Origin of the sequence: Candidatus Brachybacter algidus (assembly GCF_016707225.1) — a bacterium.
Lineage (GTDB): Bacteria > Bacteroidota > Bacteroidia > Chitinophagales > Saprospiraceae > Parvibacillus > Parvibacillus algidus.
The window spans coordinates 1-115,343 of record NZ_JADJID010000003.1 but is presented as its reverse complement, the minus strand read 5'-3'; the positions used below and the strand labels follow the sequence as shown (position 1 = coordinate 115,343).

The window sequence follows — 115,343 nt, the reverse complement described above, 5'->3', positions numbered from 1 at the left end:
GAATTTCCTCATGACTTTCATTGATATCTAGCCAGACTACCTCATTCCGTGGAGTCATAACGCTGTATGCTTTTCTGTCTGCAAACCTGAAGATATTATGAATAAGTTCACTTTCTTTATTGTCGATTGAACCATCTTCATTGGCCATTTTGACCATCATTTTTAATTCATCTTCAGAGACAATGTCATTATCATTTTCTTTGAGAAAGAAAATTTTGCTAACCAACTTTGTTGAGATACTAAGAAACCAAACAATAGGGTAGGTCGCCTTAGTAAAGTACTTAACAAAAGGAGCCATTGCGAGCGATATCTGCTCAGAATATAATAGTCCTATTTTCTTTGGTATGAGTTCACCTATGACAATACTGAAATAAGTAATAACTGAAATGATGATTGTCAAAGCCAAAGGATGGGCATAAGGTGCCAATGTGGTATATTTTAGGAAATATGCTTCTAGAGAGGCAGAAAATGCCTGACCTCCATATACACCAGCCAAAATGCCTATTAGTGTGATACCTACCTGAACTGCTGATAGAAAATTATCCGGATGTTCTGTGAGTTGTAATGCTATGATCGCATTTTTGTTTCCTTTGCTGGCCCTTTCAACAAGACGGGCTTTTTTAGACGAGATTAATGCTATTTCGCACATGGCAAACACACCATTCAAAAGCATTAATCCCAAGATTATCGCTACTTCCATTGAGTTATATTATCAAAGTATCTTTCCCTGTTTAATTCTACGCCACCTATACCTTGTAGTGCAAATGTAAACAATTTAAGTTACTTATATTTATTATATATCATCCAATTTATTTAACTTTATCAACGAGGTTCAATAATAAATAGTAAATATGAGTGAACTTAACAGGATAATTTTAGTATTATTGGTTAAATAAAGAGCTTTTAAATTCGAATAGAGTTAATAAATTAAAAAAAATTACTCATTTAAGCTAAACCATTATTATATCTTTATGATTTGGGTCACAAAATTTTAATTAACATTTCTATAACTTTGCAAAAAACATATTAATATGAGAAAGAATTTATTTTTATTGACATTATTTGCTATTCTAGCCTTTTATACAACTTCATGTGGCGGAAAAGCTGACAAACCTCAGGATGCTGAAGATGAGGCAACAGAAGAAACCACAACAGCTGATGAAGATGAAGGACTTGAGGAGGTTGAAGCATATGATGCAACTAAAGGAGAAGGAAAATTTGATGAATCAAATGTTAAAGTAGGCGCTCTAGACAAAGCTATGGCTGCAAAAGGAGAAGCTATTGCAGCAAGTAAATGTATATCTTGTCACAAAGTTACTACAGAGCGTCTTGTTGGACCAGGTTGGAAAGGTGTTACTGAAAGAAGAAAACCATATTGGATTATGAATTTTATTACAAATCCTGACCCGATGATTGACAAAGATCCGGAAGTTAAAGCCCAAATGGAACAATGTCTAGTAAGAATGCCAAATCAAAGTCTTGCTGAAACTGAAGCTAGAGAAATTTTGGAATACATGCGTAAAAATGATGGCGTAAAATAATTTTAGAACTTTCGGGAGATAAACTCAAAGTTTAAAATTATTATTAATAGAGTTTGAGAAATGGATCTGGACTTTTGCTTGTCTGATTATTCCGTTCAAACAAAAATTAAAAAGGATAAGTTTGTAATCAAATTTATCCTTTTTTATTTTCTTTGTGTCTGATCCATACTGATAAGAGTTTTATTTCATGAGCAGCCCTTTGCCTATAATATCTAGCTAAAAATATTTAGGTTAAATAAAAGATTTATAGCTGGAATTAAACTTCTAAAAGCGATAAACAGAATCCCCTCATTAACAACTTTCTGAAAAATTCAAGATGTTAGGTTGAGTCTCGCTAACCATCTAACAATATTTAGCAATCAAGGTCAAGATGAATTTTAAAATCATTTGCTTTGACATTGAAGATATCAATTATACAGACTGTCTCTTCATAACTTGACTTATAAATACCATCAGCATGCTCGAGAACATTATAATAGCTGCTAATAGCAATAGCTCATTATCGTATGGAATGATCACATAGCCAAATGATAAAATACCCTGAAATGCCAATAAGATTTCATTTAAAAATACTCCGAATACAAAAGTAAGTACACTAACTTTTAATAGTTTGGAATACCGGATATATCCTTCGGTGATTAAAAAACCTAAGATGAAAAGTGTAAAGAGGCCTAATAAAACTAGGTGTAAGTAGGCAATGACTATTGGACGGAAACCGAAAGCCAATTTACTAATTGCCGGCACAGTGGAAAAAGTTTGCAACAATATCTTTAATGAAAAGGCCATGCCGGATATTCCAAAAAGGATTTTCGTAGTCAGGTTTAGTTTTAAATTCGAAATTATTTTTTTTGAAATAATCCCCGATACCAATCTGTAACTACCTAATAATTGTAAGGTTGTTCCGATAATTACTAGCAAAAATATCCAAATTGGTAGATCTAGCCATAATACCGAAAGTCCATATGTTGGTACGCAACTAATTGCGAGAGTCCGGAAAATTATTTTTTCATGCTTAATGTATATTTTGGCTATTTCAAGATGATGAATGATTAGTCCAACCACTGCAAATAGGAACCAGCCGTTGTATTGAAAATGTAGATACCAATAAACAGACGCCAAATACAAATGCTGATCATAGTTTTTTGAAGCCATCATATAACTTAGATAGCATATTCCGACTGCTGATATAATATTAAATACAATTGCTGCTAAAAACCATTTTCTACTAACTGTATTTTCGAGACTCCTGGTTGTTTTATAATATAGTCCACCAAATGTAAATGACAGGAGTATAGATAATGTTGAAAAGAAAATTGAAAAAAGTCCGTAACCCTGAAGTGCAAATGATATAAGCATACCGTAAGCGCATATAAGAGAACCAATAAAAATAATTCTGAATTGCTTGGTATCTTTTTCAGAAATAGTATCCCCTAAATTATTGGCTATGAGTATCATCAAGATAAAAGATATCCAGCCAAAAAGAGCAAAATGCGAATGAGAATGTAACAAATTTTTCTGTACGAAAAAAGGAAATTCAAATGCAATTTTGAAGCGCATCAGTGAACCTAAAACAGCAACGATCATTAAATTGAAAATGCATATTCTTACCCAGGTTTTAATTTCGGATTTAAACATATATCAAATTTGTATTTTACGGTTTACGATTTTTAATTTATTGTCACCACTCAATTTAATGATAGTTCTAATAACTGTTTCTACACGGAGTCCGGTAATGTTGGCAATTTGCTGACGAGTGTAGGGCACAATCATAGGAGAAATGTTCCCTTGATCATTTTTTAAATTGTAAAATAAGCGCAATAGTTTCTCCTCTGCATTATTAGAAATCAAAATTTTTGAAGAATTTGATTTGGCTATTATTCGATTGGAAAGGGAGAAAAGAAGGCGCTTCATTATCTCCGGATAAATATCCAATATTTTCAAAAAATTGTCACGCGATATTTTATACAATTCTACATTTGTATAGGCTACAGCATAGCTTGGATATGGTTTGTTTGCTATTAAAGGTGGTTCCCCAAAAGTTTCTCCGGAACTGAATAACCCCAATAGAATTTCATTTCCCTTGTCATTATATTGTATCACTTTAACACTCCCTTTTATGACCTGAAAAAAGTAGTTCGGTTTACTTCCTTCATAGAAAATATAGCTTCCTTTTTCATATTCATTGATTGAACCTCCATATGCAGCTATGATCTTGTTACTCACTAACATATCTTAGAATACCTTTTTTACAAGTATAAAACATTTCCCTACATTTCAATAATTTTAACAAAAGTTTATTCAAAAATTATAATATTTTCAAAATGATAAATATTTTAATCCATCATTCATCTTTTTCCAAGCTTCGAATATCCTTTTAAGGTAAACGAATTAATAAAAATGTTAGATTAATTTAAAGTCTATGAGTATAATTCATTTTTGATATTAAATTTGTGTCAGCTTTCATCTTAAATATAAAGGATGCCTCGTAATATTTTTGTCATCGTGGGTTTATGTGTTTGGTTTGGATTATTTTCGGCCTGCAAACAAGAAGTAAAGGAAATTCCTCAGGACATAACACGACCTGATACGGATACAAATATCAACCCTAAGGAATTTGATCAGTCAGACAATGAACCAGACAGGGTGATTTGGCAAAAACCTGAGATGGTTATGGAGCTCCTTGGTGACATGAAAGACAAGGTGGTCGCAGATATTGGTGCCGGAACAGGCTTTTTCACATTTAGATTATTGCAACAGGCAAAGAAAGTCATCGCTGTTGATATTGACAAAGGACCGCTTGAAAGGATGCGGATGTTGTCCCAAAAGCTGGATACCTCCATCTCTAATAAATTGGAAATTAAACTTGCAAAACCTTCAGATCCTGAACTCCAGCCTCAAAGCGTCGATATCGTTTTTCTATCCAACACTTATATGTATATTCAGGACAGAACGACCTATCTGCGCAATTTAAAAAAGTACCTCAGGCCTAAAGCCAGGATATTGATTATTGATTATAAAAGGAAAGTTATTCCATTTGGTCCTCCATATGAAGAAAGGGTAGGGCTCAACCGAGCAGAAAGAGAGCTTAAAGAAGCAGGCTATACAATAGAACGATCGGATGACGTGTCATTGGATTATCAGTATATTTTATTGGCTAAATATAAATGATGGTATATATTTTCTTTAAGTGGGATTTCGGCTAACTTTGAGATTCTTGTTTAAACTGAAATTATGTAACTTCTAAAATGTTTTAGGTATTAGAACAAGGATAAATTTTTTTTATATATATGTGCTGTAATTTAAAAATAAAAAATTACCTTTGCAGTCCATTTGTAAAAGTATGAATAGGAATGGCTTTTTTTGATCAGTTTACCTTGCCAGTCAAAGGCTTACATATTGGTTTGCATGAATATCAGTTTGATATCAATGACGATTTTTTCAAATTGTCCGATACTGAACTCATAGAATCCGGCAATTTCAAAGTAAATCTTGTCATTGACAAGAACATGGACATGATGATCCTCAATATTGATTTTGAGGGATTCTGGAAGACTGTTTGCGACAGATGCACTGCCGACATTGATCTTCCTATCACAGGAAATAATGAGATACTGATCAAATACGCCGATAAGGAACTAGACGATGGAGACATCATTTATATAATGAAAGAATCCACCGAACTCAATGTTGCCAAGATCATTCTTGATAGTATTATAGTCGGCCTGCCGATCCAGAAGACTTACGATTGTGATGATGAGGAGCCCAGACCTTGCGATGATACTGTCCTGGACAGATTAAGCGGTTGGGATGATGAAGAAGAAGAAATAAAGACTTCGACAGATATCTGGTCTAACCTTACAGGTTTGCAGATAGATAGTGAAGAATAATTAGTATAATATTTAAATTAAAATACAATGCCAAATCCAAAGTGGAGACACTCTAAACAAAGAAAAAGGAAAAGACGTACGCACGATAGTTTGACTTTGCCTACTGTTGGAACAGATAAGACTACAGGAGAGAGCCACATGATGCACAGAGCACATTGGTCTGAAGGTGCATTATTCTACAGAGGAAGAAAGGTAATAGAGGCTGCTGCAGCCAAAGATATCGAGGACACCGAGGGTTAAGTACAACTACCTATCGTCTCAGAAAATAAATTTTTGCCTGATCTTCACAAGAGGTCAGGTTTTTTTATATTTGGCCTTTCCTAATAAAATAATCTACTTTGAAAAAAATAATTTATACTCCGGATGCTCCGTCTCCAATAGGGCCATACAGTCAGGCTGTCGAAGCTAATGGGATGTTATTCGTATCCGGCCAAATAGCTTTGGACCCTGTCAGCGGAGAATTGATACAAGACGATATTGAGACGGAAACAAGGCAAGTATTCAGTAATCTGAAAGCCATTCTTGAAGCAAGAGGACTTACTTTCGACCATGTCGTCAAGTCAACAGTCTTCGTAGCGGATATGAATCAGTTTGCAAGGATAAATGCAGTTTACGCTGAATATTTCTCAGGTGAAGAAACTCCAGCACGTGAAACAGTCCAGGCTGCAGCACTTCCGAAGTTTGTGAATATTGAAATTTCCGTGATTGCAGTCATTGGTCAGTAAGTCAGTGTTCAGTGTTCAGTTTTCAATGGTCAGAAGTCAATTATATTGCTTTAAAATCAAAAAGGTATATTTGAAGAAGCAAAATCTGAAGCAAAAATAAAGTTGGTCAGATTTCCCCCTTTTGAGGGGGCTAGGGGGGAGTCTTTAATTAATATCGAATTAAAAAATATTATACAAAATAACAATGAAAAAAATTCTCTCCGGCATCCAGCCCACAGGTGAGCTCCACTTAGGAAACTATTTTGGTGCAATTAAAAACTGGGTAGATCTACAGGAAAGTTACGAATGTACCTATTCCGTTGTAGACTATCATTCTATGACAATGCCTTATAAAGCTGAGAACCTTCAAAATAATTCATGGAGAATGGTTTATCAATTACTGGCATGTGGCGTTAAAGCTGAAAATCTTTTTATTCAGTCTTTAATACCAGAACATACAGAACTCACATGGATCCTTTCTTGTGTTTGTTCGTATGGAGAATTGACCAGAATGACACAATTTAAAGACAAAAGTGATCAGACAAAGGAAACCTCAAAGGATTCATTGGTTTCGGCTGGTTTGTTGTTTTATCCGGTGCTGCAGGCTGCAGACATATTACTATATAAAGCAGATTACGTTCCTATCGGCAAAGATCAGGAGCAGCACTTAGAACTCTCTCGTAATATTGCTGAACGATTTAACAATAATTTTGAAGTAGATTATTTCAGAAGTCCCGAGGCTTTATTTACTGAAACACCAAAGTTGTTGTCGCTAGCAAATCCTGAAAAGAAAATGAGCAAGAGTCTTGGAGAAAAGCATTTTGTTAGTTTATTTGGTGATGCAAATATCATCACTAAGCAAGTGAAGTCAGCAGTGACGGACTCAGGTGAAGCACAGTCCGGAGTGATGAGCCCCGGTGTTAAGAACCTTTTTGAACTACTTAAAGCTTGCAATAAAACTGAAGCTTATAAAGTCAATTTCGAAAAGTGGGAGAGTGGCAGTCTTCAATATGGAGCGCTAAAAGGCGATGTGGCAGAAGCCCTTATCGAATTAACACAAAAATTTAAAAATAATCTGCAACATATCCGTGAAAATGAAGATTCCGTAAAGGAGCAAGTTTTTGCAAGTAGCGCTCAGATAAGGAAAAAAGCACAACAGACGATTGATGAAGTAAGGGAGATCACGGGGTTGGCAAAATTGAGAAGGTAGTTTCTAATAAATAATGAATAATGAATAATAATATATGTGTAACATTACCGATTACCCATTACCGAATGCCAATTACCCATTACCCATTACCCATTTTAGATCATTTATAATTTAGAATTAAAAAGGTGAAACAATATCAAGACTTATTAAGCACAATCCTTGAAGATGGGACTTTTAAGGCAGACCGCACCGGCACCGGTACTAAAAGTATATTCGGGCATCAGATGAGATTTGACCTATCCAGGGGATTTCCAATGTTGACTACTAAGAAGTTGCACCTTAAGTCTATTATCTATGAATTACTTTGGTTCATCAAAGGAGATACTAATATAAAGTACCTTAACGATCATGAAGTGCGCATCTGGGACGAATGGGCAGATGAAAATGGCGATCTTGGTCCGGTATATGGCAAACAATGGCGAAGTTGGGAAGGAGCAGATGGCAAAACTTATGATCAATTATTAACTGCAATTAATACCATAAAAAATAACCCGGATTCACGCAGAATCATCATAAATGCATGGAATGTAGCAGATCTGGATGCAATGGCCTTGAGTCCTTGCCATTGCTTATTTCAGTTTTATGTTGCGGATGGCAAATTGTCTTGCCAATTATACCAACGTTCAGCCGATGTTTTTCTTGGAGTCCCTTTCAATATTGCTTCTTATGCCTTGTTGACTATGATGATGGCTCAGGTGTGTGACCTAGAATATGGAGATTTTGTACATACATTTGGAGATGCTCATTTATACTCAGACCATTTTGAGCAGGCGAAACTTCAATTAAGCCGATCCCCGCGATCTTTACCTTTGATTACCATCAATCCTTCCATCAAAGATATCAATGATTTTAAGTTTGAAAATTTTGTCCTAACTGGGTACGATCCACATCCTCATATTAAGGCGAAAGTCTCTATCTGAGAAAATCCTATTTTTGAGATATTCTATGTCTTTTAGTTAAGAAAATTAAGGAATTAATGTTTTTAATTGAGTGAAATTAGAATTAATTCCAACATTAAATATTTTAGGATTATACCATTAGTTGGTCGGATATCAAATATTATAAATTTATATGTATCATTATCAAGTACTTGTAAAATCTAATATTTTGATTTCAAAGCATTTGCCAACTAATCTTAATTAGAAATAATCTAAATAGCTATATTTCTTTCATGAAATAGTTAAAATATTTAACAGTTGGTTATTTTTGCGTGATTAATCTTTTGAAGAATTATATTAAGTATTGCAATCTATACCTCTTAAGCATGATTAATTGTACGAAATATTTAAAAACGCGCAGTTTGAAGTCAATTGTTATTTTTCTACTCACTATTTTTTCGCTTAGTGCAGTAACAGCAGCCAATCTTGACAAGGGAAAAGACCTTTTTAAGGCCAATTGTGCCACTTGTCACAATAAGAACATGAAAGATAAGCTGACCGGTCCAGCGCTTATGACTGGATTGTCGGATTGGGCAGCATATCCTAAGGAAGATCTTTACAGATGGATCAAGAACTCACAGGCTATGATAGCTGAAGGTCATCCTCAGGCAGTAAAGATCTGGAATGAATACAAGCCGGTTGTGATGACAGCATTCCCTACTTTGTCGGATGCGGATATCGATGATATTCTAGCTTACACAAATGGGGTCATTGATGGCTCTTACCCTCCCAAAGCCGCAGGTGTGGCAGCAGATACAGCAGTAGTTGCCCCAAAGGATAACACTTGGATTTACTTTGCTATTTTTGGTCTACTTGCTATATTAGCAATTGTATTGGGAGGTATTTCAAGAGGCTTAAACAGAATTGAAAAAGAGAAAGAAGGTGAAGTTGTTGAGAAAAAGACTGTAATGCAGTTGTTGACATCTAAATCAGTAATAGGAGTAGTGCTATTTGCACTAATTGTTTTGGGTGGTTATACCACAGTTAATAATGCGATTAATTTGGGACGTCAACAGAATTATGCTCCTGATCAACCAATAAAATTTTCGCATGTCACACATGCAGGAATAAATAAAATTGATTGCCAATTTTGCCATGATGGAGCCCGCAGGAGTAAGCAATCTGTCATTCCTCCTACAAGTACTTGTATGAATTGCCATAAGGCAATTAAAAAAGGATCTCAATATGGGACGGAAGAAATTACCAAGATATTTGCCTCAATTGGTTTTGATCCAAGTACGGACAAATATATCGAGAACTATAACTCACTTTCACAAAAGGATGTGGGAGCTATCTATAAAAAATGGATTAAAAATCAGTATCTACTTAATGAAGGCACTTCAATGAATGAGGAAGGTAAAGATTTTGTTAAAAATCAATGGAACAGTATTGTTTCTTCTTTAACTAATCCAAATAAGTCAAAAGTTCAAGGCCCCATTGAATGGATTAGGGTCCATAATTTGCCTGACCATGTCTATTTTAATCACTCCCAACATGTCACTGTAGGTAAGATCGACTGTGCTAATTGTCATGGAAAAGTAGCTGAAATGGAAACATTACGCCAATATTCCCCTCTTTCAATGGGATGGTGTATTAATTGTCACAGACAAACCGATGTTCAGTTCAATGAAAATCCTTATTATGACAGTTACATCAGGTATCATCAGGAATTAAAAGATGGTAAACGTGATAAAGTTACTGTAGCTGACGTAGGCGGTCTTGAATGTCAAAAATGTCACTATTAATCTTATAATTAAATATTAGAATTCTTTATTATATAAAAGGATATGAGCGAAATAAAACAAGATTATTGGGTAAGCAGTGAGGAATTCACTCAGGATGAATCTTTTGTAAAGGCATCTGGAAATGAATTTTTTGATCTGCCTATTCTCAATAATATAGCTAGTGAAGAAGAAAATGCATCAACTCAAGGCCATAATAGAAGGGACTTTTTAAAATATCTAGGGTTTAGCATCGGCGCAGCTACAATCGCAGCCGGTTGCGAATCTCCAATTAGAAAAGCGATACCTTATGTTACAAAACCCGATTCTATCGTCCCTGGTATAGCTAACTATTATTCTTCAACTTTCATTAAAGGAAATGACGTTCTACCAATTGTAGTGAAAACTCGTGAAGGTAGGCCAATCAAAATAGAAGGTAACTCTTTGAGCAAATTCTCTCAAGGTGGAACGAGCGCAAGAGCTCAAGCATCTGTATTAGATCTTTATGACATAGGAAGATATCGCTTTGCGGGACAGAATAAAGGGAAGGATTATAAGAAAATTAGTTGGTCAGACCTAGATCAACAGATTGGTGAAAAGCTTACACCTGCTGCTAGAATAAGATTAGTTTCTAATTCGATAACAAGTCCTTCTATGATGGCAGCAATCGCTCAATTTACAGCTGCTTATCCTGGTACGAAACATGTAACATACGACCCATTTTCTTCATCTGCAATCATCATTGCCAATGAAAGATCCTTTGGTAAACGCGTTTTTCCAGGATATGAATTTGGAAATGCAAGCATAGTTGTAAATTTTGGTGCTGACTTTCTAGGTACCTGGGTTTCTCCGGTTGAATATTCAGCTGCTTGGACAAAAACAAGAAAACTTAAAGATTTCAATAAGCCGGACATGAGCCGCCTTATTCAGTATGAGAGCAATATGTCATATACTGGATCGAACGCAGATAATAGAATGTTGATCAGACCATCCGAGCAGGGTACAGCTATTGTTAAATTATATAACGCTGTGGCTGCATTAGCAGGTGCTTCAAGCATTGCATCAGGAGGGTCTCTTAAGAATGCTAAGGCTGAAAAATCCTTTTCATCTGTAGCTAAAGATCTTTGGGCAAATAAAAATAAAGGCCAGTCATCATTAGTGATTTCTGATTCAAATAATATATCAGAGCAAATCATTATTAATAAGATAAATGATCTGTTAGGTAATTATGGTAAGACAATAGATCTTAACAACTATTCAAATCAAAGAAAAGGTGTTGACAGTGATATCGTTGATTTGATCAAAGACATGAATAGTAATTTAGTAGATGTCGTAATTATTATGGGTGATGCCAATCCTGCATTCGATCTTCCTGAAAGTGCAGACTTTGCTTCAGGTCTTAAGAAAGTAGGTTTATCTGTTTCGTTATCTACTAATCCTAACGAAACCAGTGCATTATGCAAATATGTAGCACCTGCCAACCATTTTCTAGAATCATGGGGAGATGCACAACCGAGAAAGAATTTTTATTATGTAATGCAGCCAACTATTGCTCCTTTATTTGCGACAAGACAAGCTGAGGTTACTCTTTTGAAGTGGGCGAAATCTGGAGTTACAGATTATGATGCATATATTCAAAATACGTGGAAAGGCTCTTTATTCTCTTTGCAGAACGAGTTTTCTTCTTTCCAAAGCTTTTGGGATAATACTTTGCATAATGGACTTATTGAATTAAATGCTGAAGCTGGTGGTGCATCAGTTTCTATAGATGTTAACTCTATTGCTGCTGGAGTAACTAAGCCTGCTACAGGAGTGGAAGTTAAGTATTATGAGCCAATGGGTGTAGGATGCGGCGCTTATGCTAACAATCCTTGGCTACAAGAATTGCCAGATCCTATTACACGCACTGTATGGACAAGTGTAGTCCATATTCCATTGAAATGGGATGGTGACAGTAGGTTTGATTATTATAAAGATCTAAATAAGGATGGTTTATATGTGCATTTCAAATCCGGTAAAGTAAATGTTGAAAACATGCCAATTGTGAGACAATTCGGTCAAATGTCTGATACATTGGCTATTCCTCTTGGATATGGCAGAAAAGAAGGAAATGCAAGTGCTAAAAATGTAGGTAACTGCGTAATGAATACATTATCCCGAGATTCAGATGGAAATGTAAGATACTGGAACGACAAGGTGGATATAACACCAACTGGAGGTGAAGACGCACACTACGCTTCAGTCCAACATCATCATACACTGGGTGTAACAGGGAAAGATAAAAGCAACCAGACTATAAATGTGGATGAGAAGGCTTTGATGACTCTAGGATCAGGTTATCAAGGATCTTTGACAGGCAGAAGTATATTGAAATCTGCTGATATGTCCAATTTTGCAGAAAAGGTAAAGGAACTAAAAGAATTTAGAGCTGAGGCAAGTCATTTAAATAATGAAACAATGTACCCCGGCCATGATGATTTATATAAACAAGGTCATCATTGGGGTCTAAGTGTCGATTTAAATTCATGCACAGGTTGCGGAGCATGTCAGGTAGCCTGTGTCGCAGAGAATAATGTACCTATAGTTGGTAAAAATGAAGTTCATCGTCATCATGAGATGACTTGGTTAAGAATAGATAGATACTATTATGGAGATGTAGAATCTCCAAATGTATTTTATCAGCCAATGATGTGTCAGCATTGCGATAATGCTCCATGTGAGAATGTTTGTCCGGTAAATGCGACTAACCATAGTGCAGAAGGATTGAATCAAATGGCCTATAACAGATGTGTAGGAACCAGATACTGTGCAAATAACTGTCCATATAAAGTCAGAAGATTCAACTGGTCAGATTTTACAACAGCGGATCTTTTCGGAAAAAATGAAAAGAATGTTATGCCTGATGGTGAAACATTATTTTATGAGGATAACCTTACAAGAATGGTGCTCAACCCGGATGTGACCGTAAGATCAAGAGGGGTGATTGAGAAATGCTCTATGTGCATTCAACGTATTCAGGAAGGTAAACTTCGTGCAAAAATCGAATCTCGTCCTTTAAAAGAAACTGACATTACTACGGCATGTGCTGCAGCTTGTCCAACAGGTGGTATTATTTTCGGTGATCAAAATACAAAAGATGGTATTTTGAATACAGAGTGGTCAAATCCTACTACTTACTTTGCACTTGAAGAGATCAATGTAAGGTCGAAAGTTGGTTACAAAATGAGATTAACTAATAAAAATGCTGATCTTGCATAATCGACTTATTAAGAGTTAATTGAGCATTTAGATTTAAAGAATATTATAAACATTAGCAAAATATATCACATATGTCTATAGTTGTTTCACCGATTAGGGAACCGTTAATCATGGGGAGTAAGACGTATCATCAGATTACTGAAGATATTTGCGCTCCATCTGAAAAAGCCCCTACCCGTCAGTGGATAGTAGGATTCATTTTAGCTGTCACATTGCTGGCAGTATTTGTATTCTGTGTTGGCTGGCAAATTTTTTACGGTGTAGGAGCTTGGAACCTTAACAGAACCATTGGATGGGGTTACGATATTACCAACTTCGTTTGGTGGGTTGGTATTGGTCATGCAGGAACTTTGATTTCTGCCATTCTTTTGCTTTTTAGACAAAAATGGAGAACCGGGGTTAACCGTGCTGCGGAGGCAATGACAATATTTGCCGTAATTTGTGCAGCTATGTTTCCAGTTATTCACGTAGGAAGGATATGGTTGTTGTTTTATTTTGCACCACTTCCAAATACAAGAGGCCCACTTTGGGTCAACTTTAATTCTCCATTACTTTGGGATGTATTTGCGATCTCTACTTATTTTACCGTTTCTTTATTATTTTGGTATACAGGTTTGGTACCAGATTTCGCGACATTGAGAGACAGAGCAGTTGGTTTTAGAAGAAAAATGTATAATGTTCTTTCTTTTGGATGGACAGGAGCAGCAAAACACTGGCAGAGATTCGAGTCTTTGAGTCTTGTATTGGCAGGTATCGCAACTCCACTAGTACTTTCTGTACATACGATAGTATCTTTTGACTTTGCTACTTCTGTTATTCCGGGTTGGCATACGACGATTTTCCCTCCTTATTTTGTTGCTGGTGCTATCTTTTCTGGTTTTGCTATGGTTCAGACATTGATGTTAGTAACAAGAAAGGCTTTAAAATTAGAAGACTACATTACTGTAAACCATGTAGAATCTATGAATAAAGTGATTCTTTTGACAGGAACAATTGTTGGTGTCGCATATTTAACTGAGTTATTTATTGCTTGGTATTCCCAATTTGTTTATGAGCAGTTTGCATTCGCTAACAGAGCAGCTGGTATATATTGGTGGGCATATTTGGGTATGATGGCTTGTAATGTACTCACACCGCAATTATTTTGGAGCAAAAAGATAAGAAGAAGCCTTTGGTGGACTTTCTTTATGTCAGTTTTTGTGAATATAGGAATGTGGTTTGAAAGATTCGTGATTATTGTGACTTCATTGGCCAGAGATTATTTGCCATCAAGTTGGAGTTACTATTATCCTTCCTGGAATGAAATTGGAATCTATTTAGGAACATTCGGTTTGTTCTTTACATGTTACTTAATATTCGTAAGAATTGCTCCGGTGGTTGCTATTGCTGAAGTAAAAGCAATATTGAAATCTGCGGGTGATCAATATAGGGGTAAAAATTTAGGTCATGAGAGCCATTCTGCAGAGGGGGCTCAAGTAGATCATCATTAAATTAAATAGATAGAAGCTAATGGCATTCAAAAATAAAGAAATATTGTTTGGGTTATTCGATGATGAGACCCAATTATTGGCAGCGGTGGCAGATGCAAAGCATGCTCACATAGAAATAGACAATGTATATACTCCTTTTCCTGTGCATGGTCTTGATCCATTGCTGGGATTGGAAGAATCTAGATTACATATCGCTGGTTTTTTCTATGGCTTAACAGGTACATTGACTGCATTTTTTGGTATGACTTGGATTTTTACACGTGATTGGCCAACAATCTTTGGAGGTAAGCCTTACTTTTCATTTCCTGCATTTGTGCCAATAATATTTGAATTAACAGTATTGTTCGCTTCTATTGGAATGGTAGTAACATTTTATACGGTTTGTGGCTTGGGTCCTGGTGTTAAAGCAGAAACTTTACACGATCGGATTACAGATGATAAATTTTGCATATCTTTTGATATGTCAGGTGCTGATGAAGAATTGAGAAATTCAATTCGTTCATTTTTTCAAAAACATGGCGCCTCTTTGGTGGACACTAAATTAGTTTAAACGCTTAGTTTGAATATGAAGAAATATACTAATATAGCATTTTTTGCAGCTTTACTTTTAGGTGGAACCTTCTTTTTAGAAAGTTGTGGTCCAGCTGGAGGTAATAATACAGGTCATGAATACATGATGGATATGGGCCACTCAATTGCCTATGAAGCAAATACGGTTGATCTCTTTTATTACAACAGATGGGATATGAACAGTTATCTGAAATATGCCCAGCCTAGATCTCCGATTCCCGGAACAATTCCAAGAGGATATGTTGGTCTTGCAAAATATAGTAATGGGAAAGTCCCTGATTCAGTTCAAAGTGAATTTGACCATGAAACAATCAATGGTGCAGTTCCTTATTATTATGCAGATACAGATGATGACAGATTACGTGCTATAAATGAGATCCGTTTAAATCCTTATCCGATCACCAAGGCTGGTCTTGCACAAGGTAAGGCGTTGTATGATATTTATTGTGGAATTTGTCATGGTGAAAAGGCTGATGGAAACGGCTACCTTGTAAGAGATGACGGGAAGTATCCAGCTCAACCTGCTATCCTTGTAAGTGATGAATTTATTGCTGCAAGTAATGGAAGATTTTATCACGCTATTATGCATGGAAAGAATGTAATGGGAGCATATTCTGATAAACTTTCATACAAGGAAAGGTGGGAAGTGATTCAGTATATTCGATCTCTACAAGCACAAGCTAAAGGTCTTAAATACGATGAAAATGAAAATACATTGAATAAAACAGATTTTATCGCTTCGAACAGTGTAAATCCCAATTTTAAAGTTGATGCAGAAACTGCAGCAAAACTTGTTAAAACAACTATTGATACTTCAGTAGTGAAACATTAATATAATAGGTTGTAAATAGTATATCAAAACGACTCAAAACTAAGCAAAGGGCATGGATCAATTTATATTCAGATCAAAATACAAAAACTTATTATTTGCCTTTATGGCACTGGGCTTAATCTGTATGGCCTTAACCTGGTTCAATGATGATGCATTGCATACAAGATTCTGGACAAACTTTTTGCACAACTCTATGTTCTTTACAGGTATAGGTTTTGCAGCTCTTTTCTTGATGTGTATGGGTATATTGACGTATGCAAGTTGGTTTGTGGTATTCAAAAGAATATGGGAAGCTTATAGTTTATTCATGGTAGTTGGACTGGGCCTAATGTTAATCATTGTTGCTGGAGTTTGGGGACATTTCCATCATTTGTATCACTGGGCAGATATTGAAGAAGTAGCCAAAGATGTGATCCTTAAAGGAAAATCTTCTTTTTTGAATCCGACCTGGTATAGTTTAGGAACAATAATTGTTCTTGGTTCATGGATATATTTTGCCATAAGAATGAGAGCACTTTCAATTGAACAGGACACCAACGGTGGAATAAATGATCTAACTCAATACAATAAGATGAAAGTAGCTTCAGCTATTTTCCTACCAATAGCTGGTTTTTCAAGTGCGGCTATGATATGGCAATGGATAATGTCCTTGGATGCCCATTGGTACAGTACGATGTTTGCATGGTACGCTACTGCATCTTGGGTAGTTTCTATGTTTTGTGTTTCTATTCTAACAATTATTTTTCTAAAAAGCCAGGGCTTTGCTAAATTCATTACGATTGAGCACCTGCATGATCTTGGAAAGATGGTTTTTGCTTTTAGCATCTTTTGGACCTATTTGTGGTTTAGTCAATTTATGTTGATTTGGTATGCAAATAATGGTGAAGAAACAATCTATTTTAACCAAAGAATGATGCATTATCCCGTTTTATTCTGGGGTAATTTGATAGTAAACTTTGTATTACCATTCTTGATTTTTATAAGAAATGATACTAAACGTAAATACGGATCACTAGTGTTTGTAAGTCTTTTGGTGTTGTTCGGTCATTGGTGGGATTTCTTTTTGATGATTAAGCCTGGTACATTGCATACGGCTCAGGAAGCATTGGAAAAGATGGGAGTTGGTGCAGCGCACGGTGCAGAAGCAGCTGGTCATGCTGCAGAGCATGTAAGTAACTATACTGCTGGTTTTACATTACCAGGATTGCTTGAGATTGGTACAATGTTGGGATTTTTAGCATTATTCTTTTTTGTGACATTGTCTCAGATGGCTAAAGTGAGTCTCAGACCTAAAAATGACCCTTTTTTACCTGAAAGTTTGCATCATCACGTACAGTAATAAAATAATGACTAAGTTCATATATAACAAAAAATAATCTATTTCAATGACAGCATTAATAATCTTTGGTTGTTTTATCCTTGTGGGTCTGGTTGTGTTCCAGATGTCTAAGATCAATGAGATGATCAAGAGGATAAAAGGAGAAGAAGCAGCGCTCGAACAGTCAAATAATAATACTGCGTGGGCATTATTGGCATTCATGATTGTCTTTTTAGTTGCAACAGTTTATTCTGCTTATCACTATAAAAATTTCATGTTAGGTTATGGACCTTTGTTGCCTGCCTCAGAACATGCTTCTTATATTGACGGCTTATTCAATGTAACTCTATGGGCTACAGGAATTGTTTTTATTATCACGCACATCCTTTTATTCTATTTTGCTTGGAAATACAAGTACACAAAAGGAGCAAAGGCTTTATATATGCCACATGATAATAAACTCGAAGTAATATGGACTGCTGCACCAGCAGTTGTTATGGCTTACTTAGTAATAAATGGTTTAGTGGTTTGGAATAAAGTAATGTCTGATGTCGTGCCAAATGATAATCATATAGAGATTGAAGCTACTGGTATGCAGTTTGCATGGATATTGAGATATCCAGGGCTGGATGGTAAATTAGGAACAAGAGATTTCAAACTGATTACAGCAACTAATGATTTAGGTCAGGATTGGAACGATCCGAAGAATCAAGATGATTTCAAACCTGATGAAATAGTGCTACCTAAAGGCAGAAAAGTTAGAGTCAGAATAACATCAAGAGATGTATTGCATTCTTTTTATCTTCCCCATTTTAAAGTAAAAATGGATGCAGTGCCAGGATTACCGACTTATTTTGTGTTTACTCCGACTATCACTTCGGAAGAATACAAAATGAATTTGAAAAAATATCCTGAGTGGAATGTTCCTGCTGATCCTACTGATCCAGCTGGTAAAAAGAAGTGGGAGACATTTACATTTGAATTAGCATGTGCAGAGTTATGTGGATCTAGTCATTTTGCGATGAGAAGGCCTGTAAGAGTTGTTACATCAGAACAGTACGATGCTTGGGTTAAAGCTCAGGGATCATATTATATGGCAAATGTGCGTGAAAATGCTGATGATCCCAATAAAGGTAAAGTAATCCCTATGGATTCTAAGTTTAAAAAGGAAGATGCAGCTGAGAAACCTGCTGGTGAGGTAACGGATTCAACGAAATCAGAAGTTAAAGTACAATAATACATAATTCAGAAAATAATTTTAGCTATGTCTAATTATAAGGTAGTAGTAGGAGACGAGATCGAAGAACTGATCGAAAAGAATGGTTATGATGACCATTTTCACGACCACCATGAAGGAGATAAATACCAATCGGGTTTTATAGGCAAATATATTTTCAGTTTGGATCATAAAATGATTTCCAGACAATTCCTTATTACCGGTATTATCTGGGCAGTGATAGGTGCTGCAATGTCAGTGATTTTCAGACTGCAATTAGGTTTTCCTGAAGCTGATATGTCTTGGTTAAAACCTTTGTTAGGACAATGGATCGTTGTAAATGATGCTGGAATCGGTACACTTTCACAAGAGTTTTATTATGCACTTGTTACAATGCATGGTACGATACTAGTTTTCTTTGTTTTGACAGCGGGGCTGAGTGGTACATTCAGTAATTTCCTTATTCCATTGCAAGTAGGAGCAAGAGATATGGCATCTCCATTGCTGAATATGATGTCTTATTGGTTCTTTTTCCTTGCAGGAATTGTACTTTTAGCATCTTTATTTTTAAGCACGGGTCCATTTTCAGGCGGTTGGACAGCATATCCTCCTTTAAGCGCATTGCCTCAAGCATCTTCAGGTTCTAAGGGAGGTATGACACTTTGGATAGTCAGTATGTCTTTATTTATTGTTTCTCAATTACTGGGCGGTATTAATTATATTACTACAGTGCTGAATCTTCGTACAAAAGGTATGAGTATGTGGAATATGCCACTTACTATGTGGGCATTCTTAGTTACAGCTATCCTAGGTGTATTGTCATTCCCTGTATTATTTTCTGGCGTTCTTTTATTGTTATTTGATAGAAGTATGGGCACAAGTTTCTACCTAAGTGAAATTTTTGTTCAAGGAGCTGCTTTAGAAAACGTTGGGGGGAGTCCTATTCTATATCAGCATTTATTTTGGTTCCTAGGACACCCCGAAGTTTATATTATCATATTACCTGCTATGGGTATAGTTTCTGAAGTAATGTCAGTACATGCTAGAAAGCCTATTTTTGGATATAAGGCTATGGTATTCTCAATGCTCGCAATTGCTTTTCTTTCATTTATAGTTTGGGCGCACCATATGTTTATGTCAGGTGTGAATCCATTCATCTCTAATTTCTTCGTAATATTTACACTCATCATCGCAGTACCTTCAGCTGTAAAAGTATTTAACTGGATTGCTACTTTATTCGGTGGTAATATCAGGTTGAATGCTCCAATGTTATATAGTATAGGTTTCGTGAGTTTTTTCATATCTGGAGGTCTTACAGGTATATTTCTAGGTAATTCAGCACTAGATATTCCATTACACGATACATATTTTGTGGTTGCCCACTTTCATATAGTAATGGGTGTAGCAGCATTTTTTGGTATGTTTGCGGGAGTCGCCCACTGGTTTCCTAAGATGTTCGGAAGATATTTGAATGAAACCATCCTTAAAATACATTTTTGGATCACAATGGTTGGTGCTTATTGTATTTTTTGGCCTCAGCATTATTTAGGAATCGCTGGTGTACCAAGAAGATATTACAGATTTGACAATTTCGATGCTTTCTCAGGTTGGGGTGATATGAATAAATTCATAACGATCTCTGCAATCCTTGTATTTTGCGTTCAGTTACTTTGGGTTTTTAACTTTTTTTATAGTATCTGGAGAGGCAAGAAGGTGACTGAAAAGAATCCTTATGGAGCCAACACATTGGAATGGACTACCGACATTGAACCAGTTCACGGTAACTGGCATGGCAAATTGCCTAAAGTAGAGCGTTGGGCATATGATTATGGTAAGGATGGAAAGGAGTTCATTACTCAGATCACACCTTACGCTGAAGGTGAAGAGGTTACACATTAATAACAAATAATATTTTTTAGAAATAATGTCAAGAGAAGCAGTAGATAGTATTAAATCAAGTCAATCAAATTGGTTGATGGATTATGCTATTCTATTTAAGTATAAACTCACACTATTTGTAGTTTTCTCGGCGATGATGTCTTACATGGCATCACTATCAGGTCCGATTAACTGGTTTAAGTTTGTATTGCTTTTCATTGGAGGATTCTGCATTACTGCAGCTGCAAATACATTAAATGAAGTTCTTGAAAAGGACTACGATAAATTGATGAAGCGCACTGCCGACAGACCTTTGGCTGCTGGCAGAATGTCAGTATCTCATGCCGTATTTGTCGCAGGAGTCTTATGGGTTCTAGGTATGGTCTGTTTAGCATATTTCAATGTTCTAGCTTCATTACTTGGAGCTTTAGCTGTAATATCTTATGCTTTTGTTTATACACCGCTTAAAAGATATTCCCCTATTGCTGTTTTAGTAGGAGCTTTTCCCGGAGCAATTCCATTATTAATTGGAAATGTGGCGGCTGTGGGACATATTGATCAAATGGGTATATTTCTATTTGCAATACAATTTATTTGGCAATTTCCTCACTTTTGGGCCATTGGTTGGTTGGGATATGACGAATATCAACTTGCTGGTTATAAGTTAATTGCGAGTAAGGATGGCGAAAGGGATCCAAATACTGGTATCCATGCAGCTATATATGCTTTTCTTTTTATACCACTTGCAATTTTTGGATTTTATGCTGGTTTAATTGGTTTTTATGCATTGGTACTTATGATAGTATCTGCTATCGGCTTTGCATATTTTGGATATAATCTTTTTAGAAATGGTACAAGGAAGTCTGCGCTGCAACTAATGTTTGCATCTTTAGTCTATCTTGCAATCGCTTTAGGAGTCGTTTACTTTGATAAATTATTTTAAAATGAGTACATCAATAGCAACTTCAGAAAATAAATCAACAATACCACCGGTGAAATTTGCCTTATGGGCAGGTTTTGCAAGTATAATAATGATGTTTGTTTCTTTGACAAGTGCATATGTAGTAAGACAGTCAGCAGGAAATTGGCTTGAATTTAAATTGCCTTCAGTCTTTCTTTACAGTTCATTTTCAATATTGCTTTCGAGTATCACATTGCATATGAGTTACTCGAACTTTAAAAAGGGAAACGAGAAAAGTTATAAATTATTTCTAATTGCTACAATGGCTTTAGCTATGATGTTTATAATGTTTCAATATCAAGGTTGGATAGCAATGCAAAGTATTGGTATTGACCTTGCTGGAAATCCATCAGGTTCATTTGTTTATGTGATCAGTGGACTTCATGCAGCCCATGTACTTGGTGGAATTGGCATTCTTACTGTGGCACTGGTTCAGGCTTATGGTCAAAAATATCAAGTGACCAGTAAGCGATTATTAAGATTTCAACTAACCTCACAATATTGGCATTTTGTCGATATCTTATGGATATATTTATTTATATTCTTCCTAATACAACGATAATTTTTAATTGAAATACACCATTAAATTTTAGCATAAATGGCTACAGAAACACATTCACATCACGAAGTGGACCACCATGAAGGACATGAAACTGACCAGAATCTCTGGGACGGCAGCAAGTCCCCATTTAAAGTAAGCTACGGCAAACTTATGATGTGGTACTTCCTGGTCTCGGATGCTTTTACATTCGCAGGTTTTTTAATTGCATATGGAACATTAAGATTTAGTATGCCATCATGGCCATTACCTGATGTAGTTTTCTCTACATTCCCAGGTGGTTTCCATCATGCACCTTTAATTTTTGTTACTCTAATGACTTTTATTTTGATACTCTCTTCTGTTACAATGGTAAGAGCAGTTCAGGAAGGACATAGAGAAAATAAGAGGGGAGTAGTAAAATGGATGGCATTAACCATTGTTGGTGGTTTGATGTTCCTTGGATGTCAGGCATGGGAGTGGACAAATTTGATAGCTAAAGAACACATGACGATTACTATAAATCCATTTGGAACTCATGTTACTGATGGCGTTTATCTAAATGAAGACGGTACTGAAGCAAAAAATGAGATGGGTGAAGTCGATAAATTCACTTCAGGCCATACATATCTTATACATAAAAAGGATGGTGATTTCCATAAAAGAAAATTCAAAATTACTTCAGGGTCATTGAAAGGGCAAGTAGCTCAGGAATCATTTGGACCTAAAGCTTTCGGTGGTTTATTCTTCTTTATAACTGGATTCCACGGCTTTCACGTTTTTTCGGGTGTTGTTTTTTTAAGCGTAATCATGCTGAATTCAATGAGTGGATTATATGCCAAGAGAAAAAATGGCTATGAAATGGTTGAAAAGATCGGTTTGTACTGGCACTTTGTGGATCTTGTTTGGGTATTTGTATTTTTAGTATTTTATCTATTGTAAAAAAAAATAAGCGAAATCAATATGAGTGATATGTCTCCGGAAGAAGGAAAAAAGATTGTTTTTAAAGGAATGATTCTATTAGGTATTATTACCTTAATAGAGGTTTTTATAGCATTAATTGGTAATGGGCATGTGATTCCCGGGTTCCATTTACATAAGCTTATTATGTACCCAGCTATGATTGGATTCAGTATGTATAAAGCATATTTTATAGTTTACGAATTTATGCACATGAGATACGAGGTGAAATCCTTGGCAATGTCAGTTATTCTTCCTACTGTATTATTAATTTGGGCTACTATTGCATTTTTGGACGAAGGTAGCTATTGGAAAGATAGTCGTGCACAGATTGAACTCTTGAATGCAAATGGCTACGTCAAAGTAGAGGTTCCAATGGAATCGCATGGAGATCATCAGGAAGTAGCGCCAGTTGGTGAAAATTCACAAATGGAGGGTGCTTCTGATGAATCTAAATCAAACGAAGCTGAAAAGCACTAGTTAAAATAAGAGATTGAATAAATTTAGCAGTTTTTACAAAATGAGACCGGGCGTATGGGTCTTAATGATTTGTTTTTTACTACTTCCTTTTATCTCTTGGCTTTATATACGGCAAGGAGTCGATTTTAGGTTGAATGCACTAAAAGAATTGAACCAAAGAATTAGTATTGCCGGCCTAGATTCATTATACATAAATGATTATTTAATTAATAGGGATTCACTACGAGGTCGAGTTTGGGTATTTATCAATGCCGACAAAATTTCGGACATCGAAAAAAATAAAAACCTTGCACGTACTATCTATGATCAAAATGATGGTAGCAAGGCTGTTGGTATTGTATATTGTAGTGAGAAAGATTTGAGCACACAACTACTACTTAATCCAATTCTTACCAAAAGGCACTTTGTTTCATTTGCACCTGAGCGGACTTTTGAAAGACTTTTTAATTTATTTTCAGCAAATGATTCACTCAAAGCAGATTTGAAAACAGTAAATTCTTTGGTTATGGACAACAAAGGATTTATAAGAAAGGGCTATGATCTCACAAATGAAAAGGAAGTTGTTAAATTACTTCAACACAGTGCGGTGTTGATACCTGATTATAAAAGAGAAAAACCTCAACTTGTGAGGCAGGATGGCTATTAAAAAATTGAAAATTTTATGAACCAAGATGAGGCAACAAAAAAAGAAAAACAATTAAACAAAATTGCTTGGGCATTAAGTATTGTTGTTCTTTTGATAGTAGGAGGAATGCGAAGATTCAAAATAGAAACTTCTATTGACTTTAGTTTTTTGGCACCTTTTCATGCGACTGTTAATGCTTTAACTTTTTTCGTGCTGCTCTTTGCGTTATATCAAATTAAAAACAGAAATATCGAATTGCACAAGAAGAGTATTTACGTTGCAATGGTTTTATCATTCATTTTTCTTTTGTCATACGTTTTATACCATATTACTACTCCTGAAGTCAAATACTGTCACGAAGGCAATATAAGGTATGTCTACTTCACATTGTTGATTACTCACATCATTCTCGCAGGTGTAATTCTTCCATTCATACTTTTTACATTCAATCGCGCTTATACGGAACAATTTTCCAGACACAAGAAAATGGCAAGGTATGTTATGCCTGTTTGGATATATGTTTGTGCTACCGGCCCAATCTGCTACCTGATGCTGGTTGGTTGTTAATTGATTTTAATAAGTAGAAAATATTTGAACTTTAGACAATTCAGGAACGAATTAATTAAGTTTTGAGTTATAAACATTATACTTTTATAAAAATAAACCAATACAAGTTAAAATGGAAGAGGACAAAAATAAAATGGACGAATTGAACGAAGACAAAAATCAATTGAAAGCTGATGCTGAAGTTGTAAAGGAGGATGTTAAAGCGATCTCAGAAGACGTTAAGGAGACTGCAACAGAAGTAAAAGAAGATATTAAGTCTGAGGCAACTGAGGTTAAAGAAGAAGTGAAAGCAGAGGCTGAAAGTCTTATGGAAACAGGCAAAGAAAAACTTTCTGAATGGAAAGAAGAAGCAGGTGAACAAGTTGTCAAGTTGAAAGAGAACCTATCAGGTGTTGCTGCTGATGTAAAAGAAAAATTGGCTGATCTTTCTGAAGATGCCTCTGAAGCCTATGCCGATGCAAAGGAAAATATTTCTGAGTATGCAGGACAGGCTAAAGTTAAAGCAGATGCTATTATGGCTGAAGCTAAAGAAGAAATCGCTGAATTTAAAGAAGATGCCAAGGAAAAGATCTCTGAATGGAGCGCAGCAGCTTCTGAAAAAGCCGCTGATCTAAAAGAAGATATTTCTGAATTCGCAGATGATGCAAGAGAAAAAATAGAAGAAGTATCTACCTCCTTTGGAGCTAAACTAAGAAGTTGGTTTGGAGGTGGAAATAAGGATAAGGCATAATTTCTTTATTTATAAGAAAAATGGCCTGGAAATGTATTTTTCCAGGCCATTTTTTTATTTCAGTTTTTCTAAGACTTCCTTTAATCTTCGACAACTTTCGATGATGTCCTTATCAGAAGCAGCATATGAGATCCTTATGCATTCATCGGCACCAAATGCTGAGCCGGCTACAAGCGCCACATATGCTTTTTCAAGAATATATTCGCAGAGTTGATCTCCATTCTCGATAGTCGTACCATCCTCGGTTTTCTTACCATAGTATGAACTGACATCAGGAAAGACATAAAATGCGCCATCAGGAGTATTACATTTCACTCCGGGAATTTCTTTTAAAAGCCCAAGGATAAGATCTCTTCTTTGCTGGAAGACCTCTTTCATCTTGTGCGTTTCACTCAATTCTGTATCGAGTGCTAGGGCAGCAGCTTTCTGACTGAAAGATGCAGCACCCGAAGTGAATTGACCTTGCATCTTGTCCGTAGCCTTAGCCACTTCTTTAGGAGCACCAATGTAACCCAATCTCCAACCTGTCATTGCAAATCCTTTAGAGAAGCCATTTACTGTGATGGTCTGATCTCTCACTGAAGGAATAGATGCGATACTCGCATGTCCTCCTGTGTAATTGATATATTCGTATATCTCATCTGAAACGATATAAATTTCATCTCTTTTGCCCAAAATTTCAGCGAATGCTTCCAATTCAGCCATAGAATATACGCTACCTGTCGGATTGCATGGTGAAGAATAGATGACTAAGCGAGTCTTCTCAGTGAGGGCAGCTTCCAATTGGGAAGGCAGAACTTTGAAATCGTTTTCAATGCCCGCTGATACAATGACAGGAACACCTCCCGCCAATTGTACGATCTCAAGATAGGAAACCCAATAAGGTGCAAAGATAATGACTTCATCTCCGTCATCTATCAGGCTCATTGCAACGTTGGCGATTGATTGCTTAGCGCCGTTTGAGACAACGATCTCGTCAAGGGAATAATCGATATTGTTATCTCTCTTGAACTTGCGCTGAATAGCTAGTTTTAATTCAAGTAAGCCAGATACAGGTGTATATTTTGTAAAACCTTGGTCCAAAGCCTCTTTTGCAGCTTCTTTGATAAATTGTGGAGTATCAAAATCAGGTTCTCCGATGCTTAAGTTGATCACATCATTGCCTTCCTGCTTTAACTTACGGGCTTTTGCAGTCATTTGAAGTGTAGCAGATTCTACCATTTTGACTATTCGTAGCGCTAGCGGATATACCATTGGTTTGCCCATCTTGTATTATTTATTTTACGCAAATGTAAGCAACCTTCATTTGTTTTTTCATTGTAGTTTGCGATTTTCTTATTTTGTGCTTTTTTTAAAAGATTAATGAAGCAGAACGACCATATATGTATTGTCACCCCAGTATTCAATGACTGGGATTGCCTTCTCATCCTGCATGGAGAACTTCAGCGTGAATTTGCATTGATGGGCAGAAGTTTTACTTTGCTTGCCGTCAATGATGGAAGTACCCTAGATATTCCAAAGTCATTTATAAACACTGGAGCATATGATGGGGGTGTATTAATGTCAGACCCTGATTTAAATATGGATATTATTATTCTTGAACTTCAACGCAACTTAGGTCATCAAAAAGCCATTGCTTCAGGTATTTCATATGCAAGTGAAATTCTCAAGCCTGATTACGTTATTGTGATGGATTCGGATGGTGAGGACAAACCAGAAGATATCAAAAGTCTAATTGCGGGACTTAATAACGAAAATGAAACAATTGTTTTTGCTCAAAGACGCAGTAGACAGGAGAGTAGCCTTTTTAAAACACTTTACGTTGTTTATAAATTTTGTTTCAAGCTACTTTCGGGATATGTCATTTCATTTGGTAATTTCGTCTTAATACCAAAAGATCAATTATCTAGACTCGTTTATATTTCAGAGATATGGAATCATTTTCCAGGAGGAATTATCAGGTCTAAGTTAAAATACACGAGTGTTCCTATCGACAGAGGAACTAGATATAAGGGACAATCCAAGATGAGTATCATATCGCTGATTCAGCACGGCATCAGCAGTATTACAGTAAATATTGATATAGTTTCCGTAAGGTTACTTTTATTCTCAGTATTTCTGATTGTTTTGACAGGAATTATGTTTTTAGGTCTTATTTGGGTTAAGTTTTTCAGTGATTATGCCATCCCGGGTTGGACGTCTTCGATAGCTATAGGTTTATTGATGATTATGTTACAGGCATTTTTCTTTTCTTTGCTGCTAACATTTATGGTCCTCAATGCGAGGGTGCAGAAGAATTTTGTACCGGCCCTTAACTTTATGGACTACATTCGCTCTGTCAACAAATACAAGATCAATGTCTAATATCGACTATATAGGAAATGAACTTGAACTGTTCAAAGATGCTGTCAACTGGAAAGCTTATTATAGATCTGCTATAGAAAAATATATCTATGGCGATGTATGTGAAGTTGGCGCAGGACTTGGAGGAACCACTACGGCTTTGCTCAATGATACCGTTAATAGTTGGTTGGCAATAGAGCCGGATGCTGAATTGACAGCCCTCATTCCTGCAGAAATAAATGGGTTACCGCATGCATCAAAGGTTGAAATCTTACATGGCGTTTTGGATGATGTTAGCCCTGATAGGAAATTTGATTCCATCTTATACATCGATGTCATCGAGCATATCGAACACGATAAGGCGGAATTTGAGAAAGCTGCAGCCAGATTAAAGTCCGGTGGTCATCTTGTGATCTTAGTTCCTGCCTTTAATTTTCTATACAATCCATTTGATAAAGCAATAGGACATTTTAGAAGATATGATAAACCGATGTTAAGGTCTGTCGCACAAAACAGTGGTCTTGATCAGCAATTTCTGAAATATTACGATTCCATGGGCTTTTTTGCGTCTTGTGCCAATAAGTTTTTTATAAATAAATCAACTCCCTCCAAGGGCAATATTGCACTTTGGGATAATATGTTGGTGCCCATTGCTAAAATGGTAGATCCAATTATTTTCCGTGCCTTTGGCAAATCTCTGATAGGAGTTTGGCAGAAACCTAATTAATAAAACAAATTTCAAAATAGAAGATACATGTCTAAACAGAAAGATCCAAAGATCGTTGTAGAACCGGGAGAAATACCAACAAATATCCTTGTAGAAAAATCTCCAATTTCTTTGAGTAATTGGTCCGTCAAAGAACCTTTGTTTAAAAAGGTGTTTTTTGGAATTTCTGTTTTGCTATTGATCATTATGCCACTTCTAAGCTTCGATTATGGTATCACGGGTGATGAATTAGTACACAAACAGAATGGTGAAAACGTATTGAAATACCTAGCCACAGGTGGCGTAGACACGACCTATCGTACTTACAAAAACCTTTATTTATACGGTGGTCTTTTCGATGCGAGTGCAGCCATGATTTATGAAAATATGCCAAGTGCTGATCCATATGATGTGCGCCACTTTTTGAACGCATTATTCGGTGCATTTTTGATTATATTCAGCGGTTTACTTGCAAGGCAATTGAGTAAAAGCTGGCTTCTGGCCTCATTGACCTTGCTCTTCACAGTGTTTTCACCACGGCTTTTTGGAGATTCCATGAATAATCCCAAGGATATTCCTTTTGCGATGGCATATTTAATGTCCATATTGGGCATCATCCGTTTCAATAGCTTTCTACCTAAGTGGGATTGGAAATCAGCCATATTTCTCGGTGGATCCATTGCAATAGCACTGAATATAAGGGTGGGTGGAATACTATTGTTGGTTTACTTTGGATTGTATACTTTAGTTAATTTATATCTAAAAAGAAAAGAATTTAAAGCAGCATCAGTTAATTCAACAGTATTGCTTGCTAAAGCTGCTGGGTTGGGCGTTGTGGCATATTTCTTAGGATTGATATTTTTCCCTTATTCACATGCTGCGCCAATTACCAATACATTGGAGGCACTGAAAGTGATGTCAAATTTTGACGTGGCAATTAGGATGTTATTCGAAGGGAAGGCATTATGGTCAGATGAAATTCCATGGTACTATATTCCAAAATGGCTTTCTATGGCGATTCCTGTATTCATTTTGGCAGGATTTGTCTTGTTTTTTATAAAATTGAAATCAATCCTTAAGAATACGGATTGGCTCCCTGTGTTATTTATCGTTTTCGTTGGAGTCTTTCCTGTAGTTTATGCAGTGGCTAAACATAGCTCATTGTATGACGGTATCCGCCACTTTTTGTTCATCATGCCGATGATCAATGTATTGGCTGTTCTTGGTTGGGGAGCATTGATCTTCAGATATTTTGAAACAAAATTCAAGTGGATAGTTCCTGGAATATTGGCTGTACTTATGTTATTGCCTATAAGATTCATGGTGGCCAATCATCCGAATGAATACATTTATTTCAATGAGTTGTCCGGTGGTATTAAGGCGGCTTATGGTGAATATGAAACTGACTATTGGATGAATAGTATGAAGTATTTGTCTAAATGGGTCATTGAAAATGATGAAAGGATTAAAAGAGGGGAGGAGGTCATTGTTTGCACCAATAGCATAGATCCTGTCAAGCATTATTTTGCTACAATGGCTCCTAAAGTAAGAGTCTTATATGCATCTTACAAAGACAGATATAAACAAAAAGCAGATTATTATCTTTCTATTCCTCGTTTTATCGACAGCGATCTGCTGAAAAATGGTTCTTGGCCATTGGCGGAAGTAGTTAAAACAGTTGATGTTGATGGCGTGCATGTTGGCGCCCTATCTAAATATACGGATACACTTACTTATGCTGGTTTAAAAGCAGTAAAAGTGAATGATTTCAATCTTGCTAAATCCTTCCTTTTACCTGCAGCAGCGAAAGACCCGAAAAACAACGTGGCAATTGTCGAATTGATCAATGCCTATATTAATCAGGATTCCTTGAATCAGGCTTCTTATTGGGTAGAGAAAGGCCTTCAATTGGCTCCTGACAACGAGGATATGTTATTGCCAAAAGGTTTGATCCTAATGAGGCAGGGTAAAGTGGCTGAGGCATATGATTATATCGAAAGGTGTAAGAAAATGAACCGTCGCAATGTAATGGCTTTCTTTTACAGTGCAATGATCCAGGACAGTCAGAAGAATTATTCTGCAGCTTTGGATGATTTGCAGACGGTGATTGAGCAGGCGCCTCAATTCAAACAAGCGTATTTACTTGGCGCTCAGATCATGAAAAATAGTGGAAACCCTGAAGCTGCACAGAAGTATATGGATTATGCCAATCAGATGAGATAGGACTTGATCCCTTAGGGCATAATTTTTGGGTTGTAATCAGAATATTATTTAACCTATTTCCACCTGCTGCAAATGAAGGTTTAGACATGAGTTATTCAGCTTTAAATTTTAGACTGCCTATTGGGTTTACTAACAAAAATAAATAGTATTAGCCACTAATTCCACGAATGATGCCTTGCATCTAATACGAATTTATTCGTTCAAATCCGTGCAATTATCTTCGATGCAGCTTACGCGGTCGTGGCTGAAGAAATTAGATGTTTAGAATTGATTGGATCATTCAAAGTGTTATTCAATTTATCAACAAAGCCAATAATATTTATATGTCATTGATTGTCAGTGAGTCCAGTAAATAAAACAATTAAAAAAAAATAAAATACAGAGCTGAAATTCTTTTATTCCATTTTTAATGGGCTATGAAGGACTTTGATTAAGTATTACATATTATTTGGTTCTAAATCATTAGGTAAAATGATTGTTATAGTTGTACCTGAAGGCTCATTGTTTTCATTCATTTTATCTATTATCTCCACATGTACTTCAGCCTGATATTTGATAGAAAGTAGTTTCATTCGTTCTTCTGTTAACACTGTTCCTTTTGATTCATGCTGTTGATATCCAATTTTTTGCGCTTTTATCATGGCGGCTTTTTGCCGACCGATTCCATTGTCGTCGATAATGATCTTCAGCTTTCCATCTTCCTCCTTGCAGCGTATGGAGATCATTTTTTCGCCCTCCTTATTCCGCAATCCATGCCAAATAGCATTTTCAACATAAGGTTGTATGAGCATAGAAGCTACATACACTTCATTCGTATCTATATTGTCAACCTCAATGTTATAGGTAAATGATTGACTGAAGCGCAATGATTCCAAAGAAAGATATAGCTGCAACATCTCCAGCTCACTACCCAGCGTGATGAATTCTTTGCTGGAGTTGTTTAGCACCATTCGCTGTAATTTTGAAAACTTTGAAAGATACTCATATGCTGCATCTACATTATTTGTCAATATACATTCTTGGATAGCATTCAAACTGTTGAATATAAAATGTGGATTCATCTGACTCCTCAATGCCTCTAATCTTGCATTGGAGAGTTGTTCATTCATCCGATGGATTTCTATCTTATTGTGCTGCAAAGTATTCTCTGCCCAAATCGAATTGATTTTATTAGCTATCAGCGTTGCGATAGTATTTAATATCTGCATATGTTGGGAAGAAAAAAAGTTTTTCTCTGCATGTTCACTGTCTATTACGCCCATTAGTTCGCCATTGTAGAGTATAGGTACTGTTATTTCACTGAATCTACGCTGATCATCCTCTCTATATCTAGCATCGAGAGAGGTGTCAGAGACTACTATTGGCTGCTTCGTTTGGATCACATATCCCACTAAACCCTGTCCGGAAATCACATCGAATCTATTTTCCTCTATTCGTTCTGCAGAATCCTTGGAACCATAACTAGCCCTTTGCACCATTTTTGTTTTATCCTCATTCCAAAGGTATAGCATGCAATCAGTGAAGTCCAGGCGGCTGATCAGGTTATTGGCTACATCCCACAATACTTCATCCACTGTATTTTTATCTACTAAAGAAGTTGTGAAATAGTTGACGATCTGTTCGAGTTCCAGTTCACTTTTATATTGAATAGCATTCAACTGTTCTACCTTAATTTTTTCTTTATCTATAGCTCTTAAATTCCTTTCTCGTGCTTTTAATAAGCTATAGGCAATAACTATCACTAAGATCAAAATTAAAAAAATAAACCACCACGTCTTCCAAAAAGGTGGTAAAATGACTATTTGTAATTCTGTAATTTCTTCGCTAAATATATTATCTCTGTTGGCGCTTTTAACTTTAAACAAATATTTCCCATTGTTCAATTGGTTATAAATAGCCGACTGATTTTTACCGGCTTTAACCCAATCTTCATCTACACCTTCCAGCATGTAGTAATATTTTACACGACTTGCCTCCCACAGGTCCAGCGATGCAAATTCAATCTTTATCGAGTTTTCTGAATATGACAGATAGATTGGCTTGCCTTTAGATATTAAGCTATCTACCATTCTCTCTTTTTCGAAAACTTTGAAGCCGGTAATCCTTGGTTTAGATGGGGGTAAAGAAGCTGCTATTTCGGATGGATCAAATGAAATAAAACCATTTGATGTGGCGATAAGTCCGATTCCACTTTTTAATTGATATATTCGCCCACTGAATACGTTGTCAATAATACCATCATTTATGTCATAACTTGTTATGCCAAAATGATGTATATTGATTCTGCAAATAGCTCCGCTACACAATGCCCAAATATCGCCATTTTCATCCTTCATCAGTCCTAGTACCAAATTATTTGGCAATCCATCTTTAGTGGTGATGGCCGTAAAAATATTCTTTTTAGTATCAAATATATTGACACCCATTTCAGTAGCCAGAATTAAAGTATCTTGATTGTATCTGATAATATCCAGGATCGTATTGCTGCTGATCGAGCGGGTATCTCTTTCGTTCACTTTATAGGCTGAAGTAAATTTTTCTTTTTGAATATCAAAAATTTGAAGACCATTCTGAAATGTTCCTACCCATATTTTGCCAAAGTCAACAAGTATACTCTGCACTCTTCGATATCTGCTCATTTCAGGATTCAGGAATGAATTAAATTGCTTTACAGTTTTATTGTCAATGTTTACAAGACCCAAGCCTTTCGACCAAAGTCCCATCCATATTTCACCTTGTGTACCTTTTTGAATAGTAGTTACAATACTATTTTGACTCAAATTTTTATCTTCTCTTATCCTATTATTTTTGAGATTTAGATTCAATATAGATTTCTCCTGATTAGGTGCCCAGACAGTAGAATCATCTCGCTGGAATAGGCTCCATATTTGATCTGTTCCCTTTTTAATTGCATTTTCTGCTAAATAATGATTTTGGTAATTGAATAAATGATTCGTTTTGATTACTCCTCCGGATTGTTCATAGTAAGAGATCAGGATATTACCATCTGGTAACTCAAGAAAATCACTCACTCTGCCTGATTTTACTTGATTTCCTGTACCAATTTGTATTTGATGTGGATAGAAAATTTGCTTCTCCTTATTACTTATATTTATACCTCCATCACTTCCTATCATCACACTATGATCACTTGTCTCTAACATGCAGAATGAACTGTAAATACTATGGACATGTAGAGCATATTCCGTCGTATTGTCTATTTCCTCAATTGTGAACACGTCTCTATCAGCATGATAGGTAGCTAAACCTCTGCCGGGAAGTCCAATTATTATGTCACCATTAGCCTTTGACGACAACAATTGAGGTTGTTCGTTGTCGGTCATAGATTCGAAAATATTTCCAATCTTCTTTTTAAAATGATAATTATTTAATTTATTAGACCTTAAATCATATCGATATAAATACCTTAAATTCGTGGTAATCCAAATATTATCATGATCAATTAAAACGCTTTCAATACTTGCATTTATCTCGAATAATGGATTTTGCTGAGGGTTATAATTTTTGCTATATAGTTTTCTATTCTTTGGGTCGTAGCAAACCAATCCATTTACCGTACAAAGCCAGAGTTTGTCTTCACGATCTATAGCCATACTCCCGGTGACCAGATCATCTTTGAGCCCCATATTTTTATTCCTCTTGACAAATCTCCTATTTTTTTCATCGAGTTTATAATAGCCTTCATGTCCGGCAATCCAGATATTTCCTTTATGGTCTTCCAAAATCCGCCATGTTCCATTGACCTTATACTTGGCTGGTACACTCAAATTGAAATTATAAAACTTACCGGAAGCTCTATCTAAAATATAAGGTGCTCCATGGTCAGTACCTATCCAGAGTCTATGCTTACTATCTTCAAAGATCGCACTGATCCAATCAGTTTGCAGTGCATTAGTATCCCTTACATCCGCCAGGTAAGTCTTAAATCTTGTACCATCATACCTCTGCAGACCAGCTTGAGTGCCTATCCATATATACCCATCGTGGTCTTGATATAAAGAAGACACCACATCATTTACTAGTCCATTTTTAGTAGAGAGATGCTTGTTTATATTTTGCTCTATTTGGGCAAAGGAGCCACCAGAATAGCATAAAAGCAATGTAATGGTCAGTATAGCAATTTTACCTTTTTTGATAATTCGGAATTTTTACAAAGATAATTCATTTTAGATCCATGAGATATCCATTCCCTCGATGGTTGAGCCCGTTCCCTAATTGAAAATTATGATTTGAGGTAAGGTCAGCTTCAATCGTTTATGTCATGAAGTTCTATTGATATTGTAGCAATTTAAAATGGGCGCATTAGGAGTTCAAAGAAAGCTATCCTAAACTAGCAAGCAATTTTAAGATGAACAAAAATAAAATGAAAGAAGAAGATAATTTATTTTGATTAATTCTTTACAATTCTTTCAGTTTTTATCCAAATATCCTAACTTATTTACTTTATGAAAATTGAATTTTTTTCAATTTTCAATTTTTCAATTCTCTAAAGTTTGCCTTATTTAATACCTTTAGCGCTATATTTCAGGATATGCATTTTTGCTTATTCCAATGAATTTTGAACATTTGAGGACAATATACATGAAGGATAAATTAGATTTACTTAAAGCAAAGCAGCAAAAAGCCAAACTCGGAGGAGGTCAACACCGCATCGACAGCCAACATAAAAAAGGAAAACTTACTGCCCGGGAAAGGATTCAACTCCTCATGGATGCAGGTACTTTTGAGGAAATCGGTCAACTAGTTGAACATCGTTCTACAGAATTCGGTCTGCAACAAGAGATTTATCCCGGTGATGGTGTCATTACCGGTTATGGCAGGATCGAAGGCCGTCTGGTTTATGTTTATTCACAGGATTTTACGGTCTTTGGTGGTTCACTTTCTGAGACTCATGCAGAGAAGATCTGTAAAATTATGGATCATGCAGTGAGAAATGGTGCACCCATCATAGGTTTGAATGATTCAGGAGGAGCAAGGATCCAGGAAGGAGTGAATTCTCTCGGAGGTTATGCGGATATTTTCTACAGAAATACACTGGCAAGTGGGGTAGTGCCTCAGTTGAGTGCTATCATGGGCCCTTGTGCAGGTGGAGCTGTTTATAGTCCTGCCATTACAGACTTTATAATAATGGTCGAACATACATCTTATATGTTCGTAACAGGACCCAATGTGGTTAAAACGGTAACGAACGAAGATGTCACTTCTGAAGAACTTGGTGGAGCGCATAGCCATGCTTCTAAGTCTGGAGTAACTCATCTTACAGCAGCTGATGACCTTGACTGCATCAATCAATTGAAGAAATTGCTTTCATACATGCCACAGAATAGTGTGGATATGCCATTCGATAAGCCGTATAAGGCATCTGACGAACTTAGGCCAAAGATGAATGAAATGATCCCTTCAGATTCCAATAAGCCTTATGATATGAAAGATATCATATCAGAGCTTACGGATGAGGATAGCTTCTATGAGATCCACAAAGAATATGCAGAGAACATCGTTGTTGGATTCGCGCGTCTTGCCGGAAAATCCATTGGTATTGTAGCAAATCAGCCGATCTCTTTGGCTGGTGTACTGGATGTCAACAGTTCGAAGAAAGCTGCCCGTTTTGTAAGATTTTGCGATTGTTTCAATATTCCGCTTCTAGTACTTGTCGATGTGCCGGGCTTTCTCCCTGGAACTGATCAGGAATGGAACGCCATCATCACGAATGGTGCCAAGTTATTGTATGCATTCAGTGATGCAGTCGTTCCGAGGATTACTGTTATCACCAGAAAGGCTTACGGTGGAGCATATGACGTGATGAATAGTAAGCACATTGGTGCCGACATGAATTATGCCTGGCCAAGTGCAGAGATTGCTGTCATGGGTGCCAAGGGTGCGAGCGAGATCATCTTCAAGCGGGAGATTTCGGAAGCATCTGATCCTTCTGTCAAGGCTAAAGAAAAAGAAAACGAATATGCCAATAATTTCAGTAATCCTTATAAGGCTGCAGCTCGTGGTTTTATAGATGAGGTGATTGAGCCAGCTTTAACCCGTAAAAAACTAATCGCCGGATTTAAGATGTTGGAGAATAAGACAGGACCCAAGCCGAGGAGGAAGCACGGGAATATACCTTTATAATGACAAATGATAAATTATAAATGATTAATTCCTGATTAACAAATATAATTTCGTTGCAAAGCGTATTATTCAATCAATGAATAATCCTTTATTCTGTGAACTAAGGCCAAATATTACTTAACACTCAATTCATTTATAATTTATAATTTATAATTTTTTCAAGCCCATTTCCTCAATTGATTGATCAGCGCCTTCATATCCTTCGGTAGCGGTGCTTCAAAAGTCATTTCTTCTTCTGTGACAGGATGTGTAATTACTAGTTTAGAGGCGTGGAGTGTCGTTCGGTTGATAAGTGGGATTTCGACTGTATCAGGGACTTTCGACATGTTCAAATTGCGTTGCTTGATGTCTTTGATGGAGATGGATTCATTTTTGCCGTATAGCTTATCTACATAACATGGATGGCCAATTGATTTGAAATGTACTCTGATTTGGTGCATACGGCCGGTCATGATCTCTGCTTCCACGTAATTGCAGGCTTTGAAGCGCTCTAAAACCTTGTATAATGTCAAAGATTTTTTGCCACCTTTCGTAACTTTCATCTTGCCGGGATTGACAGGATCTGGGGAGAGTCCTGTTTCTATTCGGCCTTCTTCTTCCATGAGATTGCCGGTGACTACTGTCAGATACTTCTTTTTTACCGTTCTGTTTTGAAAAGCCTGACTGAGAGCAAGATGTGCTTCAGCAGTTTTTGCAAAACAAATGATGCCGGAAGTCTCTCTGTCCAATCTATGAACAGTAAAGATCTTACCAAATATTTTTTGAAGTTGGGTAGCCAGATTTGGCTTTTCCGGGCTATGTCTGTCCGGAATAGTTAGTAATCCTGATGGTTTGTTGACTATGACGATCTGATCATCTTCAAAAATGATGTCTGGCTTCATGGATATTATTTTTGTGATTGGATGGCTGTAAAAGTCTTTTGTTTTTTAATGAAATAAGACCAAATCAAGGACCTTTTTAGCAGGCCTGAATCATTTGGTGGTCCAATAGTAAAACGTTTGATAAATACTTTATTTTCTTTTCGGCGCTTTAAGTAATAATTCAAACCCATATAGAAATGTAAATGAGCTTTTAGAATGGCCAGGAAAAAGGAAAATTTACCTTGTAATAGAAATCGGATTCCCGCAACACCATCAAGGCACAGTCTAGCAAGTATTCGAATAATTACTTGATCTTCAATATTTTTAACCAATACAAATAAGCTATTTCTAAAATTGAGATAGGTTTTCTTAGGTGAAGTGGCATCCAATGTTCCTCCACCAAGGTGAAAGACGATAGATGCAGGTTCAGCCCACACTTCGTAACCCATATTTTTTACCCTCCATGCCAGATCTATTTCTTCCATATGTGCAAAAAACCTTCTTCGAGGCCGCCTGCTTTTATGTATAAAGATCTCCTGATTAACATGGCAGCACCACTAGCCCAGAATACCTGTTCGGCATTATCATATTGATGTTCATCCTTTTCAATATCATCGAATATGCGTCCTTTACAAAATGGATAACCTAAATCGTCAATCCATCCACCTGCACCACCGGCATAATCAAAGAGCTCTTTTTGGATGTCGTTAAGCACTTTGGGCTGCACTATGGCTACCTGCTCATTCGACAGAAGCCTTTCAAGTAATGGTTCAAGCCAACCGGATGTGACCCTTACGTCAGAATTTAACAAAAGGACCAAATCTTGGGTTATCAAATTTATTGCTTTATTGTAGCCACCACAGAAACCATAATTTTTATCAAAAAGCAAAAGTTGGATCTCAGGATATTCACTTTGAAGAAATGCTACAGAATCATCTGTCGATCCATTGTCTGCAATGATTATATCAGCATCCTGAGTATATTTTATTAGTTCAGGAAGATAAGTCTTTAAATGTTTTAAGCCATTGTAATTCAGTACGATAACTGCTGTTGTGTAAAGTGTTTTATTAGATGTTTTTGAATAAAATTTGATCACCTCCGCCTTGTCTTTGAACAATTGATTTTTCAGCTCATCCAAATTACTTAATGGTACATCTTTTCGAATAAATTCGATGAGTTGCAAGTCGATCTCCGTGTCATACAAATCAACTTCGAAATTAAAAATATTTACCTCAATTACCCTGGCCAAATTATTCCCGACTACCGGGCGATGGCCGATATAGGCCATTCCGTCGTATAAAGTATTGTCTATTTTGACTTTAGCTGCGTAAATACCATTTAAAGGAATTGCTTTGTAGGGATCTTTCAGGGATAGATTGGCCGTAGGAAAACCAAGTCTACGGCCGATTTGATCCCCTTTTACTACTGTACCTCTGATGAAAAAAGGATAACCGAGTTGCTCGTTTACAGTGCGCATTTTGCCTTCCTCCAATCCTCTTCGGATAGCAGATGAACTAATAGCTATTTGTTCTATCAATAGTGGATCTATCTCGATTATCTCGATGCCAAGTGGATTAAGTTCCTTACGCATCAAGTCAAAATCTCCGACTCTACCTGTACCGTATTTGTGGTCGTATCCAACGACTATTGCCGTGGGTTTAAAATAGTGTAGTAAAAAGTTATGTAGATAAGAGGTCGCAGAAAGTTGTGAAAATTCTTTCGTAAACGGCACAATTACGAGATGGTCTATACCGTGCTTACTAAGCAGGCTGACCTTTTCATCCAGATTCGTCAATAGTGCAAAGTTCTTTGGTTGGCCTTCCAACACCAGCCTTGGATGCGGATCAAAGGTTATAACTATCGACTCACCATGATGTTTCGAAGCAACAGCTTTGACCTGATCCAACAGTGTTTTATGGCCAAGATGTACACCATCAAAGGAGCCAATAGTGATCACAGCATTATTAAACTGTGGCAATGAATTCAGGTCAAAATGTATTTGCATTACGGGCGCAAATGTACAATGAAATGATTGGAAAGTAGTGGAAGGATATAAGGACAATAATTAAATTTTGAAATTAGGGAAGGATTTTGATGGTTTTGAGATAGAGGTCAGAGGTCAGTGGTCAGTCGTCAGTGGTCAGATCAGACATTGAGGTAAGAAAAAGTGATCAAGTAGAAGTCAATAATTAGTTCTTACCACAATAACCCCGAATGTGGTTGAACAACAATAACCCCGGGTGGAACCCGGAGGGCGCAAAAAGCACCCTCCCAACCCTGAATTGGGTTGAACATATTTCAATAAAATTTTCCCGTCTATTAGGGAGAAATGAGGACGATCCATATACTCATTTTATTTAACCAGCATTACCCCTATCATTATACAGTATTTAATATTTGGCTGTTTTACAAACAACTTTAATTTTGTTTGTATGTTTGTTTCACGATGGAGATAGATATTAATGAAATACGACAGGTCTTAAGTAATATTAAGGACCCAAAGACCGGACAGGATATAGTAAAAGCAGGTTTAGTTAAGGACCTTTTTTTGGAGGGAACAGAGCTGAATCTGATGATTTTTTCCAATAATCTGGACTCTACTGATAAAGGCAATCTTCATCAGGCCATTGTTTTTGGCATACAAGCTGAGTATCCTGAGCTGAATATCAACCTACACATGGTCACAAAAGCTGACCAAATCGATGAAAAGGCAAGTCCTCTTCCCCAAATTCAAAATATTATTGCCGTAGCATCCGGAAAAGGCGGCGTAGGTAAGTCTACCGTTTCCGTTAACCTTGCTTTTGCATTAAACAGAATGGGATATAAGGTTGGTATTTTAGATGCTGACGTTTATGGGCCTTCGATTCCTACAATGTTGGGCATCAAAGGTCAAAGGCCACAGATCACCAATCTTTATGGTAAACCAAAGTTGGTTCCAATTGAAGTCAATGGAGTACAAACTATATCTATTGGCCTTATTGTAGAAGAGGAACAGGCTGTGGTGCTAAGAGGGCCACGCTTGGCAGGAATAATCAAACAATTTATAGAAGATACCGTTTGGGATGCACTCGATTTTCTGATTGTGGATCTTCCTCCAGGTACCGGTGATGTTCAGTTAACTTTGGTACAATCAGTGCCATTATCAGGGGCTATTATCGTTACCACGCCTCAGGAAGTCGCTGTGGTTGATGCGGTAAGAGCCTTGAACATGTTCAGAATGGAGCAGATCAATGTGAATGTTCTCGGTGTGGTTGAAAATATGTCCTGGTTTACACCTGAAGAATTGCCTGATAGCAGATATTACATCTTTGGTGAAGGAGGTGGTCAAAGACTAGCGCAAATGAGTGGATCTATAGTTCTTGGACAAATACCGATCACCATGGGACTAAGGGAGGCAGGGGATGCAGGGACCTTATATGCCGCTGGATCCGGGGAAAAAGATCAAAAGGTTTTTGAAGATATAGGAAAAAACCTTATATTGCAACTTAATAAAATACTTTCTAGTCTTGGTAAATCCAAAATCGTAGAAGTAAAATCTTAATACAAAAATTCAAATGAATTCATTACTGGAAAGGGTAGAATTAGCACTCGATGAGATCCGCCCACATCTGCAGGTCGATGGCGGAGATATAGAAGTTGTCGAAATCACTCCTGACTTTAGACTCATAGTAAAATGGATGGGCAATTGTGAAATGTGCAATATGTCTGCTATGACGCTAAAAGGTGGTGTAGAGCAAGTCTTAAAGCAGAGAGTACCGGAGATTGTTGGCATTGAGGTGCAGAATGCGGTGACGGTATAGGAGGTGAGGAAGTTAGAAGGTGAGGAGTTTAGAAGGTATCAAACATTACCCATTACTCATTACTCATTACGCATCACTTATCACACATCACACATAATTAACCATTCATAACTAATTTCCCGTTGAACCAGATCGAACTCACTGCTCAAATCCGCCAAAAGAAATCCTTCCTGTGCGTAGGAATAGATCCCGATCTCAAAAAAATTCCTCAGCACCTCTTACAGTATGATGATCCTTTTTTTGAATTCTGTAAAGCAATAATTGACGCTACCAAAGATCATTGCGTCGCCTACAAGCCTAATACTGCTTTCTTTGAATGCCTTGGTACTAAAGGTTGGGAAAGCCTCCAAAAGACGATTGATTATATCCCTAAAGATATCCTGATCATTGCTGATGCAAAGAGAGGTGACCTAGGTAATACTGCTGAAAAATATGCAGAAGCATTTTTCGAAAGGATGAATGTTGATGCTATCACACTCTCTCCTTATATGGGATACGATTCGATCGCTCCATATCTCAAATACGAAGGGAAGTGGTCGATTATCCTGGTTAAAACTTCCAATAAAGGCAGCAACGACTTTCAGACCTTAACAATGAGTGTATCTGGCAAGCCACTTTACATGGATGTACTGGAAAAAACTATGGAGTGGGGAAGTATAGATAATACCATGTTTGTAGTAGGTGCAAATAACCTTGATGAGTTTAAGGAGATAAGAGAAATAGCCCCACATCATTTCTTTCTTGTTCCAGGGTTTGGGGCACAAGGTGGTCAATTAAAGGATATTAAACCATACATATCTTCTGAAAGCGTTGGTATCCTTGCTAATTACAGCAGACAGATTATCTACGCCGATAATACGATGGATTTTCAGGAAAAAGTGCTGGAAGAAACTATCAAGATCCAACAAGAAATGGCTTCAATACTATCTAGTGTCTAGTATTTAGATTCTAGTATCTACTAGGAATACAACCCACCATTTATCGAGATCACTTGACCCGTTATATAAGCAGCTTTATCACTTGCAAGAAAACTTACTAATTCTGCCACTTCTTCTGGTTTTCCGAATCGGTTCATTGGTACCATAGCGCTCAGTTCTGACTCGTTGAGGTCCCCTGTCATATCAGTCTTGATAAATCCCGGGGCAACAGCATTGACAGTGATATTACGCTTGGCCAATTCCTGAGCCAAAGCTTTTGTTGCACCGATAACACCTGCCTTAGATGCGGAATAATTGGTCTGACCTGGCATTCCCTTCAAGCCCGAAAGGGAAACCATATTGATGATTCTGCCACGACGCCTTTTAATCATCGCAGCCGAAATGATCTTGGTGGTGTGAAAAAATGAATTCAAATTTGTGTTAATTACCTCGTTCCAGTCTTCAGTGGGCATGAAAATCATCAAATTATCCTTCCTGATGCCGGAATTGTTGACTAAAATGTGGATTTCTTTATCTGTATTTTGGCTCAACCAATTATTTAAGGTACTCTCTGTATCTTTTTGATTACCAACATCATATTTCAATAGTACGTGATTACCGCCATTTGAATTAAGTTCATTCAATAATTCATTTGCAGCCTCATCATTTGATTTGTAATTGATGATGATATTGTAACCTTCGCCTGCAAGTTTCAAGCTTATGGCTCTTCCAATTCCTCTGCTTCCGCCGGTTACAAATGCATATTTGCCGTTATTCTCACTCATAATTTGAAATTTTAATCCAGTCGGTGCTCTTTAGAAATTGAGATCCTTTAGGTGTCTCGCTGCGTTATTGATCTTATCTGATAAAGGCAGATCTTCAATCACCGGCGGAATAAACTCTTTGATCGTCTTGTAGAATTTCTGCGTTGCAGGAGCCAGATGATTATGTATTTTAAGATATTCAATAGAAGTGACGATGGCCATCAAATGAATTGCGATCACCTCAAATGAATTATCGATGACTTTACGTGTAATCAATGCAGAGTTTGAGCCCATACTCACGATATCTTGATTGTCTTTGTTGCAAGATATACTATGGACATACATTGGGAACGAAAGCGTTTGATTTTCAGCAGTTGTGGAAGTTGCAGTGAATTGTGCACCTTGTAGACCAAAATTAAAGCCCAATTTACCAAGATTGATAAATGGTGGTAGTTTTTGATTCAAATGATCATTGAGCAAGAAGTTCAATTGTCTTTCCATCAACATACATAGTCGTGTGACGGCGATCTTGACCTTATCCATTTCAAGTGATACATAATCCCCATGGAAGTTTCCACCATGGAATACATATTCATGCTCTTCTGAAATGATTGGATTATCATTGACTGAATTTGATTCATCGATCAGGATCTGTTCCGCATAGTCAATTGTATCTAGCACAGGACCAAGGATTTGTGGGACACACCTTAAAGAATAGTATTCCTGGACTTTATCTGTAAATACTGAATGGTCAGGAATATTGTTGTAATAAATACTGTCTCTCTGACGGATGCAATGACTGTCTTTGAGTAAATCACGCATCATTGAAGCAACAGCTCTTTGTCCCTTGTGTTTTTTCACATCGTTCAAAGGTTGAGCAAAGTGATCATCGAACGAAGATACAATTTCATTTATAAGGCAAGAAGCCATTACTGCAAGCCTATATAATTGTTTGGCTCTAATGATGTTTACTAGACCTATACCTGTCATAGCGGCCGTTCCATTGATTATGGCCAGGCCCTCCCTAGCGACTATCTCTATTGGGGCAAGACCATGTTTCTCAAAAAGGTCTTTTGTTTCTTCGATTTTACCCTCATGGCTTGATCTTCCTTCACCGATAAGTACCAGAGCCACTTGTGCCAATTGCACGAGATCACCACTAGCTCCTACACTTCCATGTTCACGGATATTAGGTAGAATACCAAGATTGATAAAATTCATTAATTGTGTCAATACTGAACCGTGGACTCCACTGTATCCTAAAAGTAGGGTAGTGAGTCTCGAAAGTAATACACCTCTGACCAATGAATCAGGCAATAAATTGCCTGATCCACTGCAATGAGATCGGATTAGATTTCTTTGAAGATCTACACGCTGGCTATCGTCGATGCGGTATTGAGCCATGGGGCCAAATCCTGTGTTGATGCCGTAAATAATCTTATTTTCAGAAAATTTTTTCAAAAATTCATGATTACTGATGCATTTTGCCAATGCACTTTCATCCAGACTAATTGCTTCATTGTGCAAAACAATTTGCTCAAATTCAGCTATAGAAAGAGGTTGTTTACCGAGTACGATCATCTGTTAATTACTCACTTTTTAATCGGCGCGAAGGTAAAAAAAAATCCAGTAATAGAGTATAATAGTTAATCGGCATTGGAGTTAGCCAGTATTAGAGTAACCCAGTATAATAGTTAGCAAGCATTAGAGTAAAGTATAATCCCAATGTATGTGTAAAATTGTATTGCATTGCAATGTAACCCATTAAATAATATGATATTACAAGACATAATGAATATAGAAAATTTTAATTAGATCAATCCCAGTGCTGATTCAATCGTTCTTTTTACTGTCTTGGCGGGATCTTTGCTGAAAACTCCCAGCGCCCTATTTGCAATAATAGCATTTATTGAAATGCACTCATGTCCAAGAATCTCAGACAAACCATATAAGCCTGAGGTTTCCATTTCAAGATTACCTATTCTAGATCCGTCAATAATTTGATTATCAAGCAATTCAAAGAAGTTACTGACCTTTGGCTTTAATCTAATCATTCTATTTTGTGGTCCATAAAAACCGGTACTTGAAATGGTGATGGCCTGCTCTCCAAGTTTACTGAATTGATCCAATAGTTTTTTACTTCCCCAGGTCATATAAGGTTTTATGGGCCATGGAATGTCCCAATTTAATAGTTCATCTTCACATTGATCTGTTTCTCTTTCATAGAAATGCATTAACCCATCCAATCCTATGGCTCCCTTAGACAGAATTATTTGATCAATCTCAATTTCTGATCTAATTGTTCCTGAAGTACCTATTCTTATGATATCTAAGGAAATTTTTTCTTTTTTTATTTCTCTTTTCTCAAAGTCAACATTTACAAGTGCATCTAACTCATTAAGGACTATATCAATGTTATCTGTTCCTATACCGGTAGATAAAACACTAATTCTTTTAGATCCCAACATGCCTGTGTGTGTTACAAATTCACGATGTTGCACCCGATAATCAACGCGATCAAAATATCTAGACACCAACTCTACCCGATCAGGATCGCCTACAGTGATGATCGTAGTCGCTATTTGTTCTGGCCTAAGATCGAGATGATAAATACTGCCTTTGTCAGTAAGGATTAGTTCTGAAGGTGCTATTGGCATAATAATTTTATTGCTGGTGTATATATAATATTGCTCATGTGTTGTCCTCGGTCAATTATGTAAATACCATATACCAATGAATCAACAGGGTATTGTGAAGAGGGAGTACAAGGGGTTTGACCATTAGGAAATAAGCAGCAAGTGGTGTAAACTTTTATTGCAATCTCTCCTGATATTCCTTTCGCACCTGCACTTTGAGATAAGAGTGGTATTTTGAAACTGGTAGTAATGGTGTCTATGCGCTCATCCGTAAGGAAAATATTCACAGAATCATTGTCTCCGAGATCACCGTCGCCATCTGTAAAACTAAATGTGATAATGGTGCTGTCAGAATTAAAGGCACCTTGCTTCATGACTTCTGAAGTCAATCCTACAAAATTGATAATAGGTTCAATGGGGTATTCAGGAGCTTTAAGGCAACTCCATTGTACAATTACGGTCAATATAAATATGGTTAAAAAATGCTTCATACTACTTTTGAATAGTGAAAATTACATACACATTAAAGTTAAATATACATCTTTGTGTCTAATATTAACGTTCCGATTTTCATTTTTATGACTCAAAAGATGCTTCCTCAGACAATTATCGACATTCAGACACGATTTTTGAATGAAGGTAAGGTCGATTGGCAGGAAGCAGCTTATACCCTTTTTGAATACCAGTCTGAGCACAATGCTGTTTATAAAGAGTATTTGCGACTCTTAAAATATGTAAATAAGTACCCGGAAATCAAGGACATTCCTCATTTGCCTATTACCTTTTTTAAAAATCATCAAATCTTAACAGGAGATTGGAAAGAAGAACTTGTATTTTACAGCAGTTCCACAACAGGTAAGGGTAGAAGTGCACATCTGATAAGGGATACTAGTTGGTATGATGAAATAAGCAAAAAAATCTTTGAAACACGTTTTGGCCCGCTTAAGGGAAAATTAGTGTTAGCACTGCTTCCGGGTTATTTAGAAAGAGGCGACAGCAGTTTGGTTCATATGGTCAACCATTTTATGAAAGTGAGTGGACATCCGGCAAATGGATTTTTTCTGGATCAGTTTGATTTACTTCGTTCAATTATGGATATGCATGATGAAATTATTTTGTTTGGAGTGCCTTTTGCTTTGTTGTCATTTATAGAAACATCTGCTAAAAATTCGTATCCTGGACTAACTATCATCGAAACAGGGGGAATGAAAGGCAAAGGGAAGGAATTGCCACGTCAGGAATTACATGATAAATTGCGCTCTGCCATGAATCCCAGAGCTATTTATTCTGAATATGGGATGACAGAACTACTTTCTCAGTCTTATACTGATCATACCGGCATGTTTACAGAATCTCCAACTTTTCATATCTCTGTAAAAGAACTAAATGACCCTTTCCATGTGCAAAAAATTGGTAAACCAGGGACATTAAATGTCATTGACTTAGCCAATATTCATACTTGTTGTTTCATTGAAACTGAAGATATGGCAGTAGATCATAGTGATGGACACTTTGAAATATTGGGAAGGATAGACAATAGGGAGATCAGGGGGTGCAATCTGCTGGCCCTATAAGCTCTTGACTATGATTATGAACTGATGAGGTACCGAGCTATTGCCTGTTGGCTTTTATTTGTTGGCTTTAATAGTTGAATGAAATCCAGTTTATTAAGTTAAATAGATTGATCCGAAACTTCAATTTATATGGCCGTCAGATGTCTTGGAGCCATCAGACGACTTTATCAATTTATAGCTACATTTCAATTTTCAAATGAGTTTTCTATCTTTAGGGCTATAAAAATATCTACATGATACAAGTTTTTGTCACAGGAGGTACATTTGATAAGGAATACAATTTTATAAATGGCCAATTATACTTCAAGGATACACATCTGAATGAAATGTTTGATCGAGGTAGAAGCAGCCTGGAAATTGATGTTAAGACCCTCATGATGGTCGATAGTCTGGAAATGACCGAAGCAGACAGAGACATTATTGTTTATCAATGCAAAAAATCTCCGGCAAATAAAATCCTTTTGACGCATGGCACTGACAGAATGGTATCTACAGCAAAAGCCTTAGCAGAAGGAGGAATAGAAGACAAAACCATCGTAATCACCGGTGCCATGATTCCTTATGCTTTTGGAAATTCAAGTGACGGATTTTTCAATCTTGGTGCTGCTCTCGCATTCGTTCAGGTTTTACCTTCAGGCATATATATTACTATGAATGGAAAGTATTTTCCTTGGAATGACGTAAAGAAAAATTATGATACCGGCTTTTTCGAAAGTCTACATGAATGATCACTTTTCTGCAAAAATATTTTTAGAGTTCCGCCCTAATTCATCGTAATCTAAGCCATATCCAACGACAAAGATATCCGGTATTGTAAATCCACTGATTGCAACCTCGGTTTCTTTTATGCGTCTTGATGGTTTATCCAGTAAGGTAACTACACTCGTTGTCACTACATCCAGGCTTTTTATTTTGTCAGTTAAGACTTTTAGGGTCAATCCCGTATCAATGATATCTTCAAGTATTATTACATGCCTTCCGGCTAAAGAAATACTTATTTCTGACATGACTTTTACTTCCATCGTTGAGGTGGTGCCTGCATAGGAAGAAAGTTGAATAAATGCAATTTGACAGGGTTTTGAATAATTTTTGATCAAATCTATGGCAAAAAAAGAAGCACCATTCAATACAATAAGGAAAACTGGAATTACATCATGATACTTTGATTCTAATTCCTCTGCCATGCCGGCTATCCTTTCCTCGATCACATGCTCATCCAGATATTCTTCAAACTCTTTACCATTAATGGATATTGATTTCACTATTTTTTTCTTTATTAGTTTAGACCGTATTTATCTGCAAGAAAGACGATACTGGCCGCAGCAGCAGCTCCCAATTCAAGCTCTCTCCGATTGACTTTGTCAAAAGTATCGTTTGAAGAATGGTGATAGTCGAAATATCTTTGACTATCAGGCATTAGACCCAATAAAAATGTTTTTAAAGGCCTTAATGTACCCACGTCAGCTCCTGAACCACCCGGTACAAACTGATATCCATATGGTTCAAGTAAGACTTTCCATTCTTTTAAGCTTTGTTGAAATTCGGGACTGATTCCAGCTTCAGCTTCATAGAAGAAACCTTGTGGACTATGACCTCCCGAGTCCGATTCGATTGCCATCATTTGTTTTTCTTTTGCCACATCTGCATAGGCTTTATAGGCTTTGCCTCCTGCTAAACCATTTTCTTCATTTGTGTATAATATAGCTCGGATAGTTCTTTGTGGTTTATATCCACTGCTTTGTAACAACCTTAGCACTTCTATGGACTGAACACATCCTGTGCCATCATCATGTGCGCCCTCGCCAATATCCCAACTGTCAAGGTGTCCTCCAATGATTATGACTTCATCAGGATATTTACTTCCGGTCAATTGACCAATTACATTGTAGCCATCAGTAGTCCCCATCATTTTAGAAGTTGATTTGCAGTAGACTCTAACCGGAGATTTGAAATTTAAATCAGCCAGAAGGTTTGAAGATTGGGTTCCAAGAGCGTAGCAAGGAATTTGTCTTGCCCCATCTTCAAAATTTGTAGCACCTGTATGTGGTTCATCATCGCGATTAGCAGTTACACTTCTGACAAGGGCTGCTACGGCCCCTTTTTTTGCAGCTAATTGTGGTCCACGCACTCTTTGATCTACAGTGCTACCATAAGCTTTGCCGGTGTAAAGAGCACTTTCCTGAAATGGTCGATTGAAAAATACAATTTTATCTTTTACCTTCGAATCATCCATTTTTTCTAGTTCCTGTAGTGAATTAACGATGATTACTTCACCTTCGACACCCAATTGTCCTGTTCCTGTGGAGTTTCCAAGTGCCAATACCTTGAGCTCAAAACTGCCTAATTTCGACGAGACTATGCGGCATTCTTCCTTTTCGCCTCTGATCCATACTGGAACTTGACAAGGTTGCAGCCAGACGGAATCGAAATTTAATTGCTCCATCAGAGATTTGCTATAATATGTTGCTGCCATTAGCTGAGGAGTTCCGCTAAGTCGATTTCCAATCTTTTTGCACAAAAATTCAAGCCATTCATATGCCTTACTTTCTACCACCGCTTTTTCATGAAGAGTGGCGATCATTTCGGCATCTGTTTTGCTTTGTCCACATAATTTTGTAGTGATTAAGGAAAAACTTAAAAATAAAATGCAATAACGTAAATTCTGCATAGCGATGAATTTATTACTTTAAAACTGTAAACTTAAATAAAAAGAGCACTTTAATTTGGAATTTTAATAAGAATAAATGCTTTGAATAAATGGAGATCTATTATTTATTGCAATGGAATTTAAGAAAAGTTAAAAAATTAAATCTTTAAATATATTAATCATCATATTTGTGCAATTATATAAATTGATTTGCATCCTACAGATTATAAAGAATGGTCCGATAATAAGCTTGTAGAAGAGTACCTTATTAATCAGCAAATGGTGTTTTTCGATGAATTGTACAAGCGTTATTCCAACAAAGTTTATTATAAATGTTATTCGCTTTTAGGTGATTTTACCTCTGCGGAAGATGCGACGCAAGATATATTTTTGAAAATCATTGTCAATCTTTCTAAGTTTAACTTTAAATCAAAGTTTTCCACCTGGCTTTATTCTATTACTTACAATCATTGCATCGACCAAATGCGAAGATTGAAAAAAAATAAAATGATTTTCAGTGAAGGCAATGACATTGATGATCCAATGGATGACTCGGAGGAAAGTATTATAAATGAAGTAAACTTAGTTGCATTGCAAGCTACTCTGGATGTAATAGATGAGGCAGACCGCGCTATATTAATTATGAAATACCAGGACAATTTAATGGTAAAGGATATAGCCAATATATTAAATCTTTCGGAAAGCGCTGTCAAGATGAGATTGAAAAGAGCAAAAGAAAAATTTCAGAAAATATTCTTTAATGTACTTAAACAATAAAGTTGCGTCTAATATAAAATGGTATACTATTGAGTGATTTTAGAAATTTTAATAAACTGGAGCAGAAGGATATTGAAGAAACTGGCGGTGTGCCAGAATTCATCCTTAAGGACTTGCACAGTAGTATAAAATTTTTGAAGTTGGCTGGTGATTGCATGGATGTCTTTATACCTAAGTTTCTTAGTGCTTTGAGTTCGGTGATAGGAAACATGGACTCGCGGTCAATGGAGAAGCAGAACGAAGATGATTTGTTCAAATAATTATTAATATAAATTTAAAATATGGATAATATCAATTTTCATATGGTTGATCAGTTTTTTCAACCTATTATAAGTAGTTTGCCTAAAATACTTGGTGCAATCGGTTTATTTATCCTTGGTTTTATTATAGCCAAAGTAATTAGAAGGTTGACCAAAACCTTTTTAGTGAAGATTAAAGTTGATAAGCTGGCGGACAAGTTGGATGAAATAGAGCTATTTGCAAACACTAAAATTAAATTGGTCATAAGCTCTATTGTCGCAGGCATCATTTATTATTTGCTGTTAGTAGTTTTTACAATAGCTATCACGGATATGCTCAATCTAACCACTGTCTCCTATTATCTGACTACAATAATTAACTATCTGCCTCAGGCATTTACGGCTATCGCCTTTTTAATAGTTGGTGTACTTTTTGCTGATTTTATTCGAAAAATGGTTTATTCTGCTGCAAAGTCCATCGGAATACCTTCTTCCAGAATTATCTCAACAGTTTTGTTTTACTTTCTTTTTATTAACGTATTTATAAGCGCACTCACTCAGGCAGGAATTGATACTGAATTTATTCAATCCAATATTACTATGATTATCGGAGGCGTTGTAGTGGCCTTTGCTTTAGGATATGGAATAGCTAGCAAGGATGTTATGTCAAGTATATTGGCTTCTTACTATAATAAAAGATTCAAAGAGGGTGATACGATTACGATAGAGTCTTATACTGGACAAATAGTATCTATCAGCAACACAGACTTTGTATTAAAGGCTGATAATAAAATGGTAGTAATTCCTTTAAGCAAGATTTCAAAAGAATCCATCGTGATACATGCTTCTCTATCAAATGACTTGGTGGATTCTAAAATGTCGTAATTCATTTGAACCACTTTTGTTTTGATTTGTTAGACTCCCCAAAGAATTTTAATATTTTAACCAAAATAATATCAATGAAAAAAATTTTCCTTTTAATCTGTTTAACTGCCTTTATTCTAAATGTCGACGCCCAAAATGATGATCGTATCAAAGAAGTCAGGAAAGAAATGGCAAAAAAAGACACAACTGGATGGCTTATTGGCACAGGAATAGGATTTGATTTTGGCCAATTGCTACAGATTAATCCTGCTGTTGGTGCAGGTGAAAACAGAATAGCAATTGGTGGTCTGGGCAGTTTATTTGCTAATTATAAGAATGGCAAACTAGCTTGGGATAACAATGCAGACCTTTTATTAGGTGTGCAAAAATTAGGAAGTGGATTTTCGACACTTGCTGTAGGGGAGAAAGTTCCTTTTCAAAAAAGTATTGACGAGTTGAGATTTAATTCAAAGCTTGGCTATAAAACAAATGAAACAAGTAAATTTTATTACTCAGTGCTTCTAACTTTTTTAAGCCAGATTACACCTACTTATTCAGATACATCTTTAGTAAGCCCTATAAAAGGAAATTATCTAAAAGACCTTTCAGGTAAAGATCAGGGGCCAATAGCAAAATTTCTATCCCCGGCTAGAATTTCCTTCTCTCCGGGTATTGATTATAAACCTAATGCTAACTTATCTTTGTTTTTATCTCCGGCATCGCTCAAAATGGTAGTAGTAGGAGACAAGAATATTGCAGCTATTCCTGCGAGGAATGCTAATGGTGAACCATTTGGTGGTGTCAATATCCATGGTACAGAATGGAATGGTCCTAATGATTATAAACAATTGCTGTTTCAATTTGGAGCTACATTCAATGCACAATACGTGAATAAATTTTTGAATGACAAATTAAACTTCAAATCTGGGCTTACCTTGTTTAGTAATTACCTTGATAATCCACAAAATGTTGATGTGGACTGGACTACGGAGACTGCATTTACAATCTTTAAAGGCATTTCAGTCGCGCTCAATACGAGATTGTTCTATGATGACAATATCCCGGTTCAGATTACAGACAATAATGCAGTCGGAGGTGTCAGAGGCTTAGGAAATAGAGTGAGTTTCACTGAACAGCTTTACTTGAAATACAATTATATATTTTAGTCTTAACTTAAGTTTCGGAGTTATAAATATATTCTAAAACTTTTGCTATTAATCAATCTAAGGTAGAAATTAGAAATTAGAAGTCAGAATGAAACTTCGATAGTTGAGTGCTGCAAATGGAACCATTTAAATAAATTGAAGAAAATCGAAAATTGAATTATTTATTTATACTATTGATTACCAATGATATAATCAATTCCAAAACTTAAGGTCTTAAATTAAAGTAACGAAAAGAGGAATGGCAATATTTGTTGTTCCTCTTTTTATTTTGAGGAAGATGAAGCCAATTCTTTAAGATGTAATAATTTAAAGACAAGCTCCTTCAAAAGTTCGCCATCATTATTGATCGTATTATCAATGCCCTTAGAATATTGGTCGTATTTTTTAAATAAATAGAGCGCAAGATCAAGGTCAGCTATACTGAAATTTTGCAAGCCCGCTTTGTATTCTTTGATTGCAGAAATACTCCTTGAATTAATGACAGTGGTGATCTGAATATCCGAATTAGCACCAGTAGCTTTCAGGGTATAAAGTTTAATAAAACTGTTGAACATTGACCCAAGAATGACTACTAAAGGTTGTTTGTTAAAATTATCTTTTAAATAATTTACTACAAGCTGGGCTTTAAGGGCGTTCTTTGTAAATATTGCGGCATTAAGTTCAAACACATTAAATTCACGGTTGATGCCTATGAAATCTTCAATATGTTGTTGTGTGATGTTTTTGGATTCACCTACAGCAATAATTGTTTTTTCTAATTCATTGTGAATCTTTTTTAAATCTGTACCCAAAAATTCTGCTATCAAGGCTGAATTTTGATCAGAAATAGTCTTGCCTGACTTTTCTACCTCAGCTTTGATCCATGCTGGCATTTGATTGTCATACATTGGTTTGGATTCGAAGAGCCCAAATTTATTCTTGATGACAGTGGCCAGTTTTTTTCTACCATCCAAATTTTTACCACTATGTGAAAGTACTAAGACTGAACTAGGATAGGGATCATTGACATAATTAGCTAGATCCTCAACGTTTTTAAGTTCTTGTGCATTTTTCACAATTACAAGTTTGATATCTGCACCCATAGGATATTGTGCTAAGCTGTCAACAATCTGATTGATGTTGGTCTCTTTACCGTAAAAGACTTCAAGATTAAATGCTTTTTCCTCTTCTGATAGCAATTGATTCCCGAATGCATCGGTCAATAGATCAATAAAATAAGGTTCAGGTCCATGGAGTGCATAGACTGGCATTGGCTTTTTGGTCTTTATATGCTGGATGACCTCCCCAAAAGTTAATAAAGGCATAGGTTATTTTCTAGAGCAAATGTAAGCATCCAATCATAAACTTTGTGTAACAGAGATCAGTAGCCTCATTAAATCTTTCGAATTATTTTTTACAACATTTAAAACTCCCTCTAACTCAGCTTCTTCTTGCGGATGAGCATCATCATATTGATTTGATACTAGAGATATGGCATTTACTTTTAACCGGCAGTGATTGGCTGCCAATACTTCCGGTATTGTTGACATGCCTACTATATTAGCACCAAGTATTCGTGCCATCCGATATTCAGCCGGAGTTTCAAAATTTGGTCCTGATAATCCCAAATAAATGCCTTCCTTGATTAATATTTTTTCCTTTAGAGCACAATGTCTTATTTTTTTTATGACTTCAGAGTCATATGCATAACCCATGCCCGGAAATCTGGGGCCAATGGTTTCATCATTTACCCCTCTCAGTGGATTGTCATGATGAAGATTGATATGGTCAGTAATAATGACAATATCTCCTTCTTTGAGCTCAGGATCTACACTTCCTGAAGCATTGGTGAGTATAAGATTTTGGACCCCTAAGTATTTCATAATGTAAACAGGGAAAACCACTTCTTGCATTGTATACCCTTCATAATAGTGAAACCTACCATCCAAGATTATTATATTTTTTCCTTGAATAGTTCCAAATATCATCTGTCCTTTATGAGAAGGTGCAGTTGATTTTTGAAAATGGGGTATTTCAATATATGGTATTTGCTCAAGAATGTTTAATCCTGAGAATTCTGAAGTCATCCCTGTCCCAAGTTGGATCGCTATATCAGCCTTAAATTCTCCGATTCTTTTATTAATAAAATCAGAGGTAAAATGTATTTTATTTAATAATTCCATAATTATGTAAGTATAATCACAAATATGCAAAATATAATTTTACATATTATAAAAAATAAGAGAATAATCATTGGTAATCTGCAATACTTCATTACTTTTGTGCAACATTTTAGCAGTTTAGAAATTATATATTTACAACTAAGTGACCGAAGTCGATATCGATTCTATGAATACTACCAAGATCTGGCTAAAAAATTATCCTAAGGGGATTCCTGCAGAGATCGATTCTTTAGGATTTGAAGATCTAAAGGACTTTTTGGATAAAACCCTAATACATGGCGGAGATAGAACTGCTTTCATTAGCATGGACAAGAAATTGTCCTACAAAATGTTGGATGTATATTCGCGTGATTTCGGTGCATACCTCCATTCTATCGGGTTAAAATCAGGGGATAAAATAGCATTGATGATGCCCAATATCTTTCAGTATCCAATCGCATTGTTTGGAGCAGTCAGAGCCGGCATAATTGTAGTAAATACCAATCCGCTTTACACTCCTAGAGAGATGAAACTTCAATTTCAGGATTCCGGTGTTAAAGCCATAGTGATCGCTGATAATTTTGCCGCTAATCTCCAGGAAATTATAAAGGAAACTAAAATAGAGCACGTTGTCTTAACCAGCATCGGTGAAATGCTTGGTGCAAAGGGCGTCATAGTTAATTTAGTCATAAAATACATTAAGAAACTTGTCCCATCCTTTCAGTTAACAAATACCATTTCTTTTTCTAAAGCCTTAAAATTGGGTGTGGGAAAAGAATTACCTGAATTTAAAAGTGAACTCGATGATACAGTAATTTTGCAATATACGGGGGGAACTACCGGAATTGCCAAAGGTGCTATGTTAACCCATAGAAATCTACTGGCCAATCTTGAACAAATCAGAGTTATATTCCTTTCAGTTTTAAAACAAGATGCGGAATTGAGTTTGTGTCCACTGCCGATGTATCACATTTTTGCGTTTACTGTAAATTGTCTGGCGCTTATGAGCCTTGGGTGTCCATCAGTTTTGATCGTGAATCCAAGAGATATTCCGTCTCTAGTTAAAGATTGGAAAAAATACAAACCATCAATTTTTCCCGCAGTTAATACCTTGTTTACTGCATTGATGAATAATAAAGATTTCAAATCATTAGATTTCTCAGATTTAAAAGTGCCTTTTGCAGGAGGAATGGCATTGCAGTCTGCCGTGGCAACAAGATGGAAAGAGATAACAGGAGTAAGGATCGTCGAAGGATATGGACTAACAGAGACTTCTCCGGTGGCTTGTGTTAATCCGTTGAATGGAACTGAACGGCTTGGAAGTATTGGATACCCTGTGCCATCTACTGATATGAGACTAGTGGATGATGCCGGGAATGAGGTGCCACAAGGTGAAACCGGTGAAATACAAGTTAAAGGACCGCAAGTCATGAAAGGATACTACAATAAGCCTGAAGAAACAGCTAATTCTATTAAAGATGGTTGGTTCAGTACAGGTGATATCGGTCTTATGGAGGCTGATGGCTATTTTAGAATTGTAGATAGAAAAAAAGATATGATCCTGGTTTCTGGATTTAATGTATTTCCAAACGAAATTGAAGAAGTGGCTGTCATGCATCCTAAGGTACTTGAGGCTGCTGCCATTGGGGTACCTGACGAAAAGAGCGGAGAACATGTAAAGTTATTTGTGGTTAAAAGAGATCCTACTTTGACAAAGGAAGAGTTAATGGGCCACATGAAAAGCAATCTAACCAACTATAAACATCCTCGTGAAATCGAGTTCAGAGATGATCTTCCAAAGACCAATGTTGGGAAGATACTTCGAAGAAAATTGAAAGAATAATATTTTGTAACTTATCATTATTTCCCACTAACTATCTGTTTTAAATTTTAATATTACTTTATGCGATTATTTTCCTTGTTATTTTTAATTGTTTTTTCTACAATATTTACAACATCGATGGCAGCCCAGGATAAATTAGTTAGAGAGCTAAATATCCGCAAGACACTAAGCCCGGTAAGTGATAGAAATGTAATTCTTTCCAAACCGAATCAAGCTGAATTAAATGCACTTGGTCTAAGAAAGGAAGGAAATGCTACTTTCTTCAGAATTGATCCAGTTGTAATACACGATATCATTCAAGAGCATCCGGACTTACTAAGGTTGAAAATACCATATGGAATAGATGGTGCGGAATTTGAAGTGGTGCTTTATAACAAAAATCCATATGTGGATAATGCCATAGTCAGAACGAGCGATGGTAGCAAATACCAGATGACTAACGGTGCTTACTATAGAGGTGTTATCGAAGGAGAAGAGAAAAGTCTGGTTGCTTTGAGCTTTTTTGAAGGTGAAATGTCAGGAATTGTTTCTTCTATTGATAAAGGGCAATATGACATCGGCAAAACAGATAAAGATGGTATTCATGTAAGCTATGATTCTCAAACTTTGCCATTCAAGAACAATTTCAAATGCGGAACCAAAGATGAGCAGTCATCTATGATGGATAATATTGAAAATGAATTGGAGACAAGAGATGCAGGTGATTGCGTAAAAATTTTCATGGAAGCCTCGTACAAAATATATCAAAATAAAGGCAGCGTAGCTAACGTAGAGACATTTATAAACGGATTTTTCAATGTGGTGGCTACATTGTATGATAATGAAGATGTCCCTGTTGCAATTTCTGAGATTTTCGTTTGGACTACACAAGATCCATTTCCTACGAATGACTCAGGAGATGCACTTGATTTCTATACAGATTATAGAACCAGTTTTAATGGCGATCTAGCTCACTTATTGGCAAAGACTAATAATGGCAATGGTGGAATTGCGTGGTTAAATGCTTTGTGCAACAATAGTATAAAGTATTCTTATGCGGATATAAATATGACCTATAGTAATTTTCCTAATTATTCATGGACTGTTGAGGTGGTAACACATGAATTAGGCCATAATATAGGTTCCTCACATACACAATCATGCAGTTGGCCTGGAGGTGCAATTGATAATTGTTATGAAACAGAAGGTTCTTGTGGCCCCGGACCTGCACCTGTGAATGGAGGAACTATTATGTCATATTGCCATTTAACAAATTATGGTATTAATTTTGCAAATGGATTCGGGCCTCTACCAGGAAACAAAATAAGAGAGCGTATTATTGCCAAGCAATGTCTCGGTGTATGCGGTCCTCAATGTCCCACATTTGTAATCACCGGAGCTCCAATACCACTTAGCTGTTTTGGCGTGAATAATGGTTCTATCTTGCTTAATGCTCCCACGGTAGGTCAGGCACCATATACCTATTTATGGTCAAATGGAGCCACCTCAAAAGATATTTATGACCTTGCTCCCGGCACATATAATGTGACTATTACTGATGCAAATAATTGCCCGGGAACACAATCATTTGTCATTACTGCCCCATCCCTGCTTACTTCTAATGGTGACCAATCTGATATAACTTGTTTTGGCTTGAATAATGGCACTATCAGTTTGAATACTAATGGCGGGACTCCAAATTATTCATATGTATGGAGTAATGGCATGGTGACAAGTAATATAGCAAATCTTGCACCCGGTAATTATTTTGTAACAATTACTGATACTAAAAACTGCTCATTGGAACAAAACTTTCTGATACAACAGCCAACACCATTGATCATAAATGAATCTATTGGGAATATTACATGTTTCGCAGAAAATGATGGTCTAATAAGTGTGATAGGTACAGGAGGAACTGGTGGAATTTTCTATGCATGGAATACTGGAGCCAATGGCAATTTTATTAATAATCTTGGAGCAGGTTCATACTCAGTAACAATAACTGATGCAAACCAATGTGAATCAACCGAATCTTATTTGCTTTCAGAACCTTCTATCTTGACAGCTGCTGTGGTAACCACTCCGGCGACTTCTACTTTAGTTGCAGATGGCACTGCTGAAGCATTTGTATCGGGCGGTACACCAAATTATTCTTATAGTTGGTCCAATGGCGCAAGCACGTCGAAAATCACAAATCTGGCAGTTGGAAGTTATTCAGTGACTATTACGGATAGTCATGATTGTGAGACTATTCAATATTTTATTATCGATGCACCAGATTGCCAATTAACAGCCAACCTGGTTTCGCAGCCTGTCACATGTGCTGGTGGAAATAATGGCAGTGCTACAGCTAACATATCTAACCCTGTTGGGTCTGTCAACTACACCTGGTCTAATGGCATGACTAATCAGACTATATCAAATCTATCGGTAGGTACCTACTCAGTAACCATCACCGATAATGCTTGTTCAGTAATTAAAACTGTGGTTGTAAATAGTCCGGCACCTATTTTGGTTACGTCTTCTTTCACTGCTCCTGCTTGCAATATTCCTAACGGATCGATTTCAGTGAATGCAGCTGGTGGTGTGGGTAATTATTCATATCAATGGTCTAACGGATCTACTAATCAGAATTTGAATAGTATTCCGGCAGGAACCTACACAGTAACGATTACAGATCAGAATCAATGTAGTACGACTTTTACCCAAAATTTGATTGCGATTGATAATGTAGCGCCTATTATGTCAGTTAACAATGCTATTGTCTATCTAAATGAAAATGGACAAGGTGATCTTAATAGTTTTTCAACTAATTATTTTTTTACTGATAATTGTGGTTTGTCTTCAATCATTTATAATGATAATTCATATGATTGTAGTGACTTGGGTAATAACATCTCTACAATGGCTACAGCAACTGATATGTCAGGTAATACCGGTAGCGGAGTTATATCAATTCTGGTATTGGACACTATAAGTCCAGTGGTAATCTGTCCAGGTAATTTAAAACAAGGAATTTGTCAAGGTCCGCCTGTATGGGACGATATTACTTATAGTGATAATTGCTCAATTCAAGGAATTACGCAGGTATCAGGATTTGTTTTAGGAACTATTTTTCCACTTGGTGTTACAACCAATACATTTGTAATTACTGATAATTCAGGAAATGAAACAACGTGCTCATTCGATGTAACGATCACAGCAGGATTATCATTAAGCCTTAAGTTAAAGGATATGGCTTGTAATAATGTACCAAATGGCAGTGCAGAAGTAGATGTTAATAATATAACTCCTCCATATCAAATAAATTGGAGTACTGGTGAAACCACTCCTAAGATCATAAATCTGGGTGAAGGCAGCTATTCTGTTACAGTTACAGATGGTAATAATTGTTCATTTACAGATGTATTTAACATTGTCAATCCTCTTCCTATTAGCATGACCGTTGTTAATATTATTAATGCTACAAGTTCAGGGGCTTCTGATGGTGCCATCGAGATTCAAGTAACTGGAGGAAATCCGGGTTATGTCTATGAATGGACAAAGGATAATGTTATTGTTTCCACAGAAAAAGATCCAAAAGGTCTTGCTTCCGGCATATATAAAGTCGTAATCAGAGATAAGAATGGATGCACTGTGATAGGCGTAGAAATAACGGTAGGGATAGCACTTAGTTCCAATCATTGGACTTTAGATCCTTTATTTATTTATCCGAACCCTGCTAACAGCACCATCAACATAAATTCTAAATCATTAAAGGATTGTGTCATAACTATATATGATGTTTTGGGCAGGAAAATGGATGTTCCAATGAACGCAGGAAAGGATAAGCACTCAATTGATGTAGACAACTTGTCGAATGGAACATATATAATTAGAGTAGAGAAAAATGACCAATGGTTTGTTTCTAAAGTGGTTATTAGTCATTAATAATTGCTTTCTTTGATTCCTTAAGGTCAATAAAAATTTATCCCCTGGATTTCAAGTGATTTTCAGGGGATTTTGATTTAAGTTTATAAGCTGTTTTTTGTCGAGATAAAATATATTTATAAAGAATGAAGAGTTCAAAGACTTTAATAAGCTTTGCTTTATTAATTCTAATTAGTGCTGCCTGGGGAAGTAGTTATTTTCTAATGAAAAAAAGTCTGTTGCACCTCAATCCATACCAGTTAGCATCCGCTAGGATGTTTGTGGCTTGTTGGTGCTTTTTACCTATCGCTCTTTTCTATGTTAGAAAATTAGATAGGAAAAATATCAAATATTTACTTATTGTCGGTTTCTTTGGAAGTGGTATTCCATCTTTTTGTTTTGCTATCGCACAGACCAATATGAATAGCAGCTTGACGGGTACCTTGAGTTCACTTACTCCAATATTCACACTATTGCTTGGAATGCTATTTTTCAAACTTCAACCATCCTTCATTAAAATATTTGGCATATGTATTGGTTTGTGTGGGGCCGCTATGATCATGTTGTCAAAAACTGATTTGCATGGCATCCAAAATGCATGGTATGGCTGGTTTGTAGTACTTGCCACTATCCTCTATGCATGGAGCACTAATACGATTGGTAAGTATTTAAAAAATGTGAATAGCATTGAAATATCTGCCGTAGCATTTAGTTTAATGGTGATTCCTGCCAGTATCTTATTTTATACTACGGGTGCTTTCGATTTGGCAGTATCACCAGAAGTTTCGATTTCTGTTTTTTATCCCGTGATCACTCTAGCCATACTTGGCAGCGTGATTACGTCCATTGCTTATTTTTACCTCATTAACATTTCAGGAAGCTTGTTTGCATCTACTGTATCTTATTTAACACCTGTTGTAGCTATTTTACTTGGCCTTTATGATGGAGAAAAATTATTTCTAATTCAATATCTTGGCATCTTAGTATTGTTATCAGGAATTGTCTTTACAAGATTTGATATAAAAAAATCTGTCCAAAGAACCACTAATTAATATAGAAATCATGCAAAGACTAGATAGTGTATATTATAAGGATACTGGAGATAGGGGTAGGGGAGTATATACAAGTAAGCTTTTAAAAAAGGGTGATGTCATAGAAGTTTGTCCAGTCATATTACTTCCTGAACATGAAATAGAACTGATCGACAAAACCAACATGTTCAACTATTACTTTCTCTGGCAACATAAGCAGGCAGCCATCGCACTGGGATACGGATCTCTTTATAATCATTCCTTCGAACCTAATGCTGAATATGTTATGGATTTCGAAGGTGAAGTCTTAATAATCAAGGCGATTAAAAACATTTCTGCACATGATGAAATTACTTTTAATTATAATGGAGATCCGGATGATAAAGACAAGCTTTGGTTTGAGGCGAAATGATGTTTATTGGCCAGTAATCAGTAGTCAGTAATCAGTAATCAGTAATCAGTAATCAGCAATCAGTAATCAGCAATCAATAATCAGTAGTTCAGTTTGAGGGACTTTGTTAGAAGGTCATTCTAACTTGATATTTCTAATTTCTAACTTTGGTATCATCCATTAGGTCTTCCCAACTTATATAAATTCTTTTTCATTCCAATAATTAAGCGTACCTTCGCCCCGCTAAAAATATTAATTAACCACTAAAACCAAGATTCACATGTCAGAAAATGAGAATCTGATTGATGAAAACCAAGCTCAGGAAGTCGCTCAGACTGCTGAAACCACCCAACCACAAACACCCAAAGCTCCTAAAACTGCTCATGATGACTTTGACTGGTCTATCAACAAACGTAACCACGTTGAGTACGAAGCTGATGTAACAAAGAAATACCTTGAGGAGTATGAAAATACTTTAACCTCTATCAAAGACAACGAGATTGTCAAAGGTATTGTAAAAGTCATCAGCGGCGGTGATGTCGTATTGGATATCAACTATAAGTCGGATGGAATTATTTCCCTTTCTGAATTTAGAGATATTCAAGACCTTAAAGTAGGAGATTATGTAGACGTTTATGTAGAAAGTCAGGAAGATGCAAGAGGTCAACTGGTTCTTTCCCGCAAGAAGGCGAAATTGCTTATCGCATGGGATACAATCGTTGATTCATTCAACAATGGTACTATCATAAAAGGTACAGTTATCTCTAAAACTAAAGGTGGTCTGATTGTAGACGCTTACGGTCTTGAGACATTCCTTCCTGGTTCTCAGATAGATATCAAACCTATCATCGATTATGATGCATATGTAGGTAAGACGATGGAGTTCAAAGTTGTTAAGATCAATGAAACGATCAAAAATGCTGTTGTATCTCACAAAGCTCTTATCGAAAGTGATATTGCAGAACAAAGAGAGCACATCATCGCAGGTCTTGAGAAAGGTCAGGTCCTTGAAGGTGTTGTTAAAAACATTACAGACTTCGGTGCATTTATGGACCTAGGAGGCGTTGATGGTCTATTGTACATCACAGATATCTCTTGGGGTCGTATCAACCACCCTGATGAAGTCCTTCAGATGAACGACAAAATCAATGTAGTAGTTCTAGACTTTGATGAGAACAAAAAACGTATCTCTCTAGGTCTTAAGCAATTAACTCCTCACCCTTGGGAAGTTCTTGCAATGGATATTTCTGAAGGTTCTACTGTTAAAGGTAAGATTGTTAATGTTGAAGACTATGGAGCTTTCCTTGAAGTAAGCCCGGGTGTAGAAGGTTTGATCCACGTTTCAGAAGTTTCATGGAGTAACCAACCGGTTGCTGCCAGAGATTTCTTCAAATTAGATCAGGAATACGAAGCTAAAGTTGTTACAATTGATAGAGATGACCGTAAAATGTCATTAAGCTTAAAACAACTTCAGGAAGATCCATGGAGTGATATCGAAGCAAATTATCCTGTAAATAGTCGTCATACGGGCGTTGTTAAAAACCTTACTCCATATGGGGTATTCGTTGAGATCAACAATGGTATAGGTGGTATGGTACATATCTCGGACCTTTCTTGGACTAAGAGATTCTCTCATCCATCTGAATTTACGAAAGTAGGTGACAACATCGAAATCGTAATTCTTGAGATCGACAAAGAGAACAGGAAATTATCTCTTGGACACAAGCAAATCGAAGAAAACCCATGGGATGCTTTCGAATCTGTGTTCCCGATTGGCTCTTATCATGAAGCTACTATCATCAGAAAAGATGATAAAGGAGCTACAGTTCAATTACCTTACGGTCTTGAGGCTTTCGCACCGATCAAACATCTTAAGAAAGAGGATGGATCAACAGCTGAGCAAGAAGAGACATTAACAGTAAAAGTTATTGAATTTAACAGAGATGATAAGAGAATTCTAGTTTCTCATCAGAGATACCTTGAGGACATCAAAAAAGAAGCTGATAACCTTATCCGAAGGGAGAAGGATTCTGCAGATACGGAGTCAAGAGCTGCTGTGAAAAGTCAACAAGGTAAAATCGAAAGAACTACTTTAGGCGATATTGATGCTTTCTCACAATTAAAGCAACAATTTGATGAAGCAGGCGAAAAGGCTCTAGTTGAAGCGAAAGCTAAAATAGCAACTAAGGAAGCAGATACTTCTGTTGAAGCTCCTGTAGCTGAAGCAAAAGTTGATGTTCCTGCAACGGAAGTAGTAGTAGAAGAAGCACCGGTTGTAGAAGATGTAGTTGAAATAGCTGATGTTAAAGCATCTGACGAACCAACTGCTGAAGATGTTGCTGAAGAAACTGCAAATGATATTGCTGAATCTTCTGATGAAAAAGCACCATCTGACGATGTTGCTGAAGCTTAAATACTGAATAGTAAGTCATTTGATCTATTTTTATAGATGCTGTTGACTTAAACTAATAAATGATGCCGTGTTTTAGAATTCTAAAACACGGTTTTTTTATTATTACAAATCTATTTCTTTTCTAATTCTTCCAATAAGGTGCTTATATTTGCGTTCTTTTGTTGGAAATTCCGCATATTACTTCTACTCATATTTTGAAAAATTAGATGTCAGAAAATACATTTATTTCGAAGGTTAAAACAGTTTTGTCTGTTATAAAAAGCAAAATAGCAATCGCAAATGCTAACCTTAAAAAACGTCCTGTAGCCAACGTTATAGTAAAAGGTTTGTTGGGAATATTTCTCACCATATTTGGAGGTATTTTCCTGCTTATTATGGCTGCCAGAATTGGTGTTTTTGGAGGAATGCCTTCCAACTCAGAGTTAAGAAGTATAAGTAATCCTGAGGGTACTGAGTTGATAGCCGATGATGGTAAAACTTTGATTGGCAGATATTTTATTGAAAATAGAACCAATACTACATTTGATAGCCTGCCTTCCAATCTGATTCATGCGCTCATATCAACTGAAGATATCAGATATTATGAACATAATGGTATTGATTGGAAATCATGGGCAAGAGTGTTGTGGAGAACTATTCTTCTTAAAGAAAGCTCATCGGGAGGAGGTAGTACTATAAGTCAACAATTAGCGAAAAATCTCTTCAAAAGAAGGTCTTACTGGAGAGGAACCACACTTATCAATAAAGTCCGTGAGATAGTAATAGCCCAAAGATTGGAAAATATGTATTCCAAAGAAGAATTACTTACATTATATTTTAATACGGTCTCCTTTGGTGGAAATGTATTCGGTATCGATGTAGCTGCGAAACAATATTTCAGTTGTTCAACCAAAAATCTTAAAACTGAGGATGCTGCAACTTTGGTTGGAATGTTAAAGGCAACAACAAAGTATAATCCATTGAATAATTTAGATCTCGCTAAAAAAAGACGGAACACTGTACTTAATAAGATGGAGCGTTATGGGTATTTAACAAAACCTCAGGCAGACTCTATATCTGAGCTGCCAATTAAATTGAATTATGTCAAGGAAACTCATAATATAGGTATTGCAACCTATTTCCGTGAATATGCTCGAATTGATCTTGATAATGCACTAGGTCACCTTAAAAAAAGTGACGGTTCCAATTATAATTTATATACTGATGGATTGAAAGTATACACATCCATTAACTTATCAATGCAAGATTTCGCCGAAAAGGCGGTTGCTGAGCAAATGGAGGAGCTGCAGGATCTCTACACGCAGCAGATGAGATGGATTAAACTACCATGGAAAGATACCAGCTTCTTGAACAAAGTAATTTTGAACACTGAAAGGTATAAGTCAATGTCAGCAGCTGGTAAGACACATTCTTATATCGATAGTGTATTTAATGTACCAATGGATATGACTGTCTATAGCCAAAAGGGTGATAAGAAAATGAAGATGAGCCCCAAAGACTCATTGATATACTACCTCCAATTTTTGTCTACAGGTTTTATGGCAGCTGATCCTACCACAGGATTCATTAAAGCATGGGTAGGTGGTATTGATAACACATATTTTCAATATGATCATGTTAAAGCAAGACGACATGTAGGTTCTACTTTTAAGCCAATAGTTTATTCTGCTGCATTGGAGAAAGGCTTGAATCCATGTGACTATTACGACAATACCCAAAAGACATATCCGCAATTTGACAATTGGTCCCCAAGGAATTTTGAAGGTGGTTATGGAGGCGAATATTCAATGGCAGGAGCATTGGCTAAGTCTTTAAATTGTGCTACTGTAGATATTATGTTGAAAACTGGTATTGACACTGTCGTTGATTTTGCAAAAAAAATTGGCATTACTTCAACGATTCCTTCAGAACCATCTGTTAGTCTTGGCGCTGTGGATATATCTTTATTAGATATGATGACAGCATATTCGGTTTTTATGAATAGAGGGTTAAGGCCTAAGATGACCTACATAATGAAGGTTGTTGACTCTGAAGGTAATATTCTTATAGATAATACGACTGAAAAAAGTCAAGAGAAAGAATTGGTGATGAACCCAGAAAATGCCGACATGATGCGCAATATGATGCAGGGTGTAATTAATCATGGTACAGGAGGGTCTGTAAAATGGAAGTATCAGGTGACAGAAGACCTTGCCGGTAAAACCGGTACTAGTCAGGATTGCAGTGATGGTTGGTTTATAGCTTCTAATCCAAAGCTTATCGCAGGTGCATGGGTTGGCGGTGAATTTCCAGAAATTCATTTACAAGGAAATTTCACTGGCGCTTTCACTGCTCTGCCTATTGTAGGTAAGTTTTTGCATCAAGTAGAGAAAGATAAATCCTTAAAAGATTACGTAAGTTCCAAATTTCCTGAAATATCGAAAGAAGCCAAGGAAAAGCTTTCATGCGCATATTCAAGATATACTTTTGATCCAAATGCAGCTGATTCTACGTCTTTGGATTCCCTTGGTAACCCTATCGAGCCTGTCATGGATGAAGATGCACCCGAAGATGATGGCAGTTCAAAAAAAGATTCTACTAAGAAAAAGAATATTTTTAGTAGAATTTTTGATGGCAAAAAAGATGATAAAAAGAAAAAAGATAGTGAGCAGGAGTAATTAGGATTATTCTTTACTACTGGAGCACTTATCAAATTTAAATTTGAAAATTATTTAATGGAAATATTGTTGGGAGCTAAGGAAGAAAATATAATGAATGGCGCGACTTCAAAAACTGATCTAAGTGTTCATACTTTAAAGAAGTTATACGACCGAATTGTATATCCTAGACTAATTGAAGAAAAAATGCTCAATTTGTTGCGTCAAGGTAAGATCAGCAAATGGTTTTCAGGAATTGGTCAGGAAGCTATTTCTGTTGGTGTAGCAGCTGCTTTGGATGAAGATGAGTATATTTTTACAATGCACCGCAATCTTGGTGTGTTTACCACGAGAGATATGCCTTTGGAAGATCTTTTCTGTCAATGGCAAGGAACTCAGGGAGGTTATTCTAAAGGTAGAGAAAGGTCTTTCCATTTTGGGTCAGTGCCGCATCATATTGTAGGTATGATTTCTCATCTTGGGCCACAATTGTCCTATGCTGCTGGTGTAGCCATGGCACACAAGATGAAGAATGAAAAGAAGATTGCTGCAGTATTTACTGGTGAAGGCGGAACCAGTCAGGGTGAGTTTCATGAAGCTTTGAATGTTGCTTCTGTTTGGCAGCTGCCAGTCTTATTTATTGTTGAGAATAATGGCTATGGACTTTCCACTCCTACCAATGAACAATATAACTGCGAGAAGATAAGTGATAGAGGCATAGGCTATGGTATGAGATCACTTTCAATAGATGGAAATGATCTAATTGGAGTTTATTCAAAGATAAAAGAACTAGCCGCTCAGATGCGTGAAAACCCTGAGCCAATCCTGCTAGAGTGCATGACCTTTAGGATGAGAGGACACGAAGAAGCTTCAGGTACCAAATACGTTCCTAAGGAATTAATGGATAGTTGGGCGAAACAGGATCCAATTTCAAGATTTGAAAAGCATTTACTGGATCAGCAAATCTTCAACGCTGAAGACTTTGATTCTATTAAATCAAATTATAAAAAACAAATAAATTCTTCAGTTGAAAATGCTCTTCAAGCCTTACCTATCGAGGTTTCTACAGTGAATGAGATGGAAGATGTATTTAGCAAATTTGATTTTGTCTCTGCAGATTCTGCTGACCAACCCACTGCAGAAATGAGAATGGTAGATGCCATTTCGAGCGGTTTAATGGAATCTATGAAACATCATGATAACCTAGTTTTGATGGGTCAGGACATCGCTGATTATGGAGGAGTTTTTAAAATAACAGAAGGTTTTCTTGAGAAATTTGGTAAAGACCGCGTAAGAAATACTCCGCTGTGTGAAAGTGCTATTATTGGTTGTGCCTTAGGATTAAGTCTAAAAGGTTATAAGTCAATGGTTGAAATGCAGTTTGCAGATTTTGTGACTTGTGGTTTCAATCAGATTGTGAATAACCTTGCCAAACTTAATTACAGGTGGGGACAGCATGCTGATGTAGTCATCAGAATGCCGACAGGAGGTGGAGTAGGGGCTGGCCCTTTTCATTCGCAGAGCAATGAGGCATGGTTTACTCATGTACCTGGATTAAAAGTAGTCTACCCTTCCAATCCATACGATGCTAAAGGGTTACTAATCACAGCTTTTGAAGATAATAACCCGGTCATGTTTTTCGAGCACAAAGCTTTATACAGGTCTGCAAATCAAGAAGTTCCAACAGGATATTATAATATTCCGTTTGGCCAGGCAGCTTATCCCAAGATCGGAAAAGAACTAACGATTATTACCTATGGTATGGGTGTAACCTGGGCATTGGAGGCTGCCAAAAAGCTGGCACATATAGATATTGAAATAATAGATCTAAGAACATTGGTACCACTGGATAAATCTGCTATTATAAGTTCAGTCAAGAAGACCGGGAGAGCATTGGTTTTGCATGAAGACACGATGTTTGGTGGTCTTGGAGGTGAAATTGCAGCCATTATCATTGAAAATTGTTTTGAATATCTCGATGCACCTGTGATGAGATGTGCAGGTCTAGATACACCAATTCCTTTTACAATCTCTCTTGAAAAGAATTTTATGGCTTCCTCAAGACTTGAGAATAAGATCATTGAATTAGCGAAATATTAATAATTATACCCTTTTTAATTTAAATTACTTAATAAAAGATGGAAAAGAATATAGAAAACATAGTTTCAGTAAGCAGCTTACCGGGTTTATATTACCTTGAATCAAGCAGAAGCAATGGATTGATAATCAAAGATATGGACAGCGGTGTTAAGCAGTTTGTTTCAGTTAGAAAGCATCAATTTACACCACTTAGGTCAATAGCTATTTATACCTATAGTGATTCAACACCTATTGAAGATATATTCAAAACTATGGTTGAGATCAAACAGGACCATAATATTTCTGAATTACTGAAAGCAAGTAATAATGATCTTGCTAATTATTTCAGGATCGTTCTTCCTGAATATGATGAAGACAGGGTATATCCAAGTGATATGAAAAAAGTGTTGAAATGGTTTGACTTCCTTGACAAACGTGATTTCTTTTCTCTGAATGCAGAAACAAATGAGAAATCTACCTCTGAGGATATAGGAGAAGAAGAATGATAAATTCTTTAAAAGTAGTGGCGGTCTTACCTGCTTTTAATGCATCAAAGACACTTGAAAAAACTTTCAGAGAAATTCCTAAAGATATTGTGGATGAGGTTATATTATGTGATGACAATTCTACTGATAATACTTTGGAAGTTGCAATTAGTCTGGGCATAAAGCACATAGTAAGACATGAAGTTAACCGAGGCTATGGAGGAAACCAAAAATCGTTGTATGATAAGGCACTAGAATTAGGAAGCGATATAGTAATCATGCTTCACCCAGATTATCAATATACGCCACTGTTGATACCTTCTATGGCCCATATGATAGGTTCAGGGCTCTATCCCGTAGTGCTCGCATCAAGGATACTTGGTATGGGCGCTTTGAAAGGGGGTATGCCCAAATATAAATACATTGCCAATAGATTTTTAACCTTATTTCAGAATATTTTATCCTCCCAGAAACTCAGTGAATACCACACAGGATACAGAGCATTTTCAGCTGACGTCTTGAATAGCATAAATTACCAAGCCAATTCTGATGATTTTGTCTTCGATAACCAAATGATAGCACAAATATTTTATCAAGGGTATGAAATTGGTGAGATTACTTGCCCAACAAAATACTTTAAGGAAGCCTCTTCAATAAATTTCAGCAGAAGTGTAAAATATGGTTTAGGGGTATTGAGCACTAGTATCTCCTATAGACTAAACAAGTGGGGCATTTTAAATTCTAAGATCTACCAACCAAAAATTTAAAATACCTGGAAGCTTCCTTTGGCAATAATGTATCCATTGATATCTTTTCCGAATACAAAGTAATTTCCAGGTGTCAACAAATTCATCTGAATAATCGATTCTATGCGGTTTGATATCAGAACATCCTCAATTTTATTGCCAACTGAATTAACGACAATAATTTCTGTCACTGCGATATCATGATTAAGTTTTATGGTGTTTTGACCGGAATTATACATTGACGGACTCACTAAAATTTTTCCTAATGTTTTGATCTTAGGTATTATACTACTTGTTGGAATACATTTTTGTCCACTGCTACTACAATAAGACCTCTCAGGAATGGTACAATCCAAAATAAATGGGTTCGCAAGATCATTTTGATAAGAAGCTATCAGTAAATTTCTATTCCATTCTTCACTGTCGACTGGATCCAGATAATGCCAATTACATAAGTCAGTGATCATAGACTGGAAAAAATTAGGGTCAGCGGCATTAGCTTCAGGTGTATATATACTATAGAAATACATTATGCTTCTTGCTATGTCACCTTTTCTAGCTTCCTGAGGTTCGAAAACGCTATTTGCGGCTTCGCTGTACTTTTCAATATTTGACGTGGGTTTAGTTTTCTGTTTAATATCAAGATAGTACCACCATTGCGTTGTATTATCAGGGACTTCTCCAAAAGGATCATTTGCACGGTCCGAATTAACGTTTTCTCTAACGGGATATAAATTGTACATATTGGATCTCAAAGGTTCGTTTTCTGCTCCTTTGGATTGAGGATAAATATGTTCAGTATTTAGTCCTTGACTGAATGCATTATCAGATGGATCTGAATTTGGATTTAAATTAATTGAATAATCTGTATAAAGGCATTTCAACTGGCCATTTACAGCCAATATATTCCTGAACAAAGTATCTCTTGCAATCGAGTACCCTAATGTCGTTGGTGGTCTATACTGATTTTTTATTTCAGTAAGTAATTCCTGACCTGAAAGACCTTCAAGAACTGGTATATGCTGTGCATATAGGAAGGCAGGAAGTAATAAAATCAGTATAAATATTCTCATAGTGGTATTTGAAAGCAAATCTACACAAATCATGACAGAATGTAGTTTGACAGTGTGTTAAAGACTAATTAATAATTTTCAAACAGCTAAACATTTTTCTAAAAATCACAATATCAAAAAAGTGATTTTTCAACGGAAACGAAGTATTCAAATACATTTTTTAGGTATTTTAATCAGCAAATAAAATTTTATTTACTAAAATCAAATTTTAAAGCAATTAAATTGTGCAATATTTCAATTAATATTGTGTTCGAATATGGAAATTATAAAACGTAAATAATGCATATTAAAACTTTCCTTGCAGTTTATCCTGATACTTCTGTCATTGACAATATTGATGATTTTACAGATAATGTGCGTAACAGCTTTCAGGATGAAGATATGGAAAGGAAACTCAAACGGAGTGAGGTGCCTCATTTTGTGCTTTACAATATCGAAGGAAAAGCTTTGAGCTCAAAAGGGTTAATTTGTTTGACTAATATTCAGGATTATCGTGATGGCAATATATTGAGACACGAAAAGACTCTGGAAGAAAAAGAACTCGAGCAAATTAAATTAATTTCAGTGAGAAAATCTATGGTTAAGCCTGTGCTTCTTGCTTATCCCTCGCATGAAGTCTTTGACGACTACCTGGAGACTTTGAAAACTGACAATAATTTAGTACAGCATTTCCATTTTGATGATAAAGACGAAAAACATACTTTCTGGACTGTTTCAGATCCTAAGTCTATTGAGCACATCACTACTTTCTTTGAAAATGAATTAAAGCGTGTTTACATAGCGGACGGTCACCACCGACTCTCGACTTTTTCAAGATATGGCAATGAATCTGGTTCAGAGATCGGCGATTACGTTTTGTCTGTATACATTCCATTTAGTGGATTGCAGATTCATCCTTTCAATAGAATAATAAGCCTTTCTGATAATTGGGATTGGGATTTAATGATGAAAAAACTCAAAGGATATTGTTTTGTTGAAAAGATAAAAAAGCCTTTCACTCCAAAGTTTAAATTTAATTTCTTAATGACATCTGGTAGTAACATCTATTCATGTGTCTGGAAACCTTCTTTGCTTGAGAAATATAAAGATGAGCCATTAGTTTTAGATACAGCACTAATCAATGCGGTACTTTTTAAGGACCTATTCGAAATGAAGGATGTAAGAACAGATGATCGTATAAAATATGTGGAAGGCTACAAAGGGTGGGAAGGTTTTTATAAATCTTTCAAAAAAGCAGGTAACAATGTTGGCTTTTACCTTTATCCTATTGATTTTGAAGATTTTCAAAAAGTCTCTGATCTGGGGCTCACATTGCCTCCAAAGAGTACGTGGTTTGAACCTAGAATACGGAATGGTCTTGTGATTCATGATCTTAGGCTGTCATAATAGCTATATCTGATGATTAGAAAGATTTCTGCTGATTGGATTATACCTATTTCACATAACCCAATTAAAAATGGGTTGATCACAGTGGATTCTGAAGGTAAAATACTGGAAATTTCTGCTACTTTTGACTCCACCCAGCCAAATATTGAGTATTATAAGGGGGTCATTATTCCAGGCTTTATCAATACGCACTGCCATCTTGAGCTATCCCATATGAAAGGACTTGTGCCAACAGGACTAGGCCTTATTTCTTTTATTAAAGAAGTGGTCAGCAAAAGAAATTTTGAAATTCAAGACATTCTTAATGCAATTCAATTGGCTGATCAGGAAATGTTTGACAATGGTATCATGGCTGTTGGTGACATTAGTAACATGAACCATACCTTCCCTTTCAAATTGAAAAGTAAGTTGCAATACTACACATTTGTTGAGTATTTTGATATGCTGAACCCATCATGGACAGAACGCGTAATTAAACAATACAATCAAGTATATCATGAAGCTCCTTCTGATGGCAGACACAGAAGATCTGCAGTTCCTCACGCTCCTTATTCTGTCACACCTGAATTGTTCGACGCTATCAATCTTTTGAACAATAAACAAAGTGTAGTAAGTCTGCACAATGAAGAGACAACCGCTGAGAATGAATTATTTATGTCAAAATCTGGAGGATTTGTTGATTTTTACAATACGCTGGGGAATGAGCTCGATCATTTTAATCCTATTGGTCATTCTTCAATCCATTATTCCCTGGATCACATGGATCTCAATTTAAGAACTTTGTTGGTGCATAATACTACGATGTGCCAGGAGGATATAGTATTTGCACGAAGTAAGCTTAAAGAGGTTTATTGGTGTACTTGTCCTAATGCTAATATGTACATAGAGGGTAAATTGCCTGAATATCAGAATTTTATTTCTAATGATTGTAAGATGACTGTTGGTACTGATAGTCTGACTTCCAATTGGCAACTTAGCATTCTTGAGGAATTAAAGACTATTGAACAGCACTATCCGGATATTGAAGTATTTGAGCTTTTAAAGTGGGCTACACTTAATGGAGCCAAGGCTTTAGGCTTTGATGAGAATCTTGGAAGTCTTGAAGTTGGCAAATCTCCGGGAATTGTATTACTGGAGGATTCAATAGAAGGAGCGCATGTTATCCTTAAAAATAGTAAAGTTAAAAGACTTTTATAAAAAAAGCCTTCGACTAAATTAAAGTCGAAGGCTTAATTAAAAGATTTCATTTTAGAAATGAATGATCGCTTAGAACATCCCTTTCAAAATTGGTTAATTTTTAATTTCAAATTCAGAATAATCAACATTTGAACCTGAACCACCTTGATTCATGCCATCATCAACTACTGATTTTACTCTGATTAAGAAATAATCTTCTCCTTTTTTCACAACATACACATCACCAACGACCAATTTCGCAACTGCTAAATCACTACTACTTTCAAAAGCAACCTTCACATCAAGTATGCCAATAGAAAAATTCCAAACAGCTTTATCTACCTTTCTAATGACACTTCCATCATAGTTAGTAATTGAGCCTTTCCAAGGGTATGTTGGATTTGTAGTTCCAACTAAATCATTCCCTGCATCAAGGATGTGAGCTCCCGGCCAAGTATTGTTATCAGTGTTTTTTGCTACTGCCTTACCTGTAGATAGATTCAATCCACTCGCCAAAGGTCCTGCAAAGTTGTAAAGCTTTTCAGAAGTAATTGTAGTAAGACCTCTCACTTTAATTTCAACAGAAACTTGGTCAGTCTTTTGATTTGCATCAGTAACAGTGAACAGATAAGTATAAGTACCTGTAACTGTTGGCAAATCAAGTGTAAACTCTTTAGTAAATCCTTGTTGATCAGCACCCAATATTGCTACAGTGCTCGAAGCTACTGCATCACCACCCAATTCAAATCTTGAAGGATCAAGATTCACACCGTTTTCTTTAACATTCAATGATGATATGTTACCGACCCCTTTTACAGCCTTTAAAGTAATTGTAAGCTCATTATTAGGGTCCTGATCCACTTTTTCATCGAAATTATGAGTCTCTGTAAGTGGAGACGTCAAGTCTATGGGGTCTTTAATGTCATCACCACAGCTTACCATAAAGATAGATGTTGTCGCTAACAACAATAGATTCCAAAATCCAAATATTTTTTTCATACTTTTTGTTTTAATTAAAAAAATGTGTTTTAGTTATTAAATAGTTTTATATTAATCATTATTACGGCTTAACAATCATTTGACCATTAAAGTGCAAAGTTAGTATCAGAAAAACAAAAAAGTATTATAATTAACAAATTAATGATAAACTTTTAAGTATTAACTTCAATTTTTTGAAAGGGGATGTCTTATTATTAGACTTTGTAAAAAGATGCTTCGATTACCTAAACGTAATAAATTAATGATTAGTTTGCTTTAATATAAATTTTCGAATAATAATTTTTTGAAACCGAGGGTTACCGATCTCTCTGAAAACCTGTGATTATTAATTCCTATGCCTTTTTCGAAGGGATTTATTTGTTGGGAAATATCAAATGTAATTTTACTTGAATTAGTGATTTTTGCTTCAAACCCAAGTGATCCATGAATGCCTAAGAAACTATTTGTGCTAAGTTTTCCAGAATTTATTATTCCATCTTCGTTTTTTTGGTCCGGATAGCCAGATAATGGAGCAGCCAGTTGATCACCTTTTGGCAATCTGTTTGCGTTTTCAACGATTGGTTTGTATGTTGCCGCAGCTACAATTGTTACATCAGGGCCGACCTTAAAATAAGGTACAAATCTGTTCGAAGGGAAAAAGTCCTTCTTTATACTCAAAGGAATATTAATAAAATGTGCAATTTCATTCTGCGGACCTTCAAAGCCAAAATTCTTACAAGAATAACTAAGACCTGTCTCCAAATTGACAAAATCATTTTTAACTTCCACATTGAATGCAAGAATTGTACTCTGGACTTTTTGAGTTGAAACTAATTTGCCTTTATCCGAATACGTTGGCGTCCTTATTAAGTCGAATGCACGCCCTATCCTGAATCCAATCCAAATGGCTGACAATAATTTTTTGCCGTCACTTTGATTAAATGGAATTGAAGTGTAGTTTGGATAGTTTTCACTGGCATAAATTGAACGCGGTTGAATATCGCTATTATGCAATTTGTTAAAAATTAGAGAATTATCTTCATTTGATATGTTTCTCATGACATTCAAACCTTGTGTCAGCGGATTAGATTGAATCGCGAAACCATTATTTTTTAAGTAGTAGTTGATGGATGGTTCTATTATATCATTTCGTTTTTCTCTTAATTCGTTATAAACAACATTTATATTATTCAAAACAGACATATTTGAATTAGTATTTTGAACCATCAAGTTGTCTGGATCAGCTGGTGCGCTAGCTACTCTATCATTTGTTTGAACTTTTACATTTTTGGATAGATCTTTAGAATAATATTTATCCTGAATTCGTGTGTTAGTCACTAATGAAGAAACTTGTGCATTTGTATTTGGTTGATCAATACTTGCTCTATCGACTTGTTTTGATGGAACTGTTTGTTTTGATTTCTCATTACTTGTCTGTAGTAAAGGTGTGTACATATATAATAAGAGCAAAATAATTGACATTAATATTGCTTCAATTATCTTGGAAGGGATGAGGTTTTTGTTTCTGAGGTTGGATTGAGATAAGGCACTTTCAAGTGTTGATAGGGCTCGAGAATCTGGCTTCAATCTGTTTGCTTGAAGCGTGTTCCTTATTTGGCTATCAAATTCGTTTTCTATTAGATGTGTGTGGGTATCCCAATGGTTCTTGAATGCTAGCCATTCATTTCCAATTATCGGAGTGTTAATGTTTGATAAAGATCTACTAATTGCCTGGTCAAAGAAATGACTTTCTCGTGCGGCATTCATTTTTGATGCCCTTGAAAATTTATTCCACGCATTATCTGGTTGGCCGATAAAGACATTTTCTAATTTGTCTTTAAATATTTGATCAAAAAGTTCTTCGTTGTTCATGCTACTATCGATGAGTTCTTCTTAAAATATCCTGCAATTTGTATCTGGCTTTAACTAGATTCGATCGTGAAGTACTTTCGGTGATACCTAAATGGCCACCGATTTCTTTGTGAGAAAATCCTTCAATGGCATATAATACGAAAACAGTTCTATAGGTGGGGCTAAGCAGTTGAATACTATTTAGGATCTCTTGTTCTGAGTATTTGCTTACTGCATCAGCATCGAGTGAGTGATTACCATAGACCTGATCTATATCTTCCGTTTTACGTCGCACCATCTTTCTGTAATGATCTATGCAGCTATTGACCATGACCCGATGCAACCATGATGGTAGTGAAGTTCCAATTTGAAATTTTGAAAAATTATTAATCACCTTGATAAAACCATCGTGTAAAAGGTCTTGGGCGTCATTTTCATTCGCCGCGAACCTCAAGCAAATGGACATCATCAACCTGTAATAATCTTCATAAACTTTGCGAATCGCCCATTCCTCCTGCCTAACACAAGCTGTGATGAGGTCTCTTTCGTGATAATCCAATGGGAACGATATATCCATGATTCAATTTATTCTCTCAGTAATAGATGTTAATACAAACGCATTTATTACATTATTTGCTGCTTGGAAGGTAGATATTTTTCCATGAATTCTGCTACATTTGCGTCTATAATCTAAATCAGAATAGCTTGAAGCCAACATTACCAAAAGGTACACGTGATTTTTTACCCTTGGATATTAGAAAAAGGGACTATATTTTTAATATAATTAAAAACCAATTTCATTTATTTGGATTTGATTCTATAGAAACTCCAGCCATGGAAAGTCTTGAAACATTATCAGGAAATTATGGAGATGAAGGCGATAGGCTGCTTTTCAAAGTACTTAATAATGGAGATTTTCTAAAAGATGTACCTGAGGAAATATTAGGCTCAAAGAATAGCAATAAAGCCATAACTCACCTATCTAAAAGAGGATTAAGGTACGACTTGACTGTTCCTTTTGCGCGATTTATAGTGATGAACAGACAGCATATTAAGTTTCCCTTCAAACGTTCAGCGATTCAACCTGTTTGGAGAGCAGATCGACCGCAAAGAGGTCGTTACCAGGAATTTTATCAATGTGATGCAGATGTGGCGGGTAGTTCTTCACTTTTTTATGAATCTGAATTGATCAGATTGTACGATGAGGTATTCGATCAGCTTTCTCTACCCGTGACAATCAGGTGGAACAATAGGAAAATTCTTTATGGAATTGCTGAAAGTGCCGGACTAAAAGATCATTTTAATTTGATTACGATTATTATCGACAAGCTTGACAAGATTGGGAATGATGGAGTGGTCAAAGAGCTTGAATCACAAGCATTTGATTCCAAAGATGTCTCCAAATTGATGGATATGATCTCGACTACAACACTTCCAGAACTAAAAGCTAAGATGCAGTCTGAACAGGGCCATCTTGGAATTTCTGAAATGGAAAGGGTTTTATCATTTCTTGATTCAAATGGATTGAAAAATGAGCTTTTGTTCGACGCAACACTTGCTCGGGGTCTGGGCTATTATACAGGATGTATTTTTGAGGTAAAGGCTAAGGACGCCAATATGGGGAGCATCGGTGGTGGTGGAAGATACGATAATCTAACTGAGATTTTTGGCATGAAAGATGTGTCAGGTGTTGGTATTTCATTTGGCGTGGAAAGAATATACGATCTGATTGAAGAAAAAAAGCTTTTCCCGGAATCCGTCCTTGGTTCAAAGAATACCTTGATCGCATGCTTAGACATAGACTCATTCGGGTATGCTATTAAAATTCAAAATATGCTTAGGAAACTCAATATTGCTTGCGAATTATATCCTGAACCTGTTAAGTTACAAAAGCAGATGACCTATGCAAATGAACTTGGATATGCACATGTCGCAATAATCGGAGAAGAAGAGTCGAGACAAAATAAAATTAATTTAAAAGACATGAAAACAGGCCAACAAAGTCTTTTAAGTTTCACAGAACTAGCTGAAATTATATGTCAATAATGATACATATGAGTAGTTTATATATGTTAATGTGCTGTGTTTTTTTTTAATATATAGTGCTAAAGTGAGGAATAGTGCTAATTTTGCGATTGCAATACGTTGCTAAGAAACCTTATTTATTAACTAAAGTACTGACAATGAAATTAAAAATTTTCATTGTACTGGCAGTTTTTTGCATAAGTACATTGCCAAAGTTGGCTCATACCAACAAAACTTTCATCAATACTGAAGCATCACCTTCGGACGAAGATGAAAATGAATTTGACGAAAGTCTGATTAAAGTTAGACTCAGGAAATTAAATTCTGCGATTGATATCAGATATACACCGGAAGTAAAAAAGTTTTTACAGACATACGTCAAATCTTACCGCACTACATCGGAACATTTATTAGGAAGGGCCACCATGTACTTCCCTTTTTTCGACCAAGCACTCAATAAATACAACCTTCCTGTAGAACTTAAGATGATTTCTGTCATCGAATCCTCATTAAATCCAAATGCAATTTCTCCAGCCGGCGCTATAGGATTATGGCAATTCATGCCGGGAACAGCAAGAGATATGGGTCTTAATTTCAATAGCGTAGTTGATGAAAGAAGAGATCCGAATAAATCTGCAGAGGCTGCAGCCCGCTTCTTAGCGAGACTTTATGATCAATTTGGCGATTGGGGTTTAGCATTAGCTGCCTACAATTGCGGACCCAATAGAGTCCTTAATGCAATAAAATCTGCTGGCGGGGAAAAAGATTTCTGGACTATCAGAAAATATCTGCCACGTGAAACTCAAAATTATGTTCCGAAATTTATAGCGATTAACTATATATTTAATTACTATACGAAGCATAAGTTAAAGCCTACATTTCCTGAACTTGATTTACAGATCACTGAAATTTCCAGCTTATATAGTAAAGTGGATTTAAGAGCTTTGTCCAACAGGTTGAACGTTCCTTACGAAGTGATGAAAGCCCTCAATCCAATGTATCGACAAGGTTATATTCCTGCCTCTGAGAATGCAATGAATATCATTTTGCCATTGAGGTCGATGAATAATTTTAGAAATACTCAGCCTGCTCTTGATAAGTCCTCTCATCCATTGAATGAAATGATTCTTACTTCCAACCCTTCAGATGATAGTGAGTACGTCGAGCTAGTTTACACCGTATCTAAGGGTGAACGACTTGAGGATATTGCCGTTAATGCACGAGTATCTAATTCGCTCATTAAATTTTGGAATGGAATGAGTAATAATTCAATTAAAGAAGGGCAAACATTAAAACTGTATGCTTTTAAAAATCAACAAGTCGGACTTCTCACAAAACAAACTGTAGTTCAGCCATTGAGTGAGCAGTTCGTTCAAGTGAAATCGATGATGGAAGATGGCAATTTTATTAATACTTCATTAGCTAATGTTTCTGATGATGAAGAAGTTGTCGAATATATCATGCACAGACTTGGTGAAAAGGAATCTATAGCCGATGTTGCCGATCAGTATAATGACGTCACTATCGAAAATATTATAGATTATAATAAAATCACAAAGGATAATTTACCAATGCCAGGTGATATGATTCGAGTAAAAATAAAAGCTAAAATATCAAAGTAAAAATTTAATTCTTTGGAAGATAAATACAAAAGCCCGATCAATTTTGACCGGGCTTTTGTGTTTTAAAACGCGATTTTAGGCTATTTCTATTTTCTTTCTACTATCAACTATATTTGCTTTCGCAAGAGTGATAGAAAGAATACCGTTGACATAAGTTGCAATCAAATTATCTTTTGAAATATTTTTATCCAATTGAAATCTACGTGTAAATTTCTCAAATGAAAATTCTTTTTTTAGATATGTTGGATTCAACATGTCAATTTGCTCAGTAGATTTTTTCCGATCCACTTTAATTGTTAAAGTATTGTCTTCAATACTTATATCAAACTGATCTTTTTCCAGACCTGGTGCTGATAATTCTATAATATAGCTTTCTCCAGTAGATTTCACGTTGTGCTGGGGGACATCTATAATGCTATCATTAGACCAGAAGTTGTTAAGTCCCTGGTTGAAAAAACTATCTACATTTTTGTATGGGCGAAATGAATATCCTGGCTTAATATAATTTTCCATTATTTGATTTTTAAATTATTGCAATGTTTTTTACTTCTTTTTGAGCTTCAGTCTTCAAACCTAGATTTATTCTGAGCAATCCATTTTCAACTTTAGCATCAATGTTTTCATTATCAATTGTGTCTGATAATTTGAAGCTAATTTCAAATGGTTGCTTGGTAAATCCCTTATGAATAAATTGCTCCTTAGTTTCTTTTTCTACTTCATATTTACCAGTGATCTTGAGGTTGCCTTCTTCCAGGATTATCTCTAATTCTTCTTTACTAAAGCCGGGCACTGCTATTTCTAAATTATAGCCTTTTTGACTCTTTGAAATATTGGACGCAGGGATAGATGTAGTTTTTGATTGTGTTGATGTTGGTATAGATCCAGTCATCATAGGTCGATAGAAATGCATTTTGTTCATGTTAAGATGTTTTATATTTTATATTATTGCTATTGCAAGCAATATTCCAAAGTCATTTTCGGAGATTTTATCTGCTGAAATTGCATCTACAAACAAATAATGCGCCATTGTGGCGCGAATAGAAAAGTGTCAATGCCAAATTGGCGCAATTGGCAATTATATTCAATCAAAAGCTTCGAAAGTTCACGATTAATATTTAGATTTGTCAACTTAATGAACTTTTCATGGATAGAAAATACACATCACTCAAAGAATTTTATCCTTATTATCTGACTGAACACAGCAACAGGACAAGTAGGATATTGCATTTCATTGGAACATCATTATTCATTACCACTCTTTTTTATTGTTTTTTTACCAAACAATGGAATTGGTTTATAATCGGCCCATTGATGGCGTATTCTTTTGCTTGGGTAGGACATTTCTTTTTTGAAAAAAACAAACCGGCTACATTTAAATACCCTTTTTTAAGTTTGGCAAGCGATTTTATAATGCTGTTTCACTTTTTAACTGGCCAACTAACAGCCAAAAGACAAGCAGCAGAAAAGCAATCCTAATCGTCTTTATTTTTATTAAGCATTTTCTTTCCTGATTTTTTATATGTATTACAATAAAATGTAATGTATATATTAATAATTTGCTTACATTTGCGTATATATAGACGCTTATTTGATTTTAATGGATTTCATTTACTCTATAAATGATGTCTTTGGATTGATACTTTATATGTCAGAACTATTGGACAAAATTTATAGAATAAATTAAAATTCGATTTTTTAATAACAACAATTATAATTATTATGAACAAATTTTTAATGCTGCTTCTCTTGGCTATTGCAGGCATATCCAATAAGGTTGATGCGCAGGTCGACTCAATTCATTTCCAGTTTCAGGACACCTTACTTAAAGCAGGAACTGAACATACTTTTCTGATTACCGTCAGAGAAGATATTAGTGAGATGTTAGGTTTTCAGTTTTGTATTCAGTTTGATGAGCAAAACATAAATTTTAAACAAATTGGTACTATCTATGTGCCCGATTGGACAGATAATAGTATTAATCCATTTCCACTTGGTAATACTGATCTGATTGCATCTGTTTTTGATGCTGTTCAACAACCATATTTTGGAAAAAATTTATTGGAATTAGAATTTACTGTAATTCATGATTGCAGGGTTAGAGATGTAATAAGAGTATTATCTGCTTATAGATTTAAAGCCGACGAATCTTTTAATTATTCAGAAATGTTTTTTGATCCTGAGACATTACCAATCGCCACTGAATATCTACCCTTTAATATGCTGAACAACAAAAGTATTGACATTGTAAATGCTAATGTTTATCCCAATCCCTCAAATGGTAAAGTTAAACTTGATTTTCAGAATGATTCTTTTCAGAAGGCAGATTTAGTAATTTATGACACTAACGGAAAGGAAATTAAACGTTCAAAAGTAACAGTAAATGCTGGTCAAAACAATATCGAGCTTAATAGAGATCAGTTTGGAGCTGCAGGGAATTACGTGGTTAAAATCGAATTGGATAAGAAAATAATTAGTTCGAGAGTGACTATCATTAATTGATAGATTCAGGTATATAAGGAAAAAAGCAGTTTGATGATCAGACTGCTTTTTTTTTGGCTTTGGCTTATTTGCCTTGAAAAATTGTATTTCTAATTTTGCTTACAAGATGCAACTGTTCCTAATAGTCAAAGCCATGATTATCATTGACTTGGATTTTATATGTATATTTGTACTTTAATCCCATCAACACAGGAAAAGGTGAAGTACTTTCTACTTATCTTTATAAGTCTGCTTTTTCATTTATCAGGATTTGGACAATGCAAATTCGAAATAAATAACACTATTCCGGTAGGTGCTGATTTTTTTGTTCAAGGTAGTGTTAATGGTTTGATAAATAATGACCTTGCATCCCCGTTGCAGGGATTATGTGGTATTGAAATTAATTTTGAACACGATTTTATTGGTAATCTACGAATTGAATTAATCTCTCCTAACGGTCAAAGTATTTCTTTAATTGGACCAACTCAAATTGGCAACTTCACGAATGGGACAGAATGGGATATTCAAATGAATCCATGCTCAGACCTTGTTTCTCCCGATGGTGGGTTCCCAAATACATGGTCAAATGGAGCCTCATGGACGATAGGTGCAAACTATACGGGTTCATATTATCCGTATTCAGGATGTCTTGAGGATTTTGATTCGGGCAGCGCTAATGGTATATGGCAATTACATATTATTAATGGCGTATTTTATGATGGTTTGATCAAAAGTTTTACGCTCAAATTCTGTGATCCAACAGGCATTAGCTGCTTACCTTGTGATTCTAAGGCGGGAATCATGGCAGTTAATGATGTAAAATATTGTAAAAATGACACCGGTTTGGGCTTGTTTATACCATCAATAAATTTTCCATTAGGAGAAGCAGATGTTTTATATTACGATTACAAATACGTAATTATTTTAAATGGTATAATTATTGAGATTACAGCTACACCTGATTGGACTTTGCTATCTGAAGGGATTTATGAGATTTATGGAATTTCATATTTAAAAAGTTATGATCCAATCATCCAAACTTATATAGGAAATAATTTTGGGAATCTCCAAACACTTATTGCTTCTACTTCTATCTGCGGACAATTGACACCAGATTCACTTTCCTTTACTATTAATAATTTTTATGACCTTCCTTTAAAGGATCTTGTCATATGCAAAAATGATACATTGACCATTGGACAGAAAAAGTATACCAGTACTCAATTAATAAGAGATACTCTTTCTACGATCCACGGCTGCGATAGCATTGTCAACATAAATTTGATTGTAGCAGCGCTAAATGTCGATATATTGACGGATACTATTGATTGTATCAATAAAATTGTAAAATTAGACACTTCAAATTTTATTTCAAATATTAATACATTTCAAATTTTAGGTTATTCTTGGAAGGATGAAGCGGGCAACATTATTTCTAATAATGGGTCAGTAGATGTTACTGTTAGTGGCGATTATAGTTTGGTGATCACCGCATTATTCGGATCACTAGTCTGTAGTTATAGTTTCGATGCCCCTGTAGTAGAGCAAATGACAGTTCCTATGCCCCCAGTTCTTTTACCTGTAAATCCATGTAATGGGATGGAATCAATTTTTATTGTTTCGTCAGACACACTTCGCAATGATTTGCATTGGACCTTTCAGGGTAATCCAAATGTTATTTTTAAAGGAGATACAGCATTTGCTACCTGGACTTCAACAGGGAATTATCAAGTATGTGCATTTGGCACCAATCAATGCGGGTCTTCTGATACTGTATGCCAAACAATCATAGTTAATCCTAACCCTGGTTTTATATTCAAATTCGATTCATTAACATGCGATGGTTCATTTGCGATAAATTTGTTAGGCTCTAGTGCATCTCTTTCCTGGAATGGTGACATACAAGAAATAAATTATGTAGTTAATGCAGACGGCACTTCGGTTAACGGTTTTTTACTACCAGGTATTAACACCACCACTATTAAATACTCTGGATCTATAGGTGGTTGTGACGCAAATGGGGAATTGGATATAATGTTGCTCGATCCGCCCATTATTTCTGGAATCAAGGACACTGTGATTTGTGGACCATCAGATATAAGTTTTGATATCAATTATAATTACAACGTAGGGACTTTGTATTATACGTGGAATGGCATCCAATCTATTCTTCCTTTAAGTGGAATGGGTGGAATTTTACAAATTCAGGTAATTCAGAGTGGCACTTTGGTTATAGATAGTCTGACCACTCTTTTCCGGACATGCGATATTAACGCTGCTCAATCCTTTAACATAGTTCTGAATAATCCACCATTTGCTGTCATAGAGGATACTATCTCGCTTTGTAATACCTTTAACTCAAATGGAGTTCCCAAATATTTTCTTCCAGATTTCATTCAATCTGGTGATAAGTCAGGTAATTGGAATATTTCGGGATTACCAGGGGTAACGATCTTGAATGACAGTATTGATCTTAGCAAATTACCTACCGGGTATTATTCCATAAATTATTCAACTAATTCTGGCTTAGTGCCATGCTTAGAGAAAAATTATAAAACAATATTAAAAATAATTGATTGCACATGCCCTGTACCAGCAGATATTTCACCTTCTCTTTATAACCTTTCTATTTGTAGTAATTATGGAATCATCGATCTTGACTCATTGTTTAAGCCTCAAGTGAGTGTTTTGTGGAATATTTTGGATGCTACTGGAACAGTTGTTCCTCTTCCCTCCCATTTCTTTGACACAAATAATAATGGACAAAATCCTCAGAAATTTGTGTTAAAAACTACAAGTGATTGGTTTGGTCAATGCGCAGATTCGCTAATTCTTACATTGAATATTGATCAGGCAAAATATGCTGGGGATGATAATTCATTGAACTTTTGTATTGAAGACCGAACTAAAATAGGTCTTGATACTATTTTAAGTAACGTCCTTAACGCTGGCAATTGGTATGCTTTTCCCCAAAGTTTCCCCGGTATCATTCAAGCTTTTAATCCAAGTAAAAGAGAACTGGATATTAGTAAGCTCGGCAGTGGATCACTTGTAATGTTCAGTGTAGCGCGTAGCAATAATGTTTGTAAAAATGATACTGCAAGATTGGATATTCTTATTAATAGAAAACCTAAGATTGAAGTCACAGGTTCTGCTTTTCTTGATTGCACAACCATGGAAACAGAGTTGTTTTTGAATGGAAGAAATATTAACGATTATTTAGTTTCATGGTCATTCAATAACAATGTTTTCTACACATCAAATGCAAGAGATTCTCAATTCGTAGATCAAACAGGAAATTATTATTTTTATGTAGAAGACAATCAAACAGGATGTCTTGATACTAGCATATTCATTGTGAACAATGCAGCAGATTCTATTAAAGAAGCTGATTATGATATTGTGATTGATTGCACTGACCATACTGGAGATTTATTTATTAACACTGTTACAGGTGGAAGTCCTCCATTCAGTTATTCTATTGATTCAAATACATTCATCACATACGCACAGTTTTATGATTTGGAATCAGGTATGCATAGCATTGAAATACTGGATTCAAAAAACTGTAACTATGAATTTTCTTTCGAAGTAGCTAATACAACATCTAACATTTTGGAATTAGGTCCTGACATATATATAACAATTGGTGATACTGTTAATTATGAAATTCCTTTTTCAAAAGAGCTAATTGATAGTATAATAGTCAGTATTGATGGTTTTACTACTGAAATTGGGACACAAAAGTTTGAAATATTTCCTAGTAAGACTGAATTTTTATCAGTATGGCTCACTGATATATATGGATGCGAATACGAAGATGAGCTTACCATTTTTGTGGATAATGAGATTGATATCTTCGTGCCTAATATTTTCTCGCCCAATGGAGATGGAATAAATGACCGCTTTTATATACCAAAGCATCCTCAAATTGAAAAGATCATTGAATTCAAAATATTTGATCGTTGGGGCAATAATGTTTTTGGGGCAAATCAGTTCTATCCGGGGGAAGAGTCCATAGGATGGGATGGATTGTTCAATGGAAGACCTATGGATCCAGCAGTTTTTGTTTATTTCATTCGTTATTCGACATCCGATGGGGCAATGAACTTTAAAAAAGGTAGTTTTACTTTAATCAGATAATATGGAATTTCAACTTATAGAAATCGTTTTTGGCAGTCCTGAATATGATGACACTGTCTGGTTGAGGACAGAAGTCCTAAGGAAACCTTTAAATATGGAATTTAAAGCTGAGGATCTCGCACTAGAATATGACCAATATCATTTTGGCTTATATGATAATGGCAATAATCTTAGAGCGTGTCTGATTTTGAAGGAAGTTGATCAAAATATTGTAAAAATGAGGCAGGTGGCCGTATCTCCAGCACTTCAAGGTAAAGGACTGGGAAAGATTATGGTCACCAAGGTTGAATTATGGATAAAATATAAAGGATATAAAAAAATTGTTCTCTCAGCAAGAGATACGGCTGTTGCCTTTTACTTATCAATGGATTATAGTATAGATGGTGGAATATTTGAAGAAGTGGGTATTCCTCATCAGTCAATGTTCAAGATTTTTTAATTCCACAATATCTTGAATATGAATAAAATATAAATTCTACAGTTAAAAATAATGTTTTTTATAGAATAAAAATATTCTAATCGGTCACTTTTTAAAACTCCAAATACACTTGTTTGTAATAGGGTAAATTACTCACCTTTTCAAGGTGTTAGCTAAAGTAAAATGATACTTGATTTATCCTAGAGTTAGCAGTTATGTTTTTTATATAAGAGTTCAACGGTATTTATTGAAGACAAGTATTGATTGAATTATTAAAGCATTTGTGAAAACTAATTATAACTCGTTTCTAATGTGATTTTAAGTGTGTGTATTTTTTTGAGACCACTTGGTCTCCAATAAAAAACCGAACGGTGTTAAAGCCGTTCGGTTTTGTTGTATTAGAAGCAGGAAATAAATTTTACGACCTACCTGCCATATTAATTGCCTTTCCGGTTTTCTTAGATGCAAGTTTGACTGCCTCATAAGCATCCACATAACCACCTGTAGCACTCAATTCACTAAAAGGTACAAGTTCATCAGAACCGGGTCTTTTGACTTTTATATCCATCTTTTTGGAAGATTTTAATAAGATATCTTTAGTGTCCTTGGCTGAAAGCGTTGGAAAGTAAGATCTTAACATTGCAGCGACACCGGCTACTACTGGTGAAGCCATACTAGTACCATTTGCATTTTTGTACTGTTGAGTTGGAATGGTAGAATAAATATCAACTCCAGGAGCAAAAATATCAACATTTTTTTTGCCATAATTAGAAAACTCAGCTGCCATATCTTCTCCACCGTGCCAGTCCATCGCACCTACTTCGATCCAGTTTGCTGCGACTTTTTTGCTTGGTTTTCCTTTTTTGTTATATACATCATTAGGATAGTTCTCTGTTGAATCATTATTTTCAGAAGAGTTTCCGGCAGCGTGAACAAGTAATACATCTTTTTTCTCTGCATATTTTACAGCTTCATCGACATATTTTTTGCCTGGTGAATATCCTTTACCAAAGCTCATATTAATTACCTTAGCTCCATTATCTACTGCATATCTGATAGCGTTTGCTATATCTTTATCTCTTTCATCACCGTCAGGTACAGCTCTTACGCTCATGATAAGCGCATTGTCAGCGATCCCTCTGATTCCTATTTTATTATTTCTATCAGCAGCAATAATGCCGGATACATGAGTGCCATGAAAGGCATCAGGACCTTGAACATCGTTATTGCCATAATATCTCTCGTTATAGTCCGCATAATTGTCACCAACTATCTCTTTCCTTGAATCAAAATCAGTATTGTAAGAGTATTCTACTTGATCTTTAAAGTGCTTAATCCCTTCACTTAGTTCATCATCTACAAATATCATGATAGAATCCATGTTGGTCGTAGGTACCTGACCGGAACCGAGGATCTGAGACATGATCATCTTACCCATGGCAAGTTGTTGATCTTCGCCTTCTTCAATAGCATTTACATTTTCTAAGGTTGCTTTTTTTCTTCCAAGAGCTGTTTGAACAGCTTTTAATGGACCCATGATCATATTTTGAGTGGATTCAATCTGTGCAAGATTGGCCTCAGCTGAAGCCTTCTTTGTTTCAATATCTGCTTTCAGTTTACGATAGGTTTCGTAATCTTTTTTATCCTTCTTACTGATTTTTGTTGAATCTGCATTTTTGAATCTTGGCATTAATGAAACATATACTCTGGTAGCTTCATAAGAATCTACTCCTACATTCTTACCATTAGGTCCGCCAATAAAATTCCAACCATGGATATCATCTATGTAGCCATTTTTATCATCATCAATGCCATTATTCGGTATTTCACCTTTGTTGACCCACATACGAGAAGCAAGATCTTCATGATCCGCTTCGACGCCACTATCTATGACAGCAACTATGACCGGAACACTAGGTATTCCATTTAATAATTCTTTATAAGCTTTGTCTGCACTAGTTCCTCTTACTTTACTATCGGAGAAATCTGAGGTGAACCAATTTTCAGGGGCCACTTCTTGGGCTTGAATATTTGCTAAGAATAAGAAATTACAAATTAATAAAAAAAATAAAATCGATTTTTTCATGCGTATTTTAATGTTATGGTTTTTTAATAATAATTAACTTAATGAATCTTGTAATATCAAATACAAAATATAGAACGTTATTATAACGGCAAAAATAACAATCTCATGTTGTCTTCAACCCTTTTTTCTTCTAATTGGCCTTTTTATCAGATTAATTATAATTAAATTACATTTGATGACATTTCATTACCTTTGCTCTGCATTAAACCCTTCCAGATTACTTAAAGAATAAAAAAATATTATATCTTGAAGATATTTAGATTATTTATAATATCAATTCTTATTTACCCTCAAATCGCTTCTGCACAATTTTTTGAAATTGGTCTTGGTATCGGTGGTTCTGTATACTATGGTGATCTAAGTCCGGATGAAGCGGCAGATAATTTTAAACTAGTCAGACCGGCTTTAGGTGTATTTGCTTCTCACCATTTTAACGATAGAGTGGCATTCCAATTGGGTATTCAAAATTTTACACTTGCAGGTGATGACAAAATCAATTCTAAGGAAAATCTAAAATACAGAAATCTCTCCTTTAGATCTAATGTATGGGAAATCGCATTAAAAGGGGAATTTTATATATTGCCTTTTGATCCAGAACGGATGGAACTTCCTATTAGCATATACGTGAGTTCGGGTATTGCTGGATTTTTTCACAATCCAAAAGCTTTCTTTGCTGGTACTTATCATGCACTTCAACCATTGAGTACGGAAGGTCAGGGACTCTCCTCATTTCCTGAAAGAAAACCATATAAATTGGCTCAGATCGCCATACCTGCTATACTAGGACTAAAATATAATGTCAGCCCCACCATTAGTTTGTTCATAGAATTCGGACCTAGATTTACATTTACAGATTATCTTGATGATGTGAGCTCTACTTATGCTGTGGGTGATGAACTTAGAGAAGAGCGAGGAGACCTTGCATTCAACCTTTCTGACCGGAGAATACTACCTGATGGGGAACCAAAAAAATACGAAGATCGAGCTCAAAGGGGTAATCCTAAATCAAATGACATGTATTTCGCAGGTCTTTTGGGTGTATCTGTTGCGCTGGATGACATTCTTGGGAACACATTCGGTCATAGAGTTAAATGCCCTAAATTTTAGCCCTTCGATTTTTTTAAGTTTAGTATCTTCATTCCAAATACCGGATTGTGTCCAAAGCTCTTGAAGTACTTAAACATTATTGGAATTATAACAGCTTCAGGCCACTGCAAGATGCTATCATTGATAATGTGTTGCAGGGTGAAGATACATTTGTTTTAATGCCAACTGGTGGTGGTAAGTCTCTATGTTTTCAGGTTCCGGCTTTAATCCTCGATGGTATTACACTTGTGATAAGTCCTTTGATTTCATTAATAAAGGATCAGGTAGGAAGACTAAAAAAAATGCACATTCAGGCAGAAGGCCTTTATAGTGGAATGCATGTTAAAAACATCCACAGAATCCTTGGTAATTGTACTTCAGGTAAAATAAAAATGTTGTACTTATCTCCTGAGCGTCTCTCTTCACCTCTTTTTCTTGAATACCTGGACCGATTAAATGTTTCCATGATAGTGGTTGATGAAGCACATTGTATTTCACAATGGGGTTATGATTTCCGCCCTTCTTATCTGAATATATCTACCACAATAAAATCCACAGGAAGACCAATTGTCATGGCTTTGACTGCTTCAGCTACCAAACAGGTAGTTTTGGACATTAGAGAAAATTTAAGTATTAAGAATGCTATATTATTCCAGGTTAGTTTCTTTCGAAATAACCTTACTTATGTGGCGCGGAGGGCTTTAGATAAAAGGAGCGAGATTCTAAATTTGCTAAATAATGTGAAGGGAAGTGGTATTATTTATGTCAGAAGCAGGAGGGCGACATCTGAGGTTTCTACTTATTTAAATACTCATAATGTTTCAGCAGCCAATTATCATGCTGGTTTAAACAGTGATGTTCTTTCCAAAATACAGGATGAATGGATGTCTGGCAAGATCAGGGTAATGGTAGCAACTAGTGCTTTTGGTATGGGAATAGACAAGCCGGATGTTCGCTTTGTGATTCACCTTGCTATTCCATCCAGTATTGAAGAATATTACCAGGAAGCCGGGAGAGGTGGCCGTGATGGGAATAAATCTTATGCAGCCATATTTTACGATGATACTGATATTGACAATTTGCTTGATTCAATAGAATCTTCCTTTCCTTCGGCTGAAGAATTGATAAAAGTATATTTTCAATTAGCAAATTATTTTCAGGTAGGTTCAGGCGAACATTCAGGTGAATTTCAAGACTTCAATATGTATGATTTTTGTAAAAAATATGATTACAAAGTGGTTTGGTTGGTCAAGGCCTTAAAAGAACTTGAAACTCAAAACTACATTCATTTGACGGAAGGTATTTATGTTCCTGACCAGGTCATGATCAATTATAATAAAGTAGAATTGTATGATTTTCAATTAAGAAATCCTGAATATGACAGTTTGATTGAAACATTACTTCGGATGTATGGGGGAATACTTAATATGCCTGTCAAAATTAACATTGGCTTAATTTCTAAAAAAGTTAAAACACAGGAAGTAATTATTCTCAAAATGTTAGAATATCTCGATTTGGCAGGCGTTCTAGATTTTGAAAAGCAAAAAGAAAATCCCCAGATTTCATTCGGGCAATTTAGATATAATGCGCAAGAGTTAAGTTTTAACTTTGAATTACAGCAGTTTTTAAAGCAACGATATAAAGAAAAGGTCCATGCTATCTTAGCTTTTGTAGAAAGTCCGGTATGCCGCAACAGAACTTTACTTGATTATTTTGGGGAAGAGTTTGTTTCAGATTGCGGAATATGTGACATTTGTATTGAGAATAAACAAAATAGGATACCTCAAAAGGAGGTCGATGAATGTATCGAATATGTTATAAACTTTGCAAATGGTGAAGACAATAGCTCTTCAAACCTTGTTAGAGCACCTTTTTTTAAAAAAAATAAAGTATCTGTACAAATTGCACTTCAATTTTTACTCAACGAAAATAAAATCGAATTTGAAAACTATAGAATCAAGATAAAGCATTGAATACCGGTAAATTACATTTTCTTACGTTCGGAGATATACCATATGATCAGCGTATGTTGAGAATATGGTCTTCTCTATACGATGCTGGATACGAAATAGTAATATTTGGAAGGAAACTAACGAGCCAGGATATTTCACACCTTTCTTTTAAAGTAAAAAGATTCACACCGATTTTTGAAAAAGGGTTTCTTGCTTATTTTGAATATAATATAAGAGCCTTTTTCTTCCTTCTTGGCCAAAAATTTACTATTCTTTGCTGCATTGACCTGGATACTTTACCAACTGGTTATTTTTTAAAATTCTTTCGAAAGTATAGATTGGTATATGATGCTCATGAATATTTTACAGAATCACCTGAAATAGTAAATCGACCTTTTCTAAAGAAGTTTTGGGAAGCTGTCGCATTTACATGTATTCCGAAAGCAGATCATTGCTATACAGTCAGTAGGTCTATTGGATTGGAAATGTCTGTAAGATATAAGAAGAACTTTGATCTCATCAGAAATCTACCTAATTTCTCAGAAGATACAATTGAGGAATTAAGCCAAGAGCATCAGTCGTCTTATATCCTGTATCAAGGCGCTATGAACGTTGGAAGAGGATTAGAAAATCTTATCCTTGCAATGGTGGAAGTTCAGGATAAAGAGCTTTGGTTAGCTGGTGAAGGCAATTTATCTGATGCTTTAAAATCGTTGGCATTTGAAAATGGGCTTCAGGACAAAGTAAAATTTCTTGGTAATTTAACTCCGGAAGCATTGAAGTCCGTAACAGAAAAAGCTTGGATAGGGATAAATATCCTCGAATTACTCGGCAAAAGTTATTATTTCTCCTTAGCAAACAAATTTTTCGATTATATCCAATGTGGCATTCCTCAGATCTGCATTGATTTTCCTGAATACAAGACGCTCAATGATGAATATGAAATAGCCATAATGATTCCAGATACTAAAGTTTCAAATATTGTAACAGCAATTAACAAATTAAAATATTATCCTAAATTATATCAAAAACTTAGAAGTAACTGCTATAATGCATCTTCAGAGCTAAATTGGAACAAGGAATCAGTTAAACTTCTCGATATTTACAATAATCTTACAACTTGATAATTTTTTGTGTTTTTTCAAATTTGTCGGACGTAAGTAGTTTTATGAAATAGATTCCTTTTGGCAAAGCTTTTATATCTATTTCGAAGTTTAACGATTGAGTTATATTTTCATTCTTTTTGAATAAAACAGGAAGCCCTGCTTCATTGTATACAATTATTGAGATTGGACCATTTGGTATTCTGTCCAATTCTATATGAACATAATCAGCAGCCAAACTTGGAAACATTTTCATTTCTAATTGTTCCTGCTCATGAGTAGCTATAAGATTACAATCCCATGGTGCAAGTTCACAATATCTACTATTAAATTCAGCTGCATATAATTTAGCCAAATTCATATCATGGATGAACAGGGTAGTCTCATCATTGATATTATTAGCAGAATAAGTCCAGTTGTGACTTCCCGTAATAACCACCGGATCTGAATCCGCATATTCTGCATCGATCACTGCATATTTATGATGTAAAAGACTGGAAGGAGTATGGTCTAAGACATCGACACCATTCTGCTGCATGTATTGCAGCTTTCCGAATGAACCACCATTATTATCAGTAATGCCTCTGACAAGGATACCTTCATTTTTCTTCTGGACGATTCTTGAAGACAAAAGATCTGATGTGAAGGTATAAATGGCAAACCTGATATTAAATTGTGCAGATAATAGGATCTCATCTATATGTTCTTCTGTATGATCTGAAGGTGAGAAATAAAGTTCGATTGGAATACCTACTATCATAAAATGATGAGGAGTATTGTCTGTTTTATCTTCACCTGATTTGGGATTATTCCCTGGAATAGGGCCGGAAGAATCCCACATTTCTTCAAACTCGATAGTAAATGCTTGAGCAAGGTCTGTATTTTTTATAAATAAAATGTTGTTAGCATCATCATTGAATCCATTGTTTGTAAAATTTGATGATCCAATCATTAAATTAGCATCAGTGGTGTTGGCGTCAGCTATGATAAACTTGCTGTGCATGATGCCTTCTCCTGGATTGGCGTATAGAATTTTAAAATTTACGCTTCCGTTAATTGCACTATTTGATGTTTCTTGATCCGCTATATACCTTACTCTTACACCTCTTGTCTGTGCGCTCTTTAAAGCACTTACTATATTATTATCAGAGTTGTTATACATGCACAAATCGATCGTATTCTTTGCCTCATTTATTTGCCTTAGGATCCTTTCTTTTAGTATTGGCCCTCCTGTTTTATAAGGATAATTGGATTCGCTCTGATATCTTTGGGTAATTGATTGTGTAAAATAAACCTCGATATAATCTGAACCAAAATTCTGACCAGAACCATCCAAAGTATTGAAGATGAGAAAAATAAGAATAAAGAAATTATTTTTCATTTGCCGAATATTTTTCATTTTTAATTTCTGTTTCTGGTTTTTTTCTTTTTGTCCTCTCTCCTAAATAATTCACCAAAGGAATCTACCGTTCTTCTATATGAAAATCCAGCTCCACTTCTAATTCTACGGCCTTCCAATACAGCATCATTTTTCTGATAAAGACGCAATACATATCTTCTATCTGCCGTCAAATTGTATTGGAGGTCTACATCTCCTGCTACATAAGGATCCGCACCTTGGTCACCTCTCTTTACCCCAGTGTTTAGAATTAGTTTTTCATTAAAGAATTTTAGACTTGGACCTATCTGCAATTCTGAACCAATACGACCCTGAATTCCTCCATCTCCAGCCGAATTTGCCTCATAAAAATTGTAATTCAAATTAAGGGAAACACCTGTGAGTACTTTTCCATCTGCCACAGCAGCATTCAACATTGGAGAGAGTATTTGTGTTAATTGGGATGAAATTAAGTCTGACAACGTGTTATAGGTGGTCGCCTTTACAGCATTTAGGTTTAATATGTCCTTAGGAATAAATGAGCCAAATGATACTAGAGAAGCTGCTTGTTTGTATAATTCATTAGGATCTTGCTCTAAAGATCTTAATTTGCTATCGACATAGATTTTTATATCTGGTGAAAGTTGGGGAAAATCTATTTTAAATGAGATCTCTGGCTTTAAAAGTTCTCCTCTTAAATTAAGTGTGAGGTCCACAGGTGTTGGCCTGGAAGCTTCATTCTGGAGTTTCGGATCACCAGGGAGATATTCTGCAATAAAGTTATATGGGGAAGTATTGATACCTCTATATTCTGCATCAATATTTACTTGCGCTGATACAGGATCGCCATTCCAAATAAGTGTTCCTCCTTTTTTGATAAGGAATGGTGCACCAAAAATTGAAAGGTTATACAAAGGAATTATGTTTAGTTTATACTCTCCACTAGCAACTTCAAATCCTCCATACATATTTAGATTTCCATTCCTAGGAATCGTAATATCCAAAACGCCATTACCTTTGGCTTTAATGACATCGCCTGTTTGTTTATCGATGATGAGGTTAAGTGTTGCATTTTCGTTGACATCAAGATTCATTTTCAATGAAAGACCTTTTGATGATACCACTTTATTGATCTCTTTTTGAACGGTCGTATCTTCTATATTTCTAAACTGAATAAAAGTTAGTTTGTCGACTTCTTTTGAAGATGCTATAGGCAGGAAAAGCTCCGTATTTGGCCCGGTGACAGCATCTATTTCAATATTTAATTGATCGAAAGGTCCCGTAAATTTGCCATTTACCTTACCACCTGCAGTGCCATAATACTGACTATTGTCTTTTTCGTAAGTATTCAGTAATAGGAAATTGTCCGAATTTAGCTCAATATTGGTATAAAGGTTTTTTAATTTATTATGTTTTATACCGCCGGAGATAATTGCAGTATTACCTCTTTCATCCAACACTGTCATATCATCAAGGTCAATAAGTTTATCACTCAATCCTACTGTATATTTGGGAACATAATATCTCGTGCCTAGATATTTGACTGTAGTAGCCATGTTTTGTAGATTAATATCACCACCCACTGATAGATTATTAATTGGTCCTTTGACCTTGATATTTGTAGTAAATGCGCCTCTTGTATCATTGATCATTTCGCCAAGGAAAATATCTGCAATCACGAGAGGATAATTATTAGCCTTGATTAACAGGTCTAGATAATTATTTGCGTAATCCTTTCCTTTATAATCGGGAAGTGTGTAGAGTCCATCTATTTTTAATTCTTTTTCTCCGGTTCCGAGTGTCATTTTCAAATCAATCTTACTCTTCAAGGATGGGGTAGCGGCATATAGATCTAATTTTCCAAGTGAGATTCCGTTTACAGATAAACTATCGAATTGAGAAGTCAAGACAATCTTTTCCTGAGTGAAAACATTATCTATTTTTAAATAAATATTGCCTGTCCCTCTCATCTGAACATCCGAATCAGATAGAAGGCTATCTAGTAAAGTGCCGCTGAAATTATTTACCTCGACATTTAGACCTTGTGTACCAAAACTATTAAAAGATACATCTTGTTCGCCATTTGTGAATTCAAGGTTCTGTATGATGAGTTCATTATTACCAAATTTAACCAGATTGTCTTTGTTTATTGTCCAACCATCATCAAAAAAATCAAATTTCGATTGGTTGAATTTCAGGATATTATATCCTTCATCCACGGTAAAATTTCCGTCGATACTGAGATTCTCTGCGATATTTTGGATTTTTGGAGTCTTAATATTGAATTTAATATCATCTCGTTCGAGTGTAGCACTTAAATCCATTTGATTCAAGCCTAAGTCACCAATATTGCCACTATTGGCATATACAAAATAATCTGAACTGCTTTGATTGCCAACTCCTTCAAAAAACAAGAATTTAAATTTAAATCCATCTCCTGCAATATTCGGTATGCTAGAGTTAATGTTCAAATTGTATTTTGTTGAATCTACATTTGAAAATTTACCATTGATTTTGCTATCAACCATAGCATCCAATGGTAACCCAAGCAGTTTAAATGCATTTTTTGAATTTTTTAGATTGACACTGAAATCAAAGTTATTATCATAAATATAATCTTCGCGAGATTGGATATTAAACTGATTGGCTAATTTAGTATGATTATAATGGAATACTTTAACAATATCTATAGGTAATTTTTCAATCTGGAATCTACCTTGAAGAACAGCATCTAATAAATCCGAGTTTAGATTGTATTTTTTAGCTCCGTTGCCAATATTACTAGCTATGAAATTCAATGTGTCTATTTTGAGCTCTTGGCCAGAAGTATCTTTTAAAACAAAATTTCTGGCAAGCAATGTGCCCTGAATATCATTGAATGTTCTGAAGGTTAGATCAGATTTAATGATGCCTTTGAATGTCAGACCTAATGAACTCAAATTAAGCTTATCAGGGTTAAATTTCCTGATATCAGTATCAAATTTTAAAATTTTTGTTTGCTCTGAAAAATTAATATTACCGTTGAAGTCAAGATCGATATTGGGGTCGTTAATTTTTAATTTTCCATCAAAAGTATTTTTATTAAGCTTTCCATCGATTTTAAAGTTTTTATAATCATATCCTTTATACGAAAACATCCTAATGTCGGAAGTTAAGGTAGAGCTGATCTTATCTAGTGAGAAGCTCTTTCCATCAGTGATCGTAAATGATCCACTTACTTTACCAATATCAGTCTGACCTGTTATGGCACCCAGATTAAAATTGTCTAGATTTAACTTTCCACTATACGCTGCATTTGAAGTTCCATTTCTGATATTGAGGTGCATATCCAGATCTCCATTTCCCTGGGCAGTTTTTAGTTTGCCATAAGTGACAAAATCGAGTATGTATCCATCAAATTTTCCGGAATACACAATATTTCCAAGTTTTTTTAATTCAGGTGAAGCGACGAATCCAGGTATAATTTTTTCAAGACCTTTGGCCGACGTTGATAAAGTATTGACGTTTAGGTTTAAAGTTGCTATATCGATCTCGGTGATGTCGTGTAAGGTAAAATTACCATCCAGCTTAGCAAGATCATTGATGTTAATAAGGACATTATTGCCACGAAGGTTGTTGACAGTGCCAGAAAATCTACCCGATAATTGAATGTCTTTATCAACATTACTTGTCAGGAATTCTTCCTTTTGAATTGATTTGTCGAATACCATAATATCTTTAACCCCGACATGACTGTTCTTGAATTGGGCACTCATCTTAACTTTATTTACAAAGTCCTGAAAGTCATCCATAGATTTGTAACTCAGGGTAAGACTATCTTCAAGGTGGGAATAATCAGTATCAATATTGAAATCCTCAAGTGAAATTTTATTTTCAGTATATTTTAATTTTACTGCACTGAAGTCATTAATATTAAAAGGTGTGTTTGTTTTTACAGCAAGTTGTGTTAGCTCTGTTTCAAGCTCTTTGCCGTTAAAGATCAGATTTTCTAATCCTATATTTATGTTATTCAGATCCAGATTTGAAAAATCAAGAATTCTACCTTTCAATTCCTTTTCAACCGGCCATTTATAATCATGAAGTGAAAAAATAGCTTCTTCAACACTGATTTTGCTTGCCTCTACCCTCAGGTCTGGCCTGGGTTTCCTTTTAGCTCTAATAGCGGCTTCTAAAGCCAGATATGGATTAATGTATTTAATTTCTTTACAGGGTATAGGTGCGATGTCATTTATATTAAATATCGGCCCCTCAAGTTTTAATTCGTTAATATAAAATTGGTTGCTGTCAATGCTGAAAGTATTGAAACCCGCTATAAGACTTTCAAAGGAAAGATGCATCAATTGTCCTTGATATTTATTCTGCATGGTCACATCCACATTTTTCAGATCTATATCCTTTATAGAAAGATGAATATTGTTTGGTTTTCCACTTGGTTTTGAGAATAATGAATCTGGATTTCCATTTTCAATATAGTTGATGAGGAACTGGTAGTTATTATCATATTCAGGGCAATTCTGTATCAGCCTGACTTTCATTGTTTTAATCGCTACGTTCTGGATGTCAATTTTGCCATCAATAAGGTCAAATAATCCACCTTTCAATCCCACTTTTATTTGAGAGGTCATTAGAAGTGTATCATTCTGCCTATCTTTTACTAGTAAATCTTCAAGCAGTAAGGATTGGAAAAAGGTGATTCTTATTCTCCCGACAGAAACTTCAGCATGAAGTTCATCACTTAAAAATGCTGTGGCTTTTTTAACTGCATAATTTTGAAATGATGGGATCTGTATCAAGTAATACACGCCCATTAAAAGTAGGATGACAAAAATGACTATGTATTTGATTAAATTCCAGAAGAATTCCGGAATTAAGCCCCATACCAGCTTTTTTTTGGGTTTGTTAATATGTATATCTTTCTGCTCTTCCAATTAAATCGTATTGACCTTAGTCTCCAATGAAAAAATACAATTATGCATAACTGCTTATTTAACATTGTTTTGCTGGAGTAATTCAAACGTTTTTAATAGCTGCATAGTTGCCTCAACATCGTGTACTCTGAGAATTTTGGCACCTTTCTGCAAAGCTACAAGATTTGCGGCAATTGAAGCGGGTAAAACCTCTTCGGGACTGCTATTTAATGGTTTCCATAACATCCCTTTGCGGGATATACCTGCCAGCAGCGGTTTGTCAAGTATATTAAAGACATTAAGACCATTTAGAAGTTGATAATTATGAGCGATAGTCTTGCCAAATCCAAAACCCGGATCGATTACTAGATCATGCAACCCTATTGCTTTTGCTCTGCCTACTTTTTCTATGAAAAAGTCCAGAATTTCAAGCACCACATCCTTGTAACTGGGGTTGATCTGCATAGTCTGAGGTGTACCTTGCATATGCATCATAATATAAGTACAGTTTTTTTCTTTAGCAAGGTGCAACATCTCGTCATCAGTACCTCCTGCAGTGATATCGTTGATGATGGAAGCTCCGACATCAATTGCATTAGCAGCGACTTCTGGATTGAAGGTATCTATAGAAATAATACTATCAGGAAATGATTGTTTGATGTGATCGATAGCTGGTATAACCCTTTCCAGTTCAGTTTGGACACTGATTGATGATGCATTGGGTCTGGTGGAAACACCTCCCAAGTCTAGAATTGTTGCACCTTCATTTAGCATTTTAGCAGCAGAAGCTAGAATTGAAGCATGAGTATCATGCCTGCTCTTCATATAGAATGAATCATTATTGACATTTATAATGCCCATAATGACTGCTGTTCTGACATCAATGAGACATCCTCTGCAATTTAATGTATTCATTGACAATATTATTTATTTACGCTTCAGCGCTGGTTATTTTAATGGTAATCAAGGATATAAATATTATTAAGTTAATAAATAACCTCATCTTTAGTAAAATATCAGATAGTTATTATTTTTGTGCATTTTTAGAAATTCCTGAATTGTTTTATATGGTAGACACAATCTTCGAAGTTTCATTCTAATTTCTGATTTCTAACTTCTAACTTCAAATTGTGTGATATTAATGTTTTTATAGAAATCATTTTTCCTCTGAAACTTCAGTAATTTATTAGAAGGATTTCTTGAGATCTATCAATTCCTTGTAGTCCATAATACTTCGTTTGATGACTTCATGAGCCTCTTCTCTGCCATATACATGGGTTATTTCGACTTTTGCCTTTTCATTTCTGCCTGGTATTTGCTTATAAGTTAAGAAATAATGTAATAACCTTTCTCTAAGGGATTCAGGCATTTCAAATATATCATTCCATTCTCCATATACCTTATCACCAAGCATGATGGCGACTATTTTATCATCTGCCTGGTTATTGTCAATCATTCTAAATCCACCAATTGGCTTTGCATGAATCAGTATATTACCATGAACGATATTTCTTTCTGTCATGATGCATACATCCAAAGGATCTCCATCCCCTTCGATATTAGACCGCTCCGACATATCCATACAATATTGGGCAATGTGCCTACCGCAATAAGTCTGAGGAATAAAGCCATACAAAGCAGGCACTACATTCGAATAGAGCTGTGGTCTGTCAACTTTAATGAATACTGATTCTTTGTCTATTTCATATTTTACATTGTCATGAGGGGTCATTTCAATGAATGTAGTGATGACTTCCGGGATGTTTTTGCCGGGTGAAATTCCGTGCCAGGGATGTGCCATAAATTTATCGAACATGTCTGAGATTTTGTGGTGCAAAAGTAAGTGTATTCTATCTATAAAAGAGTTTATATTTCATGAGAGCCTGGCCGGTTTACTTTTTAACTTAATCATCATCTTGCTAAAAATAGCATATATGATTTATTTTGCTCCTTTTCAATCTTACCTTTATATATATGTAAATCGGTACTTTTGTCTGTTAAATAGTTAATCCTATCTTAAAATATAATTTTTATCAACTAATACGAGCTGTAAATGTTAGAAATATCGTTTACTATTGTAGCGTTAAAATACATAACTTTTGAAAGAGTTTCTCATGAAAATAAAGTCTTTTTTAATATTTGGCCTAATAATAGGCGTAGTCAGTTTGTTTGCTTTTTATCCTAAAAATAATGCCGACCCGATCGAGAAGGAAGCCATTATTCTAAGGTCAGTGCTTACATTAATGGATAAGGTGCATTTTAAGCCCAAAGATATTAATGATGATTTTTCCAAAAAAATCTATAAAAACTTTCTTACCACACTTGATGGAGGAAAGCGGTTCCTTACCCAGAGTGATATTGATCAGTTAAAACAATATGAAACTACCCTGGATGATAATATCAAAGTGGGAAACTTTGATTTTTTCAATAAAAGTGTTGAGCTGATAACTAAGGCACAGACGAAAACCCAATCTTTTTACAAGGATATCCTTTCCAAGCCAATGTCTTTTGATAAGAATGAATTTATTTCATACGATTTCGATAATATGCCCTATGCGAAAACTGATAAAGAACTCAAAGAAAGATGGTTTACTATTTTGAAATCAAGTGTGCTTGATGAAGTAGTACAAATGGAAAACAGTAATTCCAAGGACTCAGTCAAAACGGAAGGTAAAGAAACTAAAGAGGTGAAGACATTTGCTCAAATCGAGAAAGAAGCTCGTGAGAAGGTTCTTAAAGATTATGATAAATTGTATGAAAGACTTGGAAAATTAAGACGGGATGACAGATTCAGTGATTATATTAATAGTATTACTGAAGTATTCGATCCGCACTCTTCCTATTTCAATCAAAATGATAAGAATGACTTTGATGTAAGTTTTTCGGGTAAGGTTGAAGGCATAGGTGCTAAATTGCAATCTGATGGAGAATTTACTAAAGTTACTGAAATCGTTGTGGGCGGACCTGCATGGAAGCAAAAGGATCTTGAAGCGAATGATGTGATCATGAAGGTAGCTCAAGATGGTCAGGATGCTTTGGATATACGAGGTATGAGGATTGACGATGTTGTTTCAAAAATACGAGGTAAAAAAGGTACTAAAGTAACTTTGACTGTTAAAAAAGTGAATGGAGCCATTCAGAACATTACTATTCTTAGAGATGAGGTTCTGATGGAAGAAAGTTTTGCCAAATCGGCTATTGTCGGAAAGAAAGGTGTTATGGAAAATGTAGGTTATATATACTTACCTAAGTTTTATGCTGATTTTGACAATAATAAAGGAAGATTTTCATTTACAGATGTAGCTATTGAAGTTAACAAACTGAAAAAACAAGGAGTTAATGGCATCATACTTGATCTAAGAAATAATCCTGGAGGATCATTAAATGATGTGGTCAAAATGGGTGGTCTATTTATTGAAGAAGGGCCTATAGTTCAAGTTAAATCTCGAGGTCAGGAGCCTTATGTGATGAGTGATGATGATAGTGGGTATGGTTACGATGGTCCAATGGTAGTTTTGGTGAATCATCAAAGTGCCTCTGCTTCTGAGATCCTTGCTGCTGCCCTTCAAGACTATAAAAGAGCTGTTATCATAGGAAGTACAAGTACCTATGGAAAAGGAACTGTTCAAAGATTTCTTGACCTTGATAAAAGTATTTCTATATCAAATGAATTTAAACCACTTGGCCAGGTAAAGGTGACTATTCAGAAATATTATAGAATAAATGGTGGTTCTACTCAATTGGAAGGTGTCGTTCCGGATATCGTGCTTCCTGATGCACTTAACTATGTGAAAGTAGGTGAGCGTGAGAATGAATCTGCTATGGAATGGACCAAGGTTGAACCTGCAAAATACAGCCAGGATGTATTTGTTATCAAGAATTTGGAAGAAGTGAAAGCTAACTCGAAGAATAGAACAGCAAATAATCCAACATTTGTTGCGATTGACAATAATGCAAAAAATATCAAAATACAAAGTGAAAGGAAGGAATTTCCATTGGAGATTAAAGCGTACAAGAAGGATATTGATACCAGAAAGGCATCAAGTAAAAAATTCAATGATCTTTTTGTAGATATTGATGGTTTTGAAGATGGAAATTTGGATGCAGACCTTGCACAAATAAACAAGGATTCAGTTAGTATCGGAAGAAATATTAACTTTCTAAAAGGCCTTAAAAAGGATGTTTACATCGATGAAGCTATAAATGTCATCAAAGACCTTCAAGTCAATCGAGTTACTATGACAGATAAGACTAGATATCACCAGGAGTAAAAGGACATTAAACCTTATTATATACAAAAGCTGCCACTGAAGGGCAGCTTTTGTTATTTAAACCTAAATCGATGTTCATCTTTTAGATTTGCCCTATATTTGAACATTCACAACAGTAAAGTCATGATCATAAAAAAGTCTTTTTTAGCCTCGTTTCTCACTTTGACTGTGATTATGTCAGGCTGTTATTCATTTAAGGGAACTTCTATACCTGCCGACTCCAATACGTTTTACATAGCAAATTTTACAGTAGATAGTTATGATGCACCCTTCCAGCTTGCGCAGGAGATAACAGAAAAACTCAAGGATAAGATCAGGAAAGAAACAAGACTCAAATATGTGGAGGTAGATCCTGACATAGAGTTCGTAGGAAAAATAACGAATTTCATAGTTTCCCCTGTGGCGCCTCAGAACAATCAGGTTCCTTCAGCTAACAGGCTTGAGATCACTATCAATGTAAACTTCATTGACAATAAACATGAAAAGAGCAAGTGGAACTCCAACTTTACATTCTTTAAAGATTTTAGCAAGGATGCTAACTTTATTGATGTGCGGGATAAATTGGCTAGTGAAATCTTTGATCAACTATCCGAAGATGTATTTAATAGGGCATTTACCAATTGGTAAGTTAACTTTTTGTTTTTGGGTTAGCACATAATTACTATCTTGCAGCGTGTTTGCCTTATTATCTATGGATGAGATCAGTCGTTTGATTCAATTTCCTTCGATGTTCAAGTCGATAGACAAAGGCATATTTCAAAAATTTTTACATTTATTTCCATTTTTCAATCTATTTAGTATCCTACATTCTCTCAAATATCAGTCAGATCTAATTGACAACAATCAGGAATACAATCCACCGGTCTTGTGTAATGATGGTTTATATACCTGGTATAAAATGGGTCTGTTGTCCTTGGATCACCAAAAGTCAGAGATCGATGAACTTCAAACATCTACTGGAAAAGAAGTTAGTACTGCTGTTGAACGGCAGAGCAATGTAATAGATATTAATTCTAAAGAAAAAATAAGGGGCATTGGCAGAATAGAGGTTATACCTGCAAATGAGGAAGTTCATTCTTCTGAATCCGATGATAATGCATGGGTTGAGAAGGTGCAGCAAGATAGGGTAGTTGTAAAATCAACATTTTATAAAAAAAGTAGTATCAACTTATCATTTGGCAGTGTGACATCTAAAGTTATAGAGGAAAAAGAGGATAGCATGGAACTTTCAGGATTTGCCAAATTTTTAAAGGGGACCGGTAGGCATGGAATTGTGGTTCCTGAAGATATGGACATCTCCAAAATACAGCTGGAGCTTCCTGAAGATGCCGATTCTGCGCGAGATTTGGATGAGGCAAGGAAAGATATAAGTGTTGAAATAGATGAGACCAATGTGGCAGAAGTTGTCAAGAAAAAAAAGGTCAAAAAGCACAAAAAGAAAGAGTTCGTCAATCATCTAGTGCAGCAAAGTGTGTTGGATAATGATCTATTGATATCAGAGCCATTTGCTGAAATTCTCTATGCTCAGGGATATAAAGAGAAAGCAGTAAAAATTTATGAAAAATTAATGGAGAAATATCCAGAGAAAAAGATTAACTTTGCGGCTAAAATAGACAAAATAAATAAAGAAAATATTTAATATGATAGGTTTTATAACAGTTTTGATAGCGATCATTGGAGTTTTATTGATGGCAGTTGTATTGATACAGAACCCAAAAGGTGGGGGAGTAGATGCGAATTTTGGTGGTCAGGCGGCGAATCAGCTTTTTGGTGCATCCAACTCAATTGATTTTGTTGAAAAACTAACATGGGTACTTGCAGCTTCTCTATTTGCACTTTGCATGGTAGCAGCTATAGTAGTGAATTCTTCAGGCGCTGCCGCAGGACCTGCATTACTATCTCAATAGAATATCTTTTAAAGAATATAGAAAAGGCTTACTTTAGGGTAGGCCTTTTTTGATTAAATTAGATATTCGCCTTTAATTTTGAGTTATCCAAGCAAAAAGGATTTGAATTCATGTTATATGAAAATTTGTAATAAAATGTAGTAACTTCGATTTAGTCAAATTGAAAATTTAATATTTTTATATATTTCGAGAATGACGCTACTTTCAAGAGATTTGCTTACCTTTTTTCACATTACAGTTCTACCTAAATTATGACAAGTACAGATCATCAATCTGATCGAATAGAATATTTGGATGCAGTGAGAGGCATAGCAGCGCTTTCGGTTGTCTTTTACCATATTCTAGGTTCACATTGGGACTGGATGAGGGAAACAAAGATTGCTATGTTTTTCTTAAATGGTAGTGATGCTGTAGCAATGTTTTTTGTATTAAGTGGATTGGTTTTATCTATTAAGGCAATTAATAAAAGCACTGAAATAGATTCATCTTATTATAAGAGGTATTCGATAGCAAGAATCTTCAGGCTTTATCCTGCCTTTCTCTTTATGCTTATCATTTATTATTTGTATGCCCACAATACTGAAAATATTTTCACACTATTTAAGACGACAATTACTACGAATCCTCATTTTTTCTGGGAGGAGGCGTTATTAGTAAGAGATCACCATCATTTGTTTTTTCCTGATTGGACTTTGGGTGTTGAGGTTGCTTTGTCATTACTTGTACCATTTTTAGTGATTGTGGTGCGTCAGAGTAATAAACTCTTAATCTTCATGATTATCGGATTGATGTTCGCAGGGAAGATATATTATTCGCAATTTTTATTGCATTTTGCCTTGGGAGTTTTGATCGCTAACAATTTTAAACAAATTGTTGAATTTCGCGATACAAGCAAATGGTGGTATAAATATCGATGGTGGTTATTACCTATTGTTTTTTTCTTCTATTCTATGAGACATGTTCTTGCACTGTATCCTTTGCCTGGGAATATTCAATATTTTATGTCAAGTATATTATATATTGATGAATATGCTTTTTCCGGACTAGCATCCGCATGCTTATTGCTTTATATCATCAATACAAAACGAATCCAGGACATTCTTTCGCATAACGTATTTAGTTTTTTGGGTAAAATATCATACGGCGTTTATCTTTCTCACTGGTTGTTTACGAATATTGTCATGCGTAATTTTGAATATTTACTCAATACATATTGTGGTGGAAATGAGGGAATGTTTTTAATTTATTATACTGTTTTCACACTAGTTTGTACCATATTGGCTGCTACATTTTTATACTATTTAATAGAATTGCCTGCTATTAGATTAGGTAAAAAATTTGTCAGAAGATTTGCAAGTACTTAGTTATTGGTGGACTGAGTTCAATTATTATTTTTAATATCCCATTCATAATATATTATACCCTCTATACTTGTCAAAGAATCCATCTTGAACTGTTTGATGATCTTACTCCCTTCGAAGGCAGCGGGTCTGGCAAGTGGTTGCACGGCAACATCATAATTACGCTCACCATCCGGCCAATAAATTACCAAGACTTTTTTATCATTCACTTTATTAAGAATGAGGTCAGACACTTTTTGTTTTAGGAGAACGTCGATTTGCGCCTGTGCTTGATTTTCGGCGGTTCGGGACATCTTGCAGTTAAATAATGGCAATCCGGAGTAGATACTTAATCTCATCCAATATTCTGTCCAAGCTGGTTGATCATTTAAAGTTATGTCGTAATTTTCAGAACCTACGATGACAGCAGGTAAAGTATAAATAGCTTGATATTTTGAAAAATCTAAATTCTTCAAGTCCTTAAATTTTGTTTCAATTTCCTTTTCTTGAAAAACATTGCTCAATCTAAAAGCATTTTGGTATTTGATAAAATCTGAAGCATCTTTAATCATTATCATGCATAATATGACGGAAACTACATTAGCATAAGCAATACTTTTTGTTGATATGATTTTATAATACTTAAAATACAATAAAATACTCAAGTAGAACAAGGTCCAAAATCCAGGCCATGAAAAACGGGCAAGACATCGGAATTGAGTTATGATATCAACTTTCTTGTAAAAGAAATAAAATACCGAAAACCAATTGTCAAAAGACAATGGTATAAAACAAAATTTGACAAACGGTCCTGAGGCTGTTGCATACACAATTAACATGGTGATTATCAATCCGATGATGAACTTTGAATTTTTAACTGCACTTCTAAATGACCTTAAGCCATTCTTTTTACTAAGAAGATATCCTATTATGATAGTTAAACCGATTAATAAATTATAAATCATGAAATTGCCAAGAAACCCTTGAGATTCTGACGAAACAATTGTCGTGATACAAGATTTTAATAATGGAACTATAGAATTGAAGACGTACGGGGTAATAATGGCTTCAGGAGCAAATTGCCACAAATCATATCCAAAACCCTGGGCTCCGGGACGACGCAAAGCCGCGTAACTATCAACAGAGTTTATCAATACCAGCAGTAAAATGCCTGCTAAGGCAGTGGTTAATCCTAAAGCAGCATATTTTGTTAATCCTGACCAGCTCTTTTGTGTCAAAGAAAGTATACTAAAATAAAGTAAAAATAAACCTATTGGTAACGCAAGGATTGGTACATAATAAATGTGAAATAAACCGGAAAGGAAGATTAGTGCGAAAATCTTTAATGCAGTGGACCAAATTATTTTTTCTCCCAGGTGCAGCCGATAGATGTCCTTCAGTATGAAAAGTACAAAAACGCTAAACAATGAAATGGATAAGTTGAATACTCCATATATGAATTTTTGAACCTGCGGGTTGACCCAAGTAATCCCGATAGACATGATTATGATGAATAATATTTGTGATCTATAACTGGGTTTTATTAATTTATAAATAAAAACAGGTAAAATTAAGTGTAAGGCGAGAAAAAAGTAGTTGTGAATAGCAACCAAATGATGGCTGATATCAAATAAATGTTGATGAATAAATCGCATTAATAGTGCCAAAAAAGGTGTGTTGTCAGTAAAGAAGATGTATTCACCGAATGGATAGTTCATTTGGGTATAGTGCCAAAGTCCCATTGGACTCGCTTCTTGAATAACATATTGATAGAAAGTGAAATAGTTTTTCAGACCATCATAGCTATTAGTAAACATAAACTCATCAGGATGAAAAACTACTTGGTTAAAAGCAATACAAATACATATTAATTGTAAAGTCCATATCGTAATTATGGGATTTGCAATAATTTTAATATAAATTTGCGAAAAATAGCACTAAAAATTATTCCAAATTTAGCCATAATAACACCAAGTTTTAATCCGGAAGACGGATGGGTTGATAATTATATCCATAGTTGCAAATCTATTGAAAAAATTCTGAATGTCGATTCAATATCTTGGATCCTGGTCAATGATGGTTCCACCAAATTGATTTCTTCGTTTGACATAGACAGGATTTCTTCTGAAGTTGATAATTTCCAATATTTCAACTTGGAAAAGAACAGAGGCAAAGGATTTGCTACTAGACATGGTGTTGATCATTCAAGCGCTGATTATACAATTTATACGGATGTAGATTTTCCATACTTAGATGAGAACGTGCTTTCTGTTTACCAAGCACTTCTGAATGGATCAGATCTTGTCCTTGCAACCAGGAATCAGAATTATTACAAACAGATTTCATCGAAGCGCGCATGGATCTCCAGGAATTTCCGTTCTGCAGTTAAGATGTTATTCAATATTCCTACGACCGATACTCAGGCTGGATTAAAAGGACTTTCTTTATTGGGCAAAAAGGCCTTGTTGGATACAAAGATTGACCGTTATTTATTTGACCTTGAACTTGTTAAGATTTGTGCGAAGCGTAAATTAAACATTACTGAGGTCGAAGCTACATTGAAACATAATATAGATTTGCCGGGCGTTTCGCTAAAGATATTGAGTAAAGAAGTGAATTTGGTGAGGATATTTTTTGGAAGGAGGGGGCGGGGGGGGGAGGGGGGGGGAGAAGGGGAGGAGTGGGTTGGGTTTTCCCTTTTGTTTTAGCGCTTTCACTTGTTCCGTAAATTTGATTATTTTATGCTTCAGAAGAAGGCTTGCATTTGCACTTTAGTATAATAATCATATGTTCAACAATATTTTAAAAGTTACTCTGTAGGGACAGGTCGCGACCTGTCCCTACAGAGTAACTTTTAAAATTAGCATTGCCACATTTTTTCTTGATGAGTATTTAATTTTTAGCCTATTATTATTTAAACAGTTAATTGATTTGAATGACTCGAAGCTTTCTTTTAAATACAATATAATCAACTTTCCACAACAAAGCCATCAGCCATTCGCCAAAAGCCAATAGCTATTTCTGCCTAACCACTCCCTCTATCGGATTCCCAATATTCCCTGTAGGAGCCAGAATATGAAGCAATGCAGCCACAGTAGGTGCTATGTCTGTGATTTCAACGGGAGCCACAATCTCTGCAGGTTTTAGACCCCAACCATAAAATATTAATGGAACATGAGTATCGTACTCATAAAGTGATCCGTGAGAAGTTCCTGTGGTGTAAGAGGAGATCCAACCCGGTTCTTGTATTACAAGAATGTCTCCAGATCTTTTGGGATTTATTCCGTTTTTAATCTTATTGAGGAAGAAATTAGGAAACATAGCATCACCTATATTATGAAGGTCGATAATCTGAGCGATACCCTCATTTGCCATCATGCCGGCTTTGAAGACTTCAAAGAAATCTTTGTATTCAATTTTCTTTTCTTTCAATAGATCGAAGTTGACAAAGTATTGATAATCTTCATATTCTATTAGGTATTTTCCTTCACGCCTAAGCTGCATTCAAGTGATCGTTGATCTTTTTGTAAAAAAATGCTTTTATCCAATACTTTGCCGGGCAATTTATAGTAGTGACTATGTCCTGGAACATCACATATACCATGATCTGCTGTAAGAAATAATAAATAGTTATCCTTGCCAACTTCAGCGTCTAATGTATTTAATAATTTTTCAAAATCCTTATCTAACCTAAGATAAGCATCTTCTGATTCTATAGAGTTAGGACCAAATGAATGACCTATATAATCAGTAGAGCTAAAGCTCACTGCAAGGAAATCAGTCGCACTGTGCCTTCCCAATTGTTCGCCTTTGATAGCAGCTACAGCGAAGTCTGCAGTCATTGTATTGCCAAATGGAGATGTGCGAATATTATCGTATTTGTATTTTTCCCGGCAATGTATTTGTGTGGAAAAATTGGTTTGTCTTCTCCTTTAAGTGTATTTTCAAAAGGTTGGTTATCGATATCGCTTTGAGTATAGGAATTGATAGGGTAGAGGGTCTCCCAGGTAGTATTTAAGTACTTTTCAGAGTAATTTAATTTATTGAAATCTTCTACCCATTGAGGTAATTTCTCCATATAATATGTTGAACTTGAAAAATTACCAGTACCATTATCATGCCAGTAGGCTGCATCAGCGCTATGTCCGGCAGGCAGGATAGCTCCTCGATCTTTCAATGCAATTCCTATGATCTTGCTTTTATTGCCACTTGCTAATTTAACCTGATCTGCTATACTTGTGACCTTTAAGTTTCGCGGAGACATTTCTCCCGCTTCACCAGTACTTCCAACACCTGATACCGTAGTGTCCTGAGTACAATAGATATTTTTACCCAATGATCTTTCATACCAGTCATTTCCGGCTATTCCATTGATAGCAGGAGGGCTTCCTGCATATATCGTGGCATGTCCCGGCCCGGTGTTCGTAGGAGTATAGTTGTAATGATTATTGATGCAATTCACGCCGCCGTTAATGAGCCTTTTAAAACCATTTTCACTCAGTCTGTCATAATATCTGTAGAGAAAGTCATATCTCATCTGATCAACAACGATGCCCACAACTAATTTTGGTTGATCTAATTTTGTTGTAATAGCTTTTTTGCTTTGACTATATGCACCAAAATTGTACAAGATGCACATAAGAATAAGTCCTGTTCGAATCATATTATAAGATTTGTATTTGGCCAAATATAACAATATAAATAGGATATTGAATTGAAATAATCATTTTATTGATTGGAGAATTTGGAGACTAATTTTTCCTTTTCAAATTATCAAGTTCTTTTGTTGTATTTATATTAATAAGGCTCTGCTCGCCAAGTTTTATATAGGAAACATTATTACAAGATTCAATAAACTTTTTAAGACTGTAATTGCCAGAATCATACCAAGCAAGCAGTTTTGAATAAATGGAGGGATTATATATTGCTATTAAAGGTTCTATCTGTCCTTTTGAATCCTTAATAAACACTCCGTCAAAAGTATTATTATATCCGCCAATCATCTTCTTAATGATGCCTTGATCGATAAAAGGCATGTCACAAGGAAAAGTGAAAATGGGACAATTGGGGAAAGATTCTAAAGAAGTAAGAACGCCTGCCATTGGACCGATTTGCTCGTAATTGTCAACAATGACTGGAAGGTCATAATTAGATTTTTGGGATTCATTGCAGGAAATAAATACCTGATCACAATGTTTTGAAAGTATTTTTTCAATGTGTTTATAGAAAGGAACACCATTCCAAAAAAGTAAACTTTTATCACTGCCCATTCGAGAACTTTGTCCTCCACAGATAATGATACCTTTAAAAATGTTCTTCTTTACCATTTACTAGAAATGAAATAATTTATGTTAAAGTTTTACATAATTATAATTTATGATATAAATTTAAGGTTTAAATTAAAAATCATCTCTTTAAAAAAAAATAATTATGTTAAAGCAGACTTACCTTCTATGTTGTTTTTTTGTCATTTTTTTAATTTTCACTAGCAATGGGCAATCACTAGTCTGGTCTGCTAAAGATCAAATAAGGAGTAGTAAATTGGACAATTCTGAGGGAAAAGTGATCCTCAATGGCAATTTGCTTAAATACATGCGCCTCGATAAATTAAATCAAAAAGTTTATTGGACTGACGGTAAAAGTGAGGCATTATATTCAGTGAATTATGATGGAAGCGATCCTCAAACGGTCATTAGGGATATTTATGATCCTGAAGGATTTTGTTTAATGGACGGTTTTATTTTTATTGTGGTGGATAGAAGTATAAGGAAATACGATTTTGACGGCAACCTCATTGATATTGTAATTGATCAGCTTGATGGACCGTCCGACCTTGAAGGTGATGAAGGATTGTTGTTTTGGACAGATCTTGTCTCCGGTAAAATAGAAAAAATATCTGTTGAAGGAACCGGACGGGACACAATTGCTGAAATAAGTTCAGGTCCATTTGAAATAGAAATAAATTCAACAGAAAATTATCTGATGTATTGCACGTTCACGGAAAATATCAATACAGGCCTCTATAAAATTGATTTTGACGGTAGCAATCAAGAACGTTTATCCTACTCATATTTTGTAAATCTTAGCTATGATGAAGAATCGAAAGATCTTTATTGGTTAACTGAATATGGAATTTCCAGAAGCCCTCTAATTTATCCGGTTATTCAGAGTATTATTGAACCCAAACCTGTTAATTATCCACAATTTCGAGTAGATGCTGGCAGAAATATACTTTTTATGGCGCCATATTACAAAGAAAGGATTATCATAAAAAACACCTCTTGATGTAAATACTGAACATGAAACAATCATTAAAAATAAATTATTTTCTACTTATTTGATTTCGCCGGATAATACCAATTCTTCTATTTATTATACATCAGGAAACATTGATTTGAATGGCATTAGCAAAGCTTTTATTAGCAGTGTAGATCTGGGAACTAAAATTCCTCAATTACAAGTTGGCAGTCAAAAACTTAGTAATGTCGTTTCTGCAAAATACGATATCATTCACAAGAAATTTTATTGGTTTGAAAAAACAAATGGCAAATTTTATTACTCTAATACTGATGGCAGTAATATATCAGAGATCTTTGAAACTAAAGATGATGTACATAGTTTCGATGTAGATCCGGTAAATGAAAGAATTATTTGGTTCGATTTGAAAACTTCTTCTTTTTATAGTTGTGATCGGGAGGGTCAGAATTTGAAGTTGATCAGTAATAATGTCCCTTATGCCGGGGCATTAAATTTTAGTCCAAAAAACGGTAATCTTTTTTTTATTGATTATCAATCTCATACTATAAATTTGCTAGATATAAATACCGGAATAGTATCAGTGATAACAGGTGACCTTCCGAATCAACCCATTAGTATGACTTTGGATGATACGGCTGGAAAAATTTATTTCACAAAAAACAATAAAGAAAATACACTTTGGAGCATAAATTACGATGGAAGTGAGTTAATGTCCAGGACCATTGATGATTTGCCTTCTGGCTCGAGTCTTTTAATAATTTATGATAGAATTGAATTAAACACCGATGAATTTTACCATGACTTGTTAGTTTATCCATCTCCATTTAGTAATGAATTATTTTTAAGTAATTGCACTAATGTTTCAAATGTCCAGTTATTTGATAGCAATGGGCAGAGACTGTTGAACAAAGCATTCAATAATCAGGAATTAATTGAATTCAATAATTTGGAAATAGTCAGAGGCTTTTATTTTCTTCGGATTGAGTCGAATTCAGGATTAATAAAAACAGTTAAGGTTGTCAAAATTTAAGTAAAGTTATGGCTTTAAAATAATATAATTCCTATATTCAAATAGCCTTTTGCCTGTCAATGATTCAACCCAATAAAGAAACTTGTCTTTTAGACTTGATCTCTGCGTGATCTTCGACCCATCGAAATCCCAGTT

The 115,343-nt window shown here is 35.6% G+C and carries 95 protein-coding genes (1 of these 95 running past the window's edge); 63 read left to right on the top strand and 32 right to left on the bottom strand.

The window, feature by feature from the left end; genetic code table 11:
- Positions 1-700 carry the 5' portion of a hemolysin family protein gene (locus IPI15_RS10380; protein WP_287401522.1) on the bottom strand. Its footprint begins 584 nt before the window's first position, so the window shows 700 of its 1,284 coding nt (coding positions 1-700); its start codon is at positions 698-700; its stop codon lies beyond the left edge, outside the window.
- A 331-nt stretch (positions 701-1,031) separates the two neighbouring features.
- Between IPI15_RS10380 and IPI15_RS10375 the strand changes: the two genes are divergently transcribed.
- Complete coding sequence (locus tag IPI15_RS10375; protein ID WP_287401521.1) at positions 1,032-1,541, top strand: c-type cytochrome; 510 nt, start codon at positions 1,032-1,034, stop codon at positions 1,539-1,541.
- 411 nt (positions 1,542-1,952) lie between these two features.
- On the opposite strand, the gene IPI15_RS10370 is transcribed toward IPI15_RS10375, so the two are convergent.
- On the bottom strand, positions 1,953-3,176 hold the full coding sequence (locus tag IPI15_RS10370) for a hypothetical protein (RefSeq protein ID WP_287401520.1): 1,224 nt from the start codon (positions 3,174-3,176) through the stop codon (positions 1,953-1,955).
- Between the two features lie 3 nt (positions 3,177-3,179).
- A complete protein-coding gene (locus IPI15_RS10365; RefSeq protein ID WP_287401519.1) occupies positions 3,180-3,770 on the bottom strand; it encodes a Crp/Fnr family transcriptional regulator in 591 nt (196 codons plus the stop codon).
- A gap of 249 nt (positions 3,771-4,019) precedes the next feature.
- On the opposite strand from IPI15_RS10365, the gene IPI15_RS10360 reads away from it, so the two are divergent.
- The 21 genes from IPI15_RS10360 to IPI15_RS10260 all read left to right on the top strand — a co-directional run bounded on the left by IPI15_RS10360 (position 4,020) and on the right by IPI15_RS10260 (position 25,424).
- On the top strand, positions 4,020-4,709 hold the full coding sequence (locus IPI15_RS10360; RefSeq protein ID WP_287401518.1) for a class I SAM-dependent methyltransferase: 690 nt from the start codon (positions 4,020-4,022) through the stop codon (positions 4,707-4,709).
- Positions 4,710-4,891: 182 nt separating this feature from the next.
- A complete protein-coding gene (locus tag IPI15_RS10355; RefSeq protein ID WP_287401517.1) occupies positions 4,892-5,428 on the top strand; it encodes a YceD family protein in 537 nt (178 codons plus the stop codon).
- A gap of 27 nt (positions 5,429-5,455) precedes the next feature.
- Positions 5,456-5,668 carry a 50S ribosomal protein L32 gene (gene rpmF, locus IPI15_RS10350; RefSeq protein WP_287401516.1) on the top strand — a complete coding sequence of 71 codons (213 nt, stop codon included), beginning with the start codon at positions 5,456-5,458 and terminating at the stop codon, positions 5,666-5,668.
- A gap of 98 nt (positions 5,669-5,766) precedes the next feature.
- A complete protein-coding gene (locus IPI15_RS10345) occupies positions 5,767-6,153 on the top strand; it encodes a RidA family protein (RefSeq protein WP_287401515.1) in 387 nt (128 codons plus the stop codon).
- 184 nt (positions 6,154-6,337) lie between these two features.
- Complete coding sequence (gene trpS, locus IPI15_RS10340) at positions 6,338-7,342, top strand: tryptophan--tRNA ligase (protein WP_287401514.1); 1,005 nt, start codon at positions 6,338-6,340, stop codon at positions 7,340-7,342.
- A gap of 125 nt (positions 7,343-7,467) precedes the next feature.
- The gene (locus tag IPI15_RS10335; protein WP_287420172.1) at positions 7,468-8,262 is read left to right on the top strand and encodes a thymidylate synthase; all 795 of its coding nucleotides are present in this window, start codon (positions 7,468-7,470) and stop codon (positions 8,260-8,262) included.
- Between the two features lie 380 nt (positions 8,263-8,642).
- On the top strand, positions 8,643-10,025 hold the full coding sequence (locus IPI15_RS10330) for a c-type cytochrome (protein ID WP_287401512.1): 1,383 nt from the start codon (positions 8,643-8,645) through the stop codon (positions 10,023-10,025).
- A gap of 42 nt (positions 10,026-10,067) precedes the next feature.
- Positions 10,068-13,259: a TAT-variant-translocated molybdopterin oxidoreductase gene (locus tag IPI15_RS10325; protein WP_287420170.1), complete on the top strand. Its 3,192-nt coding sequence runs from the start codon at positions 10,068-10,070 to the stop codon at positions 13,257-13,259.
- A gap of 71 nt (positions 13,260-13,330) precedes the next feature.
- Positions 13,331-14,749 (top strand): NrfD/PsrC family molybdoenzyme membrane anchor subunit, encoded by a 1,419-nt coding sequence (nrfD, locus tag IPI15_RS10320; protein WP_287420169.1) that lies wholly within the window; start codon positions 13,331-13,333, stop codon positions 14,747-14,749.
- A 19-nt stretch (positions 14,750-14,768) separates the two neighbouring features.
- A complete protein-coding gene (locus tag IPI15_RS10315) occupies positions 14,769-15,299 on the top strand; it encodes a DUF3341 domain-containing protein (RefSeq protein ID WP_287401509.1) in 531 nt (176 codons plus the stop codon).
- A gap of 15 nt (positions 15,300-15,314) precedes the next feature.
- A complete protein-coding gene (locus IPI15_RS10310; protein WP_287401508.1) occupies positions 15,315-16,151 on the top strand; it encodes a c-type cytochrome in 837 nt (278 codons plus the stop codon).
- Between the two features lie 52 nt (positions 16,152-16,203).
- Positions 16,204-17,490: a hypothetical protein gene (locus IPI15_RS10305; RefSeq protein ID WP_287401507.1), complete on the top strand. Its 1,287-nt coding sequence runs from the start codon at positions 16,204-16,206 to the stop codon at positions 17,488-17,490.
- Between the two features lie 46 nt (positions 17,491-17,536).
- Positions 17,537-18,706 (top strand): cytochrome c oxidase subunit II, encoded by a 1,170-nt coding sequence (locus IPI15_RS10300; protein WP_287420168.1) that lies wholly within the window; start codon positions 17,537-17,539, stop codon positions 18,704-18,706.
- Between the two features lie 27 nt (positions 18,707-18,733).
- Complete coding sequence (locus tag IPI15_RS10295) at positions 18,734-20,584, top strand: cytochrome c oxidase subunit I (RefSeq protein ID WP_287401505.1); 1,851 nt, start codon at positions 18,734-18,736, stop codon at positions 20,582-20,584.
- 25 nt (positions 20,585-20,609) lie between these two features.
- A complete protein-coding gene (cyoE, locus tag IPI15_RS10290; RefSeq protein WP_287420167.1) occupies positions 20,610-21,506 on the top strand; it encodes a heme o synthase in 897 nt (298 codons plus the stop codon).
- Between the two features lies 1 nt (position 21,507).
- Positions 21,508-22,086, top strand: a complete 579-nt coding sequence (locus IPI15_RS10285; protein ID WP_287420166.1) for a cytochrome c oxidase subunit 3 — start codon at positions 21,508-21,510, stop codon at positions 22,084-22,086.
- A 36-nt stretch (positions 22,087-22,122) separates the two neighbouring features.
- Complete coding sequence (locus tag IPI15_RS10280; RefSeq protein WP_287420164.1) at positions 22,123-23,004, top strand: cytochrome c oxidase subunit 3; 882 nt, start codon at positions 22,123-22,125, stop codon at positions 23,002-23,004.
- A 30-nt stretch (positions 23,005-23,034) separates the two neighbouring features.
- Entirely contained in the window at positions 23,035-23,502 is a 468-nt protein-coding gene (locus IPI15_RS10275) for a cytochrome C oxidase subunit IV family protein (protein WP_287420162.1), read from the top strand.
- A 13-nt stretch (positions 23,503-23,515) separates the two neighbouring features.
- On the top strand, positions 23,516-24,148 hold the full coding sequence (locus tag IPI15_RS10270) for a hypothetical protein (protein ID WP_287420160.1): 633 nt from the start codon (positions 23,516-23,518) through the stop codon (positions 24,146-24,148).
- 15 nt (positions 24,149-24,163) lie between these two features.
- Positions 24,164-24,694 carry a DUF420 domain-containing protein gene (locus tag IPI15_RS10265; protein ID WP_287401499.1) on the top strand — a complete coding sequence of 177 codons (531 nt, stop codon included), beginning with the start codon at positions 24,164-24,166 and terminating at the stop codon, positions 24,692-24,694.
- A 100-nt stretch (positions 24,695-24,794) separates the two neighbouring features.
- Complete coding sequence (locus tag IPI15_RS10260) at positions 24,795-25,424, top strand: DUF883 family protein (RefSeq protein ID WP_502711651.1); 630 nt, start codon at positions 24,795-24,797, stop codon at positions 25,422-25,424.
- A 54-nt stretch (positions 25,425-25,478) separates the two neighbouring features.
- On the opposite strand, the gene IPI15_RS10255 is transcribed toward IPI15_RS10260, so the two are convergent.
- Positions 25,479-26,690: a pyridoxal phosphate-dependent aminotransferase gene (locus IPI15_RS10255; RefSeq protein ID WP_287401497.1), complete on the bottom strand. Its 1,212-nt coding sequence runs from the start codon at positions 26,688-26,690 to the stop codon at positions 25,479-25,481.
- A gap of 96 nt (positions 26,691-26,786) precedes the next feature.
- On the opposite strand from IPI15_RS10255, the gene IPI15_RS10250 reads away from it, so the two are divergent.
- From IPI15_RS10250 to IPI15_RS10240, 3 genes are read left to right on the top strand one after another with little or no spacing between them, the layout of a single operon-like run.
- Positions 26,787-27,788 carry a glycosyltransferase gene (locus IPI15_RS10250; protein WP_287401496.1) on the top strand — a complete coding sequence of 334 codons (1,002 nt, stop codon included), beginning with the start codon at positions 26,787-26,789 and terminating at the stop codon, positions 27,786-27,788.
- Positions 27,781-28,494, top strand: coding sequence for a class I SAM-dependent methyltransferase (locus IPI15_RS10245; protein ID WP_287401495.1), 714 nt, complete (start codon positions 27,781-27,783; stop codon positions 28,492-28,494). The genes IPI15_RS10250 and IPI15_RS10245 overlap by 8 nt, the downstream gene beginning before the upstream one ends.
- Before the next feature lie 27 nt (positions 28,495-28,521).
- Positions 28,522-30,696 (top strand): phospholipid carrier-dependent glycosyltransferase, encoded by a 2,175-nt coding sequence (locus tag IPI15_RS10240; RefSeq protein ID WP_287420157.1) that lies wholly within the window; start codon positions 28,522-28,524, stop codon positions 30,694-30,696.
- A 437-nt stretch (positions 30,697-31,133) separates the two neighbouring features.
- On the opposite strand, the gene IPI15_RS10235 is transcribed toward IPI15_RS10240, so the two are convergent.
- Positions 31,134-34,817 carry a sensor histidine kinase gene (locus IPI15_RS10235; RefSeq protein ID WP_287420155.1) on the bottom strand — a complete coding sequence of 1,228 codons (3,684 nt, stop codon included), beginning with the start codon at positions 34,815-34,817 and terminating at the stop codon, positions 31,134-31,136.
- A 481-nt stretch (positions 34,818-35,298) separates the two neighbouring features.
- Here IPI15_RS10235 and IPI15_RS10230 point away from each other — a divergent pair, with 481 nt between their 5' ends.
- Positions 35,299-36,840 carry an acyl-CoA carboxylase subunit beta gene (locus tag IPI15_RS10230; protein ID WP_287401492.1) on the top strand — a complete coding sequence of 514 codons (1,542 nt, stop codon included), beginning with the start codon at positions 35,299-35,301 and terminating at the stop codon, positions 36,838-36,840.
- Positions 36,841-36,998: 158 nt separating this feature from the next.
- On the opposite strand, the gene IPI15_RS10225 is transcribed toward IPI15_RS10230, so the two are convergent.
- Genes IPI15_RS10225 through IPI15_RS10215 form a run of 3 tightly spaced genes read right to left on the bottom strand, consistent with a single transcriptional unit; the run spans position 36,999 to position 39,705 of the window.
- Positions 36,999-37,721 (bottom strand): RluA family pseudouridine synthase, encoded by a 723-nt coding sequence (locus IPI15_RS10225; protein ID WP_287401491.1) that lies wholly within the window; start codon positions 37,719-37,721, stop codon positions 36,999-37,001.
- A 5-nt stretch (positions 37,722-37,726) separates the two neighbouring features.
- A complete protein-coding gene (locus tag IPI15_RS10220) occupies positions 37,727-38,185 on the bottom strand; it encodes a glycosyltransferase family 2 protein (RefSeq protein ID WP_287420153.1) in 459 nt (152 codons plus the stop codon).
- Positions 38,173-39,705 (bottom strand): bifunctional riboflavin kinase/FAD synthetase, encoded by a 1,533-nt coding sequence (locus tag IPI15_RS10215; protein WP_287420151.1) that lies wholly within the window; start codon positions 39,703-39,705, stop codon positions 38,173-38,175. Before IPI15_RS10215 ends, IPI15_RS10220 begins: the two co-directional genes overlap by 13 nt.
- Before the next feature lie 441 nt (positions 39,706-40,146).
- On the opposite strand from IPI15_RS10215, the gene IPI15_RS10210 reads away from it, so the two are divergent.
- The 3 genes from IPI15_RS10210 to pyrF all read left to right on the top strand — a co-directional run bounded on the left by IPI15_RS10210 (position 40,147) and on the right by pyrF (position 42,438).
- Positions 40,147-41,241: an Mrp/NBP35 family ATP-binding protein gene (locus IPI15_RS10210; RefSeq protein ID WP_287401489.1), complete on the top strand. Its 1,095-nt coding sequence runs from the start codon at positions 40,147-40,149 to the stop codon at positions 41,239-41,241.
- Between the two features lie 13 nt (positions 41,242-41,254).
- Complete coding sequence (locus IPI15_RS10205) at positions 41,255-41,500, top strand: NifU family protein (RefSeq protein ID WP_287401488.1); 246 nt, start codon at positions 41,255-41,257, stop codon at positions 41,498-41,500.
- 122 nt (positions 41,501-41,622) lie between these two features.
- Positions 41,623-42,438, top strand: coding sequence for an orotidine-5'-phosphate decarboxylase (gene pyrF, locus IPI15_RS10200; protein WP_287401487.1), 816 nt, complete (start codon positions 41,623-41,625; stop codon positions 42,436-42,438).
- Positions 42,439-42,458: 20 nt separating this feature from the next.
- On the opposite strand, the gene flxB is transcribed toward pyrF, so the two are convergent.
- From flxB to IPI15_RS10180, 4 genes are all read right to left on the bottom strand, one after another.
- Positions 42,459-43,202, bottom strand: coding sequence for a flexirubin biosynthesis SDR family reductase FlxB (gene flxB, locus IPI15_RS10195; protein WP_287401486.1), 744 nt, complete (start codon positions 43,200-43,202; stop codon positions 42,459-42,461).
- Between the two features lie 30 nt (positions 43,203-43,232).
- Positions 43,233-44,762, bottom strand: coding sequence for a flexirubin biosynthesis tyrosine ammonia-lyase FlxA (gene flxA / locus IPI15_RS10190; RefSeq protein ID WP_287420150.1), 1,530 nt, complete (start codon positions 44,760-44,762; stop codon positions 43,233-43,235).
- A gap of 230 nt (positions 44,763-44,992) precedes the next feature.
- A complete protein-coding gene (locus IPI15_RS10185) occupies positions 44,993-45,838 on the bottom strand; it encodes a nucleoside phosphorylase (protein ID WP_287401484.1) in 846 nt (281 codons plus the stop codon).
- Positions 45,829-46,308: a hypothetical protein gene (locus tag IPI15_RS10180; protein WP_287420148.1), complete on the bottom strand. Its 480-nt coding sequence runs from the start codon at positions 46,306-46,308 to the stop codon at positions 45,829-45,831. Before IPI15_RS10180 ends, IPI15_RS10185 begins: the two co-directional genes overlap by 10 nt.
- 54 nt (positions 46,309-46,362) lie before the next feature.
- On the opposite strand from IPI15_RS10180, the gene IPI15_RS10175 reads away from it, so the two are divergent.
- A complete protein-coding gene (locus IPI15_RS10175; protein ID WP_287401482.1) occupies positions 46,363-47,391 on the top strand; it encodes a long-chain-fatty-acid--protein ligase in 1,029 nt (342 codons plus the stop codon).
- Positions 47,392-47,624: 233 nt separating this feature from the next.
- Positions 47,625-48,119: an asparaginase domain-containing protein gene (locus IPI15_RS10170; RefSeq protein ID WP_287401481.1), complete on the top strand. Its 495-nt coding sequence runs from the start codon at positions 47,625-47,627 to the stop codon at positions 48,117-48,119.
- Here IPI15_RS10170 and IPI15_RS10165 read toward each other — a convergent pair whose 3' ends face one another.
- Both IPI15_RS10165 and IPI15_RS10160 read right to left on the bottom strand, forming a co-directional pair.
- Positions 48,120-48,653 carry a phosphoribosyltransferase gene (locus IPI15_RS10165; RefSeq protein WP_287420146.1) on the bottom strand — a complete coding sequence of 178 codons (534 nt, stop codon included), beginning with the start codon at positions 48,651-48,653 and terminating at the stop codon, positions 48,120-48,122.
- Positions 48,654-48,667: 14 nt separating this feature from the next.
- Positions 48,668-50,059, bottom strand: coding sequence for a M28 family peptidase (locus tag IPI15_RS10160; RefSeq protein WP_287420145.1), 1,392 nt, complete (start codon positions 50,057-50,059; stop codon positions 48,668-48,670).
- A 189-nt stretch (positions 50,060-50,248) separates the two neighbouring features.
- Between IPI15_RS10160 and IPI15_RS10155 the strand changes: the two genes are divergently transcribed.
- From IPI15_RS10155 to IPI15_RS10140, 4 genes are all read left to right on the top strand, one after another.
- The gene (locus IPI15_RS10155) at positions 50,249-50,815 is read left to right on the top strand and encodes an RNA polymerase sigma factor (RefSeq protein WP_287401478.1); all 567 of its coding nucleotides are present in this window, start codon (positions 50,249-50,251) and stop codon (positions 50,813-50,815) included.
- 29 nt (positions 50,816-50,844) lie between these two features.
- The gene (locus IPI15_RS10150) at positions 50,845-51,075 is read left to right on the top strand and encodes a hypothetical protein (RefSeq protein ID WP_287401477.1); all 231 of its coding nucleotides are present in this window, start codon (positions 50,845-50,847) and stop codon (positions 51,073-51,075) included.
- A 21-nt stretch (positions 51,076-51,096) separates the two neighbouring features.
- Positions 51,097-51,939, top strand: coding sequence for a mechanosensitive ion channel family protein (locus IPI15_RS10145; protein WP_287401476.1), 843 nt, complete (start codon positions 51,097-51,099; stop codon positions 51,937-51,939).
- A 74-nt stretch (positions 51,940-52,013) separates the two neighbouring features.
- Entirely contained in the window at positions 52,014-53,084 is a 1,071-nt protein-coding gene (locus IPI15_RS10140) for a DUF3078 domain-containing protein (RefSeq protein ID WP_287420143.1), read from the top strand.
- Positions 53,085-53,347: 263 nt separating this feature from the next.
- On the opposite strand, the gene holA is transcribed toward IPI15_RS10140, so the two are convergent.
- Both holA and IPI15_RS10130 read right to left on the bottom strand, forming a co-directional pair.
- Positions 53,348-54,388: a DNA polymerase III subunit delta gene (gene holA / locus IPI15_RS10135; RefSeq protein WP_287420141.1), complete on the bottom strand. Its 1,041-nt coding sequence runs from the start codon at positions 54,386-54,388 to the stop codon at positions 53,348-53,350.
- A gap of 33 nt (positions 54,389-54,421) precedes the next feature.
- Positions 54,422-55,246 carry a purine-nucleoside phosphorylase gene (locus IPI15_RS10130; RefSeq protein WP_287420139.1) on the bottom strand — a complete coding sequence of 275 codons (825 nt, stop codon included), beginning with the start codon at positions 55,244-55,246 and terminating at the stop codon, positions 54,422-54,424.
- Between the two features lie 142 nt (positions 55,247-55,388).
- Between IPI15_RS10130 and IPI15_RS10125 the strand changes: the two genes are divergently transcribed.
- The 9 genes from IPI15_RS10125 to IPI15_RS10085 all read left to right on the top strand — a co-directional run bounded on the left by IPI15_RS10125 (position 55,389) and on the right by IPI15_RS10085 (position 70,761).
- Positions 55,389-57,068 carry an AMP-binding protein gene (locus tag IPI15_RS10125; RefSeq protein ID WP_287420138.1) on the top strand — a complete coding sequence of 560 codons (1,680 nt, stop codon included), beginning with the start codon at positions 55,389-55,391 and terminating at the stop codon, positions 57,066-57,068.
- Between the two features lie 60 nt (positions 57,069-57,128).
- Positions 57,129-60,980, top strand: coding sequence for a T9SS type A sorting domain-containing protein (locus tag IPI15_RS10120; RefSeq protein ID WP_287420136.1), 3,852 nt, complete (start codon positions 57,129-57,131; stop codon positions 60,978-60,980).
- Between the two features lie 125 nt (positions 60,981-61,105).
- Positions 61,106-62,011: a DMT family transporter gene (locus IPI15_RS10115; RefSeq protein ID WP_287401470.1), complete on the top strand. Its 906-nt coding sequence runs from the start codon at positions 61,106-61,108 to the stop codon at positions 62,009-62,011.
- 10 nt (positions 62,012-62,021) lie between these two features.
- Positions 62,022-62,402 carry an SET domain-containing protein gene (locus tag IPI15_RS10110; RefSeq protein WP_287401469.1) on the top strand — a complete coding sequence of 127 codons (381 nt, stop codon included), beginning with the start codon at positions 62,022-62,024 and terminating at the stop codon, positions 62,400-62,402.
- 259 nt (positions 62,403-62,661) lie between these two features.
- On the top strand, positions 62,662-64,794 hold the full coding sequence (gene rpsA, locus IPI15_RS10105) for a 30S ribosomal protein S1 (RefSeq protein ID WP_287420134.1): 2,133 nt from the start codon (positions 62,662-62,664) through the stop codon (positions 64,792-64,794).
- A gap of 206 nt (positions 64,795-65,000) precedes the next feature.
- Positions 65,001-67,451, top strand: coding sequence for a transglycosylase domain-containing protein (locus IPI15_RS10100; protein WP_287420132.1), 2,451 nt, complete (start codon positions 65,001-65,003; stop codon positions 67,449-67,451).
- 57 nt (positions 67,452-67,508) lie between these two features.
- A complete protein-coding gene (locus IPI15_RS10095; RefSeq protein ID WP_287420130.1) occupies positions 67,509-69,530 on the top strand; it encodes a thiamine pyrophosphate-dependent enzyme in 2,022 nt (673 codons plus the stop codon).
- A 38-nt stretch (positions 69,531-69,568) separates the two neighbouring features.
- On the top strand, positions 69,569-70,015 hold the full coding sequence (locus IPI15_RS10090; RefSeq protein WP_287420128.1) for a DUF5606 family protein: 447 nt from the start codon (positions 69,569-69,571) through the stop codon (positions 70,013-70,015).
- Entirely contained in the window at positions 70,012-70,761 is a 750-nt protein-coding gene (locus tag IPI15_RS10085) for a glycosyltransferase family 2 protein (RefSeq protein ID WP_287420126.1), read from the top strand. Before IPI15_RS10090 ends, IPI15_RS10085 begins: the two co-directional genes overlap by 4 nt.
- On the opposite strand, the gene IPI15_RS10080 is transcribed toward IPI15_RS10085, so the two are convergent.
- A complete protein-coding gene (locus tag IPI15_RS10080) occupies positions 70,758-71,813 on the bottom strand; it encodes an endonuclease (protein ID WP_287420125.1) in 1,056 nt (351 codons plus the stop codon). The two genes, IPI15_RS10085 and IPI15_RS10080, sit on opposite strands and share 4 nt — an antisense overlap.
- Positions 71,814-72,092: 279 nt before the next feature.
- Here IPI15_RS10080 and IPI15_RS10075 point away from each other — a divergent pair, with 279 nt between their 5' ends.
- Positions 72,093-73,199, top strand: coding sequence for a DUF1015 family protein (locus tag IPI15_RS10075; RefSeq protein WP_287420124.1), 1,107 nt, complete (start codon positions 72,093-72,095; stop codon positions 73,197-73,199).
- 12 nt (positions 73,200-73,211) lie between these two features.
- Complete coding sequence (locus IPI15_RS10070) at positions 73,212-74,396, top strand: amidohydrolase family protein (protein ID WP_287420122.1); 1,185 nt, start codon at positions 73,212-73,214, stop codon at positions 74,394-74,396.
- Between the two features lie 93 nt (positions 74,397-74,489).
- On the opposite strand, the gene IPI15_RS10065 is transcribed toward IPI15_RS10070, so the two are convergent.
- The 3 genes from IPI15_RS10065 to IPI15_RS10055 form a co-directional block, all read right to left on the bottom strand.
- Positions 74,490-75,374: a hypothetical protein gene (locus IPI15_RS10065; RefSeq protein WP_287420120.1), complete on the bottom strand. Its 885-nt coding sequence runs from the start codon at positions 75,372-75,374 to the stop codon at positions 74,490-74,492.
- Positions 75,375-75,629: 255 nt separating this feature from the next.
- On the bottom strand, positions 75,630-77,225 hold the full coding sequence (locus IPI15_RS10060) for a hypothetical protein (protein ID WP_287401458.1): 1,596 nt from the start codon (positions 77,223-77,225) through the stop codon (positions 75,630-75,632).
- Between the two features lie 4 nt (positions 77,226-77,229).
- Positions 77,230-77,781: an RNA polymerase sigma factor gene (locus IPI15_RS10055; protein ID WP_287401457.1), complete on the bottom strand. Its 552-nt coding sequence runs from the start codon at positions 77,779-77,781 to the stop codon at positions 77,230-77,232.
- A gap of 128 nt (positions 77,782-77,909) precedes the next feature.
- On the opposite strand from IPI15_RS10055, the gene hisS reads away from it, so the two are divergent.
- Together hisS and IPI15_RS10045 are read left to right on the top strand one after the other, a co-directional pair.
- Positions 77,910-79,250 carry a histidine--tRNA ligase gene (gene hisS / locus IPI15_RS10050; protein ID WP_287420119.1) on the top strand — a complete coding sequence of 447 codons (1,341 nt, stop codon included), beginning with the start codon at positions 77,910-77,912 and terminating at the stop codon, positions 79,248-79,250.
- Positions 79,251-79,387: 137 nt separating this feature from the next.
- The gene (locus IPI15_RS10045; RefSeq protein WP_287420117.1) at positions 79,388-80,851 is read left to right on the top strand and encodes a lytic transglycosylase domain-containing protein; all 1,464 of its coding nucleotides are present in this window, start codon (positions 79,388-79,390) and stop codon (positions 80,849-80,851) included.
- Between the two features lie 75 nt (positions 80,852-80,926).
- On the opposite strand, the gene IPI15_RS10040 is transcribed toward IPI15_RS10045, so the two are convergent.
- Positions 80,927-81,364: an Hsp20/alpha crystallin family protein gene (locus IPI15_RS10040; RefSeq protein ID WP_287420115.1), complete on the bottom strand. Its 438-nt coding sequence runs from the start codon at positions 81,362-81,364 to the stop codon at positions 80,927-80,929.
- A gap of 10 nt (positions 81,365-81,374) precedes the next feature.
- A complete protein-coding gene (locus IPI15_RS10035) occupies positions 81,375-81,770 on the bottom strand; it encodes an Hsp20 family protein (protein WP_287420113.1) in 396 nt (131 codons plus the stop codon).
- A 224-nt stretch (positions 81,771-81,994) separates the two neighbouring features.
- Here IPI15_RS10035 and IPI15_RS10030 point away from each other — a divergent pair, with 224 nt between their 5' ends.
- From IPI15_RS10030 to IPI15_RS10015, 4 genes are all read left to right on the top strand, one after another.
- Positions 81,995-82,327 (top strand): Mpo1-like protein, encoded by a 333-nt coding sequence (locus IPI15_RS10030; RefSeq protein WP_287401452.1) that lies wholly within the window; start codon positions 81,995-81,997, stop codon positions 82,325-82,327.
- Positions 82,328-82,570: 243 nt separating this feature from the next.
- Positions 82,571-83,350 (top strand): T9SS type A sorting domain-containing protein, encoded by a 780-nt coding sequence (locus tag IPI15_RS10025; RefSeq protein ID WP_287420111.1) that lies wholly within the window; start codon positions 82,571-82,573, stop codon positions 83,348-83,350.
- 198 nt (positions 83,351-83,548) lie between these two features.
- A complete protein-coding gene (locus IPI15_RS10020; protein ID WP_287420109.1) occupies positions 83,549-87,472 on the top strand; it encodes a T9SS type B sorting domain-containing protein in 3,924 nt (1,307 codons plus the stop codon).
- A gap of 1 nt (position 87,473) precedes the next feature.
- Complete coding sequence (locus tag IPI15_RS10015) at positions 87,474-87,911, top strand: GNAT family N-acetyltransferase (RefSeq protein ID WP_287401449.1); 438 nt, start codon at positions 87,474-87,476, stop codon at positions 87,909-87,911.
- 397 nt (positions 87,912-88,308) lie between these two features.
- Here IPI15_RS10015 and IPI15_RS10010 read toward each other — a convergent pair whose 3' ends face one another.
- On the bottom strand, positions 88,309-89,976 hold the full coding sequence (locus IPI15_RS10010; RefSeq protein WP_287401448.1) for a S8 family peptidase: 1,668 nt from the start codon (positions 89,974-89,976) through the stop codon (positions 88,309-88,311).
- Between the two features lie 246 nt (positions 89,977-90,222).
- Between IPI15_RS10010 and IPI15_RS10005 the strand changes: the two genes are divergently transcribed.
- The 3 genes from IPI15_RS10005 to IPI15_RS09995 are packed head-to-tail and all read left to right on the top strand — an operon-like array spanning position 90,223 to position 94,138.
- Entirely contained in the window at positions 90,223-91,083 is an 861-nt protein-coding gene (locus tag IPI15_RS10005) for a DUF6089 family protein (protein WP_287401447.1), read from the top strand.
- 47 nt (positions 91,084-91,130) lie between these two features.
- A complete protein-coding gene (locus IPI15_RS10000; RefSeq protein ID WP_287420107.1) occupies positions 91,131-93,035 on the top strand; it encodes a RecQ family ATP-dependent DNA helicase in 1,905 nt (634 codons plus the stop codon).
- Complete coding sequence (locus tag IPI15_RS09995; protein ID WP_287420105.1) at positions 93,032-94,138, top strand: glycosyltransferase; 1,107 nt, start codon at positions 93,032-93,034, stop codon at positions 94,136-94,138. Before IPI15_RS10000 ends, IPI15_RS09995 begins: the two co-directional genes overlap by 4 nt.
- Here IPI15_RS09995 and IPI15_RS09990 read toward each other — a convergent pair.
- The 4 genes from IPI15_RS09990 to IPI15_RS09975 all read right to left on the bottom strand — a co-directional run bounded on the left by IPI15_RS09990 (position 94,128) and on the right by IPI15_RS09975 (position 102,218).
- Positions 94,128-95,498, bottom strand: a complete 1,371-nt coding sequence (locus tag IPI15_RS09990) for a phospholipase D-like domain-containing protein (RefSeq protein ID WP_287420104.1) — start codon at positions 95,496-95,498, stop codon at positions 94,128-94,130. The genes IPI15_RS09995 and IPI15_RS09990 overlap by 11 nt on opposite strands.
- Positions 95,499-95,518: 20 nt before the next feature.
- Positions 95,519-100,423, bottom strand: a complete 4,905-nt coding sequence (locus tag IPI15_RS09985) for a translocation/assembly module TamB domain-containing protein (RefSeq protein ID WP_287420102.1) — start codon at positions 100,421-100,423, stop codon at positions 95,519-95,521.
- Positions 100,424-100,477: 54 nt separating this feature from the next.
- Positions 100,478-101,317, bottom strand: a complete 840-nt coding sequence (folP, locus tag IPI15_RS09980; protein ID WP_287420100.1) for a dihydropteroate synthase — start codon at positions 101,315-101,317, stop codon at positions 100,478-100,480.
- A gap of 271 nt (positions 101,318-101,588) precedes the next feature.
- A complete protein-coding gene (locus tag IPI15_RS09975; RefSeq protein WP_287420099.1) occupies positions 101,589-102,218 on the bottom strand; it encodes an inorganic pyrophosphatase in 630 nt (209 codons plus the stop codon).
- A gap of 298 nt (positions 102,219-102,516) precedes the next feature.
- On the opposite strand from IPI15_RS09975, the gene IPI15_RS09970 reads away from it, so the two are divergent.
- The 5 genes from IPI15_RS09970 (at position 102,517) to IPI15_RS09950 (ending at position 107,944) form a co-directional block, all read left to right on the top strand.
- Complete coding sequence (locus IPI15_RS09970) at positions 102,517-104,673, top strand: carboxy terminal-processing peptidase (protein ID WP_287401439.1); 2,157 nt, start codon at positions 102,517-102,519, stop codon at positions 104,671-104,673.
- A gap of 123 nt (positions 104,674-104,796) precedes the next feature.
- Positions 104,797-105,300, top strand: coding sequence for an LPS assembly lipoprotein LptE (gene lptE / locus IPI15_RS09965; protein WP_287420097.1), 504 nt, complete (start codon positions 104,797-104,799; stop codon positions 105,298-105,300).
- A 46-nt stretch (positions 105,301-105,346) separates the two neighbouring features.
- On the top strand, positions 105,347-106,312 hold the full coding sequence (locus IPI15_RS09960; RefSeq protein WP_287420096.1) for a hypothetical protein: 966 nt from the start codon (positions 105,347-105,349) through the stop codon (positions 106,310-106,312).
- A gap of 1 nt (position 106,313) precedes the next feature.
- On the top strand, positions 106,314-106,580 hold the full coding sequence (gene secG / locus IPI15_RS09955; RefSeq protein WP_287401436.1) for a preprotein translocase subunit SecG: 267 nt from the start codon (positions 106,314-106,316) through the stop codon (positions 106,578-106,580).
- A 251-nt stretch (positions 106,581-106,831) separates the two neighbouring features.
- A complete protein-coding gene (locus IPI15_RS09950) occupies positions 106,832-107,944 on the top strand; it encodes an acyltransferase family protein (protein WP_287420095.1) in 1,113 nt (370 codons plus the stop codon).
- Positions 107,945-107,961: 17 nt separating this feature from the next.
- On the opposite strand, the gene IPI15_RS09945 is transcribed toward IPI15_RS09950, so the two are convergent.
- Positions 107,962-109,782, bottom strand: a complete 1,821-nt coding sequence (locus IPI15_RS09945) for a DUF6311 domain-containing protein (protein ID WP_502711650.1) — start codon at positions 109,780-109,782, stop codon at positions 107,962-107,964.
- Positions 109,783-109,842: 60 nt separating this feature from the next.
- Here IPI15_RS09945 and IPI15_RS09940 point away from each other — a divergent pair, with 60 nt between their 5' ends.
- Positions 109,843-110,628, top strand: coding sequence for a glycosyltransferase (locus IPI15_RS09940; protein WP_287420091.1), 786 nt, complete (start codon positions 109,843-109,845; stop codon positions 110,626-110,628).
- Positions 110,629-110,935: 307 nt separating this feature from the next.
- Here the strand turns inward: IPI15_RS09940 and IPI15_RS09935 are convergent, their stop codons facing one another.
- The 4 genes from IPI15_RS09935 to mobA all read right to left on the bottom strand — a co-directional run bounded on the left by IPI15_RS09935 (position 110,936) and on the right by mobA (position 113,247).
- Positions 110,936-111,424 carry an alkaline phosphatase family protein gene (locus IPI15_RS09935; protein ID WP_287420089.1) on the bottom strand — a complete coding sequence of 163 codons (489 nt, stop codon included), beginning with the start codon at positions 111,422-111,424 and terminating at the stop codon, positions 110,936-110,938.
- Positions 111,394-111,762 (bottom strand): alkaline phosphatase family protein, encoded by a 369-nt coding sequence (locus tag IPI15_RS09930; protein ID WP_287420088.1) that lies wholly within the window; start codon positions 111,760-111,762, stop codon positions 111,394-111,396. The genes IPI15_RS09935 and IPI15_RS09930 overlap by 31 nt, the downstream gene beginning before the upstream one ends.
- Complete coding sequence (locus tag IPI15_RS09925; RefSeq protein WP_287420086.1) at positions 111,759-112,583, bottom strand: alkaline phosphatase family protein; 825 nt, start codon at positions 112,581-112,583, stop codon at positions 111,759-111,761. The genes IPI15_RS09930 and IPI15_RS09925 overlap by 4 nt, the downstream gene beginning before the upstream one ends.
- Before the next feature lie 88 nt (positions 112,584-112,671).
- Entirely contained in the window at positions 112,672-113,247 is a 576-nt protein-coding gene (mobA, locus tag IPI15_RS09920; protein WP_287420084.1) for a molybdenum cofactor guanylyltransferase, read from the bottom strand.
- A 103-nt stretch (positions 113,248-113,350) separates the two neighbouring features.
- On the opposite strand from mobA, the gene IPI15_RS09915 reads away from it, so the two are divergent.
- The gene (locus IPI15_RS09915) at positions 113,351-114,205 is read left to right on the top strand and encodes a DUF5050 domain-containing protein (protein WP_287420082.1); all 855 of its coding nucleotides are present in this window, start codon (positions 113,351-113,353) and stop codon (positions 114,203-114,205) included.
- Between the two features lie 52 nt (positions 114,206-114,257).
- Complete coding sequence (locus tag IPI15_RS09910) at positions 114,258-115,208, top strand: T9SS type A sorting domain-containing protein (protein ID WP_287420080.1); 951 nt, start codon at positions 114,258-114,260, stop codon at positions 115,206-115,208.
- Positions 115,209-115,343: the final 135 nt, after the last annotated feature.

Bases quoted from the DNA above. Each gene is read 5' to 3' on its own strand.
- IPI15_RS10375 (WP_287401521.1), top strand. From the start codon at position 1,032: ATGAGAAAGAATTTATTTTTATTGACATTATTTGCTATTCTAGCCTTT.
- IPI15_RS10370 (WP_287401520.1), bottom strand. From the start codon at position 3,176: ATGTTTAAATCCGAAATTAAAACCTGGGTAAGAATATGCATTTTCAAT.
- IPI15_RS10365 (WP_287401519.1), bottom strand. From the start codon at position 3,770: ATGTTAGTGAGTAACAAGATCATAGCTGCATATGGAGGTTCAATCAAT.
- IPI15_RS10360 (WP_287401518.1), top strand. From the start codon at position 4,020: ATGCCTCGTAATATTTTTGTCATCGTGGGTTTATGTGTTTGGTTTGGA.
- IPI15_RS10355 (WP_287401517.1), top strand. From the start codon at position 4,892: ATGGCTTTTTTTGATCAGTTTACCTTGCCAGTCAAAGGCTTACATATT.
- rpmF (WP_287401516.1), top strand. From the start codon at position 5,456: ATGCCAAATCCAAAGTGGAGACACTCTAAACAAAGAAAAAGGAAAAGA.
- trpS (WP_287401514.1), top strand. From the start codon at position 6,338: ATGAAAAAAATTCTCTCCGGCATCCAGCCCACAGGTGAGCTCCACTTA.
- IPI15_RS10325 (WP_287420170.1), top strand. From the start codon at position 10,068: ATGAGCGAAATAAAACAAGATTATTGGGTAAGCAGTGAGGAATTCACT.
- nrfD (WP_287420169.1), top strand. From the start codon at position 13,331: ATGTCTATAGTTGTTTCACCGATTAGGGAACCGTTAATCATGGGGAGT.
- IPI15_RS10315 (WP_287401509.1), top strand. From the start codon at position 14,769: ATGGCATTCAAAAATAAAGAAATATTGTTTGGGTTATTCGATGATGAG.
- IPI15_RS10310 (WP_287401508.1), top strand. From the start codon at position 15,315: ATGAAGAAATATACTAATATAGCATTTTTTGCAGCTTTACTTTTAGGT.
- IPI15_RS10305 (WP_287401507.1), top strand. From the start codon at position 16,204: ATGGATCAATTTATATTCAGATCAAAATACAAAAACTTATTATTTGCC.
- IPI15_RS10300 (WP_287420168.1), top strand. From the start codon at position 17,537: ATGACAGCATTAATAATCTTTGGTTGTTTTATCCTTGTGGGTCTGGTT.
- IPI15_RS10295 (WP_287401505.1), top strand. From the start codon at position 18,734: ATGTCTAATTATAAGGTAGTAGTAGGAGACGAGATCGAAGAACTGATC.
- cyoE (WP_287420167.1), top strand. From the start codon at position 20,610: ATGTCAAGAGAAGCAGTAGATAGTATTAAATCAAGTCAATCAAATTGG.
- IPI15_RS10285 (WP_287420166.1), top strand. From the start codon at position 21,508: ATGAGTACATCAATAGCAACTTCAGAAAATAAATCAACAATACCACCG.
- IPI15_RS10280 (WP_287420164.1), top strand. From the start codon at position 22,123: ATGGCTACAGAAACACATTCACATCACGAAGTGGACCACCATGAAGGA.
- IPI15_RS10275 (WP_287420162.1), top strand. From the start codon at position 23,035: ATGTCTCCGGAAGAAGGAAAAAAGATTGTTTTTAAAGGAATGATTCTA.
- IPI15_RS10265 (WP_287401499.1), top strand. From the start codon at position 24,164: ATGAACCAAGATGAGGCAACAAAAAAAGAAAAACAATTAAACAAAATT.
- IPI15_RS10255 (WP_287401497.1), bottom strand. From the start codon at position 26,690: ATGGGCAAACCAATGGTATATCCGCTAGCGCTACGAATAGTCAAAATG.
- IPI15_RS10250 (WP_287401496.1), top strand. From the start codon at position 26,787: ATGAAGCAGAACGACCATATATGTATTGTCACCCCAGTATTCAATGAC.
- IPI15_RS10245 (WP_287401495.1), top strand. From the start codon at position 27,781: ATGTCTAATATCGACTATATAGGAAATGAACTTGAACTGTTCAAAGAT.
- IPI15_RS10240 (WP_287420157.1), top strand. From the start codon at position 28,522: ATGTCTAAACAGAAAGATCCAAAGATCGTTGTAGAACCGGGAGAAATA.
- IPI15_RS10230 (WP_287401492.1), top strand. From the start codon at position 35,299: ATGAAGGATAAATTAGATTTACTTAAAGCAAAGCAGCAAAAAGCCAAA.
- IPI15_RS10225 (WP_287401491.1), bottom strand. From the start codon at position 37,721: ATGAAGCCAGACATCATTTTTGAAGATGATCAGATCGTCATAGTCAAC.
- IPI15_RS10220 (WP_287420153.1), bottom strand. From the start codon at position 38,185: ATGGAAGAAATAGATCTGGCATGGAGGGTAAAAAATATGGGTTACGAA.
- IPI15_RS10215 (WP_287420151.1), bottom strand. From the start codon at position 39,705: ATGCAAATACATTTTGACCTGAATTCATTGCCACAGTTTAATAATGCT.
- IPI15_RS10210 (WP_287401489.1), top strand. From the start codon at position 40,147: ATGGAGATAGATATTAATGAAATACGACAGGTCTTAAGTAATATTAAG.
- IPI15_RS10205 (WP_287401488.1), top strand. From the start codon at position 41,255: ATGAATTCATTACTGGAAAGGGTAGAATTAGCACTCGATGAGATCCGC.
- flxB (WP_287401486.1), bottom strand. From the start codon at position 43,202: ATGAGTGAGAATAACGGCAAATATGCATTTGTAACCGGCGGAAGCAGA.
- flxA (WP_287420150.1), bottom strand. From the start codon at position 44,762: ATGATCGTACTCGGTAAACAACCTCTTTCTATAGCTGAATTTGAGCAA.
- IPI15_RS10185 (WP_287401484.1), bottom strand. From the start codon at position 45,838: ATGCCAATAGCACCTTCAGAACTAATCCTTACTGACAAAGGCAGTATT.
- IPI15_RS10180 (WP_287420148.1), bottom strand. From the start codon at position 46,308: ATGAAGCATTTTTTAACCATATTTATATTGACCGTAATTGTACAATGG.
- IPI15_RS10170 (WP_287401481.1), top strand. From the start codon at position 47,625: ATGATACAAGTTTTTGTCACAGGAGGTACATTTGATAAGGAATACAAT.
- IPI15_RS10160 (WP_287420145.1), bottom strand. From the start codon at position 50,059: ATGCAGAATTTACGTTATTGCATTTTATTTTTAAGTTTTTCCTTAATC.
- IPI15_RS10145 (WP_287401476.1), top strand. From the start codon at position 51,097: ATGGATAATATCAATTTTCATATGGTTGATCAGTTTTTTCAACCTATT.
- IPI15_RS10140 (WP_287420143.1), top strand. From the start codon at position 52,014: ATGAAAAAAATTTTCCTTTTAATCTGTTTAACTGCCTTTATTCTAAAT.
- holA (WP_287420141.1), bottom strand. From the start codon at position 54,388: ATGCCTTTATTAACTTTTGGGGAGGTCATCCAGCATATAAAGACCAAA.
- IPI15_RS10130 (WP_287420139.1), bottom strand. From the start codon at position 55,246: ATGGAATTATTAAATAAAATACATTTTACCTCTGATTTTATTAATAAA.
- IPI15_RS10120 (WP_287420136.1), top strand. From the start codon at position 57,129: ATGCGATTATTTTCCTTGTTATTTTTAATTGTTTTTTCTACAATATTT.
- IPI15_RS10115 (WP_287401470.1), top strand. From the start codon at position 61,106: ATGAAGAGTTCAAAGACTTTAATAAGCTTTGCTTTATTAATTCTAATT.
- IPI15_RS10110 (WP_287401469.1), top strand. From the start codon at position 62,022: ATGCAAAGACTAGATAGTGTATATTATAAGGATACTGGAGATAGGGGT.
- rpsA (WP_287420134.1), top strand. From the start codon at position 62,662: ATGTCAGAAAATGAGAATCTGATTGATGAAAACCAAGCTCAGGAAGTC.
- IPI15_RS10100 (WP_287420132.1), top strand. From the start codon at position 65,001: ATGTCAGAAAATACATTTATTTCGAAGGTTAAAACAGTTTTGTCTGTT.
- IPI15_RS10095 (WP_287420130.1), top strand. From the start codon at position 67,509: ATGGAAATATTGTTGGGAGCTAAGGAAGAAAATATAATGAATGGCGCG.
- IPI15_RS10090 (WP_287420128.1), top strand. From the start codon at position 69,569: ATGGAAAAGAATATAGAAAACATAGTTTCAGTAAGCAGCTTACCGGGT.
- IPI15_RS10085 (WP_287420126.1), top strand. From the start codon at position 70,012: ATGATAAATTCTTTAAAAGTAGTGGCGGTCTTACCTGCTTTTAATGCA.
- IPI15_RS10080 (WP_287420125.1), bottom strand. From the start codon at position 71,813: ATGAGAATATTTATACTGATTTTATTACTTCCTGCCTTCCTATATGCA.
- IPI15_RS10075 (WP_287420124.1), top strand. From the start codon at position 72,093: ATGCATATTAAAACTTTCCTTGCAGTTTATCCTGATACTTCTGTCATT.
- IPI15_RS10070 (WP_287420122.1), top strand. From the start codon at position 73,212: ATGATTAGAAAGATTTCTGCTGATTGGATTATACCTATTTCACATAAC.
- IPI15_RS10065 (WP_287420120.1), bottom strand. From the start codon at position 75,374: ATGAAAAAAATATTTGGATTTTGGAATCTATTGTTGTTAGCGACAACA.
- IPI15_RS10060 (WP_287401458.1), bottom strand. From the start codon at position 77,225: ATGAACAACGAAGAACTTTTTGATCAAATATTTAAAGACAAATTAGAA.
- IPI15_RS10055 (WP_287401457.1), bottom strand. From the start codon at position 77,781: ATGGATATATCGTTCCCATTGGATTATCACGAAAGAGACCTCATCACA.
- IPI15_RS10045 (WP_287420117.1), top strand. From the start codon at position 79,388: ATGAAATTAAAAATTTTCATTGTACTGGCAGTTTTTTGCATAAGTACA.
- IPI15_RS10040 (WP_287420115.1), bottom strand. From the start codon at position 81,364: ATGGAAAATTATATTAAGCCAGGATATTCATTTCGCCCATACAAAAAT.
- IPI15_RS10035 (WP_287420113.1), bottom strand. From the start codon at position 81,770: ATGAACAAAATGCATTTCTATCGACCTATGATGACTGGATCTATACCA.
- IPI15_RS10030 (WP_287401452.1), top strand. From the start codon at position 81,995: ATGGATAGAAAATACACATCACTCAAAGAATTTTATCCTTATTATCTG.
- IPI15_RS10025 (WP_287420111.1), top strand. From the start codon at position 82,571: ATGAACAAATTTTTAATGCTGCTTCTCTTGGCTATTGCAGGCATATCC.
- IPI15_RS10015 (WP_287401449.1), top strand. From the start codon at position 87,474: ATGGAATTTCAACTTATAGAAATCGTTTTTGGCAGTCCTGAATATGAT.
- IPI15_RS10010 (WP_287401448.1), bottom strand. From the start codon at position 89,976: ATGAAAAAATCGATTTTATTTTTTTTATTAATTTGTAATTTCTTATTC.
- IPI15_RS09990 (WP_287420104.1), bottom strand. From the start codon at position 95,498: ATGAAAAATAATTTCTTTATTCTTATTTTTCTCATCTTCAATACTTTG.
- folP (WP_287420100.1), bottom strand. From the start codon at position 101,317: ATGAATACATTAAATTGCAGAGGATGTCTCATTGATGTCAGAACAGCA.
- IPI15_RS09975 (WP_287420099.1), bottom strand. From the start codon at position 102,218: ATGTTCGATAAATTTATGGCACATCCCTGGCACGGAATTTCACCCGGC.
- IPI15_RS09970 (WP_287401439.1), top strand. From the start codon at position 102,517: ATGAAAATAAAGTCTTTTTTAATATTTGGCCTAATAATAGGCGTAGTC.
- lptE (WP_287420097.1), top strand. From the start codon at position 104,797: ATGATCATAAAAAAGTCTTTTTTAGCCTCGTTTCTCACTTTGACTGTG.
- secG (WP_287401436.1), top strand. From the start codon at position 106,314: ATGATAGGTTTTATAACAGTTTTGATAGCGATCATTGGAGTTTTATTG.
- IPI15_RS09950 (WP_287420095.1), top strand. From the start codon at position 106,832: ATGACAAGTACAGATCATCAATCTGATCGAATAGAATATTTGGATGCA.
- IPI15_RS09935 (WP_287420089.1), bottom strand. From the start codon at position 111,424: ATGCAGCTTAGGCGTGAAGGAAAATACCTAATAGAATATGAAGATTAT.
- IPI15_RS09930 (WP_287420088.1), bottom strand. From the start codon at position 111,762: ATGACTGCAGACTTCGCTGTAGCTGCTATCAAAGGCGAACAATTGGGA.
- IPI15_RS09925 (WP_287420086.1), bottom strand. From the start codon at position 112,583: ATGATTCGAACAGGACTTATTCTTATGTGCATCTTGTACAATTTTGGT.
- mobA (WP_287420084.1), bottom strand. From the start codon at position 113,247: ATGGTAAAGAAGAACATTTTTAAAGGTATCATTATCTGTGGAGGACAA.
- IPI15_RS09915 (WP_287420082.1), top strand. From the start codon at position 113,351: ATGTTAAAGCAGACTTACCTTCTATGTTGTTTTTTTGTCATTTTTTTA.